111 protein-coding genes, 1 pseudogene and 1 other annotated feature (2 of these 113 cut by a window edge) are annotated in these 115343 nt (G+C 44.6%); of the genes and pseudogenes, 24 read left to right on the top strand and 88 right to left on the bottom strand.

Annotation, left to right across the window (positions count from 1 at the left end; genetic code table 11):
• From M1D94_RS06460 to M1D94_RS06430, 7 genes are all read right to left on the bottom strand, one after another.
• On the bottom strand, positions 1–353 hold the 5' portion of the coding sequence (locus tag M1D94_RS06460) for a TVP38/TMEM64 family protein (RefSeq protein ID WP_124048022.1). 289 nt of this gene lie to the left of the window's left edge; only the first 353 of its 642 coding nucleotides appear in the window; the start codon lies at positions 351–353; its stop codon lies off the left edge, out of view.
• 33 nt (positions 354–386) lie between these two features.
• Positions 387–1322 (bottom strand): primosomal protein DnaI, encoded by a 936-nt coding sequence (gene dnaI, locus M1D94_RS06455; protein ID WP_038827989.1) that lies wholly within the window; start codon positions 1320–1322, stop codon positions 387–389.
• A gap of 27 nt (positions 1323–1349) precedes the next feature.
• Entirely contained in the window at positions 1350–2768 is a 1419-nt protein-coding gene (gene dnaB, locus M1D94_RS06450; protein WP_015251489.1) for a replication initiation membrane attachment protein DnaB, read from the bottom strand.
• A 114-nt stretch (positions 2769–2882) separates the two neighbouring features.
• Positions 2883–3341 (bottom strand): transcriptional regulator NrdR, encoded by a 459-nt coding sequence (gene nrdR / locus M1D94_RS06445; protein ID WP_003223586.1) that lies wholly within the window; start codon positions 3339–3341, stop codon positions 2883–2885.
• Between the two features lie 273 nt (positions 3342–3614).
• The gene (gene speD, locus M1D94_RS06440) at positions 3615–3995 is read right to left on the bottom strand and encodes an adenosylmethionine decarboxylase (RefSeq protein WP_003223584.1); all 381 of its coding nucleotides are present in this window, start codon (positions 3993–3995) and stop codon (positions 3615–3617) included.
• 238 nt (positions 3996–4233) lie between these two features.
• Positions 4234–5256, bottom strand: a complete 1023-nt coding sequence (locus tag M1D94_RS06435; protein ID WP_172850264.1) for a glyceraldehyde-3-phosphate dehydrogenase — start codon at positions 5254–5256, stop codon at positions 4234–4236.
• 205 nt (positions 5257–5461) lie between these two features.
• On the bottom strand, positions 5462–5842 hold the full coding sequence (locus tag M1D94_RS06430) for a winged helix-turn-helix transcriptional regulator (RefSeq protein WP_003229458.1): 381 nt from the start codon (positions 5840–5842) through the stop codon (positions 5462–5464).
• Positions 5843–6025: 183 nt separating this feature from the next.
• On the opposite strand from M1D94_RS06430, the gene M1D94_RS06425 reads away from it, so the two are divergent.
• The gene (locus M1D94_RS06425; protein WP_456270461.1) at positions 6026–7213 is read left to right on the top strand and encodes an MFS transporter; all 1188 of its coding nucleotides are present in this window, start codon (positions 6026–6028) and stop codon (positions 7211–7213) included.
• Between the two features lie 23 nt (positions 7214–7236).
• Positions 7237–8079: an aldo/keto reductase YtbE gene (gene ytbE, locus M1D94_RS06420; RefSeq protein ID WP_003229455.1), complete on the top strand. Its 843-nt coding sequence runs from the start codon at positions 7237–7239 to the stop codon at positions 8077–8079.
• 40 nt (positions 8080–8119) lie between these two features.
• Here the strand turns inward: ytbE and coaE are convergent, their stop codons facing one another.
• The 10 genes and pseudogenes from coaE to M1D94_RS06370 form a co-directional block, all read right to left on the bottom strand.
• Entirely contained in the window at positions 8120–8713 is a 594-nt protein-coding gene (coaE, locus tag M1D94_RS06415) for a dephospho-CoA kinase (protein WP_021480294.1), read from the bottom strand.
• Positions 8714–8728: 15 nt separating this feature from the next.
• A pseudogene (ytaF, locus tag M1D94_RS06410) lies at positions 8729–9379 on the bottom strand (sporulation membrane protein YtaF); the annotation flags it as partial.
• A gap of 148 nt (positions 9380–9527) precedes the next feature.
• A complete protein-coding gene (mutM, locus tag M1D94_RS06405) occupies positions 9528–10358 on the bottom strand; it encodes a DNA-formamidopyrimidine glycosylase (protein WP_029318229.1) in 831 nt (276 codons plus the stop codon).
• Positions 10359–10380: 22 nt separating this feature from the next.
• A complete protein-coding gene (polA, locus tag M1D94_RS06400; protein ID WP_172850270.1) occupies positions 10381–13023 on the bottom strand; it encodes a DNA polymerase I in 2643 nt (880 codons plus the stop codon).
• A 243-nt stretch (positions 13024–13266) separates the two neighbouring features.
• Positions 13267–15006, bottom strand: coding sequence for a sensory box histidine kinase PhoR (gene phoR, locus M1D94_RS06395; RefSeq protein ID WP_172850279.1), 1740 nt, complete (start codon positions 15004–15006; stop codon positions 13267–13269).
• Positions 14999–15721 (bottom strand): two-component system response regulator PhoP, encoded by a 723-nt coding sequence (gene phoP, locus M1D94_RS06390; protein ID WP_003229442.1) that lies wholly within the window; start codon positions 15719–15721, stop codon positions 14999–15001. Before phoP ends, phoR begins: the two co-directional genes overlap by 8 nt.
• A 211-nt stretch (positions 15722–15932) precedes the next feature.
• A complete protein-coding gene (gene mdh / locus M1D94_RS06385; protein ID WP_003237775.1) occupies positions 15933–16871 on the bottom strand; it encodes a malate dehydrogenase in 939 nt (312 codons plus the stop codon).
• Positions 16872–16914: 43 nt separating this feature from the next.
• Positions 16915–18186, bottom strand: coding sequence for an NADP-dependent isocitrate dehydrogenase (icd, locus tag M1D94_RS06380; RefSeq protein WP_003229433.1), 1272 nt, complete (start codon positions 18184–18186; stop codon positions 16915–16917).
• Positions 18187–18350: 164 nt separating this feature from the next.
• Positions 18351–19469 (bottom strand): citrate synthase, encoded by a 1119-nt coding sequence (gene citZ / locus M1D94_RS06375; protein WP_014477638.1) that lies wholly within the window; start codon positions 19467–19469, stop codon positions 18351–18353.
• A gap of 333 nt (positions 19470–19802) precedes the next feature.
• The gene (locus M1D94_RS06370) at positions 19803–20267 is read right to left on the bottom strand and encodes a DUF441 domain-containing protein (protein WP_004398695.1); all 465 of its coding nucleotides are present in this window, start codon (positions 20265–20267) and stop codon (positions 19803–19805) included.
• A 96-nt stretch (positions 20268–20363) separates the two neighbouring features.
• Here M1D94_RS06370 and ytvI point away from each other — a divergent pair, with 96 nt between their 5' ends.
• Entirely contained in the window at positions 20364–21479 is a 1116-nt protein-coding gene (gene ytvI / locus M1D94_RS06365; RefSeq protein ID WP_038827985.1) for a sporulation integral membrane protein YtvI, read from the top strand.
• A 32-nt stretch (positions 21480–21511) separates the two neighbouring features.
• Here the strand turns inward: ytvI and M1D94_RS06360 are convergent, their stop codons facing one another.
• The 7 genes from M1D94_RS06360 to dnaE all read right to left on the bottom strand — a co-directional run bounded on the left by M1D94_RS06360 (position 21512) and on the right by dnaE (position 31816).
• Positions 21512–21895 (bottom strand): FxsA family protein, encoded by a 384-nt coding sequence (locus tag M1D94_RS06360; RefSeq protein ID WP_424934982.1) that lies wholly within the window; start codon positions 21893–21895, stop codon positions 21512–21514.
• 92 nt (positions 21896–21987) lie between these two features.
• Complete coding sequence (gene pyk / locus M1D94_RS06355) at positions 21988–23745, bottom strand: pyruvate kinase (protein WP_072175316.1); 1758 nt, start codon at positions 23743–23745, stop codon at positions 21988–21990.
• Between the two features lie 42 nt (positions 23746–23787).
• Complete coding sequence (gene pfkA / locus M1D94_RS06350; RefSeq protein WP_003237788.1) at positions 23788–24747, bottom strand: 6-phosphofructokinase; 960 nt, start codon at positions 24745–24747, stop codon at positions 23788–23790.
• A gap of 183 nt (positions 24748–24930) precedes the next feature.
• Positions 24931–25908, bottom strand: a complete 978-nt coding sequence (gene accA / locus M1D94_RS06345) for an acetyl-CoA carboxylase carboxyl transferase subunit alpha (protein WP_003229417.1) — start codon at positions 25906–25908, stop codon at positions 24931–24933.
• Positions 25893–26765: an acetyl-CoA carboxylase, carboxyltransferase subunit beta gene (accD, locus tag M1D94_RS06340; protein WP_017695750.1), complete on the bottom strand. Its 873-nt coding sequence runs from the start codon at positions 26763–26765 to the stop codon at positions 25893–25895. The genes accA and accD overlap by 16 nt, the downstream gene beginning before the upstream one ends.
• Positions 26766–27099: 334 nt before the next feature.
• The gene (gene maeB, locus M1D94_RS06335; RefSeq protein ID WP_424934981.1) at positions 27100–28332 is read right to left on the bottom strand and encodes an NADP-dependent malic enzyme; all 1233 of its coding nucleotides are present in this window, start codon (positions 28330–28332) and stop codon (positions 27100–27102) included.
• Positions 28333–28468: 136 nt separating this feature from the next.
• Positions 28469–31816: a DNA polymerase III subunit alpha gene (gene dnaE / locus M1D94_RS06330; protein ID WP_456270460.1), complete on the bottom strand. Its 3348-nt coding sequence runs from the start codon at positions 31814–31816 to the stop codon at positions 28469–28471.
• Between the two features lie 139 nt (positions 31817–31955).
• Here dnaE and ytrH point away from each other — a divergent pair, with 139 nt between their 5' ends.
• From ytrH to M1D94_RS06315, 3 genes are all read left to right on the top strand, one after another.
• Positions 31956–32297, top strand: coding sequence for a sporulation membrane protein YtrH (ytrH, locus tag M1D94_RS06325; RefSeq protein ID WP_003229410.1), 342 nt, complete (start codon positions 31956–31958; stop codon positions 32295–32297).
• Positions 32294–32797: a sporulation membrane protein YtrI gene (gene ytrI, locus M1D94_RS06320; protein WP_003229408.1), complete on the top strand. Its 504-nt coding sequence runs from the start codon at positions 32294–32296 to the stop codon at positions 32795–32797. Before ytrH ends, ytrI begins: the two co-directional genes overlap by 4 nt.
• 101 nt (positions 32798–32898) lie before the next feature.
• Positions 32899–33090 carry a hypothetical protein gene (locus M1D94_RS06315; RefSeq protein WP_003229407.1) on the top strand — a complete coding sequence of 64 codons (192 nt, stop codon included), beginning with the start codon at positions 32899–32901 and terminating at the stop codon, positions 33088–33090.
• Between the two features lie 17 nt (positions 33091–33107).
• Here the strand turns inward: M1D94_RS06315 and nrnA are convergent, their stop codons facing one another.
• A complete protein-coding gene (nrnA, locus tag M1D94_RS06310) occupies positions 33108–34049 on the bottom strand; it encodes a bifunctional oligoribonuclease/PAP phosphatase NrnA (protein WP_004398971.1) in 942 nt (313 codons plus the stop codon).
• A gap of 130 nt (positions 34050–34179) precedes the next feature.
• On the opposite strand from nrnA, the gene M1D94_RS06305 reads away from it, so the two are divergent.
• Positions 34180–34482: a YtpI family protein gene (locus M1D94_RS06305; RefSeq protein ID WP_021480301.1), complete on the top strand. Its 303-nt coding sequence runs from the start codon at positions 34180–34182 to the stop codon at positions 34480–34482.
• 18 nt (positions 34483–34500) lie between these two features.
• On the opposite strand, the gene M1D94_RS06300 is transcribed toward M1D94_RS06305, so the two are convergent.
• The 15 genes from M1D94_RS06300 to sppA form a co-directional block, all read right to left on the bottom strand.
• Entirely contained in the window at positions 34501–35820 is a 1320-nt protein-coding gene (locus tag M1D94_RS06300; RefSeq protein ID WP_004398641.1) for a CBS domain-containing protein, read from the bottom strand.
• Between the two features lie 110 nt (positions 35821–35930).
• Positions 35931–36614: a metal-dependent hydrolase gene (locus tag M1D94_RS06295; RefSeq protein ID WP_003245964.1), complete on the bottom strand. Its 684-nt coding sequence runs from the start codon at positions 36612–36614 to the stop codon at positions 35931–35933.
• 62 nt (positions 36615–36676) lie between these two features.
• Positions 36677–37444: an SDR family oxidoreductase gene (locus tag M1D94_RS06290; RefSeq protein ID WP_032726400.1), complete on the bottom strand. Its 768-nt coding sequence runs from the start codon at positions 37442–37444 to the stop codon at positions 36677–36679.
• A 126-nt stretch (positions 37445–37570) separates the two neighbouring features.
• Complete coding sequence (locus M1D94_RS06285; RefSeq protein WP_004399018.1) at positions 37571–37705, bottom strand: hypothetical protein; 135 nt, start codon at positions 37703–37705, stop codon at positions 37571–37573.
• A gap of 61 nt (positions 37706–37766) precedes the next feature.
• Complete coding sequence (gene argH, locus M1D94_RS06280; protein WP_103803829.1) at positions 37767–39152, bottom strand: argininosuccinate lyase; 1386 nt, start codon at positions 39150–39152, stop codon at positions 37767–37769.
• Positions 39149–40360 carry an argininosuccinate synthase gene (locus tag M1D94_RS06275; protein WP_021480305.1) on the bottom strand — a complete coding sequence of 404 codons (1212 nt, stop codon included), beginning with the start codon at positions 40358–40360 and terminating at the stop codon, positions 39149–39151. The genes argH and M1D94_RS06275 overlap by 4 nt, the downstream gene beginning before the upstream one ends.
• A 169-nt stretch (positions 40361–40529) precedes the next feature.
• A complete protein-coding gene (locus M1D94_RS06270) occupies positions 40530–41042 on the bottom strand; it encodes a MogA/MoaB family molybdenum cofactor biosynthesis protein (RefSeq protein WP_456270459.1) in 513 nt (170 codons plus the stop codon).
• A gap of 84 nt (positions 41043–41126) precedes the next feature.
• Positions 41127–42314 (bottom strand): acetate kinase, encoded by a 1188-nt coding sequence (locus M1D94_RS06265; protein ID WP_003223511.1) that lies wholly within the window; start codon positions 42312–42314, stop codon positions 41127–41129.
• Positions 42315–42486: 172 nt separating this feature from the next.
• Positions 42487–42690, bottom strand: coding sequence for a hypothetical protein (locus M1D94_RS06260; protein WP_123372909.1), 204 nt, complete (start codon positions 42688–42690; stop codon positions 42487–42489).
• Complete coding sequence (locus tag M1D94_RS06255) at positions 42662–43651, bottom strand: class I SAM-dependent methyltransferase (RefSeq protein ID WP_042974972.1); 990 nt, start codon at positions 43649–43651, stop codon at positions 42662–42664. Before M1D94_RS06255 ends, M1D94_RS06260 begins: the two co-directional genes overlap by 29 nt.
• Positions 43652–43711: 60 nt before the next feature.
• Positions 43712–44215, bottom strand: coding sequence for a thiol peroxidase (tpx, locus tag M1D94_RS06250; protein WP_003223506.1), 504 nt, complete (start codon positions 44213–44215; stop codon positions 43712–43714).
• A gap of 108 nt (positions 44216–44323) precedes the next feature.
• Entirely contained in the window at positions 44324–44779 is a 456-nt protein-coding gene (gene ytfJ / locus M1D94_RS06245) for a GerW family sporulation protein (protein ID WP_003223504.1), read from the bottom strand.
• A 13-nt stretch (positions 44780–44792) separates the two neighbouring features.
• Positions 44793–45473, bottom strand: coding sequence for a DUF2953 domain-containing protein (locus M1D94_RS06240; protein WP_123372907.1), 681 nt, complete (start codon positions 45471–45473; stop codon positions 44793–44795).
• Positions 45474–45547: 74 nt separating this feature from the next.
• The gene (locus tag M1D94_RS06235; RefSeq protein WP_072173614.1) at positions 45548–46042 is read right to left on the bottom strand and encodes an RDD family protein; all 495 of its coding nucleotides are present in this window, start codon (positions 46040–46042) and stop codon (positions 45548–45550) included.
• Between the two features lie 12 nt (positions 46043–46054).
• On the bottom strand, positions 46055–47062 hold the full coding sequence (sppA, locus tag M1D94_RS06230) for a signal peptide peptidase SppA (RefSeq protein ID WP_072173615.1): 1008 nt from the start codon (positions 47060–47062) through the stop codon (positions 46055–46057).
• A gap of 185 nt (positions 47063–47247) precedes the next feature.
• Between sppA and M1D94_RS06225 the strand changes: the two genes are divergently transcribed.
• Positions 47248–48051 carry an NAD kinase gene (locus tag M1D94_RS06225; RefSeq protein ID WP_046160737.1) on the top strand — a complete coding sequence of 268 codons (804 nt, stop codon included), beginning with the start codon at positions 47248–47250 and terminating at the stop codon, positions 48049–48051.
• 31 nt (positions 48052–48082) lie between these two features.
• Here M1D94_RS06225 and M1D94_RS06220 read toward each other — a convergent pair whose 3' ends face one another.
• The 5 genes from M1D94_RS06220 to M1D94_RS06200 all read right to left on the bottom strand — a co-directional run bounded on the left by M1D94_RS06220 (position 48083) and on the right by M1D94_RS06200 (position 54117).
• Entirely contained in the window at positions 48083–49672 is a 1590-nt protein-coding gene (locus tag M1D94_RS06220; protein ID WP_456270458.1) for an amidohydrolase, read from the bottom strand.
• A 19-nt stretch (positions 49673–49691) separates the two neighbouring features.
• Positions 49692–51281, bottom strand: a complete 1590-nt coding sequence (mbcS, locus tag M1D94_RS06215; RefSeq protein ID WP_038827971.1) for an acyl-CoA synthetase MbcS — start codon at positions 51279–51281, stop codon at positions 49692–49694.
• Between the two features lie 178 nt (positions 51282–51459).
• Complete coding sequence (sspA, locus tag M1D94_RS06210; RefSeq protein WP_003223491.1) at positions 51460–51669, bottom strand: alpha type acid-soluble spore protein SspA; 210 nt, start codon at positions 51667–51669, stop codon at positions 51460–51462.
• Positions 51670–51762: 93 nt separating this feature from the next.
• Positions 51763–52968: a tRNA uracil 4-sulfurtransferase ThiI gene (gene thiI / locus M1D94_RS06205; RefSeq protein ID WP_003229326.1), complete on the bottom strand. Its 1206-nt coding sequence runs from the start codon at positions 52966–52968 to the stop codon at positions 51763–51765.
• A 3-nt stretch (positions 52969–52971) separates the two neighbouring features.
• Positions 52972–54117, bottom strand: a complete 1146-nt coding sequence (locus M1D94_RS06200) for a cysteine desulfurase family protein (RefSeq protein ID WP_038827967.1) — start codon at positions 54115–54117, stop codon at positions 52972–52974.
• A gap of 194 nt (positions 54118–54311) precedes the next feature.
• On the opposite strand from M1D94_RS06200, the gene brnQ reads away from it, so the two are divergent.
• On the top strand, positions 54312–55649 hold the full coding sequence (brnQ, locus tag M1D94_RS06195; protein ID WP_003229322.1) for a branched-chain amino acid transport system II carrier protein: 1338 nt from the start codon (positions 54312–54314) through the stop codon (positions 55647–55649).
• Between the two features lie 95 nt (positions 55650–55744).
• Here the strand turns inward: brnQ and ezrA are convergent, their stop codons facing one another.
• Positions 55745–57433, bottom strand: a complete 1689-nt coding sequence (gene ezrA, locus M1D94_RS06190) for a septation ring formation regulator EzrA (protein WP_003229320.1) — start codon at positions 57431–57433, stop codon at positions 55745–55747.
• A gap of 196 nt (positions 57434–57629) precedes the next feature.
• Here ezrA and hisJ point away from each other — a divergent pair, with 196 nt between their 5' ends.
• Positions 57630–58436 carry a histidinol-phosphatase HisJ gene (gene hisJ / locus M1D94_RS06185; protein WP_128740635.1) on the top strand — a complete coding sequence of 269 codons (807 nt, stop codon included), beginning with the start codon at positions 57630–57632 and terminating at the stop codon, positions 58434–58436.
• On the opposite strand, the gene refZ is transcribed toward hisJ, so the two are convergent.
• Entirely contained in the window at positions 58433–59056 is a 624-nt protein-coding gene (gene refZ / locus M1D94_RS06180; protein ID WP_014477663.1) for a transcriptional regulator RefZ, read from the bottom strand. The genes hisJ and refZ overlap by 4 nt on opposite strands.
• A 126-nt stretch (positions 59057–59182) precedes the next feature.
• Here refZ and M1D94_RS06175 point away from each other — a divergent pair, with 126 nt between their 5' ends.
• The gene (locus tag M1D94_RS06175) at positions 59183–59674 is read left to right on the top strand and encodes a GAF domain-containing protein (protein WP_032726415.1); all 492 of its coding nucleotides are present in this window, start codon (positions 59183–59185) and stop codon (positions 59672–59674) included.
• 37 nt (positions 59675–59711) lie between these two features.
• Here the strand turns inward: M1D94_RS06175 and M1D94_RS06170 are convergent, their stop codons facing one another.
• Positions 59712–61451, bottom strand: coding sequence for a diguanylate cyclase domain-containing protein (locus tag M1D94_RS06170; RefSeq protein WP_456270457.1), 1740 nt, complete (start codon positions 61449–61451; stop codon positions 59712–59714).
• A 294-nt stretch (positions 61452–61745) separates the two neighbouring features.
• Here M1D94_RS06170 and rpsD point away from each other — a divergent pair, with 294 nt between their 5' ends.
• Positions 61746–62348 (top strand): 30S ribosomal protein S4, encoded by a 603-nt coding sequence (gene rpsD / locus M1D94_RS06165; RefSeq protein ID WP_003229304.1) that lies wholly within the window; start codon positions 61746–61748, stop codon positions 62346–62348.
• 21 nt (positions 62349–62369) lie between these two features.
• On the opposite strand, the gene sr7p is transcribed toward rpsD, so the two are convergent.
• The 3 genes from sr7p to acsA all read right to left on the bottom strand — a co-directional run bounded on the left by sr7p (position 62370) and on the right by acsA (position 65956).
• On the bottom strand, positions 62370–62498 hold the full coding sequence (gene sr7p / locus M1D94_RS06160; RefSeq protein WP_015714524.1) for a small protein SR7P: 129 nt from the start codon (positions 62496–62498) through the stop codon (positions 62370–62372).
• Positions 62499–62627: 129 nt separating this feature from the next.
• Positions 62628–63896, bottom strand: a complete 1269-nt coding sequence (gene tyrS, locus M1D94_RS06155) for a tyrosine--tRNA ligase (RefSeq protein WP_014480566.1) — start codon at positions 63894–63896, stop codon at positions 62628–62630.
• A 50-nt stretch (positions 63897–63946) separates the two neighbouring features.
• Positions 63947–64183: a binding site (T-box leader), on the bottom strand.
• Positions 64184–64237: 54 nt separating this feature from the next.
• A complete protein-coding gene (gene acsA / locus M1D94_RS06150; RefSeq protein ID WP_038828850.1) occupies positions 64238–65956 on the bottom strand; it encodes an acetate--CoA ligase in 1719 nt (572 codons plus the stop codon).
• A 160-nt stretch (positions 65957–66116) separates the two neighbouring features.
• On the opposite strand from acsA, the gene acuA reads away from it, so the two are divergent.
• Genes acuA through M1D94_RS06135 form a run of 3 tightly spaced genes read left to right on the top strand, consistent with a single transcriptional unit; the run spans position 66117 to position 68580 of the window.
• On the top strand, positions 66117–66749 hold the full coding sequence (gene acuA, locus M1D94_RS06145) for an acetoin utilization protein acetyltransferase AcuA (RefSeq protein WP_003229296.1): 633 nt from the start codon (positions 66117–66119) through the stop codon (positions 66747–66749).
• A 26-nt stretch (positions 66750–66775) separates the two neighbouring features.
• Positions 66776–67420 (top strand): acetoin utilization AcuB family protein, encoded by a 645-nt coding sequence (locus tag M1D94_RS06140; RefSeq protein WP_086344203.1) that lies wholly within the window; start codon positions 66776–66778, stop codon positions 67418–67420.
• Entirely contained in the window at positions 67417–68580 is a 1164-nt protein-coding gene (locus tag M1D94_RS06135; RefSeq protein WP_015714526.1) for an acetoin utilization protein AcuC, read from the top strand. Before M1D94_RS06140 ends, M1D94_RS06135 begins: the two co-directional genes overlap by 4 nt.
• A 10-nt stretch (positions 68581–68590) precedes the next feature.
• On the opposite strand, the gene motS is transcribed toward M1D94_RS06135, so the two are convergent.
• The 13 genes from motS to M1D94_RS06070 all read right to left on the bottom strand — a co-directional run bounded on the left by motS (position 68591) and on the right by M1D94_RS06070 (position 80682).
• Positions 68591–69319 carry a flagellar motor protein MotS gene (gene motS / locus M1D94_RS06130; protein ID WP_003229290.1) on the bottom strand — a complete coding sequence of 243 codons (729 nt, stop codon included), beginning with the start codon at positions 69317–69319 and terminating at the stop codon, positions 68591–68593.
• Positions 69309–70127, bottom strand: a complete 819-nt coding sequence (motP, locus tag M1D94_RS06125) for a flagellar motor protein MotP (protein WP_014477672.1) — start codon at positions 70125–70127, stop codon at positions 69309–69311. The genes motS and motP overlap by 11 nt, the downstream gene beginning before the upstream one ends.
• Before the next feature lie 62 nt (positions 70128–70189).
• Entirely contained in the window at positions 70190–71194 is a 1005-nt protein-coding gene (gene ccpA, locus M1D94_RS06120) for a catabolite control protein A (RefSeq protein WP_003229285.1), read from the bottom strand.
• Between the two features lie 275 nt (positions 71195–71469).
• Positions 71470–72546 (bottom strand): bifunctional 3-deoxy-7-phosphoheptulonate synthase/chorismate mutase, encoded by a 1077-nt coding sequence (locus tag M1D94_RS06115; RefSeq protein ID WP_003223454.1) that lies wholly within the window; start codon positions 72544–72546, stop codon positions 71470–71472.
• A 235-nt stretch (positions 72547–72781) separates the two neighbouring features.
• The gene (gene ytxJ / locus M1D94_RS06110; RefSeq protein ID WP_014480571.1) at positions 72782–73108 is read right to left on the bottom strand and encodes a bacillithiol system redox-active protein YtxJ; all 327 of its coding nucleotides are present in this window, start codon (positions 73106–73108) and stop codon (positions 72782–72784) included.
• A 23-nt stretch (positions 73109–73131) separates the two neighbouring features.
• Positions 73132–73587, bottom strand: a complete 456-nt coding sequence (locus tag M1D94_RS06105) for a YtxH domain-containing protein (protein WP_004398549.1) — start codon at positions 73585–73587, stop codon at positions 73132–73134.
• Positions 73588–73617: 30 nt separating this feature from the next.
• Positions 73618–74040, bottom strand: coding sequence for a DUF948 domain-containing protein (locus M1D94_RS06100; protein ID WP_003229276.1), 423 nt, complete (start codon positions 74038–74040; stop codon positions 73618–73620).
• Positions 74041–74201: 161 nt separating this feature from the next.
• Positions 74202–75500, bottom strand: a complete 1299-nt coding sequence (gene murC / locus M1D94_RS06095) for a UDP-N-acetylmuramate--L-alanine ligase (RefSeq protein ID WP_003229274.1) — start codon at positions 75498–75500, stop codon at positions 74202–74204.
• A 249-nt stretch (positions 75501–75749) separates the two neighbouring features.
• The gene (gene sftA / locus M1D94_RS06090; RefSeq protein ID WP_326243256.1) at positions 75750–78599 is read right to left on the bottom strand and encodes a DNA translocase SftA; all 2850 of its coding nucleotides are present in this window, start codon (positions 78597–78599) and stop codon (positions 75750–75752) included.
• Between the two features lie 159 nt (positions 78600–78758).
• The gene (ytpR, locus tag M1D94_RS06085) at positions 78759–79364 is read right to left on the bottom strand and encodes a YtpR family tRNA-binding protein (RefSeq protein WP_003229269.1); all 606 of its coding nucleotides are present in this window, start codon (positions 79362–79364) and stop codon (positions 78759–78761) included.
• Between the two features lie 15 nt (positions 79365–79379).
• Positions 79380–80189, bottom strand: coding sequence for a DUF1444 domain-containing protein (locus M1D94_RS06080; RefSeq protein WP_009967991.1), 810 nt, complete (start codon positions 80187–80189; stop codon positions 79380–79382).
• 14 nt (positions 80190–80203) lie between these two features.
• Entirely contained in the window at positions 80204–80527 is a 324-nt protein-coding gene (locus M1D94_RS06075) for a thioredoxin family protein (protein ID WP_003229265.1), read from the bottom strand.
• A gap of 38 nt (positions 80528–80565) precedes the next feature.
• Positions 80566–80682: a hypothetical protein gene (locus M1D94_RS06070; protein ID WP_004399150.1), complete on the bottom strand. Its 117-nt coding sequence runs from the start codon at positions 80680–80682 to the stop codon at positions 80566–80568.
• Between the two features lie 77 nt (positions 80683–80759).
• On the opposite strand from M1D94_RS06070, the gene M1D94_RS06065 reads away from it, so the two are divergent.
• A complete protein-coding gene (locus M1D94_RS06065; protein WP_003229263.1) occupies positions 80760–81206 on the top strand; it encodes a YtoQ family protein in 447 nt (148 codons plus the stop codon).
• A 54-nt stretch (positions 81207–81260) separates the two neighbouring features.
• Here M1D94_RS06065 and M1D94_RS06060 read toward each other — a convergent pair whose 3' ends face one another.
• Positions 81261–82334 carry a M42 family metallopeptidase gene (locus tag M1D94_RS06060; protein ID WP_014480574.1) on the bottom strand — a complete coding sequence of 358 codons (1074 nt, stop codon included), beginning with the start codon at positions 82332–82334 and terminating at the stop codon, positions 81261–81263.
• A gap of 158 nt (positions 82335–82492) precedes the next feature.
• On the opposite strand from M1D94_RS06060, the gene M1D94_RS06055 reads away from it, so the two are divergent.
• Positions 82493–82810, top strand: a complete 318-nt coding sequence (locus tag M1D94_RS06055; protein ID WP_014477682.1) for a PepSY domain-containing protein — start codon at positions 82493–82495, stop codon at positions 82808–82810.
• Positions 82811–82862: 52 nt separating this feature from the next.
• On the opposite strand, the gene M1D94_RS06050 is transcribed toward M1D94_RS06055, so the two are convergent.
• The 3 genes from M1D94_RS06050 to trmB form a co-directional block, all read right to left on the bottom strand.
• Positions 82863–84563, bottom strand: a complete 1701-nt coding sequence (locus M1D94_RS06050; protein ID WP_103803267.1) for an NAD-dependent malic enzyme — start codon at positions 84561–84563, stop codon at positions 82863–82865.
• Between the two features lie 82 nt (positions 84564–84645).
• On the bottom strand, positions 84646–85491 hold the full coding sequence (locus tag M1D94_RS06045; RefSeq protein WP_456270456.1) for a YtnP family quorum-quenching lactonase: 846 nt from the start codon (positions 85489–85491) through the stop codon (positions 84646–84648).
• 69 nt (positions 85492–85560) lie between these two features.
• On the bottom strand, positions 85561–86202 hold the full coding sequence (gene trmB, locus M1D94_RS06040; RefSeq protein WP_153256978.1) for a tRNA (guanosine(46)-N7)-methyltransferase TrmB: 642 nt from the start codon (positions 86200–86202) through the stop codon (positions 85561–85563).
• Positions 86203–86408: 206 nt separating this feature from the next.
• Here trmB and M1D94_RS06035 point away from each other — a divergent pair, with 206 nt between their 5' ends.
• Entirely contained in the window at positions 86409–86687 is a 279-nt protein-coding gene (locus tag M1D94_RS06035) for a YtzH-like family protein (protein WP_003237926.1), read from the top strand.
• Here the strand turns inward: M1D94_RS06035 and M1D94_RS06030 are convergent, their stop codons facing one another.
• The 5 genes from M1D94_RS06030 to thpR all read right to left on the bottom strand — a co-directional run bounded on the left by M1D94_RS06030 (position 86688) and on the right by thpR (position 92316).
• Positions 86688–87485 carry a phosphotransferase family protein gene (locus M1D94_RS06030; protein WP_009967993.1) on the bottom strand — a complete coding sequence of 266 codons (798 nt, stop codon included), beginning with the start codon at positions 87483–87485 and terminating at the stop codon, positions 86688–86690.
• 179 nt (positions 87486–87664) lie between these two features.
• Positions 87665–89821, bottom strand: a complete 2157-nt coding sequence (pulA, locus tag M1D94_RS06025; RefSeq protein WP_456270455.1) for a type I pullulanase — start codon at positions 89819–89821, stop codon at positions 87665–87667.
• Between the two features lie 25 nt (positions 89822–89846).
• A complete protein-coding gene (locus M1D94_RS06020) occupies positions 89847–90776 on the bottom strand; it encodes a YegS/Rv2252/BmrU family lipid kinase (RefSeq protein ID WP_021480323.1) in 930 nt (309 codons plus the stop codon).
• 48 nt (positions 90777–90824) lie between these two features.
• The gene (locus tag M1D94_RS06015; protein ID WP_003229241.1) at positions 90825–91739 is read right to left on the bottom strand and encodes a hypothetical protein; all 915 of its coding nucleotides are present in this window, start codon (positions 91737–91739) and stop codon (positions 90825–90827) included.
• 25 nt (positions 91740–91764) lie between these two features.
• A complete protein-coding gene (gene thpR, locus M1D94_RS06010; RefSeq protein WP_021480324.1) occupies positions 91765–92316 on the bottom strand; it encodes an RNA 2',3'-cyclic phosphodiesterase in 552 nt (183 codons plus the stop codon).
• A gap of 148 nt (positions 92317–92464) precedes the next feature.
• Between thpR and cysK the strand changes: the two genes are divergently transcribed.
• The gene (cysK, locus tag M1D94_RS06005) at positions 92465–93400 is read left to right on the top strand and encodes a cysteine synthase A (protein ID WP_003229237.1); all 936 of its coding nucleotides are present in this window, start codon (positions 92465–92467) and stop codon (positions 93398–93400) included.
• A 33-nt stretch (positions 93401–93433) separates the two neighbouring features.
• Here the strand turns inward: cysK and pepV are convergent, their stop codons facing one another.
• Positions 93434–94825, bottom strand: coding sequence for a dipeptidase PepV (gene pepV, locus M1D94_RS06000; RefSeq protein WP_021480325.1), 1392 nt, complete (start codon positions 94823–94825; stop codon positions 93434–93436).
• A gap of 96 nt (positions 94826–94921) precedes the next feature.
• Here pepV and pbuO point away from each other — a divergent pair, with 96 nt between their 5' ends.
• On the top strand, positions 94922–96220 hold the full coding sequence (gene pbuO, locus M1D94_RS05995) for a hypoxanthine/guanine permease PbuO (RefSeq protein ID WP_003229234.1): 1299 nt from the start codon (positions 94922–94924) through the stop codon (positions 96218–96220).
• A gap of 38 nt (positions 96221–96258) precedes the next feature.
• Here pbuO and M1D94_RS05990 read toward each other — a convergent pair whose 3' ends face one another.
• Complete coding sequence (locus M1D94_RS05990) at positions 96259–97416, bottom strand: ABC transporter permease (RefSeq protein ID WP_257435783.1); 1158 nt, start codon at positions 97414–97416, stop codon at positions 96259–96261.
• Positions 97413–98123: an ABC transporter ATP-binding protein gene (locus M1D94_RS05985; RefSeq protein WP_042977616.1), complete on the bottom strand. Its 711-nt coding sequence runs from the start codon at positions 98121–98123 to the stop codon at positions 97413–97415. The genes M1D94_RS05990 and M1D94_RS05985 overlap by 4 nt, the downstream gene beginning before the upstream one ends.
• A 289-nt stretch (positions 98124–98412) precedes the next feature.
• Between M1D94_RS05985 and M1D94_RS05980 the strand changes: the two genes are divergently transcribed.
• Positions 98413–98634, top strand: a complete 222-nt coding sequence (locus M1D94_RS05980; RefSeq protein ID WP_003152337.1) for a DeoR family transcriptional regulator — start codon at positions 98413–98415, stop codon at positions 98632–98634.
• Between the two features lie 121 nt (positions 98635–98755).
• Here M1D94_RS05980 and M1D94_RS05975 read toward each other — a convergent pair whose 3' ends face one another.
• Both M1D94_RS05975 and murJ read right to left on the bottom strand, forming a co-directional pair.
• Positions 98756–99475, bottom strand: coding sequence for a pseudouridine synthase (locus tag M1D94_RS05975; protein WP_014480587.1), 720 nt, complete (start codon positions 99473–99475; stop codon positions 98756–98758).
• A gap of 68 nt (positions 99476–99543) precedes the next feature.
• A complete protein-coding gene (gene murJ, locus M1D94_RS05970; protein WP_014480588.1) occupies positions 99544–101178 on the bottom strand; it encodes a lipid II flippase MurJ in 1635 nt (544 codons plus the stop codon).
• Positions 101179–101380: 202 nt separating this feature from the next.
• Between murJ and M1D94_RS05965 the strand changes: the two genes are divergently transcribed.
• Positions 101381–102643, top strand: coding sequence for a BaiN/RdsA family NAD(P)/FAD-dependent oxidoreductase (locus tag M1D94_RS05965; RefSeq protein ID WP_072173641.1), 1263 nt, complete (start codon positions 101381–101383; stop codon positions 102641–102643).
• Between the two features lie 188 nt (positions 102644–102831).
• Positions 102832–104370, top strand: coding sequence for a glycine betaine transporter OpuD (opuD, locus tag M1D94_RS05960; protein ID WP_003229220.1), 1539 nt, complete (start codon positions 102832–102834; stop codon positions 104368–104370).
• Between the two features lie 36 nt (positions 104371–104406).
• On the opposite strand, the gene M1D94_RS05955 is transcribed toward opuD, so the two are convergent.
• The 6 genes from M1D94_RS05955 to rmgP form a co-directional block, all read right to left on the bottom strand.
• Positions 104407–104589, bottom strand: coding sequence for a sporulation protein Cse60 (locus M1D94_RS05955; protein ID WP_003223398.1), 183 nt, complete (start codon positions 104587–104589; stop codon positions 104407–104409).
• A gap of 67 nt (positions 104590–104656) precedes the next feature.
• The gene (locus M1D94_RS05950; protein WP_161619623.1) at positions 104657–105325 is read right to left on the bottom strand and encodes a YesL family protein; all 669 of its coding nucleotides are present in this window, start codon (positions 105323–105325) and stop codon (positions 104657–104659) included.
• A 22-nt stretch (positions 105326–105347) separates the two neighbouring features.
• Positions 105348–106634 carry a Gfo/Idh/MocA family protein gene (locus M1D94_RS05945; RefSeq protein WP_021480330.1) on the bottom strand — a complete coding sequence of 429 codons (1287 nt, stop codon included), beginning with the start codon at positions 106632–106634 and terminating at the stop codon, positions 105348–105350.
• 11 nt (positions 106635–106645) lie between these two features.
• Positions 106646–107149 (bottom strand): rhamnogalaturonan transport/degradation protein RmgS, encoded by a 504-nt coding sequence (gene rmgS / locus M1D94_RS05940; RefSeq protein WP_080332618.1) that lies wholly within the window; start codon positions 107147–107149, stop codon positions 106646–106648.
• The gene (gene rmgQ / locus M1D94_RS05935) at positions 107146–108267 is read right to left on the bottom strand and encodes an unsaturated rhamnogalacturonyl hydrolase (RefSeq protein ID WP_282627325.1); all 1122 of its coding nucleotides are present in this window, start codon (positions 108265–108267) and stop codon (positions 107146–107148) included. Before rmgQ ends, rmgS begins: the two co-directional genes overlap by 4 nt.
• Positions 108268–108274: 7 nt before the next feature.
• Complete coding sequence (gene rmgP, locus M1D94_RS05930) at positions 108275–109240, bottom strand: polygalacturonan/rhamnogalacturonan ABC transporter permease (protein ID WP_014665041.1); 966 nt, start codon at positions 109238–109240, stop codon at positions 108275–108277.
• A 215-nt stretch (positions 109241–109455) separates the two neighbouring features.
• Between rmgP and M1D94_RS05925 the strand changes: the two genes are divergently transcribed.
• Positions 109456–111774 carry a helix-turn-helix domain-containing protein gene (locus M1D94_RS05925; protein WP_282627305.1) on the top strand — a complete coding sequence of 773 codons (2319 nt, stop codon included), beginning with the start codon at positions 109456–109458 and terminating at the stop codon, positions 111772–111774.
• 40 nt (positions 111775–111814) lie between these two features.
• Here M1D94_RS05925 and M1D94_RS05920 read toward each other — a convergent pair whose 3' ends face one another.
• From M1D94_RS05920 to bioI, 4 genes are all read right to left on the bottom strand, one after another.
• Entirely contained in the window at positions 111815–113311 is a 1497-nt protein-coding gene (locus tag M1D94_RS05920) for an extracellular solute-binding protein (RefSeq protein ID WP_014480599.1), read from the bottom strand.
• Between the two features lie 24 nt (positions 113312–113335).
• The gene (locus M1D94_RS05915) at positions 113336–114196 is read right to left on the bottom strand and encodes a carbohydrate ABC transporter permease (protein ID WP_282627326.1); all 861 of its coding nucleotides are present in this window, start codon (positions 114194–114196) and stop codon (positions 113336–113338) included.
• A 206-nt stretch (positions 114197–114402) separates the two neighbouring features.
• The gene (locus M1D94_RS05910; RefSeq protein ID WP_003245974.1) at positions 114403–115164 is read right to left on the bottom strand and encodes an NAD-dependent epimerase/dehydratase family protein; all 762 of its coding nucleotides are present in this window, start codon (positions 115162–115164) and stop codon (positions 114403–114405) included.
• Positions 115165–115240: 76 nt separating this feature from the next.
• Positions 115241–115343, bottom strand: partial view of a biotin biosynthesis cytochrome P450 gene (gene bioI, locus M1D94_RS05905; RefSeq protein WP_282627306.1) — the 3' end only. The gene runs 1085 nt beyond the window's last position; 103 of the gene's 1188 nt are visible here — the last part of the coding sequence; its start codon lies off the right edge, out of view — the gene reads right to left on this strand; it ends in the stop codon at positions 115241–115243.

Raw genomic sequence — 115343 nt, 5'->3', positions numbered from 1 at the left:
TGCTTCTGAATGGCTTCAAGCCTTTCGTAATGCCCGTTCTTTTTCGCCGAAAACAAACCGGCCGCAAAAAACGAAACAGCTGAAGCGCACATCGAACCGAATAACGTATAAAGCGTGCCGAGAAGCGGGCCAAACGCAAGTCCGCCAGCTATTGAAATAACAGACACCGGAAATAAAACAAGTGGCCTGACGATGGATATCCCGATAAACATCAGAGGTGCAAAGACTCCGAACGACAATACCCATACCCTGATTTCTTTCGGCGATACATTCAAATACGTTTTATTTCCCCAATAGAGTAAACCAGCACCTGCAAGCATTACCAGCCATTTGACAGCCGTTTTTCGTTTCATACCCTCAGTTCCTTCCCCTTTGAACCACAGCAATTATGGATGTCGGCGGTTTTCTCCGTCAAGGCGGATCGGAGCAGCCAAATATAATATCCGCTCCATTAATCTTGCCGCTTTTACTTCTTCTTTTTCTCCCCTCTGCGAATACGTAAAATGATGCTTCAGCTCGTCAGGTGAGAAATTAGAAGAAAAGAACGTTGGCAGCTGCTGGGACATTCTGTGCTGAAGCACCGTTCCGATGACTTCATCCCTTACCCAGCTTGTCATTGATTCTGCTCCGATGTCATCAAGCATCAATACGGGTGTGGTCTTTACCATATTGAGCTTCTCTTCCAATGTCTGGTCTTGCAGCGAATTTTTAAGCTCTCTCACAAATTCAGGCACATAGACAATCATGGAGGAGTACTCTTTTTCCGCCAGCTCATTGGCAATTGCAGCGAGCATAAACGTTTTTCCTACCCCAAATTTCCCGTATAAATATAATCCTTTCCCTTTTCCCGTCTCATTATAGCTTTTCAGGAAGTCTGTAACATGCTGAAACATCGCGAGCCTGCTCGGGTCACTGATATCAACTTGCTGGAACGTCGCTCCGAGAAGATCCTGCTGGATATACATGCTTTTCATAAGAGACTTTTGTTTCTTCTGCTGGTCGAGCTTCCGTTTGACTGGACATTCATAATACTCGATATCAATAGACCGCCCACTGACAACAAGTTTCGGATGGTAGCCCTCCAACAAATTGTTGCAGTTTTCATCTTCCGAACAATAGGAGCAATTCTTGCTTTGTTCAATATATTCATAAAGCTTATTTAAGCTCTTTTCGATCATTTTTTGGTCAATCACTTCTTCGTTTTCCTTCAAAAATGCTTGAACATCTTGATCTTTCATGACTTTTTCCTTCATTTGTTCAAGACGTTTTTGGAAATCCGGCCTGCCGGTTACGCCCTGCAGGGAACGGCCGATTGGTTCCATCTATTCCTTCACCCCGCATCTCTGTCTTTAATAGGCAGAGTATTTTTTCAGTTTTTGCATTTCTTCCATCATCTTTTTCTTCTGTTCTTCCAAATCCTGCGGATGCAGCTTCTGCTGTCCGGATTCTGAGTCAGACGCTGTTTCCTTTTCTGTCATCCAATCAGGAAGCTTTTCTTCACGAATCACTTTTTGGTTTCGTTTCGAAGACTTTGTTTTTCCTTCAGCCCATTCAAGATACTGGCGGTTTTCTTCTATTGCGAGCTTCATCGCTTCCCTGACCGTTTTTACCTTTTTGCGTGCCCAATGCGAAGCGATTTTTTGGATATAGTTTTTCGACAGCTTCATGTCGGTTTTCAGCATGACATAATAAATTAACACATTTGTGACGCCTGGCTCGAGCTTCTGTTCGAACATAATTTCTTCTATGATCTTCAGATCAGCTTTTGACGGCTCTGTTCCGTCAGCAATGTCCTGCAGAAGCTTCTTCGGGGAAATCGCCTCAAGCAATGCGATCAGCTTCCCATCCAAAGAGTCCTCTTCTGCCGGTTTTTCGCCTTCACGCAGATGCACCGGCTGTGTTTTTTCCACCAAATCGGGCAGCTGTCCGTTTCTTTCAATTTGATACCAGTCGCTCGCCGCTTTTCTTAATGCCTCCGTCGTAATGACGTCACGCTCATCAATTGCGCTCATCACAACATTTTGCATTTGCAAAGGGTCAATTCCGTACAGATAAGAAAGCTTTTTGATTGTGTCCCGCACCTGCTGGGTCATCGCTTTTCTCGGTATCATCGTCTCAGAAAGTCCCGCTAAAAACAAATCAAAATCAAACACATCCTCCGTTATGGTGTAAGACGGAGACTGTCCGACAGAAGTATACTCGGACCCCTCGGCAAGCCTTACCGTTTCCTCCATATCGGATGTGAGCTTCCATTCACTCGGCTGCAGCGATTCAAACGCATGATTAAACGGACGCGTAATGTCCTTCGCATCTTCTGAAATGGCCGGGTGCGTAAAAAATTGTTTTAATTGCTGATATTTCGTTTTTCCGACTCTATTATACAGAAAAACATTCAGCATTCCGTCTTCAAAAAATTCATTCGGTCTGAGCGGCGGAAGGAGTTCATATATAAAGAGGCGCTCCTGCCGCTCGGATTCTTTCATATATACTTTCAGCAATCCGATGCCCTCGAGCTTCCCCTGTTCCTGATGGATCGTTTTTAAGTTGGACTGTGTCATCCCCATCAGCTGTCTATGTGTGGACTCTCCGCCCCACAGACGGTTTTGTTCAAGCTCTCCCCACAATGTCATATAAAGAGAGAATGCAACAGGGCCGATTAAGGGCTGGTACAGTTGTGTAATAATTTGTCTGTCAATATCCTGCAGCATCGATCTGCTTTTAACCACATACGGGTCTACAGGCAGTACATCTTTCCAATAGTCAGCCATACATTCTCAAACCTTCCGAATTTGTTTCTACCTTTCATTTTACACCGTTTCTTATATCTATCAAATGCCAATTTTGCACATGAGAAAAGAGCTAGAAGAATCCTCTTAGCTCTTTTAACGCTCTTTCTTTATTAAGTCTTTTAATTCGTCGATAAAGACGTTTATATCTTTAAACTGCCGATAGACGGACGCGAACCGCACATATGCGACTTCGTCAATCTTAGCCAGCCGGTCCATGACCATTTCTCCGACGAGCTCACTCTTCACCTCGGAGCAGCCTTGATTGCGAAGCTCTTTTTCAATATCAAAGCACATGTCTTCAAGCGTTTTGAGTGAAACAGGCCTTTTTTCACATGCTTTTATGAGGCCGCGCAGCATTTTTTCTCTGCTGAATTCCTCACGCACACCTTCTTTTTTCACGACGATGAGCGGGGTTTCCTCCACTTTCTCAAAGGTCGTAAACCGGTAGTGGCAGGATTCGCACTCGCGTCTTCGGCGAATCGACTTTCCGTCATCCACAGGCCGTGAATCAAGGACTCGTGTTCCGTTATGCTGGCATGAAGGACATTTCAATAAAATCAGCTCCCAACTATATCGTTCCCTGCAATGTATTTTCGGCAGCCTCCGCCTTTTAAAAATAGATGTGACAGCATCTGTCGGGAGAGCCGTTGTTAAATTTGTTTCTATAGCATTAGGTGGTTTGTGAAAATCTCCTTCTTATTTTACAAAAAAAATGAAAAAAGAAAAAGCTGACACTCTCGTTTCTTTATAAAAATAAAAGGAGCATAAGCTAAAAAGCGCATAATGGCTTTCTAGCTTCAGCTCCCTTTGTGTTCGCAATTTACTTTATAGTACTTTCGCTTGCGCCTGTTTAATTTGCACAGGCCCCATTCCTCTTGGTATTTCAATGTTTTCTCTTGTATCAGCATGTAATGCCTCTGCAATGTAATCAGCAGCGACATTAGGATCTAAGTCTCCACAAGTATAAACATCAATGCTCGCATATCCGTGCTCAGGAAAACTGTGAATCGTTAAGTGTGATTCAGAAATAATCACAACTCCGCTTACGCCTTGCGGTGCAAATTTGTGAAATGCAACCTCGCGCACCTCAGCACCTGATTTTAGAGCAGCATTTACAAACGTTTTTTCAATAAAATCCATGTCATTCAGCTTATCAAAATCGCATCCCCATAGCTCGGAGATAACGTGACGCCCCATTGTTTCCATAGTCATGGACCCCCCTTAACAAGAATTAAAAAGTGAAATTCCAACAACTGGGTCGGCCATTTACCACGGGGGAAAGTTAGTCCGGAGAGGTCCTAACCCTTTAAGTAATTCCGAAACAGTCTCAAGCAAGAAGTTCACGAAAAATAGTATACTGTGTTTAAGTCTAATTTGCAAGGTGCGTTTTTTCAGAAATATGCTGTTAAGGGTTTTTTCTTTAAAATGTGTCCATGACCTTATTTTATACAGCAGACGGATGTTTCATTCGTGCCGCTACATGGCGGATCAGATCAACAACTCTGCAGGAGTAGCCCCATTCGTTGTCATACCACGCCAGCACCTTTACTTTCCTGTCTTCCATTACCATTGTTGTAAGCCCGTCAATGACCGCTGAATGCGGATTCGTATTATAATCAGTCGAAACGAGCGGTTCATCTGAGTAATCAAGTACACCGTACATCGACGTTTTGGCAGCGCGTTTAAATGCCTCGTTTACTTCTTCAGCCGTAACATCCGTTTTCAGATCAACAACGAGATCAACCAATGAGACGTTCGGAACAGGGACACGCAAGGCGAGGCCGTGAAGTTTTCCTTTCAGATGCGGCAGCACAAGCGAAAGCGCCTTTGCCGCTCCTGTTGTCGTCGGAATGATGGATTCACCGCAAGCCCGCGCCCGGCGCAAATCTTTGTGCGGGTTATCAATATTTTTTTGGTCATTCGTATACGCATGAACTGTAGTCATCAGACCACTCTCAATGCCAAACTCTTCATCCAGCACTTTTACAACAGGCGCAAGGCAATTTGTCGTGCATGACGCATTTGAAATAATGACATGGCGCTCAGCGTCGAATTGGTCCTCATTTACGCCCATCACAATGGTAACGTCTTCATTTTTTCCCGGAGCGGTCAAAATCACTTTTTTTGCGCCTGCTTCTATATGGCCCATCGCTTTATCTTTAGCATTAAACTTCCCTGTTGCTTCGACAACTATGTCAATATCATATTCCCGCCAAGGCAGCTGTTTTGGATCACGGCTGTTTAACAAAAGCACTTTCTTTCCATTTATGATCAGGCTGTCTTCACCAGCCACAACTTCTTTGTCGTATCTGCCGTGAATTGTGTCATACTTTATTAAATGAGCCAGCGTTTCTGCGGAATAGCTGGCGTTAATGGCCACTACTTGAATTTGATCGTCTAACATCGCTTTTCTAAAAACCATTCTTCCGATTCTTCCAAACCCGTTGATCGCTACTTTTACCTTCATGTTGGACACCCCTTATCAATTATGCCATCCTAATTTGTTACTATCTAAAATTAGTATAACACATTAAAACAAATTCGCCAGTACATATTGATAAAAATCAACGATTATAACGCTAATTTATGATGCATCTTATGTTTTCTTGCACAGAATATCAGGCGTAAGAACCAAAAAGCAGCCAGCGCTCCGCACTGACTGCCCTCATGCTTTATGATTCCTGTTTTAACTTATCATTGAGCACACTTTCTTCTAGCACAGAAAATGTATCCCCGTACACTCTGTTAATATGATTCGCTCCCCAAGCACACAGCATATCTAAAATCCCTTCTAAGCTGCGGCCGTATTCGCTGAGCTCGTATTCCACTTTGGGAGGAACTTGATTATATACGATTCGGTTAATGACACCGTCCGCTTCCAGCTCGCGCAGCTGCTGAGTCAGCATTTTTTGCGTGATGTTGGGCATTAGGCGTTTTAATTCACTTGTGCGTTTTTTTCCGTGCGTCAGATGGCATAAAATGACGCATTTCCATTTCCCACCGATCACTTCAAGAGTCGCTTCAACAGAAATGTTATATTTTTTCTTCTCCATACAATCCATTCTCCTCACAGGCACCAAAAAGTGACTATAGCACTTCAAAGTACGTACTTTTATTTCTTAACGATATGTTTCATAATCACATTTGCCGGCTGATTTGAATCTGCTCTTTTTTATTTATATAGCTTACTCGGCAGAATTTCAATCATACAACACATCTTACAAAGGAGGAACATCATGACTTCAGCCAAAAGCAGTATTCCTGCACTACTGGCTTTGGCCGTAAGTGCATTCGCAATAGGGACAACTGAATTTATCAGTGTCGGCCTTTTGCCGCTCATTGCTGATGACCTGCATATTCCAGTCACGACAGCAGGATTAACCGTTTCCCTTTATGCGCTCGGCGTTACATTTGGGGCACCTATATTAACTTCATTGACCTCAAGCATGTCACGTAAGACACTATTGCTTTGGATCATGTTTATTTTTATTGCCGGTAATACGATGGCAGCAACCGCTTCAAGCATCGGGATTTTACTAGCAGCACGTGTGATATCGGCATTTTCGCACGGTGTGTTTATGTCGATCGGTTCGACAATCGCAGCGGATATTGTCCCGGAGGATAAAAGGGCTAGCGCGATTTCAATTATGTTTACTGGCCTCACTGTGGCAACTGTAACCGGAGTTCCTTTTGGGACATTTATCGGCCAGCAGTTCGGCTGGCGTTTCGCCTTTATGGTCATTATCGCCGTCGGAATCATTGCTTTCATTACAAATGGCATTCTTGTACCGTCCAAATTAAGAAAAGGGACGAAAACAACGATGCGGGATCAATTGAAGCTTGTGACAAACAGCCGGTTATTGCTTTTATTTGTCATTACAGCGCTTGGATACGGAGGAACATTCGTTGTGTTCACGTATCTGTCTCCCCTGCTTCAGGAAGTAACAGGCTTCAAAGCCGGGACTGTTGCAGTGATTCTGCTCGGATACGGAATAGCTATCGCGATCGGCAATATTATTGGCGGAAAGCTGTCAAACCGAAATCCGATTGCCGCTTTATTCTATATGTTTATCGTACAAGCAATTGTTCTATTCGTACTGACATTTACAGCCCCGTATCAAGCAGCAGGGCTCATTACCATTCTCTGTATGGGATTGCTGGCCTTTATGAACGTACCCGGCCTTCAAGTGTATGTCGTCATGCTGGCTGAGCGTTTTGTCCCAAGTGCAGTTGACGTCGCATCCGCGATGAATATCGCTGCCTTTAATGCAGGGATCGCGCTTGGGTCATACCTTGGCGGTGTGATCACCGATTCAATCGGATTGATTCATACCGCTTGGATAGGCGGATTAATGGTGATCGGTGCAGTCATTTTAACAGGCTGGAGCCGCTTAATGGAAAAACGAGATCGGCAGGAAGCCTGACAATTTTAAAGGAGGAAATGAACATGACAACACATTTACAAGCAAAAGCAACACTTCATAATGGGGTAGAAATGCCTTGGTTCGGCCTCGGCGTGTTCCAAGTGGAAGAAGGATCTGAACTGGTAAACGCAGTTAAAACTGCCATTGTTCACGGGTACCGCAGTATTGATACTGCAGCTATCTATGGAAATGAAGCTGGCGTTGGAGAAGGGATTCGGGAAGGCATTGAAGAAGCAGGCATTTCAAGAGAGGATCTGTTTATCACATCGAAAGTATGGAATGCGGATTTAGGCTACGAAGAAACACTCGCTGCATTTGAAACAAGCCTGTCCAAACTCGGTCTGGATTATTTGGATCTATACCTCATCCACTGGCCTGTAGAAGGAAAGTATAAAGAAGCTTGGAGAGCGCTTGAAACGCTGTATAAAGAAGGCCGCATCAAAGCGATTGGCGTAAGCAACTTCCAAATTCACCATCTTGAAGATCTGATGACGGCAGCTGAAATTAAGCCTATGATTAACCAAGTGGAATTTCACCCGCGCCTCACACAAAAAGAGTTGATAAGATACTGCCAAAATCAGGGCATCCAGATGGAGGCTTGGTCACCTTTAATGCAGGGACAGCTGCTGGATCACCCTGTATTGGCTGACATCGCTCAAACATATAATAAATCTGTCGCACAAATTATTTTGCGCTGGGATCTGCAGCATGGCATCATTACGATTCCTAAATCAACGAAGGAACACCGCATTAAAGAAAATGCAAGCGTATTTGACTTTGAATTAACGCAGGATGACATGAACCGAATCGATGCACTGAATGAAAACTTGCGCGTCGGTCCTGATCCGGACAACTTTGATTTTTAATGGCAAAAAAACACCGTTCAATATGAACGGTGTTTTTTGATTATGCCCAGCTGTTCATGATTTCATCAAGCTGCCTTTTGGTCTCTTCAAGCGTGCCGCTGTTATCAATGACTTGATCTGCTCTTGCTGTTTTTTCCTCTAAGGGCATTTGAGAGCGGATACGGCTGACTGCTTCTTCTTCCGTCAGCTGATTGCGCTTCATCAGACGTTCCAGTTGAAGATCTTTTGTCACACTGACCACAATAATTTTATCAACCAATGATTCCAATTTGCTTTCGAACAATAGCGGGATATCCAATACAACAAATGCCTCCCGATTTGCAACGGCTTCATCACGGCGATTGAGCATTTCCTGCCTGACTGCGGGATGAACAATTGCATTTAAAGCGAGACGTTTTTGTTCATTTGTAAATACCAGCGCTCCAAGCTTTTTTCTATCTATATCGCCATTTGAGAGCAGTATGTCTTCACCGAATTCGTCAATGATTTGCCGGTAGGCCGGCATCCCTTTTTCTACCGCTTGTTTTGCAATGATATCTGCATCTATAACTGTTATTCCTTTTTCAATCAGCATATTGGCTACCGTGCTTTTGCCGCTAGCTATTCCTCCCGTTAAACCAATGACTAAGGTCAAGAGATCCACTCCTTTTTACAATTTCCAGAGCCCAATCGTGATTAATAGAAGCCCCGGCAAAAACGCCATTTTATCGATCCATTTCCACTTAGACAGAAAATGGCCGGCATTGATTCCAATTGATACAAACAGCGAGCTCATGATTGCCACGGCGATGCTCATCACAATCGGCGAAAAACCGAGAATGGCTGCGCCTATACCTGCTCCAAAGGCATCAATCGATAAGGCAAATCCCAATAAGACCGCCTCAATTCCGTTGATCACACCCGATTTGTCGATATCCGCACTCATGGGTTTTCTCAAAATATGAATCACAATTCCTAATGACCGAACCTCTAAATTAAGCAGTGTTTTTTCATGCAATAGGTATTCTTTATCTTTTGCCGGTTTGAAAAATTGATACAGAACCCACGCACCGATTCCAACCAATATCAAACCGCCAAGCTTCTCCGTCACATATACAGGAAAAAACTTCGTGAGAAAGCTTCCGATCAGCATGGATATAAACATGACAGCACCGGAACAGCAGGCGATAACCAAAATCGCTTTAAACGGTATTTTCATTTTTCTCAATCCGTACGTAAATCCGACTGAAAAACTGTCCAAGCTGACAGCCAACGCCAGCAGCAGTATAGAAACCATTTGCATATCCGTTTCTTCCTTTCTGTTGGTGCTCTTGTATCAGATGTGAAATGCCCGGGATTCATCACAATCATATATATGGGAAAGTGAAAAATCCGTGTTTCGAAAATGGCATCCTCAATTCCAGAGTTACTGATATATGCACCGACAGCTTGGACAATGAAGCATTATGCTACTTTTTTGTCTGGCACTTTGCGCAAAAATGCGTGCCTCTTCCTCCAACGACAATTTTCGAAATCATCGTTCCGCAATTTTTGCATGGCTCGTCTTTTTTTCCGTACACAAAATGCTGCAGCTGGAACATTCCGATTTCCCCTTGGGAGTTGATATAAGAACGGACTGTGCTTCCGCCCGCATCAATCGCCTCCTGCAGAGTGTTTTTGATTTCAGCGTGAAGGGTTTTGATTGTTTTATCTGATAATTGATTTGCTTTTGTCTCGGGATGGACACCTGCTCTGAAAAGAGCCTCATCCACATAAATGTTCCCGAGTCCAACTACCGTTTTTTGATCCAGTAGGGCAGTTTTGACAGCGCGGTTTGTTTTCGCAAGCCGTTCTTTTAAATACGCACTTGTAAATTCTTCTGCATCCGGCTCCGGACCTAACTGAGAAAGCGGGAGCTCGCCCGCTTCTTCTCCCGGTTTAAATAAGTGCATGGTTCCAAATTTCCGCACATCCCTGTACCGGAGCTGGGTTCCATCCGTCATCGTGAATATGACATGCACGTGTTTATCGTCAGGCTCCTCGGCTTGATGAAGACCGTATTTTCCTTCCATTCGAAGGTGAGAAACCATAACATAATGATCTAAATGAAACAGTAAAAACTTTCCCCGTCTTCCGATGGACTGTATCGTTTCTCCTGCTAGTTTTCGCGCAAATTCCTCCGGTTCGGCAGGCCGTTTGATGATATTCGGCCATCTGATCTCTACCGATTTGATTGTTTTTCCCTTTACAAGCCCGGTCAGAGTGCGCCGGACCGTCTCAACCTCTGGTAATTCCGGCACATCCATCACTTCCTATCTCTGTTTATTTCGCATCGTACCAAGATGGGCCTGATGCAAAGTCCACCTTTAACGGCACATCTAATGCAAGCGCATGCTCCATCACTTCAGGAACAAGCTTTTCAAGAATTTCAATTTCTTCCTTTGGCGCCTCAAAAATCAATTCATCGTGTACTTGAAGCAGAAGCCTTGCTTTTAACTGTTTTTCTTTCAGCTTGGCAGCCATGTCAATCATGGCTTTTTTGATAATATCAGCGGCGCTTCCTTGAATCGGCGTATTCATGGCCGTCCGCTCCGCAAAACTTCGGATATTAAAGTTCCGGCTCGTCAGCTCAGGGATGTAGCGGCGGCGATGCATAAGCGTTGTTACGTATCCTTTTTGCTTCGCTTCCTGTACTGAATCTTCCATGTACGCTTTTACGCCTTGGAAGCTTTCCAGATAGCGGTCGATAAATGCTCCCGCTTCCTTCCGAGTAATGCCGAGGTTCTGTGACAGACCGTAATCGCTGATCCCGTAAACAATGCCAAAGTTGACCGCTTTCGCCTGGCGTCTCATCGCAGATGTCACTTCATCCTTAGCGACATGGAACACATCCATTGCCGTTTTCGTGTGAATATCCATATCATTTGTAAAAGCTTCGATCAGATTTTCATCCTTTGAAATATGGGCAAGCACCCGCAGCTCGATTTGTGAATAATCGGCTGCAAAAATGAGCCAGTCTTTTTCAGACGGCACAAAAGCTTGGCGAATTTTCCGCCCTTCCTCAAGCCTGATCGGAATGTTTTGCAGGTTCGGATCAGTCGAGCTGAGACGGCCAGTTTGCGTTAAGGCCTGGTTAAATCGCGTGTGCACTTTATGCGAATCCGGTCTCGTCACCTTTAAAAGCCCTTCGATATATGTTGATTGAAGCTTGCCGATTTGTCTGTACTGTAAAATATAGTCGACAATATCATGCTTGTCAGCCAGCTTTTCAAGCACATCGGCAGACGTAGAATAGCCTGTTTTCGTTTTCTTTACGACAGGAAGGCCGATCTTTTCAAATAAGATGACGCCTAGCTGTTTCGGAGAATTGATGTTAAACGGCTCTCCCGCAATCTCATGGATTTTTTCTTCATATTCCTTCAGCTTCGCACCCAGTTCTTCACCCATCCGTTTTAAACGGTCAACATCGACCTTGACGCCAGTTGATTCCATTTCGCCAAGAATAAGCGCAAGAGGCATTTCCAGCTCTTCAAACAGTTCAAGCTGGTCGTTGTTTTCCAGCTCCTGAACGAGCTTTTCCCGAAGGCTTTGAATCGCTAACGCTTTTCGGCCAAGGTGCTCAGACAGTACGTCTTCTGACGGCACTGCCCGTTTTGCTCCTTTTCCATAAACTGATTCATCACTTGAAACGATATGCAGGCCGTAATCCTTAGCCACACTCGCAACGTCGTCATATGAATTGCCCGGGTTGATGATATAAGCCGCAAGGAGCGTATCAAACTCGGCTCCTTTCAGCTCAATGCCCTGCCAGCGCAAAGCGACAACTGCCCGCTTGCTGTCGAAGACCCATTTCTTCTGCTCGTCATTTTCCACCCATTCTTTAAACACCTCAGACTCAACGGCAATGTCTTTCGGAATGAAATAAGCTCCCGTTTCATTTACGATCGAAAATCCGAGGATCGGCTCTTCATGATAATTATCGCCAATCTGTTCAACGACAAATGCGGATGGAGAAACCAATATATCGCTTGTCACGTCTGTGACTGTTTTGACATTAATGTCTTCCAACGATTGATCCTGTTCTGCTTCTGCACTGCCTTCTCCAAGCCGTTCAAGAAGCGTGTTGAAGCCAAGATCTTTAAAGATGGCAATGACCTGTTCACGATTAAAGCCCTGATATTCCAGGCCGGAAACAGATACCTCAATCGGAGCATCCGTCATAATTGTCGCAAGCTCCTTGCTCATCAATGCCTGATCCTTAAACTCCTCAAGCTTTTCCTTCAATTTCTTTCCGCTCACCTCGTCAATGGACTCCAGCAGCTTTTCAACCGAATCAAATTGTTTTAAAAGCTTAATCGCAGTCTTTTCTCCGACGCCGGGCACACCCGGAATATTATCTGAGGAATCGCCCATCAGACCCTTCATGTCAATGATTTGTTCAGGCGTAAGCCCGTATTTCTCTTTGACATGCTCCGGTGTGTAAAATTCAACATCGGTAATTCCCTTTCTCGTAATGGCAACTGTCGTTTTGTCCGTTGCCAGCTGGGTTAAATCCTTATCCCCTGAGAAAACCTTTACTTCAAATCCGTCTTTTTCAGCCGATTTGGCCAGTGTGCCGATAATATCATCCGCTTCATATTGTTCCAGTTCATAGCGGCTGATCTGGTAGGCATCCAGCAGCTCGCGGATAAACGGCATTTGTTCGGAAAGCTCAGGCGGGGTTTTCTGTCTGCCGCCTTTATATTCTTTAAATGTGCCGTGACGAAATGTTGTTTTCCCGGCATCAAACGCAACCAGCATGTGCGTCGGTTTTTCATCCTCAAGCATTTTCATCAAAATCATCGCAAAGCCGTATACAGCATTTGTATGAACACCTTTATCATTGCTTAACAGCGGCAATGCAAAAAACGCCCGGTAAGCCAGACTGTTTCCGTCTACAAGCACTAATTTTTTTCGTTCCGTCATTCAATTTCCTCCTAAGAAGCCTCAGGCTTCCATTCATCTCTTACATAGTCATTAGCTCCTCTTATTTTAACAAAGTTCAATTTGAAAGGAAAATACGTGAACTATAAGAGAAGACACAAAAAAGGACGGGAACACAAATAGGTTCCCGCCGTCAAAATTGGCTCCTTGGATGAAGGGGTTCTACTACATCCTACCAGCATAGGTTTAACAGTGCATGAAGATATTGTTAAACCTTTGTAAACATTAGGCGGACTTTTCAGCGGCCCGTTTCAGCGTCACGGTAAAGACAGTTCCCCGTCCAGGCTCGCTTGTGACATCAATTTTCCCTTCATGAGCCTCTATTAAATGCTTGACAATCGCAAGGCCCAGCCCTGTTCCGCCCGAATTCCTGCTTCTGTCTTTATCTACGCGGTAAAAGCGTTCAAAGATGCGCGGAATTTCTTCTTTCTGAATTCCGATTCCAGAATCGGCAACCTCAATCTGAATGTCTTTTTCTCTGGGCTTTACATTGATAGCCACGGAGCCCCCCTCAGGCGTGTAGGTTAATGCATTGTTTACGAGATTAAGAAATACCTGTTTCAGCCTGTACGGGTCACCAGATACATATTGAGGGTCTTTCGGGACATTCAGTTGCAAGGAGATGCCTTTCTCATCCGCCTTATGCTTCAGAAGCGTTTCAATCTCACCAAGCATTTTGGCCGGCTCAAACGTTTCGATACTGAGCGTGAAATTTTGCTGCTCGATTTTTGAGAGATCGAGCAAATCCTGAACCAAAGACTGAAGCCTTTCGCTTTCCTTAAGAATAATAGAGAGAAAGTCAGAAAGCGCCTCTTTGTCCTCCATCGCCCCATCCAATAACGTCTCCGTAAACCCTTTTATGGACGTAATCGGCGTTTTCAGCTCATGAGAAACATTGGCCACAAAATCCTTCCTCATCTGCTCTAATTTCTTTGTTTCCGTCATGTCATGGAAAACGAGCACAATTCCTTTCCATTCATCGTCCGGCCCCATAATCGGAACGCCGTCCACTTCAAAATAACGCCGTTCTATTTTGATCGGAAGTCTTAACAGCTTGCATTTCTTTGTCTCAGTCATAAAAATGTCTTCGACAAGCTGGATCACTTCTTCATGTTCAAATGCATCGTGATAAAGACGGCGCAGCATATGATTCGGATTGATATGAAACTGCTTGGCGTAAGATCTGTTTACGAGATTAATAAAGCCTCTTCCGTCGATCATAATCAGCCCGGAGCCAATGTTTTCAATGACTGTCAGCAGCCGATCCCGCTGCATTTCCTGCGTTCGCGTCATTTCCATCAGATCAATGGCAAGGCTGTTCATCGCATGTCCTAGCTTATCAGAACGCCTAATATAGCCGCCGTACGTCCGTGCATCGTAGTTGCCCTTAGAGAGTTCTGTGGCTACATTTGTCGCTGACTCAATTGACCTTTTATAACGTGAGGTCATGCTGGAATAAAAATAAACAATGACGATAAATGCGGTACAAAGACTGGCCGTCAGCATCCCCCACAATTCGCCTTTTAAGCCGTCGCTTTTTTCAGAGGCGGAAAGCAGCACATATCCTGTTTTTTCACCTTCGCTTCTAAGTGAAAGTCCGTAATAAAGCTTGTTATCTGTTGTTGACAGAATACCCTCATGGCCAGAAACAAGCGCCTGCACCTTTTGGGAATCAGCCGATCTCCCGTTTGACCCATACAGCACCTTGCCGTCTGTATCAATAACGGATGCGCTCACATCAAGCGCGCCGCCTGCATCTTTAATGATTTTCTCATTTGCTTGATTATTCAGATTGCCGGCATCAAGAAGCGAAGCCAAGTATTTTGCTTCTTTTTCAATGTGTTCCTCTGCTTTCCTTTGATCAGATGTTTCAAAAAGCTGCTGTAAAAACAGCCCGAGAACACAAAACACCAGAATCATACAGACAACAAATACAGAAAAAAGGCGCACACGGTATTTATTCATTCATTTTTGGCTCCTCCAGTTTATACCCCAATCCCCTAATCGTTTTAATGTAGATCGGTTTTTTGGTATTGTTTTCAATTTTGTCGCGAAGATGGCTGATGTGCACATCAACAATTCTCGTATCTCCGGCAAAATCATAATTCCAGACTGCGCTCAGCAGCAGGTCTCTTGTCAGAACTCTGCCTTTATGTCTGCCTAAATAGAGCAGCAGTTCGAATTCTTTCGGTGTCAGTTCAAGCTGACTTTCTTTAAAGTACGCTTCATAATGATCAGGCAGGATTTTCAGATCGCCGATTACGATCTGGCCTTCCATTTCATCGTTCTTCATCTCACTAGAGGGCGCAGCTATTTCCGAACGCCTTAAAATCGCTTTGACTCTCGCATTTACTTCCCTTGGACTGAACGGCTTGGTCATATAATCATCAGCACCGAGCTCCAGCCCTAATACTTTGTCGAATTCCTCATCCTTCGCTGTCAGCATTAAAATGGGAAACATCAGTTTTTGCTGTCTCAGCTGCTTGCATACTTCGATTCCGTCCAATTTTGGAAGCATCACATCAAGCACAATCAAATCAGGCTTCTCTGTTTCCGCTTTTTTGAGTGCTTCTTCCCCATCCGAGGCGGTAATGACATCATAGCCTGACCGTTCCAAATTGTACTGTAAAAGAGTAACAATAGATTCTTCATCATCCACAACTAAAATTTTCTTGTTCATGCTGTGCCTCCAGTATTATAATTCCCCGACATCCTATTTCTCTATTTTATGTCATCTTAACATGTTTCATGATTTTATTTTAGCGAAAGCAGGACATTCCGACAATTCGCCTTTTACATCATTTTTAAAAGAAATAAAGATGTGTATGATAGCGCTTTCATTTATAGTAAAAAGAGAAAGGCTGTATTAAGCAAGCCTTTCTCTCTTTTTATTAGGATAATACTTTCATGACATTTTTGACAGATTCAACTGATTTATTCAGCTGCGCTCTTTCATAGTCTGTCAGTTCAAGTTCAATGATTTGCTCAAGACCGTTGCCGCCTACAATTGTAGGAACACCAAGGTAGATGCCTTCATAGCCGTATTCCCCTTCAAGATAAGCAATTGTAGGAAGGACGCGGCGCTGATCTTTCAAGATCGCTTCGACCATTTCTGTCAGAGAAGCCGCAGGCGCATAATACGCGCTTCCGTTTCCAAGAAGATTCACGATTTCGCCTCCGCCTTTTCTAGTACGCTCCACAATTGCGTCAATCCGTTCTTTCGGAATAAGAGTTTCAAGCGGGATACCGCCAGCATAAGAATAACGCACAAGCGGAACCATATCGTCACCGTGTCCGCCGAGTACGAAACCAGTCACATCTTTCACTGACAGGTTTAATTCCTCTGCCACAAATGTTCTGAATCTTGCCGTATCAAGCACACCGGACTGGCCGATTACACGCTCTTTAGGGAAGCCTGATTCTTTGTACACCGCGTATGTCATTGCATCAACAGGATTTGTCAGCACCACAATAATAGAGTCAGGAGAATATTTCACGATTTCCCGCGTAACGCTTCTCATAATCTTTTCGTTTGTAGAGACCAGATCATCTCTGCTCATACCAGGTTTTCTTGCGATACCGGCTGTAATGACAACAATGTCAGAGCCAGCTGTATCCTCGTAATTGGATGTTCCCGTAATTTTTGCGTCAAAGCCTTGAACCGGGCTTGCTTCAAGCATATCAAGCGCTTTTCCCTTTGTCGGGTTCTCCAATTGCGGAATGTCAACAAGAACAACGTCTGCCAGCTCTTTTTGAGCGATTAAAAATGCAGTTGTAGCTCCGGTAAAACCTGCTCCGATAACAGAAACTTTTTTACGAGTATTTCCCATGTCTCTCTTCTCCTTTATGGCTAGTTTTAGGCTTTTTCCTTGCTTAGTCCATGTTTTTGATCAGTTCTTCTCCGAACTCTGAACATTTCACTTCAGTCGCCCCGTCCATTAATCTAGCAAAATCGTAAGTTACGACTTTGGAAGCGATTGTTTTTTCCATAGATTTGATAACCAAATCAGCCGCTTCGTTCCATCCTAAATGCTCAAGAAGCAGAACGCCTGAAAGAATAACTGAAGATGGGTTTACTTTATCAAGGCCTGCATATTTAGGAGCCGTTCCGTGCGTCGCCTCGAAAATCGCATGTCCTGTTTCGTAGTTGATGTTCGCTCCAGGAGCAATGCCGATTCCGCCGACTTGCGCAGCAAGAGCATCAGAAATGTAATCTCCGTTCAAGTTCATTGTCGCAACGACATCAAACTCGTTTGGACGCGTTAAGATCTGCTGAAGGAAAATGTCAGCAATGCTGTCTTTGATAATGATTTTTCCTGCTGCTTCCGCTTCGCTTTGCGCTTTGTTGGCAGCGTCTTTTCCTTGTTCTTCAGCAATGCGGTCATATTGAGCCCATGTGAAGACTTTATCTCCGTATTCTTTTTCAGCAAGTTCATAGCCCCAGTTTTTGAAGGCGCCTTCTGTGAACTTCATGATGTTTCCTTTGTGAACAAGCGTTACAGATTTGCGGCCATGCTCGATCGCATAATCAATGGCAGCTCTGACCAAGCGGCTTGTTCCTTCTTCTGAAACAGGCTTAATGCCGATACCTGATGTCTCAGGGAAACGGATTTTGTTGACGTTTAACTCATTTTGAAGGAAGCTGATAAGCTTTTGCACTTCTTCAGAGCCTTTTGCATACTCGATGCCTGCGTAAATATCTTCTGTATTTTCACGGAAGATGACCATATCAGTATCTTCAGGGCGTTTTACCGGTGACGGCACTCCAGTAAAGTATCTTACAGGTCTTAAGCAGACGAATAGGTCAAGCTCTTGTCTGAGCGCTACGTTCAAAGAACGGATACCGCCGCCGACAGGTGTCGTTAACGGGCCTTTAATCGCGATGAAATATTCGCGGATCACATCTAATGTTTCAGCAGGGAGCCACTCACCTGTTTTATTATAAGCCTTTTCTCCGGCGTAAACTTCTTTCCATGTAATTTTCTTTTCGCCTTTGTATGCTTTTTCTACTGCTGCTTCCAAAACCTTCGAAGCCGCGTTCCAAATATCAGGACCGGTTCCGTCTCCTTCGATAAATGGGATAATCGGGTTGTTTGGTACGTTTAATACTCCGTTAGAGACTGTAATTTTTTCACCTTGTGCCACAATAAAAACCTCCCAGTATGTAATTCATATTTAGAAAACATTTTATTTTTCTTATATATAAAATAAAATGATTTTTCCTAACATTCACTTTAAAGTGTAACCCAATTTTGATGTTCTGAACAAGAGGCTAACCTCATTGACGCAAGCCAGCCTCCAATGGTTCTTTAGGCTCTTTCTTCAATCGGAACGAATTTTTGTTTGTCAGGGCCTGTGTAATCTGCCCGCGGGCGGATCAGACGGTTGTTGTCATACTGCTCAAGAATATGAGCGAGCCAGCCGGACATTCTGCTTACAGCAAAAATCGGTGTAAACAAATCATGGTCAATACCGAGGCTGTGATATACAGAAGCCGAATAGAAATCAACGTTAGGCGGAAGCTTTTTCTCTGATGTGACGATGTCTTCTATACGAATCGACATCTCATACCATTTGCTTTCGCCTGTCAGGTTGGTCAGGCGCTTGCTCATTTCTTTCAGATGCTTCGCGCGCGGATCACCATGCTTATACACACGGTGGCCGAATCCCATGATTTTTTCTTTCTTTTCAAGTTTAGCGCGGATGTACGGCTCAGCGTTTTCCACTTCACCGATTTCTGTCAGCATTTTCATAACGCCTTCATTCGCTCCGCCGTGAAGAGGCCCTTTCAGCGCGCCGATTGCTGCAGTAATGCCTGAATAGATGTCAGAAAGTGTTGCGACGCAGACCCTCGCTGTGAACGTTGACGCGTTCAACTCATGGTCAGCATGTAAAATCAATGCTTTGTTGAAGGCTTCAACCTCAATTGGTGAAGGCTCTTCACCGTTTAATGTGTAAAGAAAATTCTCCGCAATACCGTAATCTTCTCTCGGTTCAACAGGCTCAAGACCCCTGCGAATTCTGGAAAACGCTGCAACCAGGCCAGGCACCTTTGCCTGAAGGCGGATCGCCTTTCTGTAGTTGGCTTCCGGGTTCATGGTATCAGCCTCGCTGTCAAGCAGGCCTAGTAATGAAATTGCTGTCCGAAGAGCAGCCATGGGATGAACATTTTCGAGGGAATAAGATTTGAAGTGCTCAATAATTTCTTGCGGAACGGCAGCTTCCTTTGCAAGCTGCTGCTTTAACTCTTCAAGCTCTTTTTTGTTTGGCAGCCTTAGATGCCAAAGCAAGTAGATGATTTCTTCAAAACTTGCATTCTCTGTCAAATCATCGATATCATACCCCACATATGTAAGGGTATCATCAATAATAGAACTAACAGATGATGTTGTTGCTACAACCCCTTCAAGACCGCGTGTCGCTGTCATATATAACATCTCCTTTTCAATAAATTTCCCCTTTAAGAGTGTTGTAAAAACATGAGGCTTACTTAAAAAGCACGATGCAAGTATTTCTCTCCCCCAAAAAGAAAATGCTTACATTTTACTGGCTGCTGGAACTAAAACCCTTTGCTTATGAAAGAACATAACAAATTCTTATAAGCTTATTTAAGTTTAAGCCTATTCTCATTATAAACAATAATCAGACATTTGTTAAATGTTTACCTATAATTTTTTTTTTCATTCTGTGATTTCCCCGAAAAAACGCCTTTATTTGCGGGTTTTTGCATAAAAAAAAAGCGGCTTTCAGGCCGCTTTTTTTTATGAAGTGAACAGTTTTACGATCTGCATGGCTAAATAAGCAATCCCCGCTCCGATCAGCGGTCCCACCGCAACTCCTCCAAAAAGCGCGACTGCAAGAATGGTCCCGATCACGAGAGCAGTTGTAATATGTGGATCATTTTCAAGCAGGGTCAGGCCGTTTTTTGCAATCAGCGCCACTGCGATCCCCGCTCCAAGGGCGATCCATGCGTAGGAAGACCGCATTGCTTCTCCAAGCTGCTTAAATCCGATTTCTCCCGTGGCAATCGGGACAAGAACGGCGATGGTAATAATGGTCACACCCCAGTTAATGCCTTTTGACTGGATGGTCGGAAATAATTTTTGATCAAGTCCAACGATTTTGATGATCAAAAGGACGGATACAGCAAAGAGCAATGATTGGTTTTTTGCGATAAGTGCGATAGCCAAGAGTAAAATTAAAAATAAATTCGCTTGTGTAAACACATGCCATCCCTCCTTTAAGATGAATGTATTCATATTCAGCCGCAGCGTGAATACATATAAAAAATAGGACATGCTGACGAGAGGAGGACCGTTTTCGTGAATCAATCTTATATCACTATTTTTTTCAGAACCCTCTTTGTCATATCAATGACCGCAGGGTCGATAGCTGCGGCCTATTATTCGTTTCCGTTAACTTATCCGTTCCTGATCGCCCTTATTCTTTCTTCAATGATTCATCCTGTTGTCGATTATTTGGACAAAGTGACAGGATTCCCCCGAACGATAAATGTTCTGGGCGTTCTTGCTTTTTTTCTGCTCGCAGCCTTCGGCGTCCTCACCATTCTGGTAGCCGAAATCGTAACGGGAACAGCCTATCTAGCAAAAACGCTGCCTCCGCATATCAGCACGTTTATTTCATATTGCGAAAAATTGTTTACAACTCATATTCAGCCGCTCTATAACGAGTTAACTCTTTTGTTTCAAGAATTGGAAACGAACCAGCAGGCTTCCATCGTCACTCATATCCAGACACTCGGTGATTCTGCCGCTAAAAATGCCGGGCTCCTGCTGTCCCACATTCTAGAGATGATCCCGAGATTTTTCGCTCTTCTTCCCAATACGGCGGCGGTTCTGATTTTTTCTCTTCTGGCAACCTTTTTTATGACAAAGGATTGGCACAAGCTGAAAGCCATGCTTGTTTTAATTCTGCCGGATCGTGTGACAGCTAACAGCAAAGCAATCAGCAGCGAATTAAAAAAAGCAATGACTGGTTTTATCAAAGCACAAGCCGTCCTCGTTTTCATCACGATGGTGATTGTATTTATCGGCCTTTCTCTCTTAAAGGTTGAACACGCCGCAACAATTGCTTTTTTAATCGGGCTTGTAGATCTTCTCCCTTACTTAGGTGCCGGCTCCGTATTTGTGCCCTGGATTTTGTATTTATCGATTACGGGCCAGCTGCCCCAAGCGATCGGAATTGGTATCCTGTACCTCGTCGTTCTTATTCAGCGGCAGCTGACAGAGCCCAAGATACTAAGTAAATCTATCGGGATCGATCCGCTGGCAACGCTCATCGCCCTGTTTGCCGGCTTTAAATTATTCGGGTTTTTAGGACTGATTGCGGGACCGGCTGTACTCGTCATCATCCAAGCTTTCATCACAACAGGCGCATTAAAAGAAATATGGTCCTATATCACCGTTCAGCAAAAATAAAACGGCAGCCGTTTTTTCATGGCTGCCGTTTTTTATTTGATGATGATCCGCTTATTCTTCGACATTCCTCTCAGCCATTTGAACAGAATTGGCTTACACCAGCCGCGGGTAAACGGGATAAGAAGACAGGCGCCGGCCAAATCTGATAAAAAGCCCGGAAGCATCAGCAATAGACCGCCAATGAAAATGCTCAGACCGTCAGCAATCGCTTCCCCCGGCATTTTGCCATATTGAAGATCACGCTGAACCTTATAATACACTTCGGTTCCTTGTTTTTTTGCAGCTGCTGTGCCGATAATGCCAGTCAGAATCATGAATAGAACTGTCGGCAAAATGCCAATCAGCTTGCCTAAAAATAGGAATATGCCGATTTCTATTGCCGGAAACACAATAAAAAGCAAAAACAAAAATCTCATATCCAAGCCCCCCACACGTGTAACACGTTCTGTTCAACAAAAGGCATGATAAAGAGAAAAGGAAGGGATTCCCCTTCCATTTTCACCTGTAATTAAAGAACGCTCGCACGGCCTTGATAGACTGCGCCTCTGGAAGCGTCAACTGTAATATCCTGGCCATCTGTCAAAATAGATGTCGCATTTTCCAGACCCACGATAACCGGGATGCCAAGGCTTAATCCGACTACCGCAGCATGGCTAGTCAAACCGCCTTCTTCTGTAATAAGAGCAGACGCTTTTTCAAGGGATGTAATCATATCACGGTCAGTGCTTTTGGTAACAAGTACCGCACCGTCAGTCATTTTTTGCTCAGCTTCTTTTGCATTTTGTGCAACGACAACCGGACCGTAAGCTGATTTGCGTCCAATGCCTTGGCCTTTAGCGACGATATCGCCGACAGTATGAACCTTCATTAAGTTCGTAGTGCCGGACTCACCGACAGTGCCTGCTGTAATAACGATAAGATCGCCGTGTTTTACAATTCCGCTGTTCAATGATTTTTGGACAGCATCCTCAAGCATCTCATCTGTTGAGCTCGCATTTTGGCCGCTTTCCGCGAATACACCAGATACGAGGGCAAGCTTTCTGGAAATAGAGTCATTTACAGTAACCGCAACAATCGGAGCCTGCGGACGGTATTTTGCAATCATACGTGCTGTATGGCCGCTTTCTGTCGGCGTTACGATCGCAGCAGCATTCAGGTTAATCGCCGTATGTGCGACAGATTGTCCAATTGCGTCTGTAATTGTCATGCCCACTTGATCTCTGCGTTTTGAGAGAATTTCTTTATAATTTAAAGCTTCTTCAGAACGGGACGCGATGTTATGCATTGTTTGAACTGCTTCAACCGGATAACTTCCGGCAGCAGTTTCACCAGAAAGCATGATCGCATCTGTTCCGTCGAAGATCGCGTTTGCAACGTCACTTGCTTCCGCACGAGTCGGACGCGGGTTGCGCTGCATGCTGTCAAGCATTTGTGTTGCTGTAATAACAGGTTTGCCCAGCGCGTTGCATTTTTTGATCAGTTCTTTTTGCACAAGCGGCACTTCTTCAGCTGGAATTTCCACACCTAAGTCTCCGCGTGCAACCATTAAGCCGTCAGACACTTCGAGAATCGCATCGATGTTGTCAACGCCCTCTTGGTTTTCGATTTTAGGGATGATTTGAATATCCTGAGCGTTGTGCTCTTCAAGAAGCTCACGGATTTCGAGCACATCCGTAGAACGTCGAATGAAAGATGGTGCGATGAAGTCTACTCCTTGCTCAATACCGAAAACGATGTCTCGCGCATCCTTTTCAGTAATACCCGGAAGATTGACACTTACGCCCGGTACGTTAACACCTTTTTTATTTTTGAGTGTTCCGTTGTTTAATACTTTTGTTTTGATTTCGCGTTTAGCGGCATCTACATCAAGTACCTCAAGACCGATAAGGCCGTCATCTAACAGAATCGTTGAACCTTGTTCAACGTCATGGACTAAACCTTCATATGTCACTGAAATTTTATCTGTTGTTCCTACAACCTCGTCCATTGAAATAATGAGCTCTTTGCCTGTTTCAAGCTCAATACCGCCGTTTTCCATTGTATGTGTGCGGATTTCAGGACCTTTTGTATCAAGCAGAATTCCAACGTTCTTGCCAAGTTTTTTACTTGCTTCGCGGATATTTTTAATTCTTGCACCGTGTTCCTCAAAATCTCCGTGAGAAAAGTTTAATCGAGCCACGTTCATTCCTGACTCCATTAATTTCGTAAGCATTTCAATACTTTCACTTGCCGGACCGATGGTACAAACAATTTTAGTTTTTCTCATTTGGTTCACTTCCTTCTGAAATCTTCAGCCTTCAGCTGTACATTAGATAGACAGTTCTTTTGAAAGCTGATACATGTTTTGCTCAACTGTGTGTTTTGTCTCAAGTATTTCTATAATATCATGGTCTACAAGCTTATTGTTTTGTATACCTACACAGCGTCCGCCTTTTCCTTCAAGCAGCAGTTCAACTGCATATGCGCCGAGACGGCTTGCTAACACACGGTCAGCAGCACTCGGAGAACCTCCGCGCTGGATATGGCCCAATACAGATACCCTAGTTTCAAGATTTGTTTCTTCTTCAATGCGTTTCCCGAATTCAACACCGCTGCCTACACCTTCGGCAACAATAATAATACTGTGCTTCTTGCCGCGTTCGTGGCCGCGTTTTAAGCGGGCAATGATTTCGTGCATGTCATAGTCTGCCTCAGGGATTAAGATCGATTCCGCGCCCCCTGCAAGACCGGCCCACAATGCGATATCGCCGGCATGACGGCCCATTACTTCGATTACATATGTACGTTCATGAGAAGTCGCTGTATCGCGAATCTTATCAATTGCGTCAATTACTGTATTTAAAGCTGTATCGAAACCGATTGTAAAATCAGTGCCCGGAATGTCATTATCAATTGTACCCGGTACACCTACACATGGAAACCCGTGTTCCGTTAATTTTTTCGCACCCATATATGAACCGTCTCCGCCGATAACAACAAGGCCTTCAATACCAAGCTTCTTCAAGTTTTCTATCCCTTTTTCACGGCCTTCAACTGTTTTGAATTCAGGACATCTTGCCGTATAAAGCTTAGTTCCTCCACGATGTATAATATCGCCTACTGATCCGAGTTCAAGCTTTTCAATCTTTCCGCTGATCAATCCCGCGTATCCGTTGTAAATACCGTAAACTTCAACATCATGATAGATCGCTTTTCTGACTACTGCGCGAACTGCTGCGTTCATTCCCGGGGAATCCCCGCCGCTCGTTAATACCCCTATACGTTTCATTCTCCATTCACCTCAGCAACATATATGATTAAACATAACATGATCATTGCCCTAAAAACAATGAAAAGGGATCTCCATCCTCCCTATGAAACCTTACCTATTATACAATTAAATAAATTGTTTTTAAATAAAATTTAAGGAATGTCACAAAAAATAAACGTGAGCCAAAGGCTTCACGTTTATTTAGTTTACCCCGATATATTGATCTTCAACCGAGACTTTGCCAATTGCTTTATATTTTTCATAGCGCTGCTGAACTAATTCTTCTTCGCTCAGCTTCAGCAAAGTTTTTAACGATTGTTTAAGGGTTTCGTCCATATAGCTTGCCTGCAGCTTCACATCATGGTGCGCTCCGCCTTTTACTTCTTTAATCATATGATCTATAATACCTAATTCTTTTAAATCCGGCGCAGTGATTTTCATTGTTTCTGCTGCTTTTTTAGCAAGACTGGAGTCCTTCCATAAAAGTGCCGCGGCACCTTCCGGAGAAATAACAGAATAAGTAGAGTTTTCCAGCATATGCAAGTGATTGCCTACACCCAGACCAAGGGCTCCGCCGCTTCCGCCTTCACCGATGACGATGCAGATAACAGGCACTCGAAGGCCGGCCATCTCAAACAGGTTTTTGGCAATAGCTTCACTTTGTCCTCTTTCTTCAGCTGCTCGTCCAGGGTATGCCCCCTTCGTATCAATAAAACAGATAATTGGTCTGTTAAATTTGTCAGCCTGTTTCATCAGACGAAGCGCTTTTCTGTAGCCTTCTGGATGCGGCATCCCAAAATTGCGGACTAGGTTTTCCTTCGTGTCTTTGCCGCGCTGATGCCCGATTACCGTTACAGGGAGGCCGTGGAACTTCGCAATCCCGCCGACAATGGCTTCATCGTCCCCGTACGCTCTGTCTCCGTGACATTCAAAAAAGTCGGTAAACAGGTGTTCGATATAATCAAGAGTTGTCGGACGGTCCGCCAGACGCGCGATTTGAACCCGGTCCCATGGCTTCAAATTTTTATAAATATCATCCTGAAGCTTAGCGAGACGGTCTTCGAGCCGTTCGATTTCCGCACTTAGATCCATATCGGAATCTTGGGTGAATTTTTTTAGTTCGGCAATTTTGGTTTGCAGTTCAATCACCGGTTTTTCAAATTCTAATCTTGGAGCCACTCAATGTCACCTCCTGTTTGATGCATATCCAGCAGATTTTCTAACGTTTTTTTCATATCGTCGCGATGAATAACCGCATCAAGCTGTCCATGTTTTAATAAAAATTCAGCCGTTTGGAAGTCCTCAGGCAGTTTTTCTCCTATTGTCTGTTCAATAATCCGTCTTCCGGCAAAACCGATCAGCGCGCCAGGCTCAGCGAAATTGTAATCGCCAAGGGATGCAAAGCTTGCTGATACGCCCCCGGTAGTCGGATGCGTCATTACTGAAATAATAAGACCCTGTTCTTCACTGAACAGTTTTAACGCAGAGCTTGTCTTAGCCATCTGCATCAAACTTAATACGCCTTCCTGCATTCTAGCGCCGCCTGAAGCCGTAAAAATAATAAACGGAACTTTATCAGCTTTTGCTTTTTCAATCGCAAGCGTGATTTTTTCACCGACGACTGAACCCATGCTGCCCATTCTGAATGAAGAATCCATGACGGCGACAACAGCCGGGTGTCCGCCGATGGTGCCTTTGCCTGTCACAACAGCCTCGTTTAAGGATGTTTTCTCGCGATCTTTTTCAAGCTTTTCCAGATATCCCGGGAAACCAAGCGGATTTTCCGAGAGCATTCCCTGATTGAATTCCTCAAAGGATTGTTCATCCATCAAGCTTTCGATACGCTGTTTTGCGTTCATTGGGAAATGATAATCGCAGTTCATGCATACCCGCATATTTTTATCCAACTCTTTAGTGAGCATGATTTTTTTACACTTAGGACATTTTGTCATAATGCCTTCCGGAACATCGTGCTTCGCTTGTTCGGATGGTACGGAAGCATACTTTTTCTTTTTCGTGAATATATCCTTTAACAAATGATTACCTCCCTTTTGTGAAGGGTTCTCTTCACCGCATGTCATCAAACAGATAGACTTGCTAATAACTTTACCGAAACTATTGTACTTTTTTTGTCAAACGCTGTCATCCTCAATTCGACAACTTTTTATTCGATGACGTGCTCGGAAAGGCTTGTATGAAATCAGATAAGGTGTTGAAACGACAAGGTTGACAGCGCATTCAAAAATAATGTTAAACCCGGCTGAAATTTTTTTAAGGCTAACCCCCTAAAAAAATTTCAGCCGTCAGTTTAACTTGAGAACAGCGCGCCGGTCTCCGCCAACGCGCTGCCATTTTTGGAATGAATTAAAATTATTCACCAATAATCGTAAGTTTTCTTGTTTTTTCTGCGACTTCCTCAGGGTCAACAGTGATTCTTGCAACACCTGTTTCCATCGCAGCTTTTGCCACAGCCTTCGCAACAGCAGGCGCAACACGTTTATCAAACGGTGCAGGGATGACATAATCTGCGCTAAGCTCATCTTCTGAAACCAGTGAAGCAATGGCTTCAACCGCTGCGATTTTCATTTCCTCGTTAATATGAGTGGCACGCACATCAAGCGCTCCGCGGAAAATACCAGGGAATGCAAGAACATTGTTTACTTGGTTCGGGAAGTCAGAACGGCCAGTTCCGATAACGCTTGCTCCGGCTTCACGCGCACCTTCCGGCATGATTTCCGGATTTGGATTTGCCATTGCAAAGATAATCGGATCTTTTGCCATGCTTTGAACCATCTCTTTTGTTAACGCGCCTGCTACAGAGACACCGATAAATACGTCAGCATCAACGATGACATCTTTCAGAGAACCGTCTTTGCGGTCTTGGTTCGTGAACTTCGCCACTTCATTTTTGACATCGTTCATGCCGTTCGGGCGCCCTTCATAAATGGCCCCTTTGGAATCGCACATCACAATGTCGCGAACGCCATAATGATGAAGAAGCTTGATAATCGCAATGCCAGCCGCACCCGCGCCGTTTGCGACAACTTTAATGGATGACATGGATTTTCCAGACAGTTTCAGCGCGTTCACAAGACCTGCTACGGTTACAATGGCAGTACCGTGCTGATCATCATGGAAAACCGGGATGTTTGTTTCTTTTTTGAGGCGCTCTTCAATGATAAAGCAGTTTGGCGCTGCAATATCTTCAAGGTTGACGCCGCCAAATGTCGGTTCCAGCAATTTTACAGTTTCAACGATTTTATCAACATCGTTTGTGTTTAAAGCAATCGGGAACGCATCTACGCCCGCAAAGCTTTTGAAAAGAACTGCTTTCCCTTCCATAACAGGAAGCGCCGCTTCAGGGCCGATGTTTCCAAGGCCAAGTACAGCTGTACCGTCAGTTACAACTGCTACCATGTTCCCCTTCATTGTGTAATCATATACTTTGTTAATGTCTTCATGAATATCCTTACACGGTTCTGCAACACCCGGAGAATACGCGAGGCTTAGATCTTTCGCATTTCTGACCTCTACTTTTGATTTAGACTCCAGTTTCCCCTGGTTGACTTTATGCAGGTGTAATGCTTCTTCTCTTAATGACATTCTCCTAAACACTCCTTATGGATATTTTTTGATTCGTATACTGCTGCGTTGATTGCTGCATTCTGCGGAGTAAATCTATCTGAATATTTAAACAGGATCACATAATTGCTCCAATTGTATAACAAAAAGCGAATCGTTACCACTGTTTTAAAACGACGTTTTTTTGACCCAACAGCTCTTTTAAGCGATATAACACCTGGTGATCTGCATTGATATGGAACGACTCAGGTAGCTTAATCGTCTGTTTTTGCCTTTCATAATAGAGATAAACGCCTGTTTCCCCTTTATGCTCCAGCAAAATGCGCTTAATCTTTGCCAGGATCTCCTGGCTGTGCTGACTGCTTTCTATTTTTATATAAACCGATGGCGCTTTTTCTGCATCCATATTTTCTAATAATTCTGCCCGGGACATGATGAATTGGATCTTATCTTGTCTAACTTCACATTTCCCCGCAGTGAACAAAAGAACGCCTTCTCTTAAAACGGGAGAAAGCTGTCTGAATTGTTCAGGGAAGACTACAGCTTCCATCTCGCCGGTTTCATCACTGAGCGTTAAAAACGCCATGTTTTGACCTGTTTTCGTCCGAATCGTTTTGATCTTCGACAGCAGAACGCCTAGTGAAAGCTGCCTTTTGACTGCCCGCTGAGCCTGCAGAATGGAGACTGCTCCTTGCGCAGTGAGCTGTTTTCGGAAGGCGGAGAGAGGATGATTTGAAAAATAAATGCCAAGCGTTTCCTTTTCAAACGCAAGTAAATCCACCAGAGGAAGCTCCTCCGTCTCCACATACTTCGGCTTAATTGAAAACGATTCATCTAAAAACAATCCCATTTGGTCATCGTCCGCGGCGAATAGCTCAGCATGTTCCAAAGCAACATCAATGGATGCGAGCAGCGTGGCCCGGTTTTGGCCGAATTCGTCCATCGCACCAGAAAAGATAAGTGCTTCAAGCACTTTGCGATTTACGCTTTTTGACGGCACGCGAAAGCAGAAATCGAAAAGATCTTCAAATGGTTTCTCTTTTCTTGCTTTATATATATCTTTGACTGCTGAGACGCCTACACTTTTTATTGCGCGGAGGCTGTATCTGACAGATCCGTTTTCAACTGTAAACGGAAAACTGCTTTTATTCACTGACGGAGGAAGGATACGAATCCCGCTCCCCTTTGCTTCGTAAAGATATTGAGAGATTTTATCCTCATTGCCAATGACGCTTGTCAGCAATCCGCACATAAAATATAACGGATAATGAGCTTTCAAATACGCAAGCTGGCACCCGATCATGCTGTATGCCACCGCATGGCTTCGGTTAAAGCCATAGTTTGCGAATTTGACGATTAAATCGTAGACCTCATTTGCAGTGTCTACAGAATACTCCTTTTTTAAGCACCCTTCAACAAAATGGCTTCGCTCTCTGTCCAGGATTTCTTTTTTCTTTTTGCTGACCGCCCTTCTCAATAGGTCCGCTTCGCCTAAAGAAAACCCCGCCATACGGGAAGCAATCATCATAATTTGTTCCTGATACACAATGACGCCATATGTATCTTCCAAAATGCTCCTTAAATCTTCATGAGGATAGTGAACAGGCTCCCGGCCGTGTTTACGGTCGATAAATAACGGAATATTTTCCATCGGACCCGGCCGGTACAGTGCATTGACTGCCACAATATCTTCTAGGCCCGAAGGTTTCAGCCGTTTCAAGACGCTTCTCATCCCTGCAGATTCAAGCTGGAAAATGCCTGTCGTATCCCCTTTTGACAGCAAGGAGAACGTTTTGTCATCGCTGTAGGAAATACTTGAAAGATCTATTTTAATATTTTCTTCTTTTTCAATCATTGAAGTGATGGATTCAATAAGTGTCAGGTTCCTCAAGCCTAAGAAATCCATTTTTAAAAGGCCCAAGTCTTCAAGATGGTCCATCGCGTATTGCGTTAAATAGATCCCTTCATGCCCTTCTTGAAGCGGAACAACATCTGTTAACGGTTCTTCACTCAGGACAACGCCCGCTGCGTGGGTTGATGCATGCCTTGGCAGCCCTTCTATTTTCCGGGCAATTGAATAGACTTGCTGAAGCAGGCTTGACTCCCGAAGCCGCTTATCCAGCTGCGGTGACTGCTGTCTCGCTTCATCCAGCGTCATGCCCGGTCTTGAAGGAATGAGTTTTGCAAGCTGATCTGCCTCCTTCGGGCTGACGCCGAATACTCTGCCGACGTCCCGGAGCGCCGCCTTTGCCGCAAGTGTTCCAAAGGTGATAATCTGTGCGACGTGCATTGCACCGTATTTCTGCTGAACATATTGAATGACTTCATCCCTTCTAGTATCGGGAAAGTCAATATCAATATCCGGCATGCTGACGCGCTCGGGATTTAAAAATCTTTCAAACAGAAGGTGATGCTTAATCGGGTCAACATCTGTGATATACAGCACATATGCCACAAGAGAACCTGCCGCAGAACCCCTTCCCGGTCCTGTAACAATCCCTTTTTCATGGGCGTGCTTCATAAAATCCCACACGATCAGAAAGTAATCGCTGAACTTCATCCGCTTGATGACATCAAGCTCATATTGAAGACGGCGAAGGTATCGTTCATCAGGCTTGCCGAAACGGCTGCGGAGTCCCTCCATACAGATATCCGTTAAATAATCATCAGCGGACGTTCCGTCTGGGGTCGGAAAAGACGGTAGACGGGTCTGCCCGAGACTGACGTCAACCCGGCATTGTTCCGCGATCTCTACAGAAGCTTGCAGTGCCTCGGGAAGCTCTCGATAAATATTTTGCATTTCTTCGAGTGGTTTCAAATCGAGATCAGGCAAATCTTCAGCGGGTGCATCCGTCAGTTTTTCCCCCGCTTTAATCGCTTTCAGACAACGGTAGGCAGCCTTATCTTCCTTCCTTATGTAATGCACATCGCCTGTGGCCGTAACAGGGATACCCGTTTCTTCTGATAGCTTTAGAATCTGCGCAGACAAGACTTGATTCCCTTTAAAAGGCTGATAGGAGAAATAAAAAGCTCCCTTTCCGAATATAGACTGAAATTCCAGCGAGGCTTGAGCAGCCTGTTCGAACAGCCCTCCTTCAAGAAGCGTTTCAATATATCCTTTTTCGCCGGGCGTTATTGCGATAATCCCTTCTCGATAACTGTGAAGCCATTTCGGCTTCAGTCCGCCTTTTGATTTAGATTGCAGAACGCTGCTGATTTTCAGCAGGTTTTGATAGCCTGTATTTGATTTTGCCAGCAGGACGAGCGGGTATGCTTCAAGCTCGCTGTCATCTGTAAAAACAGAAGCCGTCAAACCGATTATTGGGTTGATCCCTCTCGCCTTGCAAGCTTTATAAAATTGAATAGCTCCGTACATGACATGATCATCTGTCAGCGCCAAAGACGCATATCCGAGCCTGTCAGCTTCACTGACGAGTTCTTCCACAGCCGCGGCGCTGTTTAGCAGGCTATACCCGCTATGCACTTGCAGGTGAACAAAAGACATGCTATCACCTCTTTCTCATTACGATTCATTTCTTCCCTCATTATAAGGCCGGTTTCCAAAAGAAACAAATGTTCTTTTTTGACTCATCATCATACTTGTCCTGAAAGCTCAATATGATATAAAAGGTGAGGTGATAAAGATGGATCAGGAAGCAGGATTTATGGTGAATTTTATCAATAGCTACTTCATTGCGTTAGGGGTGCTGATCGGGGGCGCACTCATTGGAGGGCTCGGAGCATACTTGGCAGGCGAACCCCCGCTTACAGCCATTACAAAGCTTGCCAACCGGTTAAAAATATGGGCGCTTGTCGCAGCTATCGGAGGCACCTTTGATGCGGTATACAGCTTTGAACGCGGCATACTCGAAGGCAATACGAGAGATATCTTTAAACAGCTTCTTTTAATTATTTCGGCCATGGGAGGCGCGCAAAGCGGCTGGCTTATTATATCATGGCTGACCCAGGAGCATCTTTCTTCATGAGGGTCCCCCAGCATTACAAAAAACCGGGATGGCAGCGTTTTTTCGCGGGAATGATGTGCGGAGCCGTAATTAGCTGGTTCTTTTTCCTGTTTACTTACGGAACATTCCAAGAGGAGCAGGTCAGCCTCATCGAAAAGCAAAAAGAGCATGTAAAAGACTTGAACAATCAAATTTCGATCTATCAGGAAGATCTCCATAAACTGAATGAAGATAATAAAAGAAAACTGCTGATTCAAAGCGTCAGCGTCAAATTGCTGAATGGGGATAAATATAAAATATCACAGCCGGATAAAACGAAATTCGAGGAGCATGTAAAGGATGATATTTCAGAGGTGATTACAAAAGACATAGAGAGCGTCTATCAAACAAAGGATCTCTTGAAGCGGACAATTGAAAATAAAGTCTATATGATCAATGAAAAAAAATACGAGGCAACCGTCAGAGAATTGATTATTTATACGAGGCTGACAGTGGAACTTGAAATATCTTTCGCCACATAATTATGGATTTTTTTCAAATTCTCCAAACTTCTGTCGCTTTTTCCCATTCTTTTTTATAAACTATATGTGAGGCTTAATGGCGAAAGGAAGGAGGAAGGGAAATGGAGGTTTACAGTGACCGTCAGTTAGCAAAAGATCAAGCAGCCCGTCTCAGACAAGGTTTTTCTGCATATGCCGAAACAAACTCACTCGCTTCCCTCATCAAAAAAGAACTTCAATCACACAATCTCCAAGTCTACGAGGACCTTACTGATTTCGGCTGCTGGTTCATCCCCGTCACAGATGAACACTAAGAGAGAGGGTCTCCCCTCTACTCGTGTTCTTTACATAATGTTTCCAGATCAGCTAAAATCCGATCAGCTTCATCCCAGCTGTAAATAGAGGCGCCTGAAGCTAACGGATGCCCTCCGCCGTTATATTTCCGGGCAAGTCCGTTAATGACAGGCCCCTTCGAACGGAATCTGACTCTGATTTGATCGTCTTCTTCTACGAAAAACACCCAGGCGCGAATACCTGAGATATTGCCAAGCGTCCCGACAAGCTGCGACGCTTCAGAAGCCGTTGTGCCGAATTTTTCAAGCGTATCCTTTTTGATGAAAACAGAAGCAGCCCCGTTTTCGGACAAAGACACATTTTGAAAGATAAAGCCGTTAAGCTTCACCACATTCAGTTTTGTTTCATACAATTGATTAAATAACTCTGAGGAAGAGAATGGATACTGAATGAGCTCGCCTGCATATTTTAATGTTTTTTCCGTGGTATTCGGAAATAAAAAGCGTCCGGTATCTCCAACAATGCCGGCGTAGATCAGCTCTGCCGCTTTCGTATTCAGCTTCCAGCCGTGCTCTTTTCCTTCTAAATACAGCTCGTAAATCATTTCACTTACTGAGCTGGCGCTTGTATCGACCCAGAGAAGGTCACCGTATGGATCTTCGTTCGGATGGTGGTCGATTTTCATTAGTTTGGCGCCTGAAGGATAACGCTGATCGTCGATTCTTTCCTGATTTGCCGTATCGCAGACAATGACAAGTGCGCCTTCATATGTTTCATTGTCCACCTCATCGAGGGAATATAAGAAAGAGAGGGACGGTTCAGGCGTGCCGACCGCAAAAATATTTTTTTCAGGATATGTTTCACGCAGGATTTCCGTAAGCCCGCACTGTGATCCGTAGGCATCCGGATCAGGACGCACATGTCTATGTAAGATAATCGTGTCATATAATGATATGGTTCTGATCAATTCTGTTTTCATTTGATACTCCTTTATTGTTTTTATTCATTAAATCACATTCTCTGCCGACGGAAAAGAAAAATAACGTCAAAACCAAGCCCGTTTTTGTATAAAATGGGTTTGTAAACTTTTACGATGGAGGATTTCATTTATGCTGGTTCTTGTTTTTTTGATTGGGCTTTCAGCCTGCTTTTATGTGTTCTATAAAGTAAAAGGCGTACGGGCAAAGCCATCTTTGGCAAAAGAAATATGTTCAGCAAAATCAAGCATGGCCTTAGGGTCACTAGTCCTGTTCTACGGGCTTAACCAAATGATATTATTCCATTCAGTATTAACGTTAGTAATCGGCGGTATCTTTATCGTCATAGGAGCAGGAAGCGCTTGGGCAGGTTATAAAGCCTTTAGGCATTACAATCCCCTTCACGCCAAAGAAGCTGAAAGAGATCACGCGTAAGGGGCGCCTGAACGTCCCTTAGCTTCTTTCCATCAGCTGAACCATCAGCATCGCTTTAGACACGATATGACCTTGGCTGTGCACTTCCACTTCCATTTTCCCGAACTTTCTGCCAGCCTCCAAGATGCGAGGTTTGACTTCGATGACTGATTCCATCTGCACAGGCTTCAAAAAGAAGATGGTGATGCTCTCTATGACGAGTTCGCCGCGTTTTTTCGAGCGCAAAAATCGGTTTGCCGCTTGCGTCAAAATGGTCGTAAATACACCATAAGAAATGGTTCCAAGCTGATTTGTCATTTGCGGCGTGACTTCATACTCGTAAACCGTTTGATCTTCTTTATCATCACCCTCATCTTTAAACCCCCTTGAAACGATATCATCAAGCTTCTCCCCGACCTGCGGCTGCTTTTGAATCATTTGAAGAGCTTTCAATACGTCTTGGCGGCTGATCATGCCGATGAGTTTTTGGTGGCCGTCAGTGACGGGAAGCACTTCGATCCCTTCCCATACCATCATTTGCGCAGCTGAAGCGACAGATGTTTTCCCAATAACCGTGACGGGATTTTTGGTCATAACTTTTTCTATAGATGCATTTCGGTCATGGCCGGCAATATCTTTTGATGTCAGAATGCCGTGGATTTTCATTTGATCGTCGACAACTGGGAATCGGCCGTGGCCGGTTTCAAAATTTTTCTCATACCATTTTTCAAGTTTATCCTTTGGCGAAAGATATACCGTGCGGTCAGCGGGTGTTAGGATGTCCTCCACCAAAACAATTTCTTTTTTGATCAGCTGGTCATAAATTGCCCGGTTAATCATCGCGGCAACTGTAAAGGTGTCATAGCTCGTGGATAAAATCGGCAGTTCAAGCTCATCTGCCAGCTGCACAATGCTGTCATCCGTGTTAAAGCCCCCGGTCACCAATACGGCCGCGCCCGCTTCAAGCGCCTGCCTGTGTGCATTGATTCTGTTTCCGACAATCAAAAGATTCCCCGCTGCGGTGTAACGCATCATCGCGTCAAGCTCCATCGCGCCGATGACGAATTTATTCAATGTCTTATGGAGCCCTGCCCTGCCTCCGAGCACTTGTCCGTCTATAACATTTACAACCTCTGCATAGGTAAGCTTTTCAATGTTCTCTTTTTTCTTTTGTTCAATTCTGATTGTGCCCACACGTTCAATCGTGCTGACAAACCCTTTATTCTCTGCTTCCTTGATCGCTCTGTACGCGGTTCCTTCGCTTACTTTCATTTCCTTTGCAATTCTTCGGACAGAAATTTTTTCACCGACAGGCAGTGAATCGATATACGTTAAAATTTGTTCATGCTTCGTTGCCAAGCCTTTCACCTCTAAGGACAGTCTTCTTGTTTTTATTATAAGGTTTCAAAGGATTTATACGCAATGAGGCTGGAAAATAAAAAACCATCTCCTAGAGATGGTTTCACGGTTTAAAGCTCGATCGTCTCACCGACCGACATGACTTTGCCGACTCCGCCCGGCAGGCTGTCAGCGAATGCTTCTGGGTCTTGTTCGATGACCGGGAATGTATTGTAATGCACCGGCACGACCTGTTTTGCGCGCAGCCATTCAGCGGCAAGCTTGGCGTCTTCAGGCCCCATCGTAAAGTTATCGCCAATCGGCAGGAAAGCAAGGTCGATATGATTCAATTCGCCAATGAGTTTCATATCAGAGAAAAGAGCCGTATCGCCCGCGTGGAAAATCGTTTTATCTTCTACAGTCAGCAAAATACCGGCAGGCATGCCTGTGTAAGTGATCGTTTTGTTTTCTTCATCTGTGATGGCTGATCCATGAAAGGCCTGTGTAAGCTTCACTTTTCCAAAATCGAACTGGCGGGAGCCGCCAATATGCATTGGATGAACATTCAAGCCTTTCCAGCCTAAGTACACAGCGAGCTCGTTCGGGGCTATAACCAACGCGTTATTTTGCTTGGCGATTTGTTCAGTATCACCGACATGGTCATTGTGGCCGTGCGTTAATAAGATGACATCCGCTTTTACATCCTCCGGCTTTATATCCGTTAATGAATTCCCTGTTAAAAACGGATCAAAAATAATATGATGGTCCTTCGTTTCCACTGTGATTACAGAATGTCCGTGATATGTCACTTTCATTTCTTTCACCTCGTCACATGATTTTGATTTTTTTATTTTCCCTTTTTAAAAAGCTGAAAAACTTATGTTGTTTGATTCTTGTTAATGACATTGAGGCCTCCGGTGGCTTCAATGACAGTCCCTGTCACAAGGTCTGAGTTCTCCTCACACAAGAAAGCGATAATCCGGGCGATATCCTCGCCTGTACCGGATCTTCCTATCGGCGTTTTTTCTTTGCCGATTCGCATTCTGGCTTCCTCTATCGATGCTTCTTTCATGTCGCCGACAATGTCTCCCGGGCAAACCATGTTGGCGGTTATGCCGAATTCGGCTTCTTCAATGGCAATTGTCTTCGTCAAAGAAGCCAAGCCCACTTTCGCAGCGCCAAATGCCGATCGGTGAAGCCAGCCGGGCGCGTGAGCCGCACCTTGGAATCCGTACGTAATGATGCGTCCAAATTGCTGTTTTCTCATAACAGGAATAACCGCTTTGAATAAATGAAAGACGGCGCTTAAATTTCCTTCCAGCATGCCATACCATTCATCATCAGTATAATCGGCTAACTTTTTACGTTCAAATATGTATGGTCCCGCGTTGTTAATCAAAAAGTCGATCCTTCCGAAGCGGTTTAAGGCAGCCTCTGCAATACGCAGCAGATCTTCTTTTTTGGTGACATCACCTTTTACAAATTGCAGCCGGTCAAGACAATCGGGACAGGCTTCCTTCAGGCGGCTGACTGCCTCCTCATCCTGTCTGTAATTGACTGTTACTGAATACCCCTTTGCAAGCAACGTTTCAGTCACTTTGCGGCCTAAACCCTTCGAACCGGCAGTAATTAAAGCATGTCGCACATGAATACCTCCCAAAGCAACGTCGCCGCTTTCAATAAAGTGTTTCTTCTTCTACTTTACTATAAAAGGCTTGCAATATCACTTTTTACACTTTGGCATACAAAAAAAGCTGCCTGTACAGACAGCTTATTCTGCAGGAGATGAAGACTCCTGATCAGGCATATCGACATAACCGCTTTGATACGCTTCTGAAATGAGCCTTGTTGTCTCCTGGCTTTCTTGTTCATCATAAATATAGCGTTCCGGTTCTTTTTTCATCATTCTGCCTCCCATCATTATAGAGGTAGGTTGGCTATAATGACGGGATTTTATGAAGGAAATTTTAACTAACTCCAGCTGCCACGCAAGCTTTCGCTTTTTCAAGCGCCTGCTTTACCTGTTTGAATCCGGTGCCCCCGGCGCTCATTCTTTTTTCAACTGCGTAGTAAGGGTCCAACACAGTGTAAATATCTTCTTCGAATAGTGTGCTCGCCTGCTGAAACTCGCCAAACGGCATATCGCTTAAATAGATCCCTCTTTCGATGCATGTGTACACAAGTTTCCCGACCACTTCATGCGCTTCTCTGAACGGCATTCCCTTTTTAGCTAAATAATCCGCCAGTTCCGTCGCATTTGAAAAGTCTTGTTTTGTCGCTTGCTTCATGACGTCTTTGTTTACAGTCATTGTTTGGATCATGCCTGTGAAGATTTGCAGGCTGCCCTCCACCGTTTTCACCGTGTCAAACATGCCCTCTTTGTCTTCCTGCAGATCTTTGTTGTAAGCGAGCGGAAGTCCTTTCATGATCGTAAACAGCCCCATCATATCGCCGTATACGCGTCCTGTTTTGCCGCGGATCAGCTCCGCCATATCAGGATTTTTCTTTTGCGGCATCATGCTGCTTCCTGTTGCGTACGTATCGTCAAGCTCGATGAATTTAAACTCCTGCGAGCACCATAAAATGATTTCTTCAGAGAAACGGGATAGGTGCATCATCAGCATACTGCTGTTGCTTAAAAACTCCAAAATGAAGTCTCTGTCGCTGACGCCGTCCAAGCTGTTTTCATAAATGGCATCAAAGCCGAGCAGTTCCGCTGAATAATCACGGTCGATTGGGAAGGTTGTTCCCGCGAGCGCCCCGCAGCCGAGCGGAGATTTGTTAATCCGCTTCATTGAATCCTGAAAACGCTCCTTGTCGCGCTCCAGCATCCAGAAATACGCAAGCAGATGGTGAGCGAATGAAATCGGCTGGGCGCGCTGCAGATGTGTGTAGCCAGGGAGAATTGTTTCGATGTTCGCTTCCGCCTTTTCAATCAGCGCACTTTGGAATGCCTCAATCAGCTCGATGATGTGGCCGACATGATTCTTCAAGTATAAATGCATGTCAGTCGCCACCTGGTCATTCCGACTTCTGCCGGTATGCAGCTTGCCGCCAAGAGGACCGATTTCGTCAATGAGCATTTTCTCAATGTTCAAATGAATATCCTCATAATCGACTGAGAATTCCAATGCTCCCTCCTCTGCTTTTTGCAAAAGGGTATTCAGGCCCTCTCGGATTTTCAGCTCTTCTTCTGCTGTCAGAATACCGCATTTTTTCAGCATGGCAGCATGTGCGAGAGACCCTGTAATGTCTTCAGCAACTAAATGTTGGTCAAATGATATGGACGCGCCGAACTCGTCGACCCATTTTTCCGGTGTTTTTTGAAATCGGCCTCCCCAAAGCTTCTTCATGCTTTAATCTGCTCCTTCTTTTTCACGATGCTGTTCACTTTTGTCGGAAGTCCCCAAAGCTCGATAAATCCGATTGCTGCATGGTGATCAAATGCATCGTCTTTTGTATATGTTGCAAGTTTTTCATCATATAGAGAGTATTCCGATTTACGCCCTTCTACAATTGCATGGCCTTTAAACAGCTTCACGCGGACAATGCCTGTGACATGCTTTTGCGTTTCTTTTAAGAAAGCGTGCAGCGCTTCTTTTAACGGTGAGAACCATAAGCCGTTGTAAATGATTTCTGACATTTTTTGCTCGATGATCGGTTTAAAGTGGGCTACCTCTTTCACCAGAGTCAAATCTTCTAATTCTTTATGCGCTTTGATCAGTGTCATCGCACCAGGGCATTCGTATACTTCCCGGGATTTAATGCCAACGAGGCGGTTTTCCACGTGGTCGATACGTCCGACACCGTGCGCGCCCGCCATTTCATTCAGCTTCAAGATCAGTTCAGAAAGCGAGTAGGAAACACCGTCAATGGAGACAGGCACGCCTTGTTCAAATGCAATTTCAATCACTTCCGGCGTGTCCGGCGTTTTTTCCAGCGGAGCTGTTAAATCGTATGCACCTTCTGGCGGCGCCGCCCATGGATCTTCTAAAATGCCGCACTCATTGGCACGTCCCCAGAGGTTTTGGTCGATAGAATACGGGCTGTCAAGATTGATCGGAATCGGAATGCCGCGGCTAGCCGCATATTCAATTTCTTCTTCACGTGACCACTGCCATTCGCGAACCGGCGCGATGACTTCAAGGTCAGGGTTTAATGATTTAATGGAGACTTCGAAACGAACCTGGTCATTTCCTTTCCCTGTGCATCCGTGGGCAATCGCCTGTGCATCTTCTTTTTCCGCTATTTCAACCAGTTTTTTCGCGATCAGCGGTCGAGATAATGCCGAAACAAGCGGGTATTTTCCTTCATACATCGTGTGGGCCTGCAAAGAGATAAGCGCGTAGTCCTGTGCAAATTCTTCTTTTGCATCGATCACGTAGGAGTTTGTCGCGCCGACTTCAAGCGCTTTCTGTTGAACAAATGCCAAATCTTTGCCCTCACCGACATCCAGGCAGCAGGCGATTACATTATATCCTTGCTCCTGAAGCCATTTTATTGCGACGGAAGTATCAAGACCTCCTGAGTATGCTAATACGACTTTTTTCTGTTCTGACATGATAAAAATCCCCTCTCAACCGTGTTTCTATTTTGTATAAAAATAAATTATATTTAATAAAAATACATTTTGTATGTATACACTTTAACAAGTACGTTTCGTTTTTTCAAGCCTTTTATAAAAAAAACTTCACCTAAATTTCAGGTGAAGTTTCATAGTATTTATTCATTTACTTGTCTTTTCTGATTTCTCTGACCACATGTGCAAGTTCGGGAATAATCAGCTTATTCATTGCCAGCTTTACTGCGCCGCTTGAGCCTGGCGTTGAGAAAACAGCGGTATGCTGAATGACGCCGGCAGTTGCTCTCGACATGATTGCGGCAGAGCCGATATCCTCTGTATAACTCAGCATCCTGAATATTTCTCCAAAGCCGGGCAGTTCTTTCGAAAACAGCGGCGTTATGGCTTCAATTGTGACATCCCGATCTGCTATGCCTGTCCCTCCGTTTAAGAGTACCGCGTCTGTCTGTTCATCCATGCAGCCCGCAAGCACTGACCGCTGCAAAGCATCCTTTTCGTCTTTTACAATTTCATATGCAGAAATATGATGACCGGCTTCTTCTAAAAATGAGATCATCAGCTTGCCGCTTTTATCGGTTTCCTCTTTCCTCGTGTCACTGACAGTAATCACTTTGCACCGAACGATATCGGGAGCTTCTTGTTTATGCTCTTGAACGCTCATAGGCCCACCTCTTTTATGTTTTCTGTCTGTCACTATCATGCATCAACAAAAAAGCACATTCAAGAGAATGTGCTTTCATGCGATTTATTTTGCTAAACGAACAACGTCGCGCGCAATCATGACTTCTTCATCAGTCGGAATGATCATGACTTTTACTGGAGAATGCGGATAGCTGATGAAAGCTTCCTCGCCGCGCACGTTATTAAGCGCAGGATCCCAGTATACGCCCATGAATTCTAAACCGCGAAGAACGCGTTCTCTGACTTCCACACTGTTTTCACCGATACCGGCAGTAAAGATGATCGCATCTACACCGCTCATTCTTGCAGCGTAAGAACCGATGTATTTGTGGATTCTGCTTGCGAATACTTCAAGAGCCGTTTCCGCGCGCTCATTTCCTTCTTTCGTTGCTTCGACGATGTCACGAAGATCGCTTGAGAAACCGGAAATGCCGAGCAGTCCGCTTTTTTTGTTTAATGTATTCAATACTTCGTCAGCCGTTTGGCCTGTTTTCTCCATGATGTATGGAATCAGGGCAGGGTCTATGTTTCCAGAACGTGTACCCATTGCTACACCGGCAAGCGGCGTAAAGCCCATGGATGTGTCAATTGATTTTCCGCCTTCAACAGCCGCAATACTTGCTCCGTTTCCAAGGTGGCAGGAAATCAGGCGCAAGTCTTTTAACGGACGGCCGAGAAGCTCTGCCGCACGCTCAGTTACATATTTATGTGAAGTGCCGTGGAAGCCGTATTTACGGATGCCGAATTTTTCATAGTATTCATACGGCAAGCTGTACAGGTAAGACTGCTCAGGCATTGTTTGGTGGAATGCCGTATCAAATACAGCTACCGCAGGAACATTTGGAAGCACTTCTTTGAACGCTTTAATTCCAACGATATTTGCCGGATTGTGAAGCGGTGCCAATTCAGAAATATCTTCGATTTCCTTAATGGTTTCATCCGTTAATAAAACAGAATCGCTGAATTTTTCTCCGCCGTGAACGACACGATGGCCAATTCCGTCAATTTCATTCAAGTCTTTAATAATGCCGAATTCCGTTAACTTATTCAGCAGCATTTTAACAGCTACCGCATGATCCGGAATATCAGTTACTTCTGTATTTTTTTCGCCGTTCACAGAAATTGTGAATACGCTGTCGGCGATACCGATTCGTTCAACTAAACCCTTCGTTAAAACGGTTTCTGAAGGCATTTCGAAAAGCTGAAATTTCAAAGACGAGCTTCCTGCGTTAATTGCAATAATTTTGGACATGATTGACGCTCCTTTATACTCTGTATCAACAACTTCGTTTTTCGTACTTTTTTCCCGGTGAATATCAACATCTTCTCCGAAAAATATCTGACTTTTCCATTTAAACATTGTCATGTCGGCTTTTCAAGTCAACTTGCGTATTGATAACGCTTACAATAAGAAGTCGTTATTTTCAGACACATTCCCTATAGGTTTTGTATTGATGAACGCTTACAATTTGCGGTTTTTCCCTCTGTATTTTGTGTTTCAAAGCTGGATTCAATTCGTCAAGTCCGGTCTTCAAAAGCATAAATAAAAGCAGCTTAGGCATCGACCTCATACGGCTGCCTAAGCTGCTTTTAAAACACTTACTTTTCTTTTTTAAACCATTCATCAAATTGAGCCATCATATCAAGCATCGCCTTTTGATTGGAGAAAGACGGAAGATTCGCAAGCAGAATTTGCCCCGGCGCTTTCGTATTCTCTCCTTGTTTCTGAAGCACAAGGATGCTTTTGGCATGAGCTTCGTCTTTAAAAATAGATTTTGGCAGCTGCAACAGTGCGTTGATATGAACCTTATCTTTGAAAAACTGTTTCAGCTTGCCGCTTTGGGAGCTCTCAAACAAATGATTCGGAATCATAAAAAATAAGTAGCCGCCCGGTTTGGTATGCTTGACGCTCTGTTCAATAAACAGATGATGAGCGAAGGAATGGCCTTCGTCAGCTTTGAGCTCAAACGCTTCTGCTCCTTCGTCATTCGGATAATAGCCGACTGGCAGATCACAAATGACCGTGTCAACTGGATCGATAAACAACGGCTCAAGGCTGTCTTGGTGGAAAAGCTCAAGCTCTTTTTTCAGAAGGTTCGCTTGGGCATAGGCGATCTTCAAGAGCACATCATCAATTTCAATGCCAAAGCTGTTTGCCGTTTTTTCAGACAGCTGGTTCAGCACGGTAAACAGAAGGTTCCCAGTTCCCAAGGCTGGATCAAGAATGGTCAGTTCCTTTTTGTCCGCCATAAACTTATTCACCAAATAGCTGATGAAAAGCCCGATCGTATCCGGCGTCATCTGTCTGTTTGGATGGGAGATATCTTTCATTCCTTTAAGGACGGCAAGCTGAAAAGCCTTGCGTACCCACTCATGCTCATACGTGCCGAATTCCGCTTTTTCAAGCAGAGCCTGAAGATGTTTGGTTTTCTGATCAGCAGGCAGTTTCAGCTGATCCGTTTTTTCAAGAAAATACATTTCTCCTGCTTCGGCCAGCGCCTCTATATATGAAATCTGCAATTCATTCTTTATCATAATCGCGGCTTCGTTTAACAGCTCATACACCGCACCTACATGGTCTTTTTGCATATTGTGTTCCTCCTTGCCATGAAAAAAGCTCCGGCGGCAGCCTGGAGCTTTTTTCCCTGCTTACTTCACTAATGCCTTAGCAGCCTCAATTGGCTTTTCATAGTTCGGGTGGTTTGTTGCTTCGCTTACATATTCAGCGTAAACGACTTTTCCGTTCTCATCAAGGACAAATACGGAACGCGCAAGCAGACGAAGTTCTTTAATATACACACCGAACGCTTCGCCAAATGACATATCTCTGTGGTCAGACAGTGTTTCCACTTTGTCAATTCCGTTAGCGCCGCACCAGCGCGCTTGCGCAAATGGAAGGTCTGCACTGATTGTGTAGACGTTGACATCTCCAAGCTTTGCAGCTTCTTCGTTAAAACGGCGTGTTTGTGCATCACAAACACCTGTATCAATTGAAGGGATAACAGAAATAATCGTTACCTTTCCTTTCATGTCAGCTAACGATTTTTCTTCAAGGCTGTTAGTCAGCACTGTGAAATCAGGAGCTTGATCTCCTACCTTCACTTCTTGTCCGACAAGTGTAACCGGACCGCCTTTGAATGTAATTTCAGCCATTATAATTCCTCCCTTTTGTATGTATGTCTCTATCATAGTAAAGTTTCCTGCAAACTGCAAAGTTTATGCCAAAAAAAAGTTAACTGCGGCCAGCGCAGTTAACCTTTTTTAATAATTCATATTGTTCATTTGGTTTTGATTTTGGCCCTGGCCTTGGTTTTTGTTATTTTTCTTGAACATTTGCTGGATGCGCTCGAGTGTTTGAGGGGCTGCGTCTAAAATTTTCTCTATTAAATGGGTATTTTCATCTAAATGAAGCATTCTGATGCCTGTCGATCCGACAATTAAAAACGCGATCGGCGTAATGGACACACCGCCCCCGCTTCCGCCTCCGAAAGGAAGTTTCTGTTCTCTTGTCTCATCGTCTTCCGATTTCTTTTCGGCCGGCTTTCCGCCAAACTCGCTTCCGCCTGCGGCGAATCCGAATCCAACTTTAGAAACAGTTAAAATCACACTTCCATCAGGCGTTTCTACTGGATCTCCGATGATGGTGTTAACATCAATCATTTCCTTCAAGTTTTCCATTGCGGTTTTCATTAACCCTTGGATGGGATGGTCTGCCATATACGCTTCCTCCTTAAACTGATGAATCATTCTTTGAAGTCATTCTAGCCGACGGATTCTTCTTTAATACGGATAGCTCCCGTCCGTATTTGACGAATTTGAAAGCTGCAAGCATAGCATGTCCAAAGCGAAAAAAGAATATACACTGAAAATGGGTCTTGGAAACAGGGACTTGAAACGACGGGATCACCTCATAGACAGGTTTATTCACAAAGTCCAGGTGGTCGTAAAGCATTGCTGCGATACCGCCCTTCACGCCCCATACAGCACCTGTTAACACACCTGTCACTGCCGCGTCCTGAATTCCGATTACTGTAACCCATTCTAGTTTTGTGATATGTAAATGCGCGAGAAAAGACGCGCTGATTTTCCGCAGTCTGGTGACCTGATGCAAAAGCATCTCGATTTTATTAATGCTTTGCTGCACATCGTTTTGTGTAATTTTTTTCTTTCCGCTGCTTTTTTTCATTTTGGATTCAGTTTTTTGTTTGATATCCACTGTTCCGTCTTCTTTGTTCACCTTAATCGCCGGGATTGTTTTTTTGATCCTTATAAGGCCAAACAGCGCCGTAATCTTCAAGGTCAATTTGTCATTATCATCGGCATGAAGATACTCCAGCGCGACATGGATTTTCATTCTGAGAAGCAGTACGATCCCTATGAGAATAAGAATGGCTATCAGTACATACACCATATTCTTCACTTCCTCTAGGAGCATTATCGCCAATTCCTAAAAAAATAAACCCGGACGGAGGTCCGGGTTATCGGTTATTTGCGGTATAATTTTTCATGCACCACGGTGGTATCCGCGATGTAATCATGAATCCCTTGTTTTGTAGGTGAAAAAGCAACAACGATATATAAAATCCAAATCTTATCAATATACCGTCCCACCACTTCACGAAAAATCACTGTACTCCATGTCAGCTTGCTATCTCGCTTCACAGAAACCACTTTGAGGCCGAACACCATTTTACCAAGCGTCTGCCTGAAGTATTTAGTCATGAGTGCGAAGTAGGCAAGATACACAATAAGCGTTGTCACACTGTAAGCCGAGAAGGTAAACATGCCGGATGTTTTCGGCAGATCCAATACGGTAAAGAGGGGAGAAACGAGCAAATGGTTTAATCCCCATATCACGAGCCAATCAAGCAGGAAAGCCCAGAAACGAACCCAAAAGCCAGCATAGGCATGTGTCAGCTGCTCCGCTTCTTGCGGGCCTTTGATGTCATTGCGCTCAAACTCTTCATATGTCGCGTCCATTATTGTTCCCTCCTACTTCGCATAGAGATACATCATCCTCGGCGAACCGGATTGCGATAGAATTTCTCTCATATTCAAAAAATCAATTTCACTTTTAAACATTTTGTTCGCGCCCATGGAAAACAGTGAGCCTAATCCGAAGCTTTCCTCATAAGAAATGACAGAGGCGTTTTTCAAATCCTCGTGATCCTTTTTCATGGCCGTAATGGTATCGTCATAAAAACCAAGCTCATCAACGAGGTTCAGTTTTTTCGCCTGCCGTCCGTCATACACGCGGCCGTCCGCAATTTTCTTTACCTCTGCTTTCGGCATGCTGCGCCCTTTTGAAATGACATCAACAAAGCCTTCATACGAATTATCAACCATCGATTGCATGATGTTTTTTTCTTCTTTCGTCATCTCACGGGAAGGAGACATAATGTCCTTATGGGCCCCGCTCTTAATCGTTTCAAAAGAAATGCCAAGCTTATCGGCAAGCTTTGAATAATTGACGCTTTCCATAATGACGCCGAGTGACCCGGTCAGGGTTTCCGGTGTCGCAAAAATCTTATCAGCCGCTGTTGAGATGTAATAGCCTCCTGATGCTGCCATCGAACCCATTGACACGTAAATCGGTTTTTTCGTTTCTTTCTTGATTTCTTCCAGTTTCTTATGTATTTCAGCACTTTCATACACTCCGCCACCCGGAGAATTCACCTTCAGAACGATACCTTTGACCGTCTTGTCATCTTTTGCGCGCTCAAGGTTTTTTAAGAACGTTCTGTGGTTATATCCGTCTGCACCAAGCAGACTGCTTGAGTCTCCATTATCCTGAATGGTGCCGCTGACCTCTAATACGGCAATTTTACTTGAGAGACTGCCGTTTTCCAGCGTCTTTTCCTGCGATTCATCCGTCAGTGATGTGAGATCCGTTTGAGCGCCTTTGACGCTTTCAAAGAAACTCATAGAGATGCTGACGATAATAGACACGCCGAAAATCCCCAGAGCAATCACTAATGCAATCCATCTTTTTGCATTCATTTTTTCTCCTCCTTTTTCCCAAACTCTCTCATTATACGATTCAATATGAAAAATGTTTCACTTCATGAGAAAGCTCCGGCTTAACGGGCTGCCGGCAAACGTGGTACACTTATGGCCAAAGGTATTTTATCACAAATACTGGATGGCAGAAAAACTTAAATATGACAGCAAAGGGGAAATGGGATATGACCGATCAACGCCGTAATGTTTATTTTTTTCACAAACAGGATCAGGAAACGAACGAACAAGCCCACTCGTTAACACAATTGGCGGAAGAGCATGGATTTACCGTTGTGAACCAGCACTCAGACGCCAATATTATCGCTAGCATTGGCGGGGACGGCACATTTTTGCAGGCAGTCAGAAAGACGAATTTTCGTGACGACTGCTTGTACGTCGGCATTACCAAAAAGGGGAAAGCTCATTTATATTGCGACTTTCATAGTGATGAGCGAGAAAAAATGGTCGATGCAATGACGTTCGAACAAATTGAAGTGAGAAAATACCCGCTGATTGAAGTGACAGTGGATCAAGCCAGTCCTTTTCACTGCTTAAACGAGGTATCCATCCGCTCAAGCATCATCAAAACCTTTGTGATGGACGTGCTGATTGACGATCTGCACTTTGAAACATTTAGAGGTGACGGGATGATTATCTCAACGCCTACAGGCAGCACCGCCTATAACAAATCTGTTGCAGGAGCGGTTGTTGATCCATTGCTTCCATGCATGCAGGTATCAGAGCTTGCATCCCTTAACAATAATACCTACCGGACACTCGGCTCGCCATTTGTCCTCAGCTCTGACCGAAAGCTGACCCTTCGTGTGGTGCAGGACGGCAACGAACACCCAATCATCGGCTTGGACAATGAAGCACTCAGCACGAGAAATGTGAAAACGATCGAAATCAAACTGTCTAATAAGAAAATCAAAACAGTCAAACTAAAGGACAATTCATTTTGGGAAAAAGTGAAGCGTACTTTTTTATAGAAAATAAAAGGACAGGCTGATGCCTGTCCTTTTATGATTTCTCATATACAATCTGGCCGTTAATCACGGTTTTTTTAATATCTAAAAGATGAAGCTGTGCGGGGTCAATGGCAAACGGATCACCACTGAGAACTGTAAAATCCGCGTCATAGCCTTCCGCAATTTTCCCGCGTGACTTCTCTTTATAAATGATACCGGCGCTACCTTCTGTATAAAGCTTTATCGCTTCATATACAGGTAAACATTCACTTTCATTATAGCTTGGCCCGTTTTGCTCATGATTGCTTTTCCTGAGGACCGCGGACTGGATCCCTAGAAGCGGGTCAACAGGCTCAATCGGGGCGTCTGAACCGCCCGCGCATAAAATGTCTTTAGATATAAGGGTTTTCCAGGCAAATGCAGTCTTCATCCGGTCTTTTCCGAGACGGTCAATGACCCACGGAAAGTCGCTTGCAACGAAATGCGGCTGAAGATCAAGTGCGATCGGCATGCGTGCTGCTCTCTCGATTAATTCGTTATCAAGCACTTGAGCATGAATAAGCCGATCATGCCGGCCGTTTTTGGGCGGATGCTTTTCAATTGCGTTCAGCACTTTTTCAAAAGCAAGATCTCCGATTGCATGAACAGCAACCTCCATCCCTTTTTCTCTCGCTTTGCGAATGAGCCGGCCAAGGGTTTCGTCATCGTGAACCTGAACACCATTTGTTGATGGATCATCCTGATATGGTTCTTTCAACAAAGCCGTTCTCCCGCCAAGCGCCCCGTCCGCAAAGATTTTCATCGCACCGAACTCCACATAAGGGCCGGACGGCTTATCCAGCTGCTCCCATCGATCGACCGCTTCATGATGAACGAGCAAATGGCAGCGGAACGGATACTTTCCGCCAGCGGCAGCTTTCTCATAAGCTTTCATCGGCACCGAAACATCACCATAATAGGACAAGTCTTCCGAATGACCGCCCGTCAGGCCTTTTGTCCAGCAATCCTTTATTGCAGCCGTTAATGCCTCATCAACATAGTGCTGGGAGACTGGCGGGACAGCCTTCAGAATCAAATCCTGCGCCTTATCAAACAGGAGTCCTGTCGGCTCGCCATTTGCATCTTTTACGATGACTCCGCCGTCAGGATCAGGAGTATTTCTTGAAATTCCCGCTGCTTGAAGAGCCGCAGAATTGACAGCTATTGCATGCCGGCATATACGCTTGAGCAAGACGGGCCTGTCAGGAAACAGGCGATCAAGATCATGCTTAGTCAAGTAGTCAGGTGTCTCAAACTGATTTTCATTCCAGCCTTCCCCAATGAGCCAATCGTTTTTAGGAAGCTGCCGCTCTCTTTCCTTCGCAGCCTGTAAAATTGCATCTTTCGACGTCAGTGCGGACAGATCGAGCTGAAGCTGTTTCTCACCGTAGCCGATCAAATGTAGATGGCTGTCAACAAAACCGGGGAACATCACTGCTCCGTTCAGGCTGATTTCTTCTGTTTCCGGCGACCCGTACTTTTCCTTCAAACGTTCATAGCTGCCGGTGCCTTTTATGACACCATCCTCAACATAAACTGCCTCAGTCCGATCGCCTTCTTTGAGCATCGTATAAATGAAACCGCCGTGCCATATCGCCTTCATTCACGTTCACTCTCTTTCTTTACGCCTTTTTATTGGCTTTGAGCTGTTCTTCACGTTTTCTTAATTCCACTCGTCTGATTTTTGCAGAAGCCGTTTTCGGCAGGCTTTCCACAAATTCAATTTCTCTAGGATATTTGTATGGAGCGGTAATCGTCTTCACATGGTTTTGCAGCATTTTGACAAGCTCATCACTGCGTTTTTCATGATTTTGCAGGACAACATATGCCTTTACAATGGAGCCTCTGATTTCATCAGGGCTCGCGACAACAGCACATTCTTTTACTTCTGGGTGCTTAACAAGCGCGTCTTCCACCTCGAAAGGCCCGATCGTATAGCCGGAGCTGATAATAATATCGTCATTTCGGCTTTCAAACCAGAAGTAACCTTCCTCATCTTTTCTTGCTCTGTCTCCCGTTAGGAAATAATCGCCGCGAATTTGTGTTTTCATTCTTTCCGGATCTTTAAAATACTCTTTAAAGAGCGCAGGCGTACTGAGGTGAACAGCGATATCGCCAACCTCACCAGGTTTGCAGATTTCACCGTCTTCATTTATGATCTCCACCTGATTTCCCGGTGTCGGTTTTCCCATGCTTCCCGGTTTAATAGGCGTATCTTTCAAAACACCAACCAAAAGCGTGCTTTCTGTTTGGCCATATCCGTCCCGTACCTTAATGCCAAAGTGCTTTTGGAAAACATCAATGACTTCACGATTGAGCGGCTCACCTGCGGAAACAGCGCTGTGCAGGGCAGAAAGATCAAAACGGTCCAAGCCTTCAACCTTCGCCATTAAGCGGTATTCTGTCGGCGTGCAGCAGAAAACATTGATTTTGTAGCGATTTAAAAGCTCTAGATATTTTTCTGCTTTGAATCTGCCGTGGTACACAAAACCGGTTGCTCCGCTGCCAAGCACCGCTAAAAACGGACTCCATACCCACTTTTGCCAGCCAGGGGCAGCAGTAGCCCAGACGATATCCTTTTCAGAAATATCAAGCCAAGCGCCGGCAGAAGTTTTTAAATGAGCAAATGCCCATCCATGTGTATGTACAACACCTTTCGGCTGACCTGTTGTCCCGGATGTATAAGATAAGAAAGCCATATCATCTCTTGTTGTGTCAGCTGTTTTAAATTGGCTTCCGTCCGCTTCAATTGATAAGAGGTTTTTCCAGCCGGCATCATTTTCACCAATAGACAGTGTAATCAGTTTGTCAGTCGTACTGACATCCCGGAAAGCGCCAATAAATTCTGAGTAGACGATGGCGCCTTTTACCTCTGCATGTTCAATCCGGTATTCAAGATCTTTCGCGCGAAGCATTTCGGAGCACGGAATGACAACCATTCCTGATTTCAGGATAGCCAAATAAACAGCATAGGCTTCAAGCACCCGCGGAACCATTACAATCAGCTTGTCTCCCTTTTTAAATCCAAGATCAGCTAAGGCCGCTCCGATTTTATTTGTTTCTTCCATCAGCTTTTCATACGACCAAGATTCTTGCTTGCCCGACTCGTCCTCCCACAGAAGAGCGGTTTTTTGTCCAGCAGCACTGAACTTTTCCATTTCATTCACTAAATTATATTGCACAGGGGCAATTAAATCTTCACGTTTTAACACGAACAACTCCTCACTTTCTCCACCCATTATACATAAATACAGGCTCTTTCCGTAAGGATATGCCTAAAAGCAACCTCTGTAAACATAGATTTTATAGGCCGCTGGTCCTTTTTTATATGTAAAAAATGAAAAAGAGTGGGGATACCCCCACTCCTAAGCCATTATGTGAAATTGTAAATTAGAATTGTCCTCCGCCCATGTTTTGTTGAGCAAAAGATACAAGACGTTTTGTGATCTCTCCTCCAACAGAACCGTTAGCGCGAGAAGTTGTGTCTGCTCCAAGGTTTACACCGAATTCAGAAGCGATTTCTAATTTCATTTGGTCGATCGCTTGAGCAGCTCCTGGTACTAAAAGGTTGTTGCTGTTACCTGAGTTATTGTTAGCCATGTGTCTCACCTCCTTGTGAGTATAGAATGTGTCAAAACACATGGCTTCATTCAGAAAAACTTTGGTAATTGTATACAGGAGCTGAAAATTGATTTAAAAGAGTTCAGCGAATTTATCGTTAGCTTCTTGTTCGCTATACAGGGTCATTGTCTCAATGTTATCTACCGCTTCTTGAATATACGGCTCGAAATCAACAAAGCTTTCAAAGTGTTCAATTTTCTCTTTTTTAGGGCGTGTTTTCGGGCTTGGCGGTGTAAAGATCGTGCAACAGTCTTCAAACGGCTGAATGCTTGTCTCATATGTGCCAATTTCCCGTGATTTTTCGATGATTTCTGTTTTGTCCATGGCGATTAGCGGACGCAAAATCGGTGTTGACGTCACCGCATTAATTGCATACATGCTTTCAAGCGTTTGGCTCGCTACCTGACCGAGGCTTTCTCCCGTAATAATGGCAAGCCCGTTTCTCTTTTCTCTGATTCTGTCGGCTATCTGAAGCATGAGGCGGCGGGTTGCCGTCATTGTGTAATTTTCAGGAATTTGTTTTTGGATGAGCTCTTGCGTTTTTGTAAATGGAACAATATGAAGTGTCATGCTTCCCCCAAAACGGGACAGACATTTCGCCAGATCCATTACCTTTTGCTTTGCGCGCTCGCTTGTGTATGGCGGACTGAAGAAATGAACAGCTTCTACCGACAATCCCCGTTTCATCGCATAAAAACCGGCCACAGGGCTGTCAAAACCGCCAGAAAGCATCAGCATCGCTTTTCCTGCTGAACCAACTGGCAGCCCGCCTGCACCTTTTTCATCACGAATTGTCAAAAATGTTGCTTCTTCCCTGATTTCGATTCTGAGCGGGATGTCTGGGTTGCGAACATCGACCGTCAATCCTTCTGTATTTCGCAAAATATGGCCGCCGATTTCAGCGTTCATCTGGTTTGTATCTAATTCAAATTGCTTATACGCTCTCTTTGTCGCGACTTTAAACGTATCACCTGGTTTATACTGATCTTTGATAGCCTTTAGTGCGGTTGCCTTAATATCATCAAGGCGGCTGTCACATTTAATTGCCAGGCTGAAGCTTTGAATCCCAAACACTTGCTTTAAATGAGGAAAAAGAGCCTCAGGATCCTCTCCATTTAATGTAATCGTCATACGATCCCTGTTGGAAAAGTATTTTAAATTCGGATAGTCTTTCAAAACGAGTCTGATGTTTTGTTTTAAGCGCTCAATAAAGCTTTTTCTGTTTTTGCCTTTGGTCGAAATTTCCCCAAAACGAATTAATATATGATCGTAATTCATGTTCTACCTCATCATTTTCCTTAATTTTTTGATGCCAGGACGAAGCGCGTTCATAAACGGTTCTGCCACATCGCTTGTCTGGCTGTAATTTAAACTGATTCTGATGCTGCTTCCGGCAATCTGCTCTCCTTTGCCCATCTCTAAGAGAACCTTGCTGGGCTTATGTTCTTTTGCCGAGCAAGCCGATGTTGTGGAGACGAAAATATCCTGTTCCTCAAGCATGTGTAAAAGCACTTCCGCTTTAATCCCCGGTACAGAGAAATTAATAATGTGCGGCGCGCTATTCATTTGAGGCGTGTTGATAACGACGCCCTCAATTTCACTCAGCCTTTTCATAAACAATTCCTTTGCGGCAGTCATCGTGTCAAGCCGTGTGTCAAAATCAGCAGAGGCAAGATTAATGGCCTTGGCAAGCGAAACCGCTCCAGCAGTATGTTCTGTTCCGGCTCGTATGCCTTTTTGCTGAGAGCCTCCCGTTATGAGCGGAATAAGGGGTGTTCCCTCTTTTACAATAAGTGCGCCTGTCCCCTTTAGGCCGTGAAATTTATGCCCCGAAATTGAACATAGATCAATGCCGGCCTTTTCAATTGCCAAGGGCACTTTATAGATGCCCTGCACATAATCGACGTGGAACAAAATGTTCGGGTGCTTCTTCAGCACTTCCCCTGCCGCTTCAATCGGCTGCACGGAACCGACTTCATTGTTCACATGCATCATGCTGACAAGCACGGTATCGGGACGGATGGCTGCTTTTAGATCTTCAATAGAAACAAATCCGTCTTCATTCACAGAAAGATAAGTGATATCAAACCCGAACAACTCTTTCAGCTGTTCTAACGATTCCGTAACGGATGGATGTTCAATAGAAGTGGCAATGATATGTTTGCCTGTTTTTATCTTTGACAAAGCCGCTCCTTTTAAAGCCGCATTATTGGCTTCTGTGGCGCCTGACGTAAATACAATATCATATTTTTTTAGGCCTAAGGACCTTTTGATTTGATTTTTGGCTGCTTGAAGCAGCTGTTCCGTTTCGGCTCCATATCGGTGCAAAGATGAAGGATTGCCAAAGTATCGGCTGCTTGTCTGTTCATATACGTTCAAGACTTCATCGTAAGGCTTAGTCGTTGAACTATTATCTAAATATATCATCTTTTTTACTCCTTTATGAAAGCGGTACAAGGTATGATATTTATGTTACCATAACAAAATTTAATAGAAAATTACGAAAAACTAGTATTGACTTCTAATTTTTTTACCATATAATAAGATTTGTTCGTTTCGTCATATTATCTGACAATTAATTGACAGAATATTTTAACATAATTATTAGGAGGATTTTTTTCATGAAACACTCACTGCCTGTCAAAGATACCATTATTATTGGTTTCATGCTATTTGCGTTATTCTTTGGAGCAGGAAATATGATTTATCCGCCGGAACTTGGACAAGCAGCCGGACACAACGTCTGGAAGGCCATCGGCGGATTTTTACTGACAGGGGTAGGCCTGCCGCTTCTAGGCATTATCGCCATCGCATTAACCGGTAAGGACGCTAAAGGCCTTGCTGACAAAGCGCACCCTGTTTTCGGCACAATCTTTACTGTCGTGCTTTATTTATCAATCGGACCATTATTCGCCATCCCGAGAACAGGAACTGTTTCATATGAAATTGGCGCTGTTCCGTTTTTGACTGGCGTACCAGAAAGACTTTCTTTATTAATATTTACACTTATCTTTTTCGGTGTTACGTACTATTTAGCGTTAAACCCATCCAAGGTTGTCGATCGAGTCGGAAAAATTCTGACTCCCATCAAATTCACAATTATTTTAATCATTGTTCTCAAAGCCATCTTCACGCCGATGGGCGGATTGGGCGCCGTGACAGAAGCATATAAAGGAACACCGGTTTTTAAAGGATTTTTAGAAGGCTATAAAACAATGGACGCACTTGCTTCAATTGTATTTGGCGTTGTCGTTGTAAATGCTGTAAAAAGCAAAGGCGTTACACAGTCTAAAGCTCTTGCTGCAGCCTGCATTAAAGCAGGTGTGATTGCCGCTTTAGGCCTGACTTTCATTTATGTATCCCTTGCTTATTTAGGTGCAACAAGCACAAATGCCATTGGTCCTGTTGGTGAAGGAGCTAAAATTTTATCTGCGTCTTCCCATTATTTATTCGGTTCATTAGGCAACATCGTACTCGGAGCAGCGATTACAGTCGCATGTTTAACAACAAGCATCGGCCTAGTCACATCTTGCGGCCAATATTTTTCAAAACTTATTCCGGCATTATCATATAAAATTGTCGTTACGATTGTCACGTTATTCAGCTTGATCATTGCGAATTTCGGACTCGCGCAAATTATCGCGTTTTCTGTTCCTATTTTATCAGCTATCTATCCGCTTGCCATTGTCATTATCGTTCTTTCCTTCATCGATAAGATCTTTAAAGAAAGACGCGAAGTGTACATCGCATGCTTGATCGGTACAGGACTTTTCAGTATTTTAGACGGTATCAAAGCAGCCGGTTTTTCACTTGGATCTTTAGATGTGTTTCTAAATGCGAATCTTCCTCTTTACAGCCTCGGCATCGGCTGGGTGCTTCCAGGAATCGTCGGAGCGGTTATCGGCTATGTGCTGACCTTATTCATCGGACCATCCAAACAGCTTAATGAAATAAGTTAATGTCACAGAACGCCTGCGTTATTGCGCAGGCGTTTTGTAATGAAAAAAAGAGCCTGCTCATTACACTGCGGGCTCTTTTTCATGGTCGTGATTATCTAAGCGGATATGTCAGCTTTGATTTTTTCAACTGCACCTGGCGCAGCCTTTTCTACAGCGGCAGCTGCAATTTCATAAGAGTCGTCATAATCAAAAGCATAAAAACGTCTTTCCGCTTCTTTCAGCTGTTCTGATAAAATGTGATTTTGGCTTCTGAACCGGTTTCCGAACTGAATGATTTTTTCAATGAGGATGACCTGCTCGACAAGTTCCTCTGATTCCCGGCTTGCCCTGTTGACGATATCTTCTGCTTGTTTCAAATGGGCTCCGGCTTCTTCCATATTTAATGGAAGTTCGTTTAGTTGATTGACTGTTTCTTGAATATGATGATGCGCGTTCTCCAGCATCTCTTGAATATGGCTCGGAATGCCTGGAATGTTGCTAGTCTTCAGCAGTCTAGCTGTCTCAGAAATTGTTTTTTTCAAATTGCTGAGCGTCTCCCTCGCCTGAAGCTCTTCTTTTCTCAGCGCTTGCAGGTTTTCACGATACTCGGCATGCTCTTTTTTCACTTCTTCAATTTGCTTCTCTATTGAAGCAACTTCTTCTACTAAAAGTGAGTAGGCGACATGCTCTGCATCGAGCTTATCTTTAACGGATGATAGCAGCTTCCCAATTTCATCAAGGCGCTTTTCAAAAGCCTGCTGTTTGCCGAGCTCACCGGCTGTCAGCCTGTAGCTTTCCTTCACCAGCTCAGTTTCCGCCTTCGTATGCTCTTTCTCTTCTTTAAGCTTGTCGTAAGCAATAATCAATTCAGGCATTTTGCTTAGTACGGATTGACCGGCTTCAACTTCGCCCTCCAGCTGCTGATAAACAGATTGAATATTTTCGTCAATGAGCTGCAGGATTGCGGACGCTTCATCAATATCCAGCTCAGTCATCAGGACATGTTCCGCTCGTTTCAGCTGGTTTGACAGATTTTCTAATTCCTTATCAAGCTGGATATGCTCAAGCTTGTACCCTTTTTCTTTCATTTCGCCATAGCCATCCTTGAGCTTTGCAATCTGTCCGGGCACCGTCTGTTTACAGTCAGCTAACAGCTTCGGCACATCATCTATGTATGACTGAAGCCGTTCAAGATTGCGGTCCTGCTCAAGCAGTACTTTTCGTGCAGTAATATAGTTTCCGCCTTCTGTTTCTTCTTCAAATTGTTTGATGCCGCTCCAAATTTCGTCCAGATCCTTTTCAAGGCTGTCATAAAGCTCCCCGTAAAGGTGGCTGTAAGCCAGCAGGTTTTTTCGAGATTTCGAATAGCGCTCCCTCACCTGTTCAATCTCTTCACGGCTCTTTTCCTCACTTGTGACAAGATCGCTGATTTCCCGAAGAATCTTTTCAATGCTTGATTCAGCCGCTGTCAGCAGGTCGTCGATATGAACGAGCACTTGATTGGCCTTTTTAAACCGGTATTTGTCTGCATTTTCCTCGGCATCATAAAGGAGCTCTTCAACTTTCGGCATGTGGGCTGTGACAATCTCGTCCCATTCTTCACGCCACTTCTCAAAGAACTCTTCTGTCTGACCCGTCATTTTTAAATGTTTTATTTTAGACATTTCTTCCACGATCGACCGATTCAGAATTTCAATCTTCCACGATTCCAGCCGGTCGATTTCGGCGTAGATTTTTTTCCTGAAAAAGTAGCCTGCCGCAAACAGCGCAAGCAGTACAATTAATAATCCAATGACAAACTCCATAATGAGCCCCCTTGCTGTTTACCTTAATCTGTCAGGGTGTTTTATTTATTCAGAAAGATTTCAGGATATGTATTGAGAAAAACTGTCGTTTTCATTGTTATTATGATACCATGTAACAAACATTTTTTGACCAGAAATCAAAAACTTTTTGTGCAAAATCGGCAGGATTTGACTATTTTTTCATGGGGTGACATCAATGCAAAAGCGAGACGGACATATTCACACACCATTTTGCCCTCACGGCTCCAATGACACACTCAGACAATATGCAGAAGAAGCCTTAAAAAAAGGGTTCGAATCGATTACTTTTACCGAACACGCCCCATTGCCGCCCTCTTTTACCGATCCCACGCCGCTGAAAGACAGTGCGATGGCGCAAGCTTCTTTGGAACGCTATATTCATGAAATTTCCGGATTAAAAAAAGAATATCGCGGACAGCTTAGCATACGGACAGGGCTTGAAGTCGATTATATCGCTGAATTTGAAGACGAAATTACATTATTCCTGGACACATACGGGCCATATTTAGATGACAGCATCTTATCCGTTCATTTTTTGCGCACAGACTCTTCCTATCTATGCCTTGATTATGACGAGCATACCTTCAAAGAGCTGATTTCAGCCTGCGGAAGCATTGAAGCTGTATACGAACAATATTACCGGAGTGTCTATTCTTCCATTGTAGCATCTCTCGGCGTTTATAAGCCAAAAAGAGTCGGTCACATCACACTCGTCCAAAAATTCATCAAGCTGTTTCCATACAGCATGTCAGAGCATATTCGCGGCCTCGTTTCCCTGTGCCTGAATGCCATTGAAGAAAACGGAATGGAGCTCGACTTCAATACTTCCGGCTTAAGAAAAACTTACGCTGGCGGTATTTATATCGAGGATTGGATGCTGAATGAAGCGAAGCAAAAGAAGATCCCGCTTGTGTTTGGGTCTGATGCCCATCAAGCGGGAGATGTCGGATATGCGTATGAGACGTTTTTGGAACGGTGCTAATTGGTGAGCGCCACGTCTCCTGTCCGGAAGACGCTTCTGATCCAAATCTTGATTTCTTCAAAATACATTTTATAAAAATACGGCTCGTGCGGCTGCATGTAGAGTACTTCTGAAATATATTGAGGCTGGAGATAGGGCATCATCAAGAGAGATTTTAATTGGAGAATAAAATGAGGCAGCGGCAGCGTTAAATATTCACGCTGTTTTTCTCCTTCCTCAATGATCAGCTGGAAGATATACTTTTCCTTCATTAGATATGTCGACATAATTTCCCTGATTAATGTGGAGTCAATTGTGACTTCCCGGTAGACAAAACGAGTTAATTGACGATGATTATGCTGATAGGATAAAATATCGAAAACCAATTGAAGAAGCTGTTCCTGCGTGCTTTGAGAAGAGATATTGCTTGCCGCTGTTTCAAGCGTTTTGCTGTAGCCTTCGTAAAACTCTGAAACTAAGTGTTCCATCAAGCCTCCTTTGCCTTTAAAATAGTAGGAGATGTGCGCAACATTTACATCAGCTGACTTTGCGATTTCACGGACAGACGTGCCAGAAAATCCTTTTTGGTTAAAAAGCATGACAGCAGATTCAATAATTTTGTCTTTGGTGCTTACTTTCATACGGCTCACTCCTTCCTCTTGATACTATTCAAGCAGAAAGCCGCTGTTCCTGTAAGAACTTATCGACAAATGCCGGCAGAAAAGCCGGAACTTTGTTTTATATTATAGAAAAAGTGAGGGTTTTCCATGTTCCATGTCGAAAAACAATCTGGAGATAAAGAAAAAGGCTATCAGCTTCTGCTAAAACAGCTCGAAGCCATGACCGAAGACGAAACAGATCAAATAGCTAACTATGCAAATGCCTCAGCACTGCTGTATCATTCGCTGCCTGAAGTCAACTGGGCGGGTTTCTATTTTGCTAAAGAAGAGGATGGACAGCTTGTGTTAGGTCCGTTCCAAGGCCTGCCGGCATGTGTTCGGATTCCTTTCGGCAGAGGGGTTTGCGGCACAGCGTACGCAAACGGAAAAGTGGAACGTGTTGAGGATGTAAACGCGTTTCCGGGACATATCGCCTGCGATGCAGCGTCTCAATCAGAAATTGTGCTTCCGATTCGAGTAGACGAAAAAATTGTCGGCGTCTTAGACATCGACAGCCCAGTGAAAAACCGTTTCGACGAAATTGATGAAAAATACTTAACTCAATTTGCCGAAACGCTAGAAAAAGCGTTAGCGCAGTAATATAAAAGCCCAAAACTGATATCGTTTTGGGCTTTTTTTATTTTATTGAGTCATGAACCATCAAGCGGTTTTTCCCGCCCCGTTTCGCGCTGTAGAGCGCTTCGTCTGCCTCATGCACAAGCTCTTTCAGCGATTTTCTTGTTTCTGTCGTCCAGCAGGAGATACCGCAGGAAATGGTTACCTCGGGTTTCGTATTTTTTCTGACCGCGTAAACCAGTCGCTCGGTAATCCGTTTCCCCACTGCAACCGGCACATTTGGCAAATAAATCGCCAGCTCCTCTCCTCCCCAGCGGGCACCGACATCATGCTTTCGGATGTTGCTTTTAATCACTGAAGCGACTTGAATTAAAATCTCGTCCCCAGTCTGATGGCCGTACGTATCATTTACATTTTTAAAATTATCAATATCAACAAGAATAAAAACACCCTTTTGGTGGATTTTCATGCTGTATTGAATTTTTTCATCTAAATACACTCGTGAATACAGTTCAGTCAGCTGATCTGTTTTCACAAGGTGCTCAAGACGGTCGCGAAGCATTGAATTGGTTACAGCCAGTGTCGCGTGATGAATCAGCGCCTGAAACAGCTTGTACATTTCAAATGTAAAAGCGTACAGCTCCTGTTTCAATAAAACCGCGAAGCCCAGAAGCCGGTCGTTTTGAATCATCGGAGCAGCCATCAGCGAGCCGTACCCCGCCTTCCCAAAAACAGACTGGCCATTCCCGATGAAAACCCCTTTTTCACCTTCATACAGCTTTTCTTTCAGCTCATTATAAAAATCTGACGGTTTCGCTTCTTTAAAAAATGCTGTGCTGCCTGGAAGCAATGTTAGGTTTTCAAAATGGTCTATATGAAAAAATCCCACTTCTTCTGCCTGAAACGATTCTGCCATTCTCACAGCCAGATCATTCATTGTATCAGTCAGTGTCAGCCGCTGATTCAGGCGGCGTGATGTTTCATTAATCAATTCCAAATTTGCGATGCTTGCTTTGGATTGTTCGTAGAGCTGGGCATTTTCAAACGCTTTTCCCGCCGCGTTTGCTAACAGCGACATTTCATCAAGGCAGGCATCAGTAAGAAAGCTGTCACCCGTTCCCTCAGCCTTCAACACCCCGTATGTGCCCTGCTGTCCTTTGATCGGAATATAGGCGACAGATTCATTTTTCCGCAAAATGTCTCCGGACAAATACACTTTGAGCGCAAAGGAATCGGATTTTTCCCCTTCCATATACAGCTCTTTTGCAGGTATCCCTAAACATTGGTCTTGATCGTGCGATATAAATAAAGAAAACTCAAAAAGAGAAAATGTGCTGGTCAAGCTTTCTAAAAGCTGCTTCAGCACATCTGTCTGATCAAGCAGTGAATGGAACAGCTCTGTCATTTTGTATATCTTTTTTTGGTAGATCGTTTTGTTATAGAGTCTTTCCTGTTTCATCGACTGGTTTAAAAATGAAGCAACCACGTCCGGAAGCCCTTCAGGAATCTCTTCATCCTGCCTGCACGCAAGATGAAAACGCCTGCCGGAGCCGTCCTCAATCAGATAACATGAAGCGTTTATTTTTGAAGCGGAAAAACGCGCTTCACCATCTGCCAATTTTGTCACAAAGCCTGATGGTGACGGTGTAAGCGAAACACAAAGGGTTGAAAAATAGGTTTGAATAGCCGAAGTCAGCCATATGAAAGAGTCGGTGAATGTGACTTTTTCAGATTTGGTTAATAAAAAATCGAGCATATGATAATGAAAGGCGGATAATTGATCTTTAGTTTGTTCTACCATATTTTTATCACCTAAAAGTTTACCACTAATTTTTGTTTATTATATCATAAACGGTGAAGCAATAATGGAGGAATGGTTGACTTCAAAACAAATAAATTATATAATGACCTTTGTGTGAAATATTGCAGCCTTTTTGTTCAGCTTCTATGTTTTCATTTTGTTCCTTATCAATAAGGTGTATCGTGTAACTCTCTGCTGCTGGAGCGAGGATACATGAAAACAAAATGTGCATGGTCGAATAGAGCAGACGGTTTTTATTTTCCACAAAAATAAAACCAAAGGAGGAGTCACATTATGGCTCGCTATACAGGTCCATCTTGGAAACTGTCCCGCCGTCTAGGAATCTCTCTTAGCGGTACAGGAAAAGAATTAGAAAAACGCCCTTACGCTCCAGGTCCACACGGTCCAGGACAACGTAAAAAATTATCAGAATACGGTTTGCAATTGCAAGAAAAGCAAAAGCTTCGTCACATGTACGGTGTAAACGAACGTCAATTCCGCACTTTGTTTGACAAAGCTGGCAAACTAGCTGGTAAACACGGTGAAAACTTCATGATTCTTTTAGATTCTCGTCTTGATAACGTTGTGTACAAGCTAGGTTTAGCACGTACTCGCCGTCAAGCTCGCCAATTGGTTAACCACGGTCACATTCTTGTAGACGGAAGCCGCGTTGACATCCCGTCTTACCTTGTGAAACCTGGTCAAACAATCGGTGTTCGCGAAAAATCAAGAAACCTTTCTATCATCAAAGAATCTGTTGAAGTGAACAACTTCGTTCCTGAATACCTTACTTTCGACGCTGAAAAGCTTGAAGGTACTTTCACTCGTCTTCCTGAGCGTTCTGAACTTGCTCCGGAAATTAACGAAGCGCTTATCGTTGAGTTCTACTCTCGTTAATCGTTTTAAAAACCCCTGCCGCTATGCGGTCGGGGTTTTTTTATCGTCTGTTTCGTCATTCGCCTCTTGCTGGCCAACACTATCTTGCGCCTGCTGATCCCAGTAATCCTGCTGCAGCCGTTCTTTTGCAATCGTACACATGAGATTCACACTTTAGCGCTCCTTTCATTTAAAAGGTGGTGATTGGTCGTGTTTGCCCTATCTAATATACTCTTTTCCTTTCATTCCTATGCGGTAAACAAAAAGATCCTTTGCCTTCAATGGCAAAGGATCTTTTTCTTATTTATACGTCACAAGGAAGTATTTTTTCTTCCCGCGGCGCAGAACAGTAAATTGATTTTCGATACGGTCTTCTGCTGATAGGGTATAATTTATTTCCGTCTGGCGTTCGCCGTTAATGTAAACAGCTCCATTTTGGATGTCTTCACGCGCTTGGCGTTTAGAAGGAGATAATTTAGATTGCACCAACACATCTACAAGTGAAAGCTCTTGGGTGCTGTCAACTTCCATAGAAGGAACATCTTTAAAGCCTACCTTTACATCTTGAGCGGAAAGCTCTTTAATATTGCCGCTGAACAGCGCTTGGGAGATGTTGATGGCTTGCTCCAGCGCCTCGCGTCCGTGAACAAGCGATGTCACTTCTTCTGCCAGGCGTTTTTGCGCTTCACGTTTTTCTGGCGCCGTTTCTGTTTTTTCAGCGTACGCTTCAATTTCCTCTTTTGAAAGGAACGTAAAGTATTTCAAGTATTTGACAACGTCACGGTCGTCTGTGTTGATCCAGAATTGATAGAATTCATATGGCGATGTTTTTTCTTTATCAAGCCAGATCGCACCGCCTTCCGTTTTTCCGAACTTCGTGCCGTCTGCTTTTGTGACAAGCGGAATCGTAAGACCGAACGCTTTTGCTCCTTCTTCTTCCGATTTTCTGATCAGTTCAAGACCGGCTGTGATGTTGCCCCACTGATCGCTTCCGCCGATTTGCAGTTTACAGTTTTTGTCTCTGTAAAGATTTAAGAAATCATAAGATTGAAGAATCATGTAGCTGAATTCCGTGTACGAGATGCCGGATTCAATTCTTGAGCTGACCGTATCTTTTGCCAGCATGTAATTGATGCCGAAATTTTTACCAACGTCACGAAGGAAATCGATCACATTCATTTTGCCGATCCAGTCAAAGTTGTTCGCGATGACAGCTGGGTTTTCTGCTGCTTCAAAATCTAGAAATCTGGACAGCTGGTTTTTGATTTTTTGGGACCATTCGGATACGATGTCAGCAGTGTTTAATGTACGCTCTGCTTTTTTTCCGCTTGGATCACCGATGAGGCCCGTCGCGCCCCCCACAAGCGCAATCGGATGATGCCCTGCAAGCTGAAAACGGCGAAGTGTTAAAATAGGCAGCAGGTGTCCGATATGCAAGCTGTCTGCTGTCGGGTCAAAGCCTGAGTACAAGCGGATTTTTTCTTCATTCAGCTGTTTATTTAACCCTTCTTCATCTGTCATTTGCTGAATCAATCCGCGGAAGGATAAGTCTTCAAGTAAGTTAGTCATAAGATAAAGCTCCTTTTTTGATTAAAATAAAAAACGCCCCTTCGTTTACACGAAGGGACGATTGATTATCGCGGTACCACCCTACTAATAAGAGAATGCAAACATTCGTCTTATCACTTTGCCTGATAACGGATCAGGTCCGTTCTTTCACTACTGAAAGCCTGGCCGGCTTTGTTTGCAAAAGCGGTTCATGAGTGTATTCGATATATCCGTCTGTGCTGATTTTCACCGGCCATCAGCTCTCTGGAACGTAAGGATATTCTACTTGTCTCAATCTTTACCTTTTCATATGAAGCTATATCATTTTTAACATAAATAAAATCCTGTGTCAACGCCGCCTTTTAATCCTCCATTGTTGACAGATCTCCAGCCGGCAGATTAAGCTCCCATGCCTTCAGCACGCGCCTCATGATCTTTCCGCTTCGGGTTTTCGGAAGCTTCTCTTTAAATTCGATCTCACGCGGAGCCGCATGGGCTGCAAGACCCTGCTTTACAAATAGGCGGATCTCTTCTTTCAGTTTATCAGACGGCTCAAATCCTTCCCTGAGTGCAATAAAAGCTTTAATGATTTCTCCACGCACCGGGTCAGGCTTTCCGATTACGCCTGCTTCTGCAATAGCCGGATGTTCGACAAGCTTGCTTTCCACTTCAAATGGGCCGACGCGCTCACCGGAGGTCATGATGACGTCATCAACTCTGCCTTGGAACCAAAAGTATCCCTCTTCATCCATGTAAGCAGAATCCCCAGACACATACCAGCCGCCCGGCATGAAATACGATTCATACTTTTCAGGGTTATTCCAAATGGTATGCATCATGGAAGGCCAGCCCTTTTTGATGGCGAGATTGCCCATTCGGTATGGCGGTAGCTCGTTGCCTTGATTGTCAACGATCGCTGCCTCTACTCCTGGAATCGGCTTACCCATTGAACCCGGTTTAATATCCATGCAAGGATAGTTGCAGATGAGCTGACTGCCCGTTTCTGTCATCCACCATGTATCATGAATTCGTTTGTTAAAAACTTTATGTCCCCATCTGATGACTTCCGGATTTAGCGGCTCACCGACACTGAGCACATGCCGGAGTGAAGTTAGATCATATTTCGCAGCCATTTCATCTCCCGCACCCATCAGCATCCGAAAAGCGGTCGGCGCGCTGTACCAGACATTGACGCCAAGCTGTTCAATCGTACCATACCAGCTTTCCGGGCTGAAACGTCCACCGACGATGACATTTGTCGCTCCGTTCAGCCACGGTGCAAAAATGCCGTATACCGTACCTGTCACCCAGCCTGGATCAGCCGTGCACCAATAAATGTCTTCTTCCTTTAAATCAAGGACCCACTTTCCTGTTTGATATTGCTGAATCATCGCTTCATGGACATGCAGCACGCCCTTTGGCGTACCAGTGGAACCTGATGTATAGTGAAGCAGAAAGCCGTCTTTTTTATCCATCCATTCGATATCCAGTCTTGTGCTTTCCTGTTTCGCTGCTTCATCATAATTGATGATATTCGTGCCGCTCTCAGCCTCTCCCCCGACTACGAAGACATGCTGCAAGTGAGGCAGTTTGTCTACCGGTATTCTCTCCAGCAGCTCAGGTGTTGTGACAACAACCTTTGCCTCACTGTTTTCAAGCCGATCTTTCACCGCTCCCTCCATAAATGCTTCGAACAGCGGCCCGGCGATGGCGCCAATTTTGATTGCGCCAAGCATAATAAAATAAAGCTCGGGTGATCTCGGCATAAAAATAAAAACGCGGTCCCCTTTTTCCACATTTCCATACCGTCTCAGCACATTCCCGGCTCTGTTTGATTCTTCCTTCATTTCTTTAAATGTGTATTTTTCATCCCGTTTTGCGTCTTTATAATAAAGCGCTACTTTGTTTTTTCGAAACGATTCGGCATGGCGGTCAATCGCTTCATACGCCGCATTCAGTTTCCCTGTCTCATGCCAAGAGAAATGTTTCTCTGCCTCGGCCCAATCAAAATGCCGGTACGTTTCTTCATAGTTTTTTAAGTTATGATCCCCCTCTATTGCTGGTAACGCTTTCAAATTCATGCCCAAACATCCCCCTTTGCTGAAGTTGTCACAATTATTATAGTATATATTCATATTCTTCTCAATTTTTAAAATATAAACCATGTTGAAAACGCTTTATAATTTGGTATTCTTAAAGAAGGCATGTATTTTTGATAAGAATTGATGGGACGGTGAATTAGTGGAACATCATAAAACATACCATTCAGCAAACATCAAAACAGCAACTGGCTCTTTACTGATAGAAGGGCCTGTCTCTCCAGAGGATTTGGCAGGTTATGAGTTTCATAAAGATTTAACCGCATTTCGCCCGCCTCGCGAGCAGCATGAAGCGCTAGTCGACATTGCAGGCCTTCCCGAAGGGCGCATTATTATTGCCAGAGACGGCCGAACCATTGTCGGCTATGTCACGTATTTATATCCTGACCCGCTCGAAAGATGGTCTGAAGGAAATATGGAGGATTTGATTGAGCTCGGAGCCATCGAAGTAGCGCCGGACTATCGGGGATGCGCTGTCGGAAAGACGCTCCTGACCGTCAGCATGATGGATGAACAAATGGAAAACTACATTGTGATGACGACAGAATATTACTGGCATTGGGATTTAAAAGGGATGAAAAAAGATGTGTGGGAATACAGAAAGATCATGGAAAAGATGATGAATGCAGGCGGATTGGTCTGGTTTGCAACGGATGAGCCGGAGATCAGCTCCCACCCTGCAAACTGTCTGATGGCCCGCATTGGAAAAAACGTCAGCCAAGAATCAATTGAGCAATTTGACAGGCTCCGTTTTTATCATCGTTATATGTATTAACTGACACTGGCAAAGGGGAAAAAATAATGATTGTTGAGCAAATCATGAAAAGAGATGTCATTACATTAACGAAGACGGATACGCTTGAACAAGCAATATGCAAACTGAAGGAATTCCATATCAGGCATCTGCCTGTTGTAGATGAAGAACGACACGTGATCGGCATGATTACAGACAGAGACATGAAACAGGCCAGCCCGAGTATTTTTGAAGAAAACAAACGAAGCCTATTTCTCACACGAAGCGTAGATTCAATTATGAAAAAGGATGTTGTCTGCGCCCATCCGTTAGATTTTGTCGAAGAAATATCAGCCGTGTTCTACGAGCATGGCATCGGCTGCCTTCCAGTGGTACACCATCAAAAATTAATAGGCATTTTAACAAAAACCGATTTGCTGCGGACGTTTGTCAAATTGACAGGCGCTGACCAGCCGGGATCGCAAATTGAGATAAAAGTAAACGACATCACCAAAAGCCTCGCTGAGATCAGCAGTCTTTGCCAAGACCTTCAAGTGAAAATATTAAGCGTGCTTGTTTATCCGCATGACGATCCCGGTGTAAAAGTGCTTGTCTTCCGTGTAAAAACGATGAATCCGCTGCCGTTTTTGCAGGCATTACAAAGAAATGGACACCACGTCGTATGGCCGTCAGAGCAAAGGGACCTGCTATGAGAGACAGTGTATTTATCTATTCTCCATCCTACCAAACCTATATGTTTCATCAGGAGCATCCCTTTAATCAGCAGCGGGTTCTGTTAACATATGATTTGCTTAAGACGATCAATGCCTTTGATGATGGAGACATTGTCACCCCCAGACTCGCTTCAGAAGAGGAGCTTTCCCTTGTCCACACGGACGATTACATTCAGGCCGTAAAGCTTGCGGGCGCCGGAAAGCTTCCCGCTGAAGAAGGAGAAAGCTACGGGCTCGGCACTGAAGACACACCCGTCTTTGCCGGCATGCACGAAGCGGCATCACTCTTGGTCGGCGGCACTTTAACGGCCGCAGACTGGGTCATGTCAGGACAAGCCCTGCATGCGGCAAACCTTGGCGGAGGGCTTCATCACGGCTTTCGTGGGAGAGCTTCAGGGTTTTGCATATATAATGACAGCGCTGTGGCGATTCAATATATCCAGAAAAAATACAGATCCAGGGTACTTTATATTGATACCGACGCCCACCACGGGGACGGTGTGCAATTTACATTTTACGATAATCCTGACGTATGCACGCTGTCCATTCATGAAACAGGAAGGTATTTATTCCCTGGAACCGGTCAGATCCAAGAAAAAGGCAGCGGAAAAGGATATGGCTATTCCTTTAATATCCCGCTTGACGCTTTTACAGAGGATGATTCTTTTCTTGAGGCTTACCGGACAGCAGCTTCAGAAGTCGCCGCTTATTTCAAGCCCGATGTCATTATCAGCCAAAACGGCGCCGATGCCCATTACTACGACCCGCTGACGCATTTATCAGCAACAATCAATATATACGAAGAAATCCCCCGTCTTGCACACACTTTGGCTCATCAATATTGCGGAGGGAAATGGATTGCAGTCGGAGGCGGCGGATATGATATTTGGCGTGTCGTGCCCCGCGCCTGGGCCAGAATATGGCTTGAAATGAAGGGAATTGACCCGGGACACGAGATCCCGCCGGAATGGATTGCTAAATGGCAAAAACAATGCCCCGTGGCCCTTCCGTCGAGCTGGAGCGATCCGGCTGATTTATATCCTCCGATTCCCCGCAAGCCTGAAATCACAGAAAAAAATGCCCAAACTGTCAGCAAAGCATTATATGCGATACGTTCTGAACAGCAAAGAACAAAGTAAAAAACGACCTTTACGAAGAGGTCGTTTTTGATTTTTTTATCACTATTTCCACACGCCGATTTTCCTTCATGTGTTCATTTGTCTTGTTATCCTTCACCGGCTTTGTATCCGCATAACCGACAGCAATAAAGCGCTTGGAGGGAAGCTTCTCTTTAGACGTGAAGTATTGAATCACTCCACTTGCCCGTGCTGCTGATAGCTCCCAGTTCGACGGGTATCGGTATGTCGAAATGTTTCGGCTGTCTGTATGCCCCTCCACCTGAATGTCATTTGGAATTGTTTGAAGAAGAACGGCAATTTGGTGAAGAAGTGTTTCGGCATTTTTCAGCACCTTTGCCTCACCTGTATCAAACAGCACAGCCTCCTGAAGAACGAGCACGACACCGCGTTCATCCCGTTTGGCTGTCATTTGGGCCTTTAAATGATTGTCTTTTATATATGTATTTACTTTCTTGAGAAGCTGATCCTGCTGATCCTCTTGCTTCTTCGTATCAGATGGGGATGTATTCTTTTTTTCTATGGATGTTTGGTCCGGCTGAAGCCCGTTGCCTTCCTTCTGGATCGAGTCCACTGCCGCTTTAAATTTTTGCAGATCGATTTGGGACATCGAAAAGAGTAAAATAAAGAACACAAGGATCAAGGTGATCAAATCTGTAAAGGTTACCATCCAGCTGGATGAAGATTGACTGTTTTTTCCGCTTCCATTCCTTCTTTCAAAACGTTCTCTTCTAAGCTTCATGTACAGATCCCTTTTTTGTTTTTACTTGTTTTGGCTGCTTCTGCCATTCTTCCCGTGAGCTGAAAACGACCAGCTGGCTTTCAAGGTTGCGCGGGTTTTTTCCGGATTGAACACCGATAATCCCTTCCACCATTACCTGCTTGATGAAAATTTCACTTTCTGTTTTCTCTTCAAGCTTAGCCGCGATCGGGTTGAAGACCATATTTGCCAGTAATGAACCATATAAAGTCGTCAGAAGCGCAATGGCCATGTTTGGTCCGAGCATATGCGGGTCATTTAAGTTTTTAAGCATCAGCACAAGCCCGACGAGTGTTCCGATCATTCCCCACGCCGGAGCGAATTCTCCCGCTTTTTCAAAAACTCGCCGCCCTTTTCGGTGCCGTTCCTCCATTGCTGCGATTTCTGAATCCATGACGAGCCGAATCGTTTCTTCATCCCAGCCGTCAATCGCTAAAAGCAGCCCTTTTTTCAAGAATGGATCTTTGATTTCCCGAGCCTGATCATCCAATGATAAAAGCCCGTGTTTTCGCGCGTGATCGGAAAGGGAAACAAAGGTTTTCACAAGATCTTTCACATTGTCTTCCTGGCGGATGAATGCCTGCTTTAACACAGAGGGCGCTTTTTTCAGCTCTCTTGGCGGAAAACTGATAAAAACAGCGGCGCAAAGTCCCCCTGTTACGATGAAGAAAGAGGTCAGATCAAGAAAAGAGCGGAAACCGCTTACTCCAGATCCCGAAATAATCCCGATAACAATAATAATCGTTCCTAACACAAATCCAACAGGTGTAAGATAATCAAAACGTTTCATCATTTCTCCCCATGAAAAAAGCAAGAATTCACCATAAAGGTGAAGCTTGCTCTTTGTTTTTCTTATGACTTGGTTGACTTTCTAAGCTCTATACGGTGCGGCAGTTCGACGATATGCTCTTCAACCGGCTCTTTATTCATGAGCTTCGTCAGCAGTCTCATCGCAACGGCGCCGATATCATATGTCGGCTGAACAACTGTTGAAAGCTGCGGACGAACCATGAGGCTTAATCTTGTATTATCAAAACCGATAATGTCGAGATCCTCCGGAATGGATAAGCCCTGATCCTGAGCGGCATGGATAATGCCGAGTGCCATTTCATCAGTTGCAGAAAGAATGGCTGTCGGTTTTTTATCCAGGCTCATCAGATGCTGCAGTGCTTCGAGTCCGGAATCATATGTGTAATCCCCTTCAGCTACAAATTGTTCATTAAACGGAAGGTTCGCTTCTTCAAGCGCACGTTTGTAGCCTTGGAGTTTTTTTGAACGGTTGATCGGTTCTGCCATTGGTCCGGAAACGAATGCGATGTCTGTATGTCCTTTATCAACCAAAAGCTTCACAGCATCATAAATCGCCTGTTCGTAATCGATAGCGACTGACGGTGTTTCCTCCTGCTCTTCTACAGAAGCGGCAAGTACAATCGGCACTGGGGAACGCTTAAATTCCGCCACATGCTCGTCCGTAATGTTTCCGCCCATAAACACGATGCCGTCCACTTGTTTGCCGAGCATTGTGTTTAACAAGTGCAGCTCTTTCTCCATGTTTTGGTCAGAGTTGCTCAAAATAATATTGTATTTATACATTGTCGCGATATCTTCAATTCCGCGTGCAAGCTCTGAATAGAAAATGCTTGAGATATCGGGAATGATGACACCTACAGTTGTTGTTTTTTTACTTGCCAGCCCTCTTGCCACCGCGTTTGGACGGTAACCGAGACGTTCAATGGCTTCCAAGACTTTTTTCCTCGTTGTCGGTTTTACATTCGGGTTGCCGTTCACGACACGGGAAACGGTTGCCATGCTTACATTAGCTTCTCTCGCTACATCGTAGATCGTAATATTGCTCATCCTAAAACCACTCCTTTTACTGGATACACTTATCCTTATCTATAGCATAAACACTTTATGTAGAGAAATGTCATAATGTCCGAATTTATGTCGTTTATGATTTGTAAGCGTAAGTCAGTAGTGTACATTATTTTTCATTATTCATCAAATTTAATTACTTCTCATGAAATTATACACGTTTTTATAGATGATGAAAACGTATACTTGGTTTTTATAACTAAATAAACGAGAAAGCATAAAAAAAGGCCGCAGGCGCGGCCTTTTGGATTGTTCAATTAAGCGTTGACTTTCACCATTGGCTTCAGTTCATTCAGCCATTTTTCGAATTCAGGAATCGCCATTTGCTGAGCAGAGTCAGAAAGTGCGACTGACGGATCAGGGTGAACCTCAGCCATTACGCCATCTGCACCGATCGCTAAAGCGGCTTTAGCTGTCGGAAGCAAGAGGTCACGGCGGCCTGTTGAATGCGTAACATCAACAAAGACTGGCAAATGCGTTTCTTGTTTCAAAATCGGCACAGCTGAAATATCCAGCGTGTTTCTCGTTGCTGTTTCATATGTTCTGATTCCGCGCTCACAAAGGATAATTTGGTCATTTCCTTGTGACATGATGTATTCAGCAGCATTGATGAATTCAGAGATCGTTGCAGCAAGACCGCGCTTCAGAAGCACTGGCTTTTTCACGGCGCCGGCCGCTTTCAGCAATTCGAAGTTTTGCATGTTGCGCGCTCCGATTTGAATGACATCAATGTAGTCCAGCGCTTCTTCGATATGAGCCGGAGTTACGATTTCACTGATAACCGCCAGATCAAATTCATCCGCTACACGTTTTAAAATTTGAAGGCCTTCAACACCAAGCCCTTGGAAATCGTATGGGCTCGTACGAGGCTTAAAGGCTCCACCGCGCAAAATTTTAATCCCTTGTTTTTTCGCAGCCGCAGCGACTTCAGCTACCTGCTCATAGCTCTCTACCGCACATGGGCCGACAATGAATCTTTGCTGGCCGTCTCCGATTTTTTCGCCTTTGATATCAACAATTGTATCTTCAGGTTTTTTCTTGCGGGAGACAAGCAGCGCTTTGCTGTGATCTTCTTCCTGAAGCTCTAAACCGGCTTTGAATATCTCTTTAAAAATGTGCTGGATGGTTGAATTTTCGAACGGCCCGTCATTGTTTTCAATGATATTGTTTAACATTGTGCGTTCTCTGACAGGATCAAATCGGTTGACACCCTGTGCTTCCTTCGCTTTACCGATCTCTTTTACAACATTGCCGCGTTCGTTGATTAGTTTTAAAATTTGTAGGTTTAATTCGTCTGCTTTCTGCCTTAAAAGCTCTAACTCTGTGTTGCTCATTTTTTTCATCCTTTCCCTGCACATTCATTTTTTATTTTGTAGTTATCATGCATCTTACTATAAGTAATTCCAAATGGAAATACTGAAATACAAAAAATTTTATAAAAACTCTACTTTATTACCCAAACGCTTTTAAGTGATAAAGTAATCTATGAAGCTATCCTACATGATGTGAGGGCAATGTTCAAGGGTTTTTTACAAAAAAAAGCGCCAGATGTTATCTGGACGCTTTTTTCTATGACAAATGCTGCTCAATAGCGGCTTCTGTAATTTGTGAATGTGAGGTATGCCATTTCACTTCACCGTTCTGGATGATGAATATCTGAGGGCTTTCATGCTTGACCCCATATGTTTCTGCAATGAAATTGGACAGCGGCCGGGCTTCTTGTACTTGAAGATAGTAAGCCGGCACATCCTCATGCTGATTTGCAAAGGCATCAAACTCATGAAATGCTGCCTGGCTGATCGGGCATGTGGTGCTGTGTTTAAAGAAGACGAAAGCGCCTTCCTGTTCTGCAATCCGTTTAAATTCTTCCTCAGATTGAATAAGCTGTTTAGCCATGACTCAAGCTCTTCCTTCCCTGCTCAGCGATTCAACTGCTCAGCCTGTTTTTGTGCATCTTTCAGTTCGTCTTTTACATCTTCTTTCGTCTGGAGGACTTGATCTTTTGTTTCATCAGCCGCCTGCATCGCTTCTTCCCTCATATCCTGCATTGCAGTCGATGAATCCGTTTTGTCAGATTTGGAACGGTCTCTTAAATCCTTTACCTTGTTCATGATCTGTCCAGACTGATCCGCTACAAGCTGTGTGATGTTGGAAGTTTTGTCTTTTGCGATGCTGACATATTGCGTGCCTTTTTCCTTCGCATCTGCCGTCATTTTATCAGTTTTGTCCCGTAAAGCAACAGCCTGGCTGCCGAGATCGTCGCGAAGTTCTTTACCTGATTTAGGCGCTAGAAAAAGAGCTGTAGTGGCACCGATGATTCCCCCGATTAAAGTTCCGATTAAAAAATCTTTACTATTAATTCCATCTTTGCTCATCATTATTCCTCCTCTTAGTATTTTTTTCTCTTACAGGGCTGATTTTTTCTTTTGCTTCCATTTCTCCCAAATTTCCATTGCTGCTTGACTCCATGTGACAACTTGATTGATCTTATCTTGATTTTCTCTAACTGATGCCGATACAGACCCTGCCGCTTGTTTCATGGATGTATTGAACTGCTGTACAGAAGCTCCCACTCCTTGAACAGCATGAACGACCGTGTTCAGCTTTTCTGATTTTTCCTGAATATCTTCAGCCAGGCGGTTGGTCTTATGTAAAAGCTCGGCTGTTTCAGTTGTGATGCCCTTCATTTGTCCCTCCAGCCCTTCAAGAGTGGATGCGACGTTTTTTAGTGTCAGCTGCAATGACTTCAATGTTTTAGACAAGTAGATCACTAATACGAGAAATGCAACTGCGATGAGTGCAACGCTCAAATAAAGAATAATAATCATCTCAAACCTCCTTGCTGCAGGATATACTGCTGTTTACCCGTTTTCTTCAATCATAAACATGTGTACTGGGCTGTATACATACTATTCTCCGTTATGTAAGAAAATCCTTTAATAAGCTTTCCCATCAGATAAATAAAAAGCAGTGAGATCACTGCTTTTTATTATGCCATGACGTTTTCGTAGGCTCTCATATATTTTTGGATATCTCCTGCTCCCATGAAGATGAGAACGGCTTTATCATGAGCTTTTAAAACAGATGTGTCATCTTCTTCAATCAGCTTGGCATTATGAATTTTTCCCTGGAGATCGCCGATCGTCAGCTTTCCGGCATTCTCACGGGCTGAGCCGAAAATATCGCATAAATACACACAGTCAGCGCCGCTCAGGCTTTCTGCAAATTCGTCAAGGAACTGCTGCGTCCGTGTAAATGTATGAGGCTGAAATACCGCGACAATTTCCCGATCTGGATACTTCTGTCTTGCCGCCTCGATTGTCACTTTTATTTCTGTCGGATGATGGGCATAGTCATCAATCAGCACTTGATCCCCAAGCTGCTTCTCATTGAATCTGCGTTTGACGCCCCCAAAGGATTTTAGAGCATGCTTAATGATGCTGGAATCAATTTCTTCATAATGGCATAACGCAATGACCGCCAATGAGTTTAATACATTGTGGTGGCCGTACGCAGGAATATAAAACGTATCATAGAACGTATTGCGGACAAAGACATCAAAAGTTGTCCCTTCCGTGCTTTTTACGATGTTTCTGGCTTGAAAATCATTTTCTTCCCCCGTGCCGTAATACACAACCGGGACGTTTGCATGGATTTTCGGCAGATGCTCATCGTCTCCGCAGGCAATAATGCCTTTGTTGACTTGAAGAGCCATCTCTTGGAAAGCGTCAAATACATCGTCAATGCTTGAAAAGTAATCAGGGTGATCAAAATCAATATTCGTCATAATCGCATAATCTGGCTGATAGCTTAAGAAATGGCGGCGGTATTCGCACGCTTCAAACACAAAGTATTCGCTGTTTTCATTTCCCTGGCCTGTTCCGTCTCCGATTAAGAAAGACGTCGGTTTTGCGTTTTGGATCACGTGAGCCAGCAGACCCGTAGTCGACGTTTTGCCGTGTGCGCCCGTAACGGCAACACTCGTGAATTTTTTCATGTAGTCGCCTAAAAACTTATGATAACGTATCACCGGAATTCCCTCAGACATCGCTTTTTCTATCTCAGGATGCGTGTCTGGGAATGCGTTTCCGGCGATGACTGTCATGCCGGGTTTAATATTTTCCGCGCTAAAAGGAAGAATCGTAATATTTCTTTTTTCAAGCGCTGTTTGCGTAAAAATAAATTTTTCGATATCCGATCCTTGGACAGTATATCCATTATCATGAAGTATTTGGGCAAGCGGACTCATACCGGTCCCTTTTATTCCAACAAAATGATAAACAGTCATAATTGTACCTCCAACAAACGTCTATCTGTTCCCCAGTATATGACGCTCATTTCAATTTGCGACCGCGGCGGCTGAAAAGCCTCCCTTAGCGGCGTATTTTATATGTTTTGTTATGTTTAGTATCAGGTTATTTCTTTCCGATTAAACCCAGATATCAAGATTTGTCTATGCACAGCTGCTGTAAAGCGGCATAGCTGTTAAATGCTCTAAACACTATCATACCATGTTTGGTGTGAAAATGAACCCATATTATTCGTTTATTAAATCACTTGCTGTGATCAGCACCTCTCGAGGCTTGCTTCCTTTTGCCTCAGAGATCATGCCTTCCGCTTCCATCATGTCGATCAGCCTTGCCGCACGATTGTAACCGATTCTGAATCTTCTTTGCAGGCTTGAAGTGCTCGCACTGTTTTGCTCTACAACAAACTCACACGCTTCGTAAAACAGTTCGTCCTCTTCTTTCAGGGCTGATCCTTGTCTTACGAGCTCTTCTTGTTCAAATAAATAGGTCGGCGGCATTTGGCTTCTGACGTGGGAAACGACGCGGTCGATTTCCCGGTCTGACACAAAGTTACCTTGCAGACGGACCGGTTTTCCCGATCCGTTTTCCAAAAAGAGCATATCCCCTTTTCCGAGAAGCTTTTCTGCACCGGCTATGTCAATAATTGTTCGGGAATCAACCTGGCTTGAGACAGAAAAGGCGATTCTCGTCGGGATATTCGCCTTAATCAGGCCTGTTATGACATCGACTGACGGACGCTGAGTTGCGACGAGAAGATGGATACCGCACGCTCTGGCTTTTTGGGCGATCCGCGCAATGCTTTCTTCCACATCGTTTGGAGCCACCATCATCAAATCTGCTAGCTCATCAATAATGACAACTAAATATGGCAGCTTTTCACCCATTTGGTGTTCAGCGGTTAATTGATTAAAGCGGTCAATGTCGCGGACACCTGAATGGGCAAAAAGCTCATAGCGGCGCTCCATTTCCTCAACAACCCATTTTAAAGCAGCGGTAGCCGCTTTGGCGTCAGTAATGACCGGGCTGACGAGGTGAGGAATTTTATTGTAAGGGGCCAGCTCTACCATTTTCGGATCAATCAGCAGCACCTTTACCTCACTCGGGTCAGCTTTATAAAGCAGGCTGACTAATATTGTATTGATGCATACGCTTTTTCCGGAGCCTGTAGCGCCGGCAATCAAGCCATGCGGCATTTTCTTCAAGTCGATAACAACAGGATTTCCTGAAATATCTAATCCCAGCGCAGCTGTGAGCGGTGACTTGCTTGTCCTGAAAGCTGAGCTGCGAATCATTTGGCGCAAATCAACCACCTTGCTCGTGCGGTTCGGCACTTCAATTCCGATCGTGTTTTTCCCCGGAATCGGCGCTTCAATCCGAATATCTCTCGCTGAGAGACTGAGTTTAATATCATCGGACAAGTTGGTGATTTTATTCACCTTTACACCCGGTTCAGGATGCACTTCAAATCTCGTGACAGACGGACCCTGGGTTACATGGACCACATTGGCGCGGACATTGAAGTTTTTCAAGGTCAAATCAAGAAGCTGACGCTGTTCTTCGATCCACGCAGCATCATCTTGAACCTGCGCTGGCGGGACATCAAGCAGTGCAACATTCGGAAATACATAGCTGCCGCGGCGCTCCTCTGCTTTTTGCTGTTTATGCGTATCTCTTTTCAGCATCATCACATTAAAAGGAACGGATGGCCCTTTTTGAGAAGATGCGCTTTGTTCGGTCCTTTTCGCCTGTACACCAGGCCTTTTTTTCGGCTCTTCTGAAGCTTCGCGAGGTTTGTCTGCGCGAATTCCCTGCCGGTTTTCAAGAGTTGCAGTAAACGATTTGGAACCCTGCTCCATGTGTTCAGTTTTCCCAAGCTCTGTATGGCTGTCTGGCTGAACATCTATCTTCGTTTCCTGAGCCTCTCCCAGGATGTCATAATGATTATTTATTATGCTGTCTGATGGCTCTTCTGATTCTTTTGCCACAGTTTCTGCTGGAGCCAGAGCCTCTGATGAATACTCATGATCAGTAAATAAAGGCTCTTCCTGACGAATGTCCATTTGTTCTTCTTGAACGAACGGGGACTCAGCACCTTCCGCCACGTTTTCATGATGATTGTATACTGGGCTGTCTGACGGCTCTTTTGCTTTTTCATCCTCAGATATTGCCTCTGTCTGAGATTCAGGAGCTGTTTGCTCTTCATCAAGTTCAGCGGAGAAAACAGGCTCTTCAAATGTCTCTGACTGCTGCTCTCTTTGTTCTTCCTCAGCCGTTGCAGGCTCTTCGCGGCCTACTTCACTGTCTGAAAGCCCTTCAGCCGCCGTATCTGTGAGCATCTCAGGCGGTGTTTGCTCTTCGGCATGTTCAGTTGGGAAGAAAGGCTCCTCTTTTTCCGGCTGTTGAACGCCTGACTCAAATGGCACTCTGTTACCTGACGGCTCGGCTGGCCGTTTCGCCAGCGCCTCATCATGCTCCGTATCCTTTCTGTTTAAAACGCCAGAAGGCTGTTTTTTAAATTGGGTATCCGGGAAGAAAGGACTTTCTTTTTTGTGTGTGTCTGAAGCAGGATAGCCGCGTTCACGTTCGATCTCTTCTGACAGCAGTGTTACCTTCTCTTTTACCGATTTATCCGGTTCGTTCAATGTTTCAGAAGGCTTTTTCGGCACATCCTTTTTAACAGATGGTTTTTGATTGAATCCATAGACAGGCGAAGGGATATTTGTCGGTTTAAACGGTTTCTTCGCCGGCTCTGCTGCTTGATATGTATGCTGCTCTTCTTCATTTCTGGGACGCTCTCTGTAAGGTGCAGCACTTGGACGAGGCGCGGATTTCGGTTCGTCCGATGGTGTGCGGCGCCTTCTCAGGTCATGATTTTTGTATCCGTCAGGCACGACTGGAAAACGGAATTTGCCTTTTGGATATTCATAATATATTTTAGGATCTTCCAATCTTTTTAATTGTCCTTCAGGATGATGTACTTCTTGTTGCTGCGGAATTTGAGCGGGTTTTGTCTCCCGTTCAGCATCCTCTTCGCTTTCGCCTAAAAACAAATCAAAAAATTTATGAAGCCAACTCATAATTTATCTCTAACTCCCTTATAGTTTTCTGGGACGGTTTTTAGTATACCACTGCTGGTCGGCCCAGAAAAGATTAAGCTATCAGCAGAAACAAAGCCGCTAAACAAGGGCTTAGCGGCTTTTCACATGATTCGTTTTTTTTGGCGGATTTATGGGAGTCTAAAACTGAAATGCGTCTCCCGCCTCATAGTCTCCTTCTAACACAAGGATTCCTTTTTCAGCAGGGGCATCCGGCAAATCAAGCTCTTTCGCTGAGCAGATCATCCCGCTTGACGGAACGCCGCGAAGCTCTGCATCCTTAATGACAAGTCCGCTAGGCATCACAGCACCGACTTTGGCAACGACAACTTTTTGGCCTTGGTCAACGTTAGGCGCGCCGCAGACGATCTGAAGCGTTTCTTCTCCTACGTTGACTTTACATACGCTTAATTTATCCGCATTCGGATGTTTTTCTTTTGACTCTACATACCCCACAACAAACTTCGGAGATAAATCAACGACTAATGTTTCTTCAACGCCGTTTCTGTTTAAAATCTCATTCACATCTTGCACGAATGTTTCTGAGAGCGCAACAGGGCCGTTTTCATCAATGGTCAAGTAAGAAGACGCGTTGAAAATGTTGAAGCCCGTTGTTTCTTTTGTTTCGTTATTGAAAATTTTGACGACGTCGCCGTGTTTTTCATAGCCTAATTGTTCGCGTGTCACATCTTGAAGAGAGATCAGGAGCGTGTCTCCCACACCTTCTTTATTATAAAAAGCGTTCATAAGTAAAAATCCTTTCTAATCCTTTTTCGGACGGCTTTTCGCCAGGATAAACACCGGTTCCAGCTTTCCTTCATTGTACAAAAATGAAAGGGCGGTAATCGGGACGGTGCCGCCTGCAAAGAAGCTCATCGACATTTGTCCTAGAATATCATACCCCGATTCATTCCGGATGTCAGCAAGAATCAAAACGTCCTGATGAGGAACAGAGATCGCCAGCTCCCCTTCTGCATGCTGCTTATACTCATTTAAGATCGCTTCGTTCAAAATCCGGCTTGCATCGTATCCGTCGTTTGCCCTGAAGAAATAAAAGTAATTGCCGGCAACCGTATCCTCTTTGACAACCGTCGGCAGGGAACGGAGATTAAATGCGGCCGTCTCTCTGATCCGCTCTTTTGTCCAGTTTTCTTTCTCAAGCATGCGCTGGTCAATTAAACGGTAGGTTTTCCCGAGATCTAGCGCGTAATAAATTCTTGTCTCTGCGGTATGATCGTCATAAATGAGCGGGATATCTTCGCTGGACTTGTCCGGGAAGGAAGTCGAGCGGATGACCGGATAAATGCGAGTTTCTTTCCCGGTCATTTCCTGAGCCTTCCCTTCCATTGCCGTCATCGCTTCGGAGACATAGTACACGATCTCATCAATGGCTTCGTCTTTTTTCAGTTCCCATTTTGCAATAATCGGCGGCAAATCGAGTGTAATCCCTTTTTTAGTCGTTTGATCCTCAACACGGAGGGTGTCTTTTTCTCTGTCAAACAGAAAGGAGCGATTCTCGTGCTGAAGGCGCTGCTTCAGTATATCTGACAGCTTCCTTGAGGTCATTTTCAAACCGATGTCCTCCTTTACGCTTTAGCGAGAGAGTCTGTTAAAAACTGTTCAATTTCTTCTTTTGTTTTGCGGTCTTTGCTCACAAAACGATTTACTTCTTTTCCTTCATTAAACACCACAAAGCTTGGGATTCCGTAAATTTCCCACTCTGCACATGTATCAATGAATTTGTCACGGTCTACGTAGTAGTAGGTGAATTCAGGGAAATTCGCTTCCAATTCAGGCAGGAAAGGCTCTACAAAACGGCAATCCGGGCACCAATCGGCTGAAAACATAAATACAGACCAATCATCCTTTACCGCTTTTTCCAGCTCTTGAGTTGATTCAATTTTTTTCATTTCATATCCCTCCAGTTGTTTATGTTCTTACATGTTTTTTATCGATACTCGTCCATTTGGATCATACCAAACTGCTTGAGGCAAAACCACTTATATGCAACGAATGAATATGTAAGATTGGCTTTCCCATTATCATTATCATATTTTATTTGCATTATCAAGCTCGTTTCGTTTAACATCGTGTACATGAGGGTAAAATTTACAGATGGAATACATAAGGAGGGATTTTTATATGGAGTTTATCGTCTATTTAGCAGGAGAAATCCACAGCAATTGGCGCGAGGAAATTAAAGAAAAAACAAAATCACTGAAGCTCCCGATTACGTTTGTTGGCCCAATGGAGAATCATGACCGCTCAGACAATATTGGTGAAGAAATTATGGGCGTACAGCCAAATGCCGTTTTAAAGGATGACAAAGCCTCTGACATCAACAACTTCAGAACCGCCGTCCTGATGAATAAAGCAGACTTTGTGATCGCCCTGTTTGGCGAAAAGTACAAACAGTGGAACACGGCAATGGATGCATCATATGCGATCGCAAAAGGAAAACCCCTGATTATCATCCGGCCGGAATCGCTCCACCATCCTTTAAAAGAGCTTTCCAATAAAGCGAATATTACGGTTGAAACCGTTAACCAAGCCATTAAGGCCCTTTCCTATCTATTTGAAACAGAATAAGAAAAAAGCTTGTCGATCCGAGCTTACTGCTCGTTCAACAAGCTTTTATGAAACCTACATATTTTCTTTAATCGCATCCACCGTCTGCTTATCGCAGGCTGTTACAAGTTTGATGAGCATTTCTTTAGCAGCAGCATAATCATCAATATGAATGATAGAAGCGTTTGTATGAATATAGCGGGAACATATTCCGATAACCGCTGACGGCACACCGCTGTTCGAAATATGAACCTTGCCTGCGTCTGTTCCCCCGCCGGATACAAAATATTGATATGGAATATCATGCGTTTCAGCCATATCAAGAACGAATTCCCTCATTCCGCGATGCATGACTGTCGTTCTGTCAAGAATGCGCAGCAAAAAGCCTTTTCCAAGCTGGCCGAATTCATTTTTGTCTCCGCTCATATCGTTTGCCGGGCTGGCGTCAAGGGCGAAAAACAAGTCCGGTTTAATCATATGAGAAGCCGTCTGCGCGCCCCTTAGCCCTACTTCTTCCTGAACCGTTGCACCCGCATAGAGTGTATTCGGAAGCTCTTTACCGTGTAATTCCTTCAGAAGTTCAATGCTTAAGCCGCATCCATATCTGTTATCCCATGCTTTTGATAAAATTTTCTTTTCATTCGCCATCGTCGTAAACGGACAAACAGGCACAATCTGCTGTCCCGGTTTAATGCCGATTTTGATGGCGTCTTCCTTATCATCCGCTCCAATGTCGATCATCATGTTTTTGATATCCATCGGACGGTTTCGCTGCGCATCTGTCAATAAATGCGGCGGTATGCTTGAAATCACACCCGGAACCGGCCCGTTATCTGTTTGAATTTCAACCCGCTGCGCAAGCAAAACCTGGCTCCACCAGCCTCCGAGCGTCTGGAATCTGAGCAGCCCGTTGTCTGTAATGGATGTCACCATGAAGCCGACTTCGTCCATGTGCCCGGCTACCATAATTCTCGGTGCGTCCTCTGCGCCTCGTCTGACTCCGAAAACACTTCCCAGTCTGTCCTGAACGATGTCATCGGCATATTTGGCTAGCTCCTGCTTCATAAAAGCACGAACCTGATGCTCATTGCCCGGCGCGCCGGGAAGCTGCGTCAGTGTTTGGAAAAGCGCTTTCGTTTCTTGATTCATGTTTTCCCCTCATTTCTATGTAGTCCTTTTATTTTATTAGAAACAATGAAGTTTTCCAAGCACCCTGACCCAATCTGCTCGATCAGCCGCGTATTGCTTAACAGGATTTGGCTGTTTCTGTATAATGAAAAGTACGATCAACCAGGAGGTGCTTTATTTTGAAATTGCGTCATCTTCTTTTAGGAGCAGGACTTGGAATTTGTACGGCTGTCGTTGTGAAACAATATGTGATGAAGCCTTATATTTCTTCAGAAAAAGCGCTTCGAATTGTAAAATCTGCTTTTAAGCAGCGGGGCCCGATTGACGGATCATGGATTTACACCCAGCCGGAGCCTTACAATATTAACGGAGAAACGGTACAGGTATACAAAACCGGCATTACACGATCAGCTTTCGGAGAATTAGAACAGTATGAAGTCATGGTGGATGCGAAAACGGGAGAAATTGTTGATGTCATTGATACAATCGCCTCTTAACACCGGACAAGCAAAAAATAGAAGCCGCTGCCTATGCAGCGGCTCTTTTTTATTATATCGCGCGAATCGGTTTGTATACCGGATACCACATCGCATCCTGCACTGCCTGTATAATGTCTTCAGGCTCTTCCGTAGCGACGCCTTCCTTTATTGCAGTTTTTGCAACTTCAACAGCAACGGTTGCCGAAACAGTGCGCAAATCTTCAACTTTTGGAAGCATCGGCGCGCCAGGCACCCCGACATTGACCATACCTGCGATTGCCCGGGCACATGCTTCAAACATGCCGTCGGTAATTAATTTTGATTTTGTAACAATCGTTCCAAGACCGAGACCAGGGAAGACAAGCGCGTTGTTTGCCTGCCCGATATGATACGTAACTCCGTTATATTCAACTGGCGGGAACGGGCTTCCTGTCGTGATCAGCGCACGGCCTTCTGTCCATTCGATTAAATCCTCCGGTTTTGCTTCAGAAAGGGTTGTCGGATTTGACATTGGCAAAATCGCCGGCCGTTTCACATGTGACGCCATTTCTTTTACAATTTCTTCAGTGAAAGCGCCGGAAACTGTAGATGTGCCGATCAGGATCGTCGGTTTCGCCTGCCGGACCACTTCAAGAAGATCAATGCCTCCACCGTCTCCGTTCCGCTGATAATCCTTCACTTCATCAGCCGAACGGGCATACGGCTTTTGGAAATCAAGAAGCTGATCCATATCATCTGTTAACAGCCCGTTTCTGTCTATGCACCAGAAGCGCTTGTATGATTCTTCTTCACTCAGCCCCTCGCGCACCAATGCTTCCCGCAGCTGTTCGGCAATTCCGATTCCTGCCGTTCCCGCTCCGAATATAACAACTCTGTGATCCCTCAGCGGAACTTTAGACGCTTTTGCACAGGATAAGACTGCGGCCAAAGAAACAGCGCCAGTTCCTTGGATATCATCATTGAAGGTACACACTTTATCTTTATAGCGTTTCAAAATGCTTCGCGCGTTTTTCGCCCCGAAATCCTCCCAATGCAGCAATGCATTCGGAAATGTTTCTCTCGCCAGCGCAACGTAGTCGTCAATAAATTGGTCATAGCGTTCGCCACGCACTCTGGAATGCTGGTTGCCGACATAAAGCGGGTCGTTCAAGAGGCTCTCCTGATTTGTCCCCGCATCTAAAACAACAGCCAGCACTCTGCTCGGATCAATGCCCGCAGCCGCTGTATAAACCGCCAGCTTGCCAATAGAAATCGCGATTCCTCCGACGCCCCAGTCACCGATTCCTAAAATTCCTTCCGCATCAGTGGCAACAATTAAATCGATCGTATCGCTTTGATCTTTATACTGTTTAAATGCTTCTTTCATACCGTCCGGGTCATCGATTGACAGATAGAGCCCTCGTGGTTTTCTGTATTCATGGCTGTATCTCTGGATTGCCGTTCCGACTGTCGGTGTGTAGACAATCGGGAGCATTTCCCCTAAATGGTCATTTAACAGGCGATAAAACAGCGTTTCATTCCGATCGTGCAGCGCCGTTAAATAGACATTTTTGCTCAAATCGTCAGGCTGTGCGGAATATTGTTCATACGCTCTTTTCGCCTGATCATCAATTGTTAATACCTTGGGCGGCAGAAAGCCTTTTAAACCAAGTTCTTTTCTTTCTTCCTCAGTAAAAGCAACACCTTTGTTCAAAAAAGGAACAGAGAGCACTTCAAGGCCTCTTAATGTTGTTTGAATGTCTCCTTCGTTTGTTACTTTGAATTGTTTCACCCTGCCTCTTCCTTTCTGAGCATAATTAGTACTAGGTTTGCATTATTAGCCGGAAAACATGCAGGGTAAACATAAAAATATGCTATTGCTTCATTCGCTTGACTGAATCTTTGATGCTTCCGTCCTTCTCCCATTGAAGGGCGCGATACTCGGCATCATGATAAAAAATAAACCAAGCGTCTTTTTCTGCTGCGAACGCCTGCCATTTCTGCTTTTGCGGGATAGAGGTCATCGGATAATCATCGTAAGCCAGCACCCATAGCGGATTGCGGTGGGCATGTGTCGGCATCAGATCTGCCATATGTACGGCAGTTTCACCCGCATCCTCGCATATCAGGACACTGTGTCCGTCGCTATGGCCTCCGGTGTGATGCAGTGTAATACCCTCTGTGATCGTTAAGGTGTCTTCAAAGGTTTTGACTTGGCCAGCTACAGCCTCCCAATTTTCTTTCCAATACGTATTTTTCGACCTGATATTCGGATGGCGCATTTCGTCCCATTCAACAGCAGATGTATAAATCACTGCATTCGGAAAGACAGAGACGAGCCGTTCACCTTCATACTCCGTTAAACCGCATGCATGATCAAAATGAAGGTGTGTCATTGCGATCACATCTATATCGGCAACCGTTAATCCGAGTGCAGCTAATGAGGGTTTCACATTCGACTCTTGTGTCACGCCATAGTTTCGTTTTTGTTTATCAGTCAGCTTGCCGGACCCAATTCCGGCGTCAACGATGATATTGAGCCCATCCTTTTGAATCAAAATAGGGTCTGTCCTTAGTTCAATCTGGTTTTTTTCATTGACTGGATATTTTTTAGACCAAAGCGGCTTTGGCACAACGCCGAACATGGCGCCTCCGTCCATATGCGTCACGCCTCCGTCAAGCCAGGTCAACGTGATGTTTCCAATTTTCATTGTTTCCATTTTCATCCCCCCTGTCATCATGGTAGCAAACAGCCCATAAAAAAAACAGACTCCTGTCAGAGTCTGTCTTTACGTTCTCCATTCAACCTCAGCCCGATAGATCGGCTGGCCGAGTGCAGAGAATTTTTCTTCATATTCTGTCATAATATTGCCTTCGAGATTGCTGTTATGCAAATCGAGACTGACGTATGTCAGCAGGAGGCCGTACTCAGAGAAGCTCTTCAAAGAGTACTCAAACAAACCTCGGTTGTCCGTTTTAAAATGAATCGATCCGCCTTTGCCCATTACTTCTTCATATTTTTTGAGGAAGTGGGAATATGTCAGGCGGCGTTTTTCATGCCGTTTCTTCGGCCAAGGATCAGAAAAGTTCAAGTAGACCCGTTTCACTTCCCCCGGCACAAACACATCCGTCAGCGTGTCCGCATCTATATTCAGAAGCTTTACATTCTGCGCTTCGCTGTCTTTTACTTTTTGGACGGCTGTCACGATGACGCTTTTAAATAACTCAATACCAATATAATTGATGTCGGGATTTTGTTTGGCCATACCAGAAATAAATTGGCCTTTTCCTGTACCAACCTCGATATGGATCGGATTGTCGTTGCCAAACACTGTGTTCCATTTCCCTTTATAATCAGCAGGATTGCTGATGGCAATATCTGCGTTTTCAGCCAAAAAGTCATCAGCCCAAGGCTTGTGGCGCATTCTCATATGATTGACACCTCTATCTATTATTTCGACTAACAACATACCATGAATTAAAAAGACCCGCAAGCTCGTTTTTCCAGTGTATCTCTCTTAAGGCCGAGCGCATAAAAAAAGAGGGTCCCGTCTGCTGGAACACTCCTTTCACATGTATAAAAACGCTCTGTTTTGAACAATTTAACCCGTATGATACTGAAGGGATGTGTACCGTTATGGGTTTACATTATGAGCATCAAGTTCATTTATTGAAGGATATATTGACTGACCATCAATTGGACTGCTGCGGAACAGTCGCAGAGTACGAGCAGCTTGAGCGTGTGATTAAATCACTGATGGCAAACACCGAGCTTGATTCAAATTTCAAAAACGTGCTTGAAGATGTTTACCGCTACAGCCAATCAGGAATATCATCCAAATCCATCGACTCACACATACAAGAGCATCAGAACAGCCTGTCTCAATGGGTAGAGCAAATGGATTCGTATTCCTGATTAATCAACAATTCGTTTCATGAGGATATGCAGCTCTTCCATTGCATCATGAAATTCCTTATCATTGCCTTTTGCTTTATGCCAGGCAATGAAAGTAATTGTTTCAGATAACACATACCAAGCCATTCGCAACCGAAGGCTTTCTGTCAGCTCTATGCCGTACATGCTCAGCCAGCTCTCCCAAGCTGGCTTTTCGACGTAGTGGTACAGCAAAGGCCCGAGGTCCATCGCCGGATCAGCGATCATGGCGCCGTCCCAGTCAATTAAATACAGCTGGTTGTCTTCAGACAATAGCCAGTTATTATGATTGACATCACAATGGCAAACGACTTTCTCACCGAAATGCACTTCATGCAGGTGTTCTTCCAAATACTTGATCCCTTCTTGAATCAGCGGCGAAGATTGCTGCACAGCAAATACAGCCTGCTTCAGCTGAGACAAAAGAGCCCCCGGGTTCAGCGGTTCTTTTCCAAGTCTCTTCAGCATGTCCAGCAAGGCTTTTGATGTGTGTATTTTACGAAGCAATTCAGCAACGGGCCGTCCGCTCATGTCTTTAGGCTTCAGCTCTCTGCCGGTCATCCAGTGCTGGGCCGTAATGACGTCCCCATTTTCCATCCGTTTTGTCCAAACCAGCTTCGGAACAATGCCTTCGGCGGATAAAACAGCTAAAAAAGGTGAGCTATTACGTTTTAAAAAAAGCTGCTGCCCGTTATGTTTCGCATAATATGCATCTCCTGTAGCTCCTCCGGCGGGGAAGATCTCCCAATCGCTACCTAGTAATTGTCCCAACCAGTTCATATCAATGTTCAACCCATCATTTCTTAAAATATTTTAGAATTAAGGCTAATCGTTTCTAGTCTATCCAGCGAATGCCTTTTTCGTACGAATCGTATAAAAATAAAAAAGACAGCTATTGAGAGTCTCATATGCTAATCAATAGCCGTCCTTTAAATTTTAGCGCTATAGCACAAACTTCGTCAAGCAAAACTCTTAAGATCTGATGCTAAATATAAGATAACCGTTCCGATGCCGTTTACTGCAACCGTTTTCTTGATTTCTGCCGGGTCTTCCCGAAATCCTGATGGATCACATAAAAGCCGATAAGGTATGTCGTTTGGCAGCCTCCACTCGACGGAGTCTGGACTCGCGTGATGGATAACAATGATATCTTTCCATTCGTCAACCTCGTCAAGATCATAAAGCCTGTATGCGATAAGGTGTTCTTTTAGCGTCAAGCATTCAAGATGGCGCCGGATGTCTGCAGCGGACCTAAGACGGAATGCAGGATGCGCTTTTCTCAGCGAGATCAGCCTGCGGATATAGTGAACATCTTCTTTGAATGTTTCACGGCGATCCCAGTCGAGCTGGTTGATGCTGTCATTGGATTGATAGCTGTTTTCCACTCCCTGCTTCGTCCGGAAAAATTCCTGGCCGCTGTGAATAAACGGCACCCCTTGGGCAAGCAAAATAATCGCGGCTGCAAGCCTTTGCCTGCTTCGCTTTCGGCTGTCATTTTCTTGAGGAAGCGCAAAGCTCATTTTATCCCAAAAGGTGTGATTGTCGTGTGATTCGACATAATTGATGGACTGGCTTGGTTCCGGAACAATCGGTGCTAATGCCTTCCATCCGGAAGACCCGGCAATTCCATGCATCACAATTTGTGCTGATTCACCGCTGCCGAGCGCAAACCCTACTGCCTTAAGGTGAAAGGTGTTCCCTTTTACAGCGTCACGAAACATATCATTAAAAAAGCCGATGCCCGGCATTCTTGGCGCGTTCGCCAAAGCAGCTTTCTGTTCATGCGGCAGCGGTGTAGCCAGATCCCACCCTTCTCCAAAAAGCAGGATTCCGGGCTTTGCCTTAGTTGCTTTCTCTTTCATATAAAGCACGGTGTCAATATCTAAAATGCCGAGGAGATCAAATCGGAAGCCGTCAGCATTGTATTCTTCAAGCCAATAGACCACGCAATCCGCAATGAATTTTCTCGCCATCCTTCTTTCTGATGCAATATCATTGCCAACGCCGGTGCCGTTTGATGGCATCCCACATTCGTCGTGCCGGAAAAAATAACCGGGCACTGTCTTTTCAAAGGGGGAATTCTCCCTCTTATACACATGGTTAAAAACAACATCCAGAATGACTCGCAGACCGTGCTGATGCAGGGTATTGATCATTTGTTTCAGCTCTGTTTTTCTCGTTTGAGGATCATGAGGGTTTGAGGCATAGCTTCCCTCCGGGGCAAAGAAATGAAGCGGGTTATATCCCCAATTGTATGCATCAAGCGGCTTCTCTTCATCAACTCCGGCAAAATCATTCACCGGCAGAAGCTCCACATGTGTAACACCAAGCTCTTTTACATACGCCAGTCCCGAAGAACTGCCATTTGCGGTTTGTGTATCAGTTTCCGTTAATGCTAAGTATTTTCCCTTGTTTATCATGCCGCTGTTTTCATGGATGGAGAAGTCGCGAAGGTGCGTCTCATAGATGACGGCATCCACAGGGTGTGAGAATGGTTTAAGAGGAGCAGTCCATTTCATTTGATCCGGGCGCAAGACGACGCCCTTCTCTCCATTTACAGTCACAGCCTTGGCATACGGGTCAACGGTTTCCATCCATTCTGAATTGTTGCAGATGCAAAACAAATACTCATATCCGTGAAGGTCACCTGTGACCGTAACGGCATAGACGCCTTTTTCCAACCGAGTCATTTGGAATGTGCGCCCGCTTTTATTGGGGTATGAAAGCTTGACAGTAGCTGAGGTTGCAGCAGGCGCCCATACTTTAAATACGGTATGATCCGCGGTATAAACGGCGCCCAGCTCTCCGTCATAATAAAATTCGTCATCAAACGCAGCCGTCCGGATGACCGCGCCAATTTGGAGATCCGTTTTGTGGCCGCTGGATGCTCTGACGCAATGGATTTTTCCAAATGTCACAGGATGGTCGGATACGCAGACGTACTTGTATTTTGCTTCAAGGGAGTATTCCTCCCTGACAGCCAGAGGAAAAACTGTTGTTTCTGTCTCAAGCCGAAACGGCGGTGTCATGATTCCCTTTTGTTCAGCAGGAATCAGAACAGTAATGATATTCATGTCATCGACATACGCTTCGAAGCTGCGGCGGATGCTGACCATCGGAAGCTCTCTCCTTCAAACACGTTTATGTTTTGATCCTTAGGGGTGAAGGACTAGAAGCCAGACGAAACGGGGTAGTGCCCATGATTTCTCCGTCAGCATGGAACGGGATTTTGTCCTTCGTGTAAAATGTAATGTCCTTCGCTTTAAACATCGTAACGCCATCCATCTTTGTATGTTTTCCAAATGCCATGAGACATAAAAGCCAATATTTTTTCAAAAACGGCTGGTTTTCAACGATTACAATATCAAATGTCTTCTCGCGCGGATTTGCTAGGGGCGCCGCCTTCATGCCTCCCCCGTAAAACGGATGGTTGGATACAACGGCAAACCAGACATCATGAAATTCGAGCGTCTCGTCTTCCGTCGTACAAGCTAACGTAAACGGCTTAAAGGTTGCCGAAGCGTGCAAATGAGAAAGCGGATACACAAGAAATCGAAGGCGGAGAAAAAGAAAAACCCGTCTCAACGGAAATTCCATCGCCTTTTTATTGACATATGCGTCAAACCCGATCCCGATATGATTCATAAAATAAAGAATCTGTGATTTATCCTGAAGGAAATTGACGCTCCCTAAATGAAAGGTTCTTGTTAACGGGCGCTTTACCTTCTTGATTTCCTGTATCAGATCGATTTTTTTAATAGAGAATCCTCGCGAAAAATCATTATATGCGCCCGCCGGCACAAAGCTCAGCTCAATATCGTCAACATCTTTCAGCCCGTTGACAACTTCATGCATGGTTCCGTCTCCGCCAATGACGATCAGGCGCTTCAGCTTATATTCTTGTATCGTTGAAATCTGTCTGGCGAGCACCTCGGCGTGTCCCGGATGTTCAGTTAAAAATGAACGGTGCTCAACCTTTCGTTTGATCAATTCTTTTTGAATGGACTTCCAAACACGCAGGCCGTTTCGATGTCCTGCTGTCGGGTTAATAATAAAAAACCAATGGCTCATCTTTCTCACCTGCTTATGTTATGAGAAAACCGCTCAAATCGTTCTCTTTTACTCCAGCCACTCCTGTCTGCGATAGGAGTCAGACATGCAGTAAGACAATAGAGCCTTTGCAGCCTTTACCTGATGATGTTTGATCGGAGCAGTGTTTTTCTTCTGCCGCTCAATCCATTCTTCCGCGCTCCGCTTATCCGCTATTTCTAAGCCGTATGGCGGCTCCGGGTAATCGATGTACGACGTTCTGCTCAGAAGCAATTTTCGAACCGGAATCTCAGCCTGTTTTTCCTTTACGATCTTTGACACAACCGAGTCCGTACGAAACAGGCTAAGCCCTGGATTTAACACTGATGCAGTCTGAGAGGCTGTTTTCTTGTCCCAAAAACGATTTTTAGACCCTATGTAGACACTGTCTTCCTCAGCCTCTAAAAAAGAAACGCAATAAATTTCCAGAGGAGAAATAATCACAATGCTTAATTCAACCGCCGCCTGCTGAATTTTCAGCACAGGCTTATACATAATAAAATAAGAATCAGGCAGCTGCTGGGTCAGATAACGCAAAATGCGGTCCTGCTTCACCTGGTTTGAGAGTTGAGATATTTCTGAAAGAGTAGAGCTTGCCCATTTGAGCTGAAAATCATATAAATGTCTTTTATAAAAAGAAGCAAGCGCCACCCTGCTCTTCGGGAGCCTTACATGAATATCTTCTTCGTCCTCAAACCATTGGTGTCTCTCTTCTTGTATATCGGCTTTTATCTCTTCTTTTCTTCTTTTCAATGAAAATTTTTTTCGTTTCTGCACCGGTTCCGGTTCTTCAGCACTGGCTTGCCTTTCTTCATGCTGTCGCTCCGCTGCTTCTACTAGTGAAAGCCAGCGCTCTTTTTTCAGACGTACAAACTGGTTGATATAATGGTACGGATCAAGCTCATATCTTGATATATAATCATGAATTTTGATGATTTGTGCCATGTTTGTTTCTCCACTCCGCAATGAATTAAGATAATTGAAATTTGAATATTTCCTCGTATTTTGGTGATTGGTTCAAGTGTATTTGAAAGAGCGAAAATCGTTCAGCCATCATCGAAACTTCGCCGCTTTCAAACGGAACATGAGCTGGAAATCCTTCTTCGCCTGTCCATTTTCTTGCCAGCGTCATATGAGGATGATACGGTCTTTTTTCCACTTGAAAGCCGGCCTGAAGTACAGCCTGCTTCGTATGTTCCCGCAGTCTATCAAGCGTTTTGTTTTTCTTTGGCTCCAGATGTAAAACGCGCGGCCTTCTGCGGTCGCCGAATACATCTATCTTGTCAAACTCAATTGAAAATGGGTCAATTTCTGAAGCAATCTCTGCTAGCGAAACTTCAAGCTTCTTTATTTGTGTCTCATCCGCCGCTCCGAGAAAAATTAACGTGATATGATAGTCAAGCGGGTGCACCCATTTTTGAAACGTCAATACCGGTTCGTTTTTCGCAGCCTGGTAGATCGGATTTGCAATTCCCTCAGGTATGGGAACGCCGATGAAATAATGAGGCCGTATATCTGGCATCCGTCTGACACTCCCTTCTTTGACAGCTATTATTTTATCAATAAAGAGGCTGTGCGGATAGAGGAACAGTGTATGAAAACACTCTCGCACAAACGTTTATTATGTTAGGATATTATATGACACTTGTTTTATTCAGAAAGGAATGACAATGTTGAAAATCGTTGCAAACACAGCTGATCTGATAGGAGATACACCGCTAGTGAGATTGAATCGGCTTCAGCCGGAAAATGCGGCACAAGTCTATTTAAAGCTTGAATTTTTCAATCCGAGCGGCAGTGTGAAAGACAGAGCCGCTTATCAAATGATCATAGAAGCTGAACAAAACGGTTTACTCAAGCCGGGATCAGTTATTATAGAGCCGACAAGCGGAAATACCGGAATCGGGCTCGCCATGAATGCGGCAGCACGCGGATATAAAGCAATCTTAGTTATGCCTGATACGATGACGAAGGAACGGATCAACCTGCTTAAAGCTTACGGTGCAGAGGTTGTATTAACTCCCGGAGAGGAAAGAATGCCGGGCAGCATCAAAAAAGCGAAGGAGCTTGCCGAACAAATTCCGAACAGCTATATTCCAATGCAGTTCGATAACACTGCTAATCCTGATGCGCACCGGAAAACAACAGCGCCTGAAATCGCCCGGGCAATAGAGGAAATTGGAAAACCGCTCGGCGCTTTTGTCGCCTCCTCTGGAACGGGCGGAACCATTACCGGAACAGGTGAGGCGCTCAAAGAGCTTTTTCCGGATATCACGGTTCATGTTGTTGAGCCAGCGGGTTCGCCTGTATTATCCGGCGGAAAACCTGGCGCGCATAAACTTGTAGGAACGAGCCCAGGCTTTATACCGCCGATTTTAAATGAAGACGTTTATGATGAAATTATCAAAATCTCTGATGAAGACGCGTATACGACGACAAGACGGCTTGCTGCTGAAGAAGGAATTCTTGTCGGTCCTTCATCAGGCGCTGCCTGCTTCGCGGCAATCGAAACAGCGAAACGCCTCTCTCCTGACAAAGTTGTGGTCTGCATGACAGCTGATACAGGAGAACGGTACTTATCAACTGATTTATGGTCATTTATTTAAAAAAAGGACTGGCTTCAGCAGAAGCCGGTCCTTTTATTTTGCAAGCTCGTAAATGGCCTGAGCATATAACGCTGTCGATCTCAGCAGGTCATCAATTTCGATATATTCATCCTTTTGGTGTGCGCTGTCAGGGCGTCCGGGGAACAGCGGGCCGAACGCGACACCGGCTTTTAAGGATCTCGCATATGTCCCCCCGCCGATTGAGATTAAGTCAGCTTTTTTACCCAGCTGGCCTTCATAAACCTTTTGCAGGGTTTTGACTAACGGATGATCTGCGGACACGTGATGCGGCTTGCTGTCTTTGAATTCTCCCAGCTCAAATTCAGATGCGCTTTCGAATGCATCGCGGATCACTTTGCTTTCAGCTGTCACAGGATAGCGGATATTGATCCCGAGCTCGCCTCCTTGCCCTTCTTTATAGCGCAGTGTTCCGACATTTAATGTCAGCTCACCGCTGATTTCATCCTCACAGTCGATGTCCAGTTTTTTTCCTCTTGTATCACCTGAGAACTTATCTGTCACAACTTGCACAAACCGCTTTCCTGCATCGTCAAGCTCAGTCTGCTGGAGAAATTCGCACAATAAAATGCCGGCATTGATCCCATTGTTCGGTTCCATCGCATGGCAGGAAAGACCGTACATACGCAAAATGAGCTGTCCGTTCTCTATTGCAGCTTCCCCTTTTTGGTCCGTCGTGCGGAGCATGTCTTTAAATGAAGACAGAATCTCTTCATTTTTCGGCCCTTCAATAACAGCTTCCGCAGCATCAGGCACCATGTTCAAACGAAGGCCTGATTGAAACGAGACAAGCACTGCCTTTGGTTCTGCTTGATTTGGACGGTGTGGAATAAGTAAAGAAGCATCGATGATCCCTTTTTCCGCATTAATGATCGGAAAATCGGCGTCAGGCGCAAAGCCCATTGTTGGCATTTCTTCATGCTTGAAATAATGCTCTACGCATCTCCAATCACTTTCTTCATCTGTTCCGATAATCATTCTGACTCGCTTGGACAGGGGCAGATTCATGTCTTTCACGATTTTCAGCGCGTAGAATGCCGCCATTGTCGGGCCTTTGTCATCAATGGCGCCCCTTGCATAAATCCGTCCGTTGCGGATTTCAGCTGAAAATGGATCACTCGTCCACCCATCTCCCGGCGGCACGACGTCAACATGGCAAAGTACGCCGATAATGTCATCGCCCTCCCCCCATTCAATATGACCTGCGAAGCCGTCAAGATTTTTTGTTGTAAAGCCTTCTTTTTCTCCAAGCTCCAGCAATGAAGTCAGGCTGGCGTTTACCCCTTCTCCAAACGGTTTACCGGGTCCGGCGGTTGTTTCGTCCATGACACTATTGATTCTCAAAAATTCCTGCGTATCACGAATTAAATCCTCTTTTTTTCTGATCACTTCAACTTCCCAGTTCATAATGATCCCCTTTCCGCAAGAAATGACTTGCAAAAACCAAATAAAACGAATAATATTAATGGTGTTTTGTTAAAACGTTCGTAATTGGAGGATACTATGTTTCATCTAAAAGAGCAGCAAACATCCATAAAGCAAGAAATCATAGCAGGGCTGACGACCTTTTTCACAATGGTCTATATCGTCGTGGTCAATCCGGTCATTCTGGCTAACGCCGGGGTTCCTTTCGACCAGGTGTTCACCGCAACGATTATTGCCTCCATTGTCGGAACGCTGTGGATGGCCCTGGCAGCAAATTATCCGATTGCTATTGCGCCCGGCATGGGCTTGAACGCTTATTTAGCCTTTCATGTCGTAAGCGCAAGCGATGGCGGCATCACGTACGCAACAGCTTTCAGCGCAGTATTTACAGCAGGGGTTCTCTTCATTATTCTATCGTTAACGCCTTTAAGAAAACAACTTATAGAAGCGATTCCAAACAATTTAAAATACGGGATCACAACAGGGATCGGGCTGTTTATTGCTTTTATCGGTTTGCGTCAAGCGGGCATTGTGGCAGCTGATGAGTCAAACCTGGTCACTCTCGGCAATCTGCATTCACCTGGTGTTATCTTAACACTGGTTGGCCTTTTGATCAGCGTGGTCCTGATGGTGCTGAATGTAAGCGGCGCTTTATTTATCGGAATGGCAGCTACCGCTTTGATCGCCTTTTTCACCGGTCAGCTCCATTTTTCAAAGGGATTTATGTCACTTCCTCATTTGCCGGAAGGATTGATGATCTCAAATCCATTTACCGCTTTTGGCGATGTCATTCATCACGGCCTGTACGCTGTCGTCTTTTCTTTTCTATTAGTCACCATTTTTGATACGACAGGCACGATGATCGGAGTTGCCGAGCAAGCCGGGCTGATGAAAAACAACAAGCTGCCTAACGTGCGAAAAGCGCTGCTTGCTGATTCAACAGCGACGACAGTAGGAGCTGTTTTCGGCACAAGTCCGACGACCGCATTTATCGAATCTTCCGCCGGTGTCGCAGCCGGGGGAAGAACGGGGCTTACGGCTTTGACTGTGGCTGTGATGTTTGCGGCTTCAATGTTTTTCAGTCCGCTTGTCAGCGCCTTGTCCGGTATAGCCGCCATCACCTCGCCTGCTTTGATTATCGTCGGCAGCTTGATGATGGGCTCGGTTTCCAATATGAACTGGAAAGAGATGGACGAGGCATTTCCAGCGTTTCTCGTCATTCTGGCCATGCCTTTGACATCCAGCATTTCAACAGGAATTGCGCTTGGCTTTATTTCATATCCGATCGTAAAAGCGGCGCGGGGAAAATGGAGAGAGATTCATCCGCTCGTCATCGTTTTCGCCATTCTGTTTTTCATCCAGCTGTTTATTTTATAACATAGACCAAAAAACCCAAACGTCGTCGTTTGGGTTTTTTATGTAAACAATAAAGAGACAGCGGCCGCTAAAAAACAACAGGCGGCAAACGCATAGTGCAGGATGTTGATACAGTTTTTTCTGGCCCGATAATATTCATCACTTTCCTTATCGGTGCCAATTAAAAAAGGGGCATCCATGACCTTGTCAAAAATAAGCGTCAGGATATAACGGCAAACACCTGTATAGACCAGCAGCGCAATCACCTTCAGCCAAATTGGGGAAACAAATATGAGAACGGTGAAAGCTGACAATAGCATGTACATCTGCCTCGCATACTCGCCATTCCTCAGCATGACTTTAAAAAACAATTCCTTATAGCCTGTGCAGATCGTTCGTCTTTTAAATATCCTTTTTGAATTTCGGTATAATAACGGTTTTCTTCTCATCCTGTCTTTTACTTTTGGCATTCCCGCCTCCTGACTCATCATCATCACAAGTCCTGCAAGGGCAAGCCTGCTTTTTTTCTCTTCAGTCACCTCAGCTTCAAAAGCCGTGAACGAAGCCGTCTTTTTCAAACTGCGGATAACTGAGAAAAGCAAAAATAAAATGCCAAAAAGCGCAAGCAAGTGCCACTGAGTCAAAACAATCAGGATAGCAGAACCAGCAAAAAATATAGCTCTGACAAAAATATCGCCAATCCATCTCGAAATAGAGCGCGGCTTTCTGATCCTGTCTTGCTTTAAGGATAAAAAGAATATATGAAGGCCAAACAAATAACACAATAGAGCAGTGCTTTCTGCGAATGTGATGTGAACAGAATGACTGATCAAGGGAAGGACAATAAAAAAGAGAAGCAGCCATTTAGCCATCGTGACGAGAAAAGAATACAAAAGCGCGTACCGTTTGAGCTGATAGATGATTTCTTTCTTTTGCAGCAAAAACACTTTGTCCGCTTCCATTAAAAATGTACGAATCGAGCCTGTAAACATGATCAGCCCACACACAGCGTACAGCCATCTCCACTCCGCCACTTCAGACCACTCATAAAGAAGGCCTCTTCCATTCATCAAATCAATATACTGATAGATGACAAAAGCAATCGCCGGCAAAACAATATAGAGAGCGACTGTCCAGTCAATGACCGCATGCAACACTTTAAACTGATACTTGTAATAGTCAAACAGCCTTCGAAAAAAGAGCGTACGCCCGTTCATGGCCGATCACCTTGAACTGCCTTATAAAAACAGTCAAGCAATGACTGCCCCTCTAATCCGGTCTTGTCCTGAATATCTTTTAACGTGCCTTGGAGAAATAATGAACCTTTCTCAATCATATAAAACCGGTCACAGATTTTTTCCGCGGTATCGAGTACATGCGTGCACATAAGAATTCCGGCTCCACGTTCTTTTTCAGCCTTAAGCATGTCCACAAAGCGTTTCGTCGATATCGGATCAAGGCCGATAAACGGTTCATCAATCACATACATATCCGGCTTAGAGAGAAAGGCCTGGATAAGCATTAGTTTTTGCTGCATGCCCTTCGAAAAGGTGACAGGCAGCTCATGTTTGACCTGATCAAGCGAAAACGTCTGCAGCAGGCTTTGGGCCCGATGCGCAAATTCACTCTCTTCAATGCCGTGGAGTGTGCTGATCAGATCCAAATGCTCCCACAGCGTCAGTTCTTCGTAGAAGGACGGATGCTCCGGAATATATGCAAATGAACAGTCGTTCCAGGCAATATGCCCTTTAAAATCTTCTGAAAGGCCGAGTATCGCCTTGATTGCGGTGCTTTTTCCGGCGCCGTTAGCTCCGATCAGTCCAACCAGTTCCCCTTTTCTGACTTCCAGAAAAACATCGGTGAGCACTTTTTTTCGGCTTGTATACCCGGCCTGTTCTATTGAAGCTTCAAGCAAATTTGTCAAAACTCTCCCACCTCCAAAATTTACTACGAAACAGAATAAAAAAAGTTTCTTTAACCATAATAATATTGAGCCGAAATACATAGTAATCCAACAAGGATGGCTGCCCAACGCGAATTGGAAAAAATTAATAGGAGTTATCCCTAGATTCATCACTGCAATATCGTGTATAATGAGGGCGAATTATTATAACAATTACAGATGTCTGCCTTTGTTGCTATTTCGTACGCAGTTGATAGTCGTGAGTTGTGGTTAGTCAAGTCCATCCGATCTTATGATAGGGAGTGGTTTTTTGAAACCTTCAACAAACCGTATGCTAACTCGAATCAAATCAGTTTACATGTTTATCCAAGAAAAAGGTCTTGTGACAACACAGGAACTGGTTGACGAATTCGGCATTACACCTAGAACGATTCAAAGAGACTTAAATGTGTTGGCATATAATGATCTTGTTCATAGTCCAAGCCGTGGCAAGTGGGAGACAACGAGAAAGAAAGTAAAGATTACCTCATAAATTGAAAAATTACATAGGGCCGCCTGAGAGCGGCCCGATAGATAATAGGGCGCAGAAACTACTGAGCCTTGTTTTTGTGTGCTTATAAATAAAACCCCGCATTCGATATGCGGGGTTTTTGTCATGCTTGCGGCTCATTGAGCAAATGAAGCTCTTCCTCTGTCAGCTCACGGTATTCTCCGGGTGCCAGAGCGGGATCTAGGGAAACGCGTCCCATCGAAAGCCGCTTCAGATAAACCACTTCATTGCCGACTGCCTTTGCCATTTGCTTGACCTGATGGTATTTTCCTTCTGTAATTGTCAGGTATATCACGGTATTGCCACTGTCGTTTGTTTTGATTTCCGCTCTTGCCGGCTTTGTTTTATAGCCGCCCTCTATGTAGACACCCGTTTCCAAATCGGAGATGTCTTCCCTAGAAATCTGTGATTTTAAATGGACTTCATACGTTTTTGGAACATGCTTTTTAGGAGAAAGGAGCCGATGTGCGAGCTGGCCATCATTTGTGAGCAGCAAAAAGCCCTCTGTATCTTTATCAAGCCTGCCGGCTGGAAATGGCTCAAATCTCATCTCCTCCGGCGTCAGCAGATCGACCACTGTTTGCTGCCGGCTGTCCTCAGTCGCCGACAGCACGCCCTGCGGTTTATTCATCATAAGATAAATGAACTCTCGATAATCAACCGGTTCCCCGTATACGGTCACCTCCTGCGTATCAGGATCAACGTGCGCCTTTACATCTTTGGCAGGTTTGCCGTCGATCATCACGGCTCCAGCCTTTACAACGGCTTTGACTTCTTTTCTGGAACCATACCCGCTGTTGGCAAGCAGCTTATCAAGTCTCATTCCCAATCTCTCCTTTATAAAAGAAAGCCCGCAGCATGCGAGCCCTCAGTTTCATCATATCTAGTTCATCAGCCTGCATGTCTGCCTTTCCTTAAGAAACCTGGCAAACGGCGGCCTAAAATTTTCTGTAAAAATCCTAATCGGTAGCCGCAATACAGGTAGACAGCTCCGCCAACAGCGGCCGCGATCACCACAACAATCGCAGCTTGCAGCTGGCCATCCTGATAGGAAATAAAGAAGCCTAATACCCACTGCACGATTTTCACGGCAATACCCATAATGGCTGATAAGACAAGCATCAAAACAGTTCGTTTAACTAGTATCTTATACGAATAGCCTGCATGGCGCTTAATCATGATAAACCCATATAAAAGTGAAGCGATATATCCAAGCGCCGTCGCTAAAATCGCTCCGTCAGCCTGCATCAGCTTGATCAGCGGAACATTCAGCACAAGCTTGATCACGACACCGATCACAAGGCTGACAACCGCAAATTTTTGCTTATTGATGCCCTGCAGAATGGCTGCGTTGACTGTAAACAAAGAGAACAAAATCGCGACTGGCGAATACCATAGCAAAATGTTTGCCCCCAGTTCAGGGTGAAGGCTCTCTGACCCGTAAAAGAACGTATACGTCGGTCCTGACAATAGAGAGATCCCGACAACAGCCGGAATAATTAAAAACAGGATCGTCTGCATCGTTTGATTAATCTGCTGATTTAACAGCTTATAGTTTCCGCTTGTAAACGATTCAGTAATCGTTGGAATTAATGTCAGTCCGAAAGCAGTTGCTAGGGAAACCGGGATCATCACGAGCTTCTGAACATACAGGGTTAGAATCGCAAGCATGTCTTGGCTGATGGCTTGATGACCGGCTTCAATCATCGCTTTGTTAAACGTATTTGTATCAATATAGTTATACAAAGGGATGGCTAGTCCGACAAAAACGTACGGAGCAGCATAGCTGAACAGCTCGAAAAACATTTTTTTGTAGCTTAGGTTTGCTGTCGGACCCGTATTCGGCATCATCGCCAGCAGGCTGCCCTTCCGTTTGTTCCAATAAATATAAAGCACGACCAGCCCACCGAAGGCACCGATCAGCGCTGCGAAGGTTGCATAGCCCACAGCGATGACAAGGCCGCCGTTGAAAACCTTCAAAATCAAGAATGTCGCACTCAATAGAAAGATGATGCGGACAATCTGTTCAACGACTTGGGAAACAGCTGTCGGACCCATCATTTGGTGCCCTTGAAAGAATCCGCGGACAAGGCTCATAATCGGTACGACCAAAAGCGCTAAGCTGACCATGCGGATGACATAAACAACATGATCAATTGTCAGCCCGTTATTATCCTTGCCTCCCAGCGATATTTCCGCAAACATCGGAGCCGATAGATACAGAATGAAAAAGGCTATCATTCCTGTGACGAGCATAACCGACATGCCCGCCTTGAGCATTTTCCTGCTTGTCTCATAATCCCCTTTTGAATTATATTTGGAAACAAATTTAGAAACAGCGGCCGGAAAGCCCATCGTAGCAATATTCAAAAATAAAGTGTATTGGTTGTATCCGTATTGAAATAATGCACCGCCTGTCGCCCCGACCATAATGCTGAAGGGAATTAAATAGACCATCCCCAGAATCCGCGATATATATGTACCGAGCGTTAATACAAACGTGCCTCTTAACAGTTTGCTTGACATGTTTCTTCATCACCATTTTCTACGAAGATTCAACTTTTCTATTTTACCACAACTGGGCATTTAGACGGTAATAAATACAAAAGCAATCCTGTGAACATTCATGTCCGCGGCAAAAGACGTTTAAGGAGCGGCTTTCTTTCGCTATAATAGTACTGCGGACGGGGTGTCCGCACACGAAATGAAAAGAAAGTTGATGATAAAGATGAAACAATATGACGTAATCGTAATCGGCGGAGGCCCTTCAGGCTTGATGGCTGCGATTGCAGCAGGAGAACAGGGCGCTGGCGTGTTGCTGATAGATAAAGGAAATAAATTAGGACGGAAACTCGCGATTTCCGGGGGCGGCCGCTGTAATGTGACGAACCGTCTTCCTGTGGAAGAAATTATCAAGCACATCCCCGGCAACGGGCGTTTTTTATACAGCGCGTTTTCTGAATTTAATAATGAGGACATTATCAAGTTTTTTGAAAACCTCGGCATTCAATTGAAGGAAGAGGATCACGGCCGGATGTTCCCTGTGACCGACAAAGCCCAAAGTGTCGTTGACGCGCTGTTAAACAGGCTGAAGCAGCTCCGCGTAACAATCAGAACGAACGAGAAAATTAAATCTGTTATATATGAAGATGGACAGGCAGCAGGGATTGTGACGAATAATGGCGAAATGATCCATAGCCAGGCAGTCATTATCGCTGTAGGCGGTAAAAGCGTGCCTCATACCGGAAGCACGGGAGACGGCTATGAATGGGCTGAAGCCGCGGGCCATACCATAACAGAGCTGTTTCCGACAGAGGTTCCCGTCACTTCTGGCGAACCGTTCATTAAGCAAAAAACACTTCAGGGCTTATCACTAAGAGATGTAGCCGTCAGTGTGTTAAATAAAAAAGGCAAACCGATTATCACACATAAAATGGACATGCTGTTTACCCATTTCGGCCTCTCAGGACCTGCCATTCTCAGATGCAGCCAATTTGTCGTAAAAGAGCTGAAAAAACAGCCTCAAGTGCCGATCAGAATCGACTTGTATCCGGATATCAATGAAGAAACGCTTTTCCAAAAGATGTATAAAGAACTGAAGGAAGCACCGAAAAAAACCATTAAAAACGTGCTGAAGCCTTGGATGCAGGAGCGCTATCTCCTATTCCTGCTCGAAAAAAACGGCATCTCTCCGAACGTATCGTTTTCTGAGCTGCCGAAGGATCCTTTCAGACAATTTGTAAGGGACTGCAAGCAGTTTACTGTCCTCGCAAATGGCACACTGTCGCTTGATAAGGCATTTGTCACGGGAGGCGGGGTATCTGTAAAAGAAATTGACCCGAAAAAGATGGCTTCTAAAAAAATGGAGGGGCTTTATTTTTGCGGTGAAATTCTGGATATCCACGGCTACACAGGCGGATACAATATTACCTCCGCCCTTGTCACAGGCAGGCTTGCAGGGCTAAATGCCGGGCAATACGCCCGTTCTTAATCATTACTCTTTAAATCTCTTGCCGCCAAACTCACATTTGAACATTCCCCGCATTCATGTTAGGGTGAGACTTGTTTTGTTTCACCTGATTGCGGGGTAATTTTAAGAGAGGAATGAGCTGCCATCGTACGACCATACTAAGCCTGCGAGCAAGATATAGGCGTACACAAAAAATTAGAGGGTGAGAAATGTTGAAACATATATCTAGTGTATTTTGGATTGTGATTGCAATCACAGCTGCAGCTGTATTATGGGGTGTTATTTCTCCTGACAGCCTGCAAAATGTGTCTCAATCGGCACAAGCATTTATTACCGATTCATTTGGTTGGTATTATCTTTTAGTTGTCTCTTTGTTTGTCGGGTTTTGTCTCTTTTTGATTTTCAGCCCGATCGGAAAAATCAAACTCGGAAAGCCTGATGAAAAACCGGAATTCGGGTTATTATCATGGTTTGCCATGCTGTTCAGCGCAGGCATGGGAATCGGCTTAGTATTCTACGGTGCGGCTGAACCGATCAGCCATTACGCAATTAGCTCTCCATCAGGTGAAACAGAAACCCCCCAAGCCTTCAGAGATGCACTCCGCTATACGTTTTTCCACTGGGGTTTGCACGCTTGGGCCATTTATGCCATTGTGGCATTATGCATTGCCTATTTCCAATTCCGCAAAGGCGCGCCCGGATTAATCAGCAGCACACTGTCACCGATTCTCGGGGATAAAGTAAACGGACCGATCGGAAAGGCCATTGACTGTATTGCAGTTTTCGCCACTGTTGTCGGGGTGTCAACAAGTCTTGGTCTTGGCGCAACCCAAATTAACGGCGGTTTGAATTACCTGTTCGGCATTCCGAATGCGTTTATCGTCCAATTGGTTTTAATCATTATTGTGACAGTGCTCTTTTTACTTTCTGCGTGGAGCGGACTCGGAAAAGGAATTAAGTATTTAAGCAACACAAACATGGTATTGGCCGGATTGTTAATGTTGTTTATGCTCGTTGTCGGTCCTACAGTGCTGATAATGAACTCATTTACAGATTCTATCGGACAATACATTCAAAATATTGTTCAAATGAGCTTCAGACTGACACCGAATGATCCTGAAAAACGCGAATGGATTAATAGCTGGACGATTTTCTATTGGGCATGGTGGATTTCCTGGTCTCCATTTGTCGGCATTTTCATCGCCCGTGTATCCAGAGGCCGGACGATCCGCGAATTTTTAATCGGCGTCTTGGTGACACCTTGTATTTTGACATTTCTATGGTTCTCCATTTTCGGCGTATCAGCCATGGATCTCCAGCAAAAAGGCGCGTTCAATGTAGCAAAGCTGTCCACTGAAACGATGCTGTTCGGAACACTTGATCACTATCCGCTGACAATGGTGACATCGATCCTTGCATTGATTCTGATCGCAGTATTTTTTATCACGTCTGCAGATTCAGCTACATTCGTGCTGGGCATGCAGACGTCGTACGGTTCTTTAAATCCGGCGAATTCTGTGAAACTCAGCTGGGGCATCATTCAGTCCGCCATGGCGGCTGTGCTCCTATATTCCGGAGGGCTTGCCGCTTTGCAGAACACAGCGATTCTGGCAGCGCTGCCGTTTTCTATCGTTATCCTGCTGATGATTGCCTCTCTCTATCAATCGCTCTCAAAAGAAAGAAGAGAGATCAAAAAAGCGGAGAAACTCGATAAACCGAGAAGTCCAAGAGTGAAAAAAGCATATTAACAAAAAAGATCTTTCCGCGCCTGCGGAAAGATCTTTTTATTTGCGATATAAGATAAGGGCGGAAAAACAGTAAAGCTGCTCGCCGTCTGGGTCGCACGCGGCCGAAACCGTATATTTGATATCAATCAGCTGCTCCTCCGATATCCCTTTTAAAAATGAATTGATTTCCGTCTGTAAGTCTTTTTCATGCTCTTCATCAAATACCGCTACCTTCAGCATTTTATCCGCTCTCCTTTCTCTATCAATCTATTCCGTTTGGAACAGCGTTATGATAGAGAAATGATGATTATCTCGTTTCCGGATAAAAAGCTTTCCGTATATGGGATTTCCTCTGTGGCTCGCCGCCGTGCTGCTCCACTTTCAGCAGCACGGCATAAACAATCCGCATATGACAGTAGCTGATAAGGCTGACGCTGAAAAAAGGGACAATGCCCGGCAGGTACGCAAGCAAGAAAAAGAGAGCAACAGTCAGCGCAAGCATAGTAAGCGTATATTGCAAATACGCCACACTGAGCAAGAGCGAAAATTTCACATACAGACGTTTTTTCCAGTCAAAATGGACGAGCAGCGGAAACACATAAAAAAGCATGGATACGAACAAAAAGCCAAATATCATAATGGCGAAGCGCAGGATGTGCAGAAGGAAATGACTTGGATAGATGAAGGCCAAATCAATATAAATGATCACTCCGATGAGCGCCAGTACAGCGCCGAGCAGATTTGAACGAAAAAATTCACCCTTATATTCCTGCCAAAACGTTTTGAGCACCGGAACGTTGTCCTGCCCCTGGATCCACTTCCGCATGACAGCAAATAAAGCCGCGGTCGCGGGCATAATGCCAAACACACCGAGACCGAGCAACGTAAAAAACAGCCACAGCAAGTTTGTATACGCAAATCTCATGATCCATTCGCAAAAACGCAGCATCCGTCCCAGTGAGCCATCATGTTCCATGGCGCCCCCTCCTTTTTTTGCATTATACATTCTGCATCTGAAAAAGCTCTTTCATGCCGATCGGCTTCTTTTCGGCAACCGAGCGCCACATTCCCTCACCAACCGCGATGGAGTAGGCTCCAGCTTCAGCCCCGGCTAAAATATCATAGCGGCGCAGCGGGTCTTTTCCTAAAAAAAGATCCTCAAGCAAAAGCGGATCACCTCCGCCATGCCCCCCTTCATTTTTGACTACTTGTATCGTCTGCTTTGATTCAAAAAGCGGATAGTATTCGATTGTCTGCTCAGGAAAAGCAAACGGAATTCTGGAAGGTTCGTGAAATTCATTTGATTCAATACGCCCTTTTGTGCCGTTGATCGTCAGCCGGTAGCCTTCATACGGGGCCGAAAAAACAATCGAGTAGCTTAACAGTGCGCCGCCATCATATTTGACTGCCGCTACGTACGTATCCTCGATGTCAATTTCCTCGTCAAAAATACACGCGTCAGGCCTGTATGCAGTATATAAGCTAGACTGGTCTCCTGCTTCGAGATGATCATCTTTTATAGAAGCTTTAGAGGAACGGGGATGCCACCTTGAATAGTAGTGGCATTTTTCTTTAACACGGCACGTCCCGCAAAAACGCCCGTCTTCTTCGGGCAAGGGGTTCCACTCACTGTCCGGCCCATAGTAATTCAAGGCGCCATAAGCAAATACCTCTTCCGGGTTTTGTCCGAGCCACCAATTGACGAGATCGAAGTGATGTGTTGATTTATGGACAGAAAGACCGCCGGAAAACTGTCTCGACCTGTTCCAGCGTTTAAAATAGCTGGCGCCATGATACGTATCAATATACCAATTTAAATCAACGGAGGTGACCCTGCCTATTTTTCCGTCCAGAATCATTTCTTTTATTTTCCGATGAAACGGGCTGTAGCGATAGTTAAACGCGACGGTGACTTTTCCTTCGCTTTTGGCCTCCGCTTCAAGCACCCGATTCGCATCCTGCACTGTTGTCACCATTGGTTTTTCAGTAATTACATCTGTATCCCACTGAAGGCTTTTCACAATATATGTGACATGCGTATCGTCCCTGCCTGCCACAATGACGATATCAGGCTTTGACACGCGCATCATCTCGTCAAAAGCATCTTCGCTAAACTCGGGCACGTGGGCCAGCTCGGGAAATTTCTTTTTGCAAACGGCAAAACGTTTCGGATCGGCATCCAGCAATCCCGTAATCTCATAATGAGTTGAAAACCGCTCCAACAGCGGTTTGATAAACATACTGAATGCTCTGCTGCTCAATCCGCAAAAGACGATGTTCTTCAATATCCTCACCTCTATCGGGCTTCAGTTAGTTGAGAAATCAGCTGCAGCGCTTCCTCTGTTTTTTCAGCGTACACAGGGATAAACGCCGCCATATCGCGATTCAATCGAAAAGAATAGCCGTTCAGCTGTTTTTTCCCTTTTTCGATCTGAACGGCATAGATCGTTTTTTCTCCTGTTTTTTTATTAACAGTTGTATAAGGAGATGTTTTTTTAGGAGGCAATCCGTTTAACGGCTGAAAATTTTCCGGATCATCGTAAGCTTGAAACATGTCTTCAGGCACGATGAAAACATCTCCCTCATGGGCGGTAATTTCAGTCAGCAGTTTTTCCTGAAAAGCTGGAAAGATATCGACCTTCCCGGCATTCTGCTCGGCGGCCTTTTTTATTTTTTCCTGTACGCCAGCCTGCATATCAGAAAAGAGAATGACATGCATTCCGTCCGGCCTGCTTGAGCATGATGCCAAAAAGAGCACTGAGACGATCACACACAAAGCCGTACGTATCTTTTTTGTCATTTCCCCGCTGACCTAAAAAGAGGCTCCAGCTCTGTCATAGCTAAAATAAACGCGCCGGCTCCGTGCAGGTCGTTTGTGCTTCTTTCGCGGCTGACATAATAGTCATAGAAACCGGCTGACGTTCCGACACATATGTCTTTGACGAGAAACGCTCCGTCTTCTGATGTTTCGGTTTTATGCTGAATCAAGCCTTGATACGCTTTTAGCAGTGTTGTTTCGTAAGCTCTGTCTAAATAGCCTTTATTGATTCCCTTCGCAAATGCGTACATGTACAGGCAGGATCCTGAGCTTTCCAGCCAGTTATCAGACCTGTCTCCCTTATCAACGATCTGATACCATAACCCGGTCTCCTTGTCTTGATAGCGGCAGATGCTTTCCATCATGTCCTGCAGCGTGTTTTTCCACACATGACGGTTTGGATGCTTCTTCGGCAGCACTTCAATCATGTCAGCAAGAGACATGACGTACCAGCCGATGGAACGTGCCCAAAATTCCGGTGAACAGCCTGTCTCTTCATTGGCCCAAGGCATTTTTTTCGCTTCATCCCAGGCGTGATAAAAGAGTCCGGTTTTTGCATCCTTCGTATGCTTTCTCATCAATGACTCCTGCAGCACAACCTGATCAAACAGCTCCGGCTCCTGCTTCAGATTGGCATATTTCAGTGCGAACGGCCCCCCCATGTATAAGCCGTCAAGCCACATTTGGTATGGATAACCGTCTTTGTGCCAAAAACCGCCCTCAGAAGTCCGGTTCAGTGTTCCATATAAGCCGCGCAGCCTTTTTGCCGCTTTGACATACCGTTCATCCTTCGTCTGCTCGTATAATGGAAAAAGAATGAGACCCGCTTGAATGGCGTCCAGTTCATCTCTTCTAAATAATAGATTGCCATAATCATCGATTAAGAGATCTGCATAGGCCTTCGCATACTCAAAATACCGCTTTTCCCCGGTTGCTTCCCACAGCCGCAATACACCGCATAAGAAAACACCCTGGTGGTAGTGCCAGCGGTTTGCAGGAGGCAGCTCCTCGACTGCGTACGTATTCATAATGGTTTTTGCCAATGCCTCCGCGTACGTAAGAGGCGATTTTACAGCGATTGATTGATCCATTGAACCCATCCCTTTCTTAATAAATTCCTTCCTCGCCAAATTTCTTCGCCAAACGATTCGCAAGCATGACCAAAATCAGCCCGACCGCCGCTTTAAATACGCCGACTGCTGTACTGTAGCTGAATTGGCCCTGTTTCAGCCCTGCAGTATAAACGTACGTATCAAAAATTTCCGCCACTTCCCTGTTTGTCGCATTTAACAGCAAATACACATGCTCGAAGCCAAGCTCCAGCGTGTCTCCGATTTTCAAAATCAGCAAAACGACGATAACGCTTTTAATGGCGGGCAGCGTAATATGCCACATTTGCCGCAGCCGTCCCGCTCCGTCCATTTTCGCCGCTTCATACAGCTGGGGGTCAACCGCTGTAATGGCCGCCAGATAAATGATCGTCGACCAGCCCGCTTCCCTCCAGATAACCTGCAGAATATACAAGGGCCGGAACCATTCTTCGTTCAGCAGAAAATTGATTTTTTCACCACCAAAAAACACAATCAGTTCATTAATCAAGCCTCCGTCTACCGTTAAAAGCACAAACGAAAGCGATACAACAATGACCCAAGACATAAAATGCGGGATATAAATCAGCGTCTGAACAAATTTTTTAAAGAGAGCAATCCGCACTTCGTTCAATAGAAGCGCCAACAGTATCGGCACCGGGAAAAATATGGCCAGGTTCAAAGCAAATAACACGAGCGTGTTTTTTAACAAGAGAAAAAATGTAGGCTCAGTAAACAGCCTGATAAAATGCTTCAGCCCCACCCACTCACTGCCCAAAATGCCGAGGAACGGCTGATAATCCTGAAACGCAATCACAATTCCCCACATCGGGACATACTTAAAAAGCAAAAAATAAATACACCCTGGCAAAATCATCAAGTACAAATATTTTTGCTGAATCAGCTTACTTAGTAAGCGCTTTCTTTTTTCTTTTTTAAAAATGACTGCATCAACAGCCGGCGCTTGCGCTTCTGCTGTTTTCATTTTTTCCTAGCCTCCTTTCACGGGTTCTTGCATTCACTGTAGCGCAGCAGGCAAAAGTCCGTCTACAATCATATGATCACATCCTGTTTTATCCCTTTATAATCAAGGGTTCAGCAGGTCCACCTGAAAAAAAGACACCGATATTAGAAAATGATTATTGACAATATCTATCAATCTTTGGATTAATTGTATTAAGGTGAAGTGGATGTTATGAAATGGGGGGTTTTATGAAAAGAAGCCAATACAAGTTTTACTACAAACTGATCACGTTTTTCTGCCTGCTCAGCACCATTCCGGTTATTTTGGTCGGATTGTTTTCGTACGAGCACTCTCAGAAAACGGCTATTTCCAACGTTTCGGAGGAAAAATTCGACACACTCCAGCAGACCCAGCAAAGCATCGAGCATATATTGAAAACCGTTGATCACTCTTTAACCCACTATGTGAGTTCGCCGCCTCTCCTTCGCACATTGTCCGAGCCTTTGCACTCAGACCAATTTCAAATCTATAACCAAGTGAACCAAGAGCTCAATTATCTGCAAAGCTTTGATACCGATCTGTCCAACATGACGTTAGTCAGTTATACGAAAAAATGGTACATGAACAATTCCGGTTTGTACCGTTTGAATACAGACACTCTTCATGAAGCAGCCTCAGCGTACACGAAACACAAAGCGAGCCGCTCCTATTGGACGCTTGAGGAAAACAATCATTTGATTTCAACCAAAGAAAGCACAGCAGAAAACTGCCGCTACAATATCAATTTAATTAAGCAGCTTCCTTTGAACAGCACAAATACAAAAGGATTGGCCGCCGCAAGCATTCCGAGCTGTTCGCTTGTCAAAAATATGCCTGGCTATTCAAACGCCAACAACCTGTTTATCATCGATGAAAAAGGCCGCATTATCCTTCATAACAACATGTCTGATGTCGGTGAATCTCTTCATAACGACGGCTTTGTCCAAAAAGTGCTGGCGCAAACCGCCAATAGCGGACAGTTTGAAACAGTGATTGACCGGATTCATTATAAAGTCACCTATCAAAAATCTGACTATAATACATGGACTTATTTTTCTCTCGTTTCCCTGCCCGAGCTAAAAAAAGAAGCCAAGTCAATTGGCTGGATCACTTTTGCAGTATGCCTTATTTTGTTAACGCTTTCATTATTGTTCTCTTGGCTGGGCTCCCGCCATTTTTACAAGCCGATCAGGATGCTTTACGAATCATTCGCAAGACATGGAGCCATACAAGAGAAACAGCAGCCTCCTCAAAATGAATTTGAGTTAATTGAACAGAGCTTTAAGCAGCTGAAGGACAGAAATGACGACCTTGAGGAAACGATGAAGCAGCAGGCCACTCACCTGCAGCAATATTTTATGGTCAGGCTTATGCTTGGAAAACTGACGGATGAGGAGGTTGATAACCGTTTTGAAAGCCTCGGCTTAAAGCAAAATTGGCGGCACCTTGCCCTGCTTGTGCTCCAAATTGACACACTGAATCATACGCCTTATGAGAAAAAAGATATGGATCTGCTTTTGTTTGCCGTCAACAGCCTGATTGAGCGCAGCATCCCGACGGACAAACATCTTGCCCCCGCCGTAGTTGACAAACAGCAGGCGACGATTTTGATCAACCAAAGCGGGACAAAAGAAGAATTCATAGCTGAGCTGAATGAGACTGCAAGGATGATTCAGGAAAAAGCGGTAGCTGAGCTGCAGCTGTCTGTCAGCATCGGCATCAGCCAGCCGTTTGATGTGCTGACAAAAGCGAAAACAGCCTATGCGGAAGGCTCAGAAGCGTTGAAATACCGGCTTAAAGCGGAAAACAAGTCGATCATCTTTTACGAAGACCTTGACCAGAAAAAAACCTTCAAAACCCATTTTCCAAAGCAGCTTCAGCATGAGCTGTTCGATGCCGTTAAAGCAGGAGACAAGGAGAAAGCGGATAAATGCCTGCACGCGATTTTGCAAGCCATTTTCACCCAGAACACCAACCCGTATCAATTTCAAATCGCCATCGCCCGTTTTTTGAACCATGTGATTGAGCTGATGCATGTGCTTGGGATCGAATTGTTTGAGCTTGAAGAAAACAAAATGCTGTATGACCAAATTTTTGAGCTGAAAACGTTCGAGGATACCGAAAACTGGCTAAAGAATGAGTTTATTGTTCCGATGACAGACAAAGTGAACGCCCGCGCGGATGCCCAGTACAAAAATATTTCCGACAACATCATTCATATCATCCATCATGAGTTTGAATCCGAATTGACACTGGACGAAATCGCGCGCAGGCTGCATTACAACCCAAATTATTTAAGCAGCATTTTCAAAAAAGAAATGGGTATTTCATTCAGCGAGTATGTCTCAAGCTACCGACACCATATGGCAAAAAGCTGGCTTGCCGAAACAGACATGGCGGTCAAGGACATTGCCGAAAAGCTGAAATATAAAAACTCGCAAAATTTTATCAGGTCTTTTAAAAAGCTGGAGGGAATTACACCGGGAAACTACCGCCAGCAAAAAAGAAGCATGTAAAAAACCCAAAACCGCTTGCGCGTTTTGGGTTTTTCCAACATTATTTTGTTTGTTTAAATGCTTCTTCGTATTCCTGAATAATTTGTTTTCCTCCGCTTGACTCCCATTTTTCCACTTCTTTATCGAACTGGCTTTCTGTGATGTCTCCAATCATATATTTATAAGTCGCATCATCAATGATTTTCTTCAGTTCATCCCCCCGTTCCGACTCCGATGCGGAATACAGGCTTTCAGCCGGGTTTGAGACGATAATCTTTTCATTGTCCTCGGTCAGCTCCTCGTACGCCGTCCGAAGCGGATCTCCAGTGTTTTTTAAGTAGGCTTTATCAATGGCAATTAAGGCGGACAGCGGCTGAATATCAGTCTGCCAGTCTTTTACCTGGCTTTCTTTGCGTGTGAACGTTTTGTCCTCACCTTTGTTGTAATGAACGCCGTCAATGCCATAAGTCATCAGGCTATAGACATCTTCTTCGGCAATTCGGTCAAAAAAAGCCAAGATCCGTTTAAGCTCAGCTTCCGTTTTCACACTCGTTTTCGGGAAAGCAAACACGCCGTTATGGCCTCCTGATGCCCATACCCGCTCTTTCCCATCTGGGCCTTTTATGCGGTTGACGATCTCGAGCTTCATCGATTTATCAGAGGCATGGTCGCGCAGATTGACCGCATCTACCATATTGCCAATATAAATTCCGGCTTTTCCTTGCGAAAACAGCTCCTGCTGCTGGGTTTTGCTTGTGACGGGAAAATCCTTATTCATATACCCGTTATCACGCAGCTTCTTCATATAGTTCATCGTGTCTTTGTATTCCTGTGTCATGAAATCAGGCGTGAATTTGCCGCCTGATTCCTTCCAATCTGTAGGCATGCCTTCATACGAGCCAATCGTTTTAAACGCGCCGTAAATCAAGTCATTACGGTCTGCCAGCCCGAATGTATCATCTTTCCCATCCTTGTCCGGGTCGTCCTCCGTAAATGCTTTGGCCACTTCATAAAGCTCATCCAACGTTTTCGGGGTTTTCAGATTTAAATTGTCCAGCCAGTCCTTCCGAATGACAATCCCCTGTCTGGAAAGCGGGCGCTCTCTGTATATCCCGTAGAGCTTGCCGTCAATTGTCACATTTTTATTAATGAGTTTGTTCATTTTGTTTAAGTTGGGATAATCCTTGATATAATCACCGATTTCCCAGAACATTCCTGACCGGAAGGCATTCATGACTGACGAATTTTTAATATCCTGGATGGTCACGATTTGCGGAAGATTGCCCGCTGCAAGCGCCGCATTCAGCCTGTCTTCTTTCACCGCGTCTGGAACCCAGGTGATGTCGAGTTCTGTATTTGTCAGCTTTTCAATTTCTTTAATCGCCCTGTCTTTCGGCGGCTGCTGGTGATACAAAATCGCCATCCAAGACAGCTTTACCTTTGAATCTGGGCCAGCTTTACCTTCAGCCGAAGACTGATCAGCTCCTTTACAGCCCGCCAGCACTCCGCCGAGTGCCAGTACAAGCACAATCAAAAGCACCCTCCATTTGTTTCCCATCGTACCCCTCCGTTTCATATTTCTTTATCCTTTGACAGATCCCAGCAAAGCTCCTTTTGCAAAATGCTTTTGTATAAACGGATAGACAAGCAGAACCGGGATGGTCGCCACCACTATGACCGCCATTTTAATGGTTTGCTCAGGCGGCGGGCTGCCCGACCCCATTTCAGACATATCCCCCTGCATACCGCTTGATACAATGACGATTTGGCGCAGAAGCACCTGAATCGGCCATTTTGCTGAATCATTTAAGTACAAGATCGCTGTCATATACGTGTTCCAATACGTGACCGCATAAAATAGTGAAATCGTTGCGATCGCAGGAAGAGACAGCGGCAGCACAATTTTAAAGAATATGCCCAGATCATTGCACCCGTCAATTTTCGCGGACTCTTCCAGGCTTGACGGGATATTTTGAAAGAAGTTTTTCAGAATGATCAGGTTAAAGGCATTAATGGCTGTCGGCAAAATAAGCGCCCAGTAAGAATCGAGCAATCCAAGCGATTTGACCACAAGGAAAGTCGGAATCATGCCGCCGCTAAACAGCATCGTAAATACGACGAGAAATATAAGCGGCTGCCGGCCGATTAAATCACGGCGGGATAACCCGTAAGCCATCAGTGACGAAAGAAACATGCTGACCGCAGTGCCTATCACTGTCACAAACACAGAAACAAGCAAACTCTTATAAATAATATCTGTTGAAAAAATGTAGCGATAAGCATCTAGCGAAAAAGTGGTCGGTATTAAAATAAATTTTTTCGACACGACTTCTTCTACTGTGGCAAAGGATGCTGCGATGACATGAATGAACGGAAGTACGCATATTAAAGCGAACATCAGCAAGAAACCATAAATCAACATATCAAACAGACGGTTTTTCAGTGAATGTGCGATAGCTCCCACCTCTCTTTGTAAGCGTTATCATATTTTTGAAAACCGAGCTCAGCATGTGACGATATCGTGTCTAAAATGTAGCAAATCTGTGATTGCCATGTCTATAATCATTTGAACAGAGTCCCCGGCCGGGCGGGGGCTTCCGCGAATTGAGACCGATAACAAAAGAAAAAGAGCATAATCTTAGAAAATGATTATGCTCCGTTCTCCTCCTCGTTCAGAAGTTCGGCCGTATTGATTTGTGGCGAAAACCCAAGTTCATTCACGGCAGATTCAATGGACCATGGCCGGCCCGGATTATCAGAGACGGCGTAATAAGTGCCGTACCGGATATTGGTCTCAATAGCGGCTTTAAAAATCGACAGCAGATCGGGGTGAGAAAGCAGTGTCTTTTTCGTCCGTTCTTTTTCATGCAGCGTATCCATTTCATCTGTCACGACTGTTCCGATTCGAAGGTTGATTACTGATAGCTTATTTTCCAAATAAAACAAATGGCCAATCTGTTCAGAGGTCAGCTTTAATACACCGTACAAGTTTTTAGACAGCGGATAATCGCTTGTTGTGATTTCCCGTCCTAAGAGCGAGCGCCCGTCTTTTTCGTATACATCTGTGACATGATTGCTGCTGGCGAACACGAGCTTTTGAATGCCGAGCTCCGCTGCCGCACGGCACAGATAATAGCTTGCCCTATAGAAAACATCCGTCATTTTTTCAAACTCAGCGATGTCCATAATATCGTATTTGATTTTAACAGCGAGTAAATTCAAGATGGCATCGGTATCTTTTGGAATCTTCTTCAACAGCTCCTCATAATTTGCCGCGTCAGCCTGAATGGAAGAGGCTTTGCCATCGAAATGATCTTTATCAAGCACTGTCACTTCATAGTCTGAAATAAGCCCTTCAGCAAGCAGTCTCCCAATCACACCATTTCCGCCGGCGATCAGCACTTTTTTCACGATGTTCACTCCCCTTTTTTATAGATTGCCCATTTTCGGCGGGGCTGACACTTTTTTGGCACTCATATTCTTAGGCTTATTCAAAAGTCACCGGCAGCTCCTCAAGCGCCCGAAATCCAAAAAGCGGCCGATACCGCCATTCAAAATCCGCGAGCTTAAGGCTGGGCATCCGCTGCAGA

It is taken from the genome of Bacillus sp. JZ109 (assembly GCF_053903135.1).
The sequence above is the reverse complement of the archived record's forward strand: the minus strand, read 5'-3'. Positions and strand labels throughout refer to the sequence as shown.

What these genes read in the sequence shown, in the direction of transcription:
- dnaI (WP_038827989.1), bottom strand. Translation starts at nt 1,322, where the DNA reads ATGGAACCAATCGGCCGTTCCCTGCAGGGCGTAACCGGCAGGCCGGAT.
- dnaB (WP_015251489.1), bottom strand. Translation starts at nt 2,768, where the DNA reads ATGGCTGACTATTGGAAAGATGTACTGCCTGTAGACCCGTATGTGGTT.
- speD (WP_003223584.1), bottom strand. Translation starts at nt 3,995, where the DNA reads ATGGAAACAATGGGGCGTCACGTTATCTCCGAGCTATGGGGATGCGAT.
- M1D94_RS06435 (WP_172850264.1), bottom strand. Translation starts at nt 5,256, where the DNA reads ATGAAGGTAAAAGTAGCGATCAACGGGTTTGGAAGAATCGGAAGAATG.
- M1D94_RS06430 (WP_003229458.1), bottom strand. Translation starts at nt 5,842, where the DNA reads ATGGAGAAGAAAAAATATAACATTTCTGTTGAAGCGACTCTTGAAGTG.
- M1D94_RS06425 (WP_456270461.1), top strand. Translation starts at nt 6,026, where the DNA reads ATGACTTCAGCCAAAAGCAGTATTCCTGCACTACTGGCTTTGGCCGTA.
- ytbE (WP_003229455.1), top strand. Translation starts at nt 7,237, where the DNA reads ATGACAACACATTTACAAGCAAAAGCAACACTTCATAATGGGGTAGAA.
- polA (WP_172850270.1), bottom strand. Translation starts at nt 13,023, where the DNA reads ATGACGGAACGAAAAAAATTAGTGCTTGTAGACGGAAACAGTCTGGCT.
- phoR (WP_172850279.1), bottom strand. Translation starts at nt 15,006, where the DNA reads ATGAATAAATACCGTGTGCGCCTTTTTTCTGTATTTGTTGTCTGTATG.
- phoP (WP_003229442.1), bottom strand. Translation starts at nt 15,721, where the DNA reads ATGAACAAGAAAATTTTAGTTGTGGATGATGAAGAATCTATTGTTACT.
- mdh (WP_003237775.1), bottom strand. Translation starts at nt 16,871, where the DNA reads ATGGGAAATACTCGTAAAAAAGTTTCTGTTATCGGAGCAGGTTTTACC.
- citZ (WP_014477638.1), bottom strand. Translation starts at nt 19,469, where the DNA reads ATGACAGCGACACGCGGTCTTGAAGGGGTTGTAGCAACAACATCATCT.
- M1D94_RS06360 (WP_424934982.1), bottom strand. Translation starts at nt 21,895, where the DNA reads ATGAGATTTTTGTTTTTGCTTTTTATTGTGTTTCCGGCAATAGAAATC.
- pyk (WP_072175316.1), bottom strand. Translation starts at nt 23,745, where the DNA reads ATGAGAAAAACTAAAATTGTTTGTACCATCGGTCCGGCAAGTGAAAGT.
- pfkA (WP_003237788.1), bottom strand. Translation starts at nt 24,747, where the DNA reads ATGAAACGTATAGGGGTATTAACGAGCGGCGGGGATTCCCCGGGAATG.
- maeB (WP_424934981.1), bottom strand. Translation starts at nt 28,332, where the DNA reads ATGTCATTAAGAGAAGAAGCATTACACCTGCATAAAGTCAACCAGGGG.
- dnaE (WP_456270460.1), bottom strand. Translation starts at nt 31,816, where the DNA reads ATGTCTTTTGTTCACCTGCAAGTGCATAGCGGGTATAGCCTGCTAAAC.
- ytrH (WP_003229410.1), top strand. Translation starts at nt 31,956, where the DNA reads ATGGATCAGGAAGCAGGATTTATGGTGAATTTTATCAATAGCTACTTC.
- ytrI (WP_003229408.1), top strand. Translation starts at nt 32,294, where the DNA reads ATGAGGGTCCCCCAGCATTACAAAAAACCGGGATGGCAGCGTTTTTTC.
- M1D94_RS06315 (WP_003229407.1), top strand. Translation starts at nt 32,899, where the DNA reads ATGGAGGTTTACAGTGACCGTCAGTTAGCAAAAGATCAAGCAGCCCGT.
- nrnA (WP_004398971.1), bottom strand. Translation starts at nt 34,049, where the DNA reads ATGAAAACAGAATTGATCAGAACCATATCATTATATGACACGATTATC.
- M1D94_RS06305 (WP_021480301.1), top strand. Translation starts at nt 34,180, where the DNA reads ATGCTGGTTCTTGTTTTTTTGATTGGGCTTTCAGCCTGCTTTTATGTG.
- M1D94_RS06295 (WP_003245964.1), bottom strand. Translation starts at nt 36,614, where the DNA reads ATGAAAGTGACATATCACGGACATTCTGTAATCACAGTGGAAACGAAG.
- M1D94_RS06285 (WP_004399018.1), bottom strand. Translation starts at nt 37,705, where the DNA reads ATGATGAAAAAAGAACCGGAACGCTATATTTATGATGAACAAGAAAGC.
- argH (WP_103803829.1), bottom strand. Translation starts at nt 39,152, where the DNA reads ATGAAGAAGCTTTGGGGAGGCCGATTTCAAAAAACACCGGAAAAATGG.
- M1D94_RS06275 (WP_021480305.1), bottom strand. Translation starts at nt 40,360, where the DNA reads ATGTCAGAACAGAAAAAAGTCGTATTAGCATACTCAGGAGGTCTTGAT.
- M1D94_RS06270 (WP_456270459.1), bottom strand. Translation starts at nt 41,042, where the DNA reads ATGAGCGTTCAAGAGCATAAACAAGAAGCTCCCGATATCGTTCGGTGC.
- M1D94_RS06265 (WP_003223511.1), bottom strand. Translation starts at nt 42,314, where the DNA reads ATGTCCAAAATTATTGCAATTAACGCAGGAAGCTCGTCTTTGAAATTT.
- M1D94_RS06255 (WP_042974972.1), bottom strand. Translation starts at nt 43,651, where the DNA reads ATGCAAAAAGACCATGTAGGTGCGGTGTATGAGCTGTTAAACGAAGCC.
- tpx (WP_003223506.1), bottom strand. Translation starts at nt 44,215, where the DNA reads ATGGCTGAAATTACATTCAAAGGCGGTCCGGTTACACTTGTCGGACAA.
- ytfJ (WP_003223504.1), bottom strand. Translation starts at nt 44,779, where the DNA reads ATGGCAGACCATCCCATCCAAGGGTTAATGAAAACCGCAATGGAAAAC.
- M1D94_RS06240 (WP_123372907.1), bottom strand. Translation starts at nt 45,473, where the DNA reads ATGGTGTATGTACTGATAGCCATTCTTATTCTCATAGGGATCGTACTG.
- M1D94_RS06235 (WP_072173614.1), bottom strand. Translation starts at nt 46,042, where the DNA reads ATGGACGCGACATATGAAGAGTTTGAGCGCAATGACATCAAAGGCCCG.
- sppA (WP_072173615.1), bottom strand. Translation starts at nt 47,062, where the DNA reads ATGAATGCAAAAAGATGGATTGCATTAGTGATTGCTCTGGGGATTTTC.
- M1D94_RS06225 (WP_046160737.1), top strand. Translation starts at nt 47,248, where the DNA reads ATGACCGATCAACGCCGTAATGTTTATTTTTTTCACAAACAGGATCAG.
- M1D94_RS06220 (WP_456270458.1), bottom strand. Translation starts at nt 49,672, where the DNA reads ATGAAGGCGATATGGCACGGCGGTTTCATTTATACGATGCTCAAAGAA.
- sspA (WP_003223491.1), bottom strand. Translation starts at nt 51,669, where the DNA reads ATGGCTAACAATAACTCAGGTAACAGCAACAACCTTTTAGTACCAGGA.
- thiI (WP_003229326.1), bottom strand. Translation starts at nt 52,968, where the DNA reads ATGAATTACGATCATATATTAATTCGTTTTGGGGAAATTTCGACCAAA.
- M1D94_RS06200 (WP_038827967.1), bottom strand. Translation starts at nt 54,117, where the DNA reads ATGATATATTTAGATAATAGTTCAACGACTAAGCCTTACGATGAAGTC.
- brnQ (WP_003229322.1), top strand. Translation starts at nt 54,312, where the DNA reads ATGAAACACTCACTGCCTGTCAAAGATACCATTATTATTGGTTTCATG.
- ezrA (WP_003229320.1), bottom strand. Translation starts at nt 57,433, where the DNA reads ATGGAGTTTGTCATTGGATTATTAATTGTACTGCTTGCGCTGTTTGCG.
- hisJ (WP_128740635.1), top strand. Translation starts at nt 57,630, where the DNA reads ATGCAAAAGCGAGACGGACATATTCACACACCATTTTGCCCTCACGGC.
- refZ (WP_014477663.1), bottom strand. Translation starts at nt 59,056, where the DNA reads ATGAAAGTAAGCACCAAAGACAAAATTATTGAATCTGCTGTCATGCTT.
- M1D94_RS06175 (WP_032726415.1), top strand. Translation starts at nt 59,183, where the DNA reads ATGTTCCATGTCGAAAAACAATCTGGAGATAAAGAAAAAGGCTATCAG.
- M1D94_RS06170 (WP_456270457.1), bottom strand. Translation starts at nt 61,451, where the DNA reads ATGGTAGAACAAACTAAAGATCAATTATCCGCCTTTCATTATCATATG.
- rpsD (WP_003229304.1), top strand. Translation starts at nt 61,746, where the DNA reads ATGGCTCGCTATACAGGTCCATCTTGGAAACTGTCCCGCCGTCTAGGA.
- tyrS (WP_014480566.1), bottom strand. Translation starts at nt 63,896, where the DNA reads ATGACTAACTTACTTGAAGACTTATCCTTCCGCGGATTGATTCAGCAA.
- acsA (WP_038828850.1), bottom strand. Translation starts at nt 65,956, where the DNA reads ATGAATTTGAAAGCGTTACCAGCAATAGAGGGGGATCATAACTTAAAA.
- M1D94_RS06140 (WP_086344203.1), top strand. Translation starts at nt 66,776, where the DNA reads ATGATTGTTGAGCAAATCATGAAAAGAGATGTCATTACATTAACGAAG.
- M1D94_RS06135 (WP_015714526.1), top strand. Translation starts at nt 67,417, where the DNA reads ATGAGAGACAGTGTATTTATCTATTCTCCATCCTACCAAACCTATATG.
- motS (WP_003229290.1), bottom strand. Translation starts at nt 69,319, where the DNA reads ATGAAGCTTAGAAGAGAACGTTTTGAAAGAAGGAATGGAAGCGGAAAA.
- motP (WP_014477672.1), bottom strand. Translation starts at nt 70,127, where the DNA reads ATGAAACGTTTTGATTATCTTACACCTGTTGGATTTGTGTTAGGAACG.
- ccpA (WP_003229285.1), bottom strand. Translation starts at nt 71,194, where the DNA reads ATGAGCAATATTACGATCTACGATGTAGCGAGAGAAGCTAATGTAAGC.
- M1D94_RS06115 (WP_003223454.1), bottom strand. Translation starts at nt 72,546, where the DNA reads ATGAGCAACACAGAGTTAGAGCTTTTAAGGCAGAAAGCAGACGAATTA.
- ytxJ (WP_014480571.1), bottom strand. Translation starts at nt 73,108, where the DNA reads ATGGCTAAACAGCTTATTCAATCTGAGGAAGAATTTAAACGGATTGCA.
- M1D94_RS06105 (WP_004398549.1), bottom strand. Translation starts at nt 73,587, where the DNA reads ATGAGCAAAGATGGAATTAATAGTAAAGATTTTTTAATCGGAACTTTA.
- M1D94_RS06100 (WP_003229276.1), bottom strand. Translation starts at nt 74,040, where the DNA reads ATGATTATTATTCTTTATTTGAGCGTTGCACTCATCGCAGTTGCATTT.
- murC (WP_003229274.1), bottom strand. Translation starts at nt 75,500, where the DNA reads ATGACTGTTTATCATTTTGTTGGAATAAAAGGGACCGGTATGAGTCCG.
- sftA (WP_326243256.1), bottom strand. Translation starts at nt 78,599, where the DNA reads ATGAGTTGGCTTCATAAATTTTTTGATTTGTTTTTAGGCGAAAGCGAA.
- ytpR (WP_003229269.1), bottom strand. Translation starts at nt 79,364, where the DNA reads ATGAACGCTTTTTATAATAAAGAAGGTGTGGGAGACACGCTCCTGATC.
- M1D94_RS06075 (WP_003229265.1), bottom strand. Translation starts at nt 80,527, where the DNA reads ATGAAAAAAATTGAATCAACTCAAGAGCTGGAAAAAGCGGTAAAGGAT.
- M1D94_RS06070 (WP_004399150.1), bottom strand. Translation starts at nt 80,682, where the DNA reads ATGCAAATAAAATATGATAATGATAATGGGAAAGCCAATCTTACATAT.
- M1D94_RS06065 (WP_003229263.1), top strand. Translation starts at nt 80,760, where the DNA reads ATGGAGTTTATCGTCTATTTAGCAGGAGAAATCCACAGCAATTGGCGC.
- M1D94_RS06060 (WP_014480574.1), bottom strand. Translation starts at nt 82,334, where the DNA reads ATGAATCAAGAAACGAAAGCGCTTTTCCAAACACTGACGCAGCTTCCC.
- M1D94_RS06045 (WP_456270456.1), bottom strand. Translation starts at nt 85,491, where the DNA reads ATGGAAACAATGAAAATTGGAAACATCACGTTGACCTGGCTTGACGGA.
- trmB (WP_153256978.1), bottom strand. Translation starts at nt 86,202, where the DNA reads ATGAGAATGCGCCACAAGCCTTGGGCTGATGACTTTTTGGCTGAAAAC.
- M1D94_RS06035 (WP_003237926.1), top strand. Translation starts at nt 86,409, where the DNA reads ATGGGTTTACATTATGAGCATCAAGTTCATTTATTGAAGGATATATTG.
- M1D94_RS06030 (WP_009967993.1), bottom strand. Translation starts at nt 87,485, where the DNA reads ATGAACTGGTTGGGACAATTACTAGGTAGCGATTGGGAGATCTTCCCC.
- pulA (WP_456270455.1), bottom strand. Translation starts at nt 89,821, where the DNA reads ATGGTCAGCATCCGCCGCAGCTTCGAAGCGTATGTCGATGACATGAAT.
- M1D94_RS06020 (WP_021480323.1), bottom strand. Translation starts at nt 90,776, where the DNA reads ATGAGCCATTGGTTTTTTATTATTAACCCGACAGCAGGACATCGAAAC.
- M1D94_RS06015 (WP_003229241.1), bottom strand. Translation starts at nt 91,739, where the DNA reads ATGGCACAAATCATCAAAATTCATGATTATATATCAAGATATGAGCTT.
- thpR (WP_021480324.1), bottom strand. Translation starts at nt 92,316, where the DNA reads ATGCCAGATATACGGCCTCATTATTTCATCGGCGTTCCCATACCTGAG.
- cysK (WP_003229237.1), top strand. Translation starts at nt 92,465, where the DNA reads ATGTTGAAAATCGTTGCAAACACAGCTGATCTGATAGGAGATACACCG.
- pepV (WP_021480325.1), bottom strand. Translation starts at nt 94,825, where the DNA reads ATGAACTGGGAAGTTGAAGTGATCAGAAAAAAAGAGGATTTAATTCGT.
- pbuO (WP_003229234.1), top strand. Translation starts at nt 94,922, where the DNA reads ATGTTTCATCTAAAAGAGCAGCAAACATCCATAAAGCAAGAAATCATA.
- M1D94_RS05990 (WP_257435783.1), bottom strand. Translation starts at nt 97,416, where the DNA reads ATGAACGGGCGTACGCTCTTTTTTCGAAGGCTGTTTGACTATTACAAG.
- M1D94_RS05975 (WP_014480587.1), bottom strand. Translation starts at nt 99,475, where the DNA reads ATGAGACTTGATAAGCTGCTTGCCAACAGCGGGTATGGTTCCAGAAAA.
- murJ (WP_014480588.1), bottom strand. Translation starts at nt 101,178, where the DNA reads ATGTCAAGCAAACTGTTAAGAGGCACGTTTGTATTAACGCTCGGTACA.
- M1D94_RS05965 (WP_072173641.1), top strand. Translation starts at nt 101,381, where the DNA reads ATGAAACAATATGACGTAATCGTAATCGGCGGAGGCCCTTCAGGCTTG.
- opuD (WP_003229220.1), top strand. Translation starts at nt 102,832, where the DNA reads ATGTTGAAACATATATCTAGTGTATTTTGGATTGTGATTGCAATCACA.
- M1D94_RS05955 (WP_003223398.1), bottom strand. Translation starts at nt 104,589, where the DNA reads ATGCTGAAGGTAGCGGTATTTGATGAAGAGCATGAAAAAGACTTACAG.
- M1D94_RS05950 (WP_161619623.1), bottom strand. Translation starts at nt 105,325, where the DNA reads ATGGAACATGATGGCTCACTGGGACGGATGCTGCGTTTTTGCGAATGG.
- rmgS (WP_080332618.1), bottom strand. Translation starts at nt 107,149, where the DNA reads ATGACAAAAAAGATACGTACGGCTTTGTGTGTGATCGTCTCAGTGCTC.
- rmgQ (WP_282627325.1), bottom strand. Translation starts at nt 108,267, where the DNA reads ATGGGTTCAATGGATCAATCAATCGCTGTAAAATCGCCTCTTACGTAC.
- rmgP (WP_014665041.1), bottom strand. Translation starts at nt 109,240, where the DNA reads ATGAAAACAGCAGAAGCGCAAGCGCCGGCTGTTGATGCAGTCATTTTT.
- M1D94_RS05925 (WP_282627305.1), top strand. Translation starts at nt 109,456, where the DNA reads ATGGGGGGTTTTATGAAAAGAAGCCAATACAAGTTTTACTACAAACTG.
- M1D94_RS05920 (WP_014480599.1), bottom strand. Translation starts at nt 113,311, where the DNA reads ATGGGAAACAAATGGAGGGTGCTTTTGATTGTGCTTGTACTGGCACTC.